The sequence below is a fragment of the Acinetobacter sp. 24-47-62 genome (assembly GCF_056779765.1).
In genome coordinates this window covers 1-115,343 of sequence record NZ_JBWYIN010000004.1, presented here as the reverse complement: position 1 = coordinate 115,343, position 115,343 = coordinate 1, and the positions used below count along the sequence as shown (strand labels likewise).

The window sequence follows — 115,343 nt, the reverse complement described above, 5'->3', positions numbered from 1 at the left end:
TGCAAGTGATGACGCCTACAACTCCTGCACAGATTTTCCATGCTTTACGTCGTCAGGCGATTCGCCCAATTCGTAAACCAATGATTATCATGTCTCCAAAGTCATTATTACGTCACAAATTAGCGGTATCTAATCTTGATGAATTGGCGAACGGTACTTTCCAAACTGTGATTGATGAAGTTGATAACATTAATAAGTTGGATGTGACTCGTGTAGTGCTTTGCGGTGGTAAGGTTTATTACGATTTACTTGAAAAACGTCGTGAAAATGAATTGAACAACACTGCTATTGTTCGTGTTGAACAATTGTACCCATATCCAGAAGCACGTTTAGCGGAAGTACTTGCACAATATCCAAATATGAAAGAGCTTGTTTGGGCGCAAGAAGAACCGAAGAACCAAGGCGCATGGTTATTCATCGCACCACGTTTATACGAAGGTGTTATGAAGTCAGGTCAACAAATTCAAATCAGCTATGCAGGACGTGAAGCATCTGCTGCACCGGCTTGTGGCTCACCATATTTACATGCAAAACAACAAGCACAACTCGTTAACGAAGCGCTTGCGATCGTAGCAGAATAATCAGGAGAATCTTAAGAATGGCAACCGAAATTAAAGCACCGGTATTCCCAGAGTCAGTTGCAGACGGAACAATTGCAACTTGGCACAAACAACCAGGTGAAGCGGTATCACGTGATGAAGTGATCTGTGATATCGAAACGGATAAAGTTGTACTTGAAGTTGTTGCTCCTGCAGATGGTACGATTGCAAATATCATTAAAGGCGAAGGCGACACAGTTCTTTCTGATGAAGTAATTGCTACATTTGAAGCAGGTGCTGTTTCAGGTGCTTCTCAAACTCAAGCTGTTCAATCTGAAGAGAAAGTTGAGCAAGCTGCTGCTGCTACAGAAGCGGGTGCTGCTCCTGTTGTTGAACGCGCTCAAGCTCCTGTTCAAGATCAAGCTCCAGCTGTTCGTAAGGCATTAACTGAAACTGGTATCAATGCATCAGAAGTTTCAGGTACAGGTCGTGGTGGCCGTATCACTAAAGAAGATGTGGCGAATCACCAATCTAAACCTGCTGCTCCTGCTGCTGCACCATTAAGCGTAGCTGTAGGTGAGCGTATTGAAAAACGTGTTCCTATGACACGTCTTCGTAAGCGTGTGGCTGAACGTTTACTTGCTGCAACGCAAGAAACAGCAATGTTAACGACGTTCAACGAAGTCAACATGAAGCCAATCATGGACATGCGAGCTCAGTACAAAGATGCTTTTGAAAAGCGTCATGGTGCTCGTTTAGGCTTTATGTCATTCTTTGTTAAAGCTGCGACTGAAGCACTTAAACGCTACCCAGCTGTAAATGCTTCAATTGATGGTGATGATATTGTTTATCATGGTTACTATGACATCGGTGTAGCGGTATCTTCTGATCGTGGTTTAGTAGTTCCAGTATTACGTGATACTGATCGCATGAACTATGCTGAAGTTGAAAATGGTATCCGTGATTACGCATTCAAAGCACGTGATGGTAAGCTGGGCATTGAAGACATGACAGGTGGTACATTCACGATCACTAATGGCGGTACTTTCGGTTCATTGCTTTCAACACCAATTTTAAATACGCCACAAACTGCAATTTTGGGTATGCATAAAATCCAAGAGCGTCCAATGGCGGTAAATGGTCAAGTTGAAATCTTACCAATGATGTATTTAGCGCTTTCTTATGACCACCGTTTAATTGATGGTAAAGAAGCAGTAGGTTTCCTTGTAACAATCAAAGAATTGTTAGAAGAACCAGCTAAACTTATCCTTGATCTTTAATTCTAAAGAATAAATCCATGGGCTTAGAGCGATCCTCTAGGCCCATTTTTGGAGAGAAGAATGTCTCAACAATTTGATTTAGTAGTAATCGGCGGTGGTCCAGGTGGTTATGAAGCTGCTATTCGTGCAGCACAACTGGGTTTCAAAGTTGCGTGTATTGAAAAGCGTATTCATAAAGGAAAACCCTCTTTAGGTGGTACTTGCTTGAACGTGGGTTGTATCCCATCTAAAGCACTTTTAGACTCTTCACATCGTTATGAAGATACTGTTCATCATTTAGATGATCATGGTATTACAACGGGCGAAGTAAAATTTGATCTTCAAAAGTTACTTGCTCGTAAAGATAAAATCGTTAACCAACTTACAATGGGTATTGATGGCCTGTTGAAAGGTAACGGTATTGAATGGTTGCAGGGTACAGGTAAATTATTAGCTGGTAAAAAAGTTGAGTTTGTTCCACATGAGGGCGAAACTCAGATTTTAGAACCTAAATATGTCATTCTTGCTTCCGGTTCTGTTCCTGTAAATATTCCTGTTGCTCCTGTAGATCAAGATCTTATCGTTGATTCTACTGGCGCGCTTGAATTCCAAGAAGTACCTAAGCGTTTAGGTGTAATTGGTGCAGGTGTCATTGGTCTTGAACTTGGATCAGTATGGCGTCGTTTGGGTGCAGAAGTTGTTGTTTTTGAAGCAATGGATGCATTTTTACCAATGGCTGATAAAGCTTTGGCAAAAGATTACCAAAAAGTATTAACTAAGCAAGGTCTTGATATTCGTGTTGGCGCAAAAGTAGCTGGTACAGAAATCAATGGTCGTGAAGTGACAGTAAAGTACACTCAAGGTGGCGAAGACAAAACTCAGACTTTCGACAAATTGATCGTTTGCGTGGGTCGTAAAGCGTATGCAGAAGGTTTATTAGCAGAAGATTCTGGCATTAAACTAACTGAACGTGGTTTGGTTGAAGTAAATGATTGGTGTGCAACTTCTGTTGAAGGTGTATATGCAATTGGTGACTTAGTACGTGGTCCAATGCTTGCACATAAAGCAATGGAAGAAGGCGTAATGGCTGTTGAACGTATTCATGGTCACGCAGCTCAAGTGAACTATGACACGATTATTTCTGTGATTTATACACACCCTGAAGCGGCGTGGGTTGGTTTAACAGAAGAACAAGCGAAAGAAAAAGGTCACGAAGTTAAAACAGGTCAATTTGGTTTCGCAGCGAATGGTCGTGCGATGGCAGCTGGAGAAAATGCTGGTTTCGTGAAATTTGTTGCTGACGCTAAAACGGATCGTTTGCTTGGTATGCACGTGATTGGACCTGCTGCGTCCGATATCGTTCACCAAGGCATGATCGCACTTGAATTTGTATCAAGCGTTGAAGATCTTCAATTAATGACATTTGGTCACCCAACATTCTCTGAAGTAGTTCATGAAGCTGCGCTAGCAGTAGATGGGCGAGCGATTCACGCGATTCAGCGTAAACGTAAATAACACAAAAAAGAGCGGCTGAGGCCGCTCTTTTTGCATTTGGTGGTTGTTTTTGTTTGAATAATCATCTAAAACTAGAATACTAAATTTAATAAATGCCAATATTTATTGCGAAGGAAGTTTAAATATTGGTGTGTCATAAAAAGTGAAAAGTAGTAAAAGGTAAAACAATGAATTTACACGAGTATCAGGCGAAATCGCTGTTAAAAAAATATGGTATGCCAGTTCAGGAAGGCATCATCGCTACAAATGCAGAGGAAGCAGTAAAAGCATTTGAACAGCTAGGCGGCAAATTCGCTGTTATGAAAGCACAAGTACATGCCGGTGGGCGTGGAAAAGCTGGCGGCGTTAAAGTCGTTAAGTCAGCTGATGAAGCAAAAGAATATGCTTCGCAAATTATTGGTACTCGTTTAGTTACATATCAAACGGATGCAAATGGGCAACCAGTTAACAGTGTACTCGTTGCAGAAGATGTCTATCCAGTTGAGCGTGAATTGTATTTAGGCGCAGTTGTTGATCGTTCATCACGTCGTATTACTTTCATGGCTTCTACTGAAGGTGGTGTCGAAATTGAAAAAGTCGCTGAAGAAACTCCAGAAAAAATTATTAAAGTTGAAGTAGATCCATTGGTTGGCTTACTTCCTTTCCAAGCTCGTGAAGTCGCTTTTGCTTTAGAGCTGAAAGATAAACAGATTAATCAATTTGTTAAAATTATGTCTGCAGCTTATCAAGCGTTCGTAGAAAATGATTTCGCATTGTTTGAAATTAATCCATTGTCAGTCCGTGAAAATGGTGAAATTTTGTGTGTTGATGCCAAGGTCGGTATTGATTCAAATGCTTTATATCGTTTGCCGGAAGTTTCTGTTTTAAGAGATAAATCGCAAGAAAATGAGCGTGAGCTTAAGGCCTCTGAGTTTGACCTTAATTATGTTGCTTTAGAAGGTAATATTGGTTGTATGGTGAATGGTGCGGGTCTTGCGATGGCAACCATGGACATCATTAAACTCTATGGTGGTCAACCAGCAAACTTCTTGGATGTAGGTGGTGGCGCAACGAAAGAGCGTGTAATTGAAGCATTCAAGATCATTTTAGCGGATCAGTCAGTACAAGGTGTGCTGATCAATATCTTCGGTGGTATTGTGCGTTGTGACATGATTGCTGAAGCAATTATTGCAGCGGTTCAAGAAGTAAATGTAACAGTGCCTGTTGTTGTTCGCTTAGAAGGGAATAATGCAGAACTAGGTGCAAAATTACTTGATGAATCTGGTCTTAAACTAATTTCTGCAAACGGCTTATCTGATGCCGCAGAAAAAATTGTTGCTGCAGTAAAAGCATAAGGAGTATCAATCATGAGCGTATTAATTAATAAAGACACTAAAGTATTGGTACAGGGCTTTACGGGTAAAAATGGTACATTCCACTCAGAACAAGCTTTGGCTTATGGTACTAAGGTTGTGGGCGGTGTGACTCCAGGTAAAGGCGGTCAAACTCATTTAAATTTACCTGTATTTAATACAATGAAAGATGCAGTGAAAGAGACTGGTGCTGATGCATCGGTCATTTACGTTCCTGCACCATTTGTATTGGATTCTATCGTTGAAGCAGTTGACTCTGGTGTTGGACTGATTGTTGTTATCACTGAAGGTGTACCAACCATTGATATGCTGAAAGCGAAACGCTATCTAGAAACCAATGGAAATGGCACTCGCTTAGTGGGTCCAAACTGTCCAGGTGTTATCACGCCGGGTGAATGTAAGATTGGTATTATGCCAGGACATATTCATCAGCCAGGACGAATCGGTATTATTTCGCGTTCTGGTACGTTGACCTATGAAGCTGTTGCACAAACTACGAAGTTAGGATTAGGTCAATCAACGTGTATCGGTATTGGTGGAGATCCGATCCCTGGTATGAATCAGATTGATGCTTTGAAACTGTTCCAAGATGATCCAGACACAGATGCAATTATTATGATTGGCGAGATTGGTGGTACAGCTGAAGAAGAAGCGGCAGAATATATCCAATCAAATGTGACGAAACCTGTTGTTGGTTACATTGCTGGTGTGACTGCACCGAAAGGTAAGCGAATGGGTCATGCTGGTGCTATTATTTCAGGTGGTAAAGGCACAGCAGAAGAAAAATTTGCTGCATTTGAGCGTGCTGGAATGGCATATACACGTAGCCCAGCTGAACTTGGTTCAACGATGTTAGAAGTACTCAAAGAAAAAGGTTTAGCTTAATCCTTTAAGTAAAAAAGCCTCCTGAGTGGAGGCTTTTTTCATGCATAATAATAAGATATAGAAACGTAAAATTAATATGATTCAAAATTTTAAACTTTATTTACAAGCTTTGATGATTTTTTCTATTTCTGCTGTTCAGGCGAATTCCTTGGATCATGATGAAAATACGAAAGATCAAAATCTCATTTTTAATTTTTTTGAAGCTCAGCAAGAACTTCACTATGAGCCTGCCATAGAAGATTTAAATAGTGAACAGACCAAGATTGCAGAATTAAATGAGAAAGAATATTCGAGATTTGATGTATTGACGCATTCAATTTTTCAATCCGAACGTATTAAGTTTTTTAATTTCACAGCTTTTGATCGGAATGAATTGAAGAATAAACTTGATACAGGTCATTTTGACTTATCAAATCTGGAACAATTAAGCATTACGTTTGGATATGGTGTTGAGTATTTGCTGAAACAGAATCAAACGATAGGGTACGAGTTTTTATCCTCGTTTCCCTACGATCGAGGCAGATTGATTCGGATTTTTTGGAATCAGACATTTTAAATGTCTAATCTATTTTTCGATAAAGGCCTGATTTAACTGTTCCAGCTTTGGTTTCTTTTATGAGGTGCCATGAAGAAGGTAGATTAAGTGATGACAATGGTTGATCGGCTTCGACATAAATAAATGCATCTGTTTTGAGTTTTGGGTCAATCAATGAAGCCAACTCCTCCCAAAGATTTAAACTATAGGGAGGATCTAAAAAAACTACATCGAATTGATTGTTTGAGAGTTGTTTTAGCGCGATTTGGGCAGTGCTTTGAATCAGTTTTGCATTATTCACATTTAAAAGCGCTAAGTTTGATTTTAAAAATTTATTTTGCTCTAAATTAGGTTCGATCATCGTGACATGAGCTGCCCCTCGAGATAGCGCTTCAAAACCTAATGCACCAGATCCAGCGCAAACATCTAGCACCTGCGCTTGTTGAATATCCCACATTAACCAATTAAATAAAGTTTCGCGTACACGATCTGGTGTTGGTCTTAAACCCTCAATAGTGGCAAAAGGTAATACACGGCGTTTCCATTCACCACCAATGATGCGGAGTTGATTTTTCATTTATTGACTCGTGTTACGTTGAGTGTCAGTGTTTGCATTCGTTGCATTCGTTGCATTCGTTGCATTCGTTGCACTGTTGCTGTTACGTGATGTTTGGAGTTCACGAGGAAGTGCATTTGGATCGGCTGACAAATTGGTAGATCCGCTAGGTAATTCACCAGGCTTAATGCCTGCTGTCATTAGGCCGCCACTGACAACATGATTCATCGGCTTTATTGGTTTACGATCACGATGGAGTAACCAATAATCCAATACAGGACGGGCGAGCGCTGTTGCTCCTGAACCTCCACGACCATTTTCCCATATTACTGCAATCGCTATTTCTGGGTTGTCGGCAGGGGCGAAGCCTACAAATAAGCCGTGATCGAGTTGACGTTCAGTTAATAAAGCTTCGTTATACTTTTTACCTTGCGCAATACTCTTGACCTGAGCGGTACCTGTTTTACCCGCAATTTGATATTGCAGTCCACCACGAATCCCTTTACCTGTTCCAGATTGGATCACATCCACCATGGCATCACGCATCTTAATCCAATCTTCATCAGTACCATTGAAGGCAATTTTATAATCTGGTGCATTGTGAACTTTGAATTGCTTTGTGCCTTTGGTTTCACGTAATACATGCGGTGTAACATGGGCGCCATGATTTGCAGTAATTGCAGTTGCCATCGCAAGTTGCAAGGGGGTAGAAGTGAACGCACCTTGCCCAATACTGACTGAGATAGTTTCACCTTTGAGCCATTTAGAATTGCGAGTACGCATTTTCCATTCTGGCGAAGGATACAAGCCTGTACTTTCGCTAGGAAGGTCTACACCCGTTTTCTCACCAAATCCAAACTGACGCATCCATGTGTTCATACGATCAATCCCCATCTGGTAAGAAAGAACGTAATAGTAAGTATCACATGAGACAACAATGGACTTGTGCATATTGACTACACCATGACCCGTTTTTTTCCAGTCACGGAATTTGTGGGAGTCTCCTGGTAAGTGGAAATAACCTGGATCTGAAATAGCAGTTGACCAATCGACAATACCGTAGTGAATACCTCCTAATGCAGCCATAGGCTTAATGGTAGAACCTGGTGGATAAGTCCCTTGAACTGCGCGGTTATACAACGGCTGATCTAAATTGTCACGCAGCGCACTATAATCTGTATGACTGATACCAGTCACGAATAAATTTGGATTGAAACTTGGACTCGAAACGAGTGCCAAAATTTCACCTGTACGTGGATCCATTGCAACAATTGCACCACGACGCCCCGCAAGTTGCTCAGCAGCTACTGTTTGGAGACCATAATCAAGTGATAAATAGAGGTCATTACCGCGTACAGAATCTTTACGCCCTAATTTCCGTAAAACATTACCGAAAGCATCTGTCTCAATAGATTCAAAGCCAGGTGAGCCATGCAACAGGTCTTCGTAAAATTTTTCTACACCAATTTTACCGATCAGATTGGTACCTGCGTAAGCATCTTTATCAATGCTTTTGAGTTCTTTATCGTTAATACGACCGACATACCCAATAACATGGGCAAATAATTCACCATGCGGGTAATAACGCGTCATTTGGGTTTCAATAGAAACACCAGGAAATTTAAACTTTACTTCACTAAATTTAGCGATATCTGTTTCAGTTAAGTTTAGTTTAAGCGTGACACGTTCAGTCTTTTTTGCGGTTTTCACACGACTCATGAAGCGTTCAATGTCTTCTTCGCTTAAGTCAATAATCTTTCTAAGGCGTTCTACCGTGTCTTCAATATCAGGCACATCCGCTTTACTTAATGTAGCCGTAAAAACTGGATAATTGTCAGCCAGTAGAATGCCGTTACGATCAAAAATATAACCGCGGGCAGGGGAAATCGGTTGTAAACGAATTCGGTTTTTGTCCGATGCATCTTTAAACTGGTCGTAATGCACAATTTGCAAATAAGCATATCGAGACAATAGAACAAGTAAAAAAAAGATTACCACGCAAATAGCAAACACCACTCGACTACGAAAAATTCGCTTTTCTTGTTGTACATTCTTCAGTGGGAACTGCTGCTTCATAGATCTTTACTTTTTTGCGGGTAAAAACTGACTTTATATCAAAGTATTTTAACTCAGATTAACTATAAAATTTGAAAAATTAATAAATAGTTCGTATGTTATAAAAATTAAAATTTGACCAAATAGACACTAATTTTAAAGCTTGTTGTATATAAGAACGAAAATTATTCTGTTAAAGTCGAAGCACTATGGATGAATAATAATATTGTTCTCAGTTTGAGAGAATGGAGAAAATAATGAGAAAAATCGTTTCCTTTGCTGTCATGATGTGGGTAGGGAATTTAGCATACGCAGATTTTTCATCGTTTTATCCTGAAGCAAAATTGAAACCAGAACAATTTTCTAAAATAAATGTGGGTGCTGGTGTTACACAACGGTTAGCGCATGGGAATTTAGAATACGTCACTCCATACGGTATTGGATACGGAAAGCTTGGCGCTTTCTTAAATGACGACCACGATGTGGGTGCTCAAGTCGGTTTTCGTTACCCAATAATTCTCGGAACTAAGGACTTAAATGGATTTTATTTAGGTGCATTTGCTGGTCATCTAAAATCAAAAACAGTCAATGGTGAAAAGGAATCTCAACTCGGTGGTGGTATAGATTTATCATATGTCATGCTGAATAAAGAAAGAATTAGTACATTTAGTGTAGGGATAAAAGCAGGAGAGGAAATCACGCAAGGAAACCAAGTGATTTTTGAAACTAAACCAGAACTACAGTTTGCCTACACCTTAAGTGTAGGATTTTAGAAAGCTTTATGGTTTTATACCTCAAGTTCGACTGCAATTAGATATATGAATATGAGAGTCATGAATGTTTGGATATGTGAGTGATTTGTGGCAAGCCTTCGTCAATCGACCTGATTTTTATGCAGTACTGAGTATTATCCCAGTAACCGCATTTGTGACTTGGGCTCACGTCTGGATGGCACTCAAGATGGTGTTTTATCCAATTAAGTTTTGGGGTTTTCACTTAGGTCCGCTTCCGGTGGGATGGCAAGGAATTGTTCCACGTAAGGCAGGACGTATATCGGGTATTATTACCGACAATACACTATCAAAACTTGGCTCCTTACGAGAGTTCTTAGATGCGATGGATCCCGAGGATACTGCTCGTATCATTGGTGAACAGGTTGGCTTTGAGTTAGAGCACTTAATTGATGAAGTGATGATGGATCGCAATGCGGTTCTATGGGAAAACTTACCTTACTCAATCAAGCGACGTATTTATGCGCAAGCACATAAGCAACTTCCAAATGTTTTGAAAGAGCTCGTAACTGAATTAACTTTAAATGTTGAGTCGCTCGTGGATATGCGTGCGATGGTAGTGAGTCAAATGGAAGGCGACCGTCAATTGATGGTTAATATGTTCTTAAAAGTGGGTCAAAAAGAAATTAATTTCATTTGGCATATCAGTGCATTAATCGGTATGTTCTTCGGTATCTTCCAAATGATCGTTTGGTTTGTCGTGCCTTGGCATTGGACCGTACCATTCTGGGCAGCAATTTGGGGCTTTTTAACGAATTGGATTGCAATTTGGATGGTATTTAATCCAGTTGAGCCACATTATATTCGTTATCCACAATTCTTTGAGTTAACTCAAGATCGTAAATTCCCTTGGATAAAACCTGTTATTCCACGCATTGGTTCTTATAATATTCAAGGTGCGTTTATGAAGCGCCAAGAAGAAGTATCAGATGTATTTGCCCGTGTAGTGACTGAAGATTTGATTACATTGAAATCTATTATGATGGAAATGATGTATGGTGGAAAAAAAGACAAAACACGCCGTATTGTCAAACGTCATATCAATGAAATCATGGAAACACCATTGGTTCGTACATCATTACAGCTGTCTTTAGGTCCAAAAGAGTATGCAAAACTCAAGACAGACTTGATCGATCGCTCAATTGAAATTACGATGGTGCCTGTATGCGACCCAGCTTTTAATGCGAGCCGTGCACAGAAAATCTATCAAATGTTTAAAGAACGTATCCGTGAATTAACGCCGCGCGAGTTTCAAAATCTATTACGTCCTGCATTCCAGGAAGACGAATGGATCTTAATTGTGCTAGGTGGGGTAACAGGTTTCTTCGCGGGTCTGATTCATTTATTTGTGGCTTTCTTATAAATAGATGCTGGATTGGTGCCTACCAAAGACATTAACCAAGTATCGTCGATATAGTTAAAATGAGGATGTTTATTTATGCGCATTATATTACTCGGACCACCTGGAGCAGGTAAAGGTACTCAAGCTCAGTTGATCTGCAAGCGCTACAATGTCCCACAAATTTCAACCGGTGATATGCTCCGTGCTGCAATTCGTGAAGGAACTGAACTCGGTCTACAGGCAAAATCTGTAATGGACAATGGTGGTCTAGTTTCTGACGAACTGATTATTGGTCTGGTTAAAGAGCGTATTGCACAACCAGATTGTGCAAATGGTTGTATCTTTGATGGTTTCCCTCGTACGATTCCTCAAGCTGAAGCTTTGGAAAAAGAAGGCATTGATATTGATCACGTGATCGAAATTGATGTGCCTGATGAAGAAATCGTTAAACGCTTATCGGGTCGTCGCCAACATCCAGCATCAGGTCGTGTTTATCATATCGTCTACAACCCACCAAAAGTGGAAGGCAAAGATGATGAAACTGGTGAAGATTTAGTTCAGCGTCCAGATGACCAAGAAGAAACAATTCGTAAGCGCTTAGGTTCATATCATACTGAAACTGAACAATTGGTTGGCTTTTACCAAGGGCGTGCAGCTTCAGGTGAAAATGCGCCAACGTATGATAAGCTGAATGGACTTCGTCCTATTGAAGAAGTTCAAAAAGAACTTTTTGCAATTTTAGATCAAACTAAATAATCATTATTCAGCTTTGACAAAAAAGAAGCCCTAAGTCATATTAGGGCTTCTTTTTTTATGATGTGAAGGTAAACAAGTGCAAAATATTGCCATTATTTTATTGATGCTTGCATGCTTGGCAGTATTGTCTTTTTTGGTATTTATAAGTTTTAAATTACTTCGCGATAGTCAAAAACAGATGAAATTAGATAAAGAGAAAAAAGATCAAAAAAAATCTATTGATCGTTAAATCTGTTTTAAATCGATCTGTCTTATCGCTCCATATTCGAAACGTTCAGGCCAATTGCACACATCACTTACAACACACTCGTTGCACTTTGGCTTCCGCGCAATACAGCAATAACGTCCATGTAAAATTAACCAATGATGAGCGTCTACAATAAACTCTTTTGGAATCACTTTCACTAGACGGTGTTCAACTTCGAGTACATTTTTTCCTACAGCAAGTCCAGTACGATTACCTAATCGAAAGATGTGGGTATCAACTGCCATGGTTGGTTGACCAAAAGCCGTATTCAATACCACATTTGCAGTTTTTCGACCTACGCCTGGAAGTGCTTCTAAATCAGCACGGTTGTTAGGAACAATACTATTGTGTTGTTTAATCAATATTTCACAAGCTTTGATGACATTTTCAGCTTTAGAGTTATAGAGACCTATCGTTTTAATATAAGATTTTAATCCTTCTACACCTAAGGCATAGATTGCTTCAGGTGTGTTTGCTACAGGGAAAAGCTTATCTGTGGCCTTATTTACGCTTACATCAGTGGCTTGTGCTGATAATGTCACTGCAACTAACAATTCAAAGGGTGAAGAATAATTCAGCTCTGTTTTAGGGTTTGGGCGTTGAGCTCTTAATCTTTCAAAAAAAATTTGAATTTGCTTTTTTGTCATGTTTTTTACTGTCTTAGGTGTTTTAACGGTCATTTAAACACCCTCAATTGAATTGAGTTTTTCATATAAAGTATTGAGTTGCTCTCGCTTATCGAGGCTCTCACGTAAAGAAAGTTGTTTTTCAAGCTTTTTAATTTGTGTACGTAATTTGGCAAGTTCGATTGTAGATTTTGCATCTAATGTCTTATGAAGTGCTGTTTTTTCTATTGTTTGAATAGTAGGTACGGATTGTAATTGTTTTGAAAATTGAGCAAAAAGTGCAGTATCAATTTCAGCTTTAACGACAGGACCTTTGCGATGAAGTCTGCGATTTTCCTCACGTTGAATATGAGCATAATATCGATTTCTAAGATCGTTTTGTTCTAGGATGCGGGCTTGCTCATTTGGTATGGGCTGTAAATCTTCAACGAGATCGATACAGTCGACTGGACAAGGAGGAATACATAATTCGCATCCAGTGCAAAGATCAGTTAACACAGTATGCATTAATTTTCCTGATCCAATAATGGCATCAACAGGGCAAGCACTGATGCATTTAGTGCAACCAATACACTCGTCTTCACGTATGATTGCTTTCATACGCTGTGGACGACCATCAGACTGAATTGGCCAAACGCTTTCTTCAGCTTTAAGCTTAGGGCGATTCAGTACGTGAGCAATTGCGTCAGCAACAGGTTGACCGCCAGGTACACATTTATTTGCGTCTTCTCCTTCTACAATAGCTTTAGCATAAGGTAAACAACCATCACGGTGGCCACATAGGCCACATTGGGTTTGAGGTAGGAAAGCATCAACTTGTTGTATCAATGAGATTTGTGCGTGCATGTACGTTAAAACTTAATCAAGCGAAAAGGAGATCGATCATAGGTGCGAAATATGAATGATTTTAACATGATTAGTATTAGTTTGGGGTGCGCTGTTATGGGTCATTTATTGCGCAATAAAAGCGCTGAATAAGCATCAATACATAATTAAAAGTAATGAATTTGATAATTTAAAATTATTAAATACTATAATTAAGTAATTGAAATTAAAAAAATATTAAAAAAAATTATGAAAACTATTGTACAGTGCCTGTAAAAGATATTTAATACTTTGCGCCAAAACTTATCAATATATTGAAATTTTGACCAATTTTGATCCATTTTCTGCTGAGGATTAAGCGTTGAAATACAACAGCCTTAACGACTTCCTAGACTACGTTAAAACACGTGATGCACATCAACCAGAATTTCTTCAAGCTGTTGAAGAGGTGATGACAAGCTTATGGCCTTTTATTGAAAAGAACCCTAAGTATGCAGCTCATGGTTTATTAGAACGTTTAGTTGAACCTGAACGTGCGATTCAATTCCGCGTTTCTTGGGTTGATGATCAAGGTCAAACACACGTTAACCGTGCGTTCCGTGTTCAGTACAACTCAGCAATTGGTCCATTCAAAGGTGGTATGCGTTTCCACCCTTCAGTGAACCTTTCAATCCTAAAATTCTTAGGTTTTGAACAGACTTTCAAAAATGCGTTAACTACACTACCAATGGGTGGTGGTAAAGGTGGTTCTGATTTTGACCCTAAAGGTAAATCAGAAGGCGAAATCATGCGTTTCTGCCAAGCACTCATGATCGAGTTATACCGTCACTTAGGTTCTGACACAGATATTCCTGCGGGTGATATTGGTGTTGGTGGCCGCGAAGTTGGTTACATGGCGGGTATGATGAAGAAGCTCAGCAATGACACTTCATGCGTATTTACAGGTAAGGGTTTAACTTTTGGTGGTTCACTAGCGCGCCCTGAAGCAACTGGTTACGGTACAGTGTATTTCGCTGAGGAAATGCTTAAGACTCGTAACGACAGTTTCAAAGACAAGGTAGTTACAATTTCTGGTTCGGGTAACGTTGCACAGTTTGCTGCTGACAAAGCAATGTATTTGGGCGCAAAAGTTGTTTCACTTTCAGATTCAGCTGGTACTGTATACATTAAAGATGGTTTAACTCCAGAGCTTTTAGCTGAAGTAATGGAGCTTAAAAACGTTCAACGTGGTCGTATCTCAGAGTTTGCAGCGAAACATGGCTTTGAATATCTTGAAGGGCAACGTCCTTGGGGTATTAAGTGTGATATCGCACTTCCATGTGCAACACAAAATGAATTAGATGCTGATGATGCGGATAAATTGCTTGAAAATGGTGTGATTTGCGTAGCTGAAGGTGCAAATATGCCTTCTACACTTGCAGCAGTTGAAAAATTCGTTGAAGCAAAAATTCTTTATGCTCCAGGTAAGGCATCCAATGCAGGTGGTGTTGCAACTTCTGGTCTTGAAATGTCTCAAAATGCGCTTCGTTTAGGTTGGTCTTTCGAAGAAGTAGATGAGCGTTTACATGCAATCATGAAAGAAATTCACCGTAACTGCGTAAAATTTGGTACTCAAGAAGATGGTACTGTGAATTACGTAGATGGTGCGAACATTGCTGGTTTCGTAAAAGTTGCTGATGCGATGTTAGCTCAGGGTGTATTCTAAGAATATATTCAAGAATAAAAAACCGAGGCTTAGCCTCGGTTTTTTATTATTTATAGAGAACCTTTTACAGCTTCTCGCTCTACAGCCATATCAAAAATATAAGCATACTTAGACTGATCTGCAGCAGGATTTTTGATTTCATAGCGTTTTACACGAATGATTTGACGTTCATTCGGACTATGAGAAAAACCTTCAATTTGATCGTAGAATAAAGTCCAGTCTTTATCGACTTGCGTTTTAATACCACTATCGTTGTATTTTATTTCTCTGACTTGTAGACAAGTTTGGGGAGCTACACCTGTACATTGTTTAGTTTCTGGCGAAATTTCAAGAAATATGGTTTCACCTTGAGTTTTGTATTTGGTTTCAGGTGTCATTTTACCCGTGAAGATAATCTTTTCACCATTCGGCTGTACCAAAGTCAACGTTGGATTATCACGATCATTTAAATTAAGCACGAAAGGAACAGCAGCTTGGGAAAATAGATTTCCAGCAAAGCGTTCTTGTTCGGCAGCCAAACCATTACATCCCTTCATGGTAGATGCAAGTTGAGCAGCTACGATAGTATTGTTTTTTAGCTCAAACCCGCCAAATAAAGTATTGCAGCTCGTATGAATTGAAAGTTTTTTATCAGTGGTGAAGTTTAAAGTGATTGGTTGAGGCGCATTTTGTGGATTGGCTTGCCATTGGTATGCAGAGAGAGTTTGATCAGCATTTTGTTGTTGAAGCACAGACACAGCTAAATCCCCAGCTTTTTGTAGATCGGAAGTCTGACACGCAGCAAGTGTGATAGGCAAAATAGCCAAGGCAATTAATTTTAATTTCATAACAAGTTTTCTAAATTGTATTGATCCGAGGAAGGATAACGCAGGAGATCTAAAAAATTATGGATACATTCTGCACTTTTCAGTATCAAAATGTATCCATTGATCGATGATTATTTCGTGATGGTCATTTAAAAAATGATATTTTATTTTCTCTCAATCAAAGCGATAAATATCCATTCCTAAAGCACCCATGGTAAAACTACTATGTACAATGCTAAAACGATCACCAGTGCCCATAGAGAAAAATAAAGGTGCAAAGTGTTCTATCGTAGGGTGGTTACGATGAACAAAAGGAATCGTATTCCACGCTAAAATAGCAGGATAATCCGAATGAGTGAGCTGCTGCACCACGTAGTTTCTAAAAGTTGATGCCCATTCTGGAACTTCACTCGTTTCACCATGCCAAGCAAGCTCTCTTAAATTATGAGTAATGCTTCCCGAGCCAATTAATAATATTTGCTGATCTCTTAATGGAGCGAGAGCTTGACCAATTTTAAATATCGCTTCAGCAGACATCGTCATGGGTAAAGAGATTTCGACTACGGGGATATCAGCTTCTGGATACATATGTAATAAAGGCATCCATACGCCATGATCACGAGGTCGTGTACTATTGGCATGTGCAGTAATTTGTGCCTCAGCGAATAAATTTAAAACTTGTTCAGCAACATCTGGAGCACCAGGGGCAGGATAGCGAATTTCATACAGTTCATCTGGGAAACCTCGAAAATCGTGCCATGTTTCAGGTCTAGCCCCCGTACTTACTTCGAGTGCATTGCTTTCCCAATGTGCAGACATGACGATTATCGCTCTAGGTTTGGGCAAATTGAGACTCAAGCGATGTAAAGCTGGACCAACCTGTTCAGGATTCAAAGCCAGCATTGGAGAGCCATGTGAGATGAATAAGCCAGGTAGCGTTTGAATAGTCATGAGGTTGGTTCCATTCTTAGGTGTATGAGGTGATCATCGCAAATTTTAGAAGTCAGAGTAACCATTTAAATTTGAACATCATGTTGCAAATTCGGAACGATTATCCAGCACGATGGTACGGATGGTTATGATTAATGCTCATGGCACGGTAAAGTTGTTCAATCAACAGAATGCGAACCATAGGGTGGGGTAGCGTTAATTTAGATAAAGACCAGTGCCAAGCAGCAGCTTTACGAACTGCATCAGAATGTCCATCAGGTCCACCAATAGCGAGTACAACATCATTCCCTTCAAGCATCCAACCTTTCATGGTTTCAGCTAATTTTTCTGTACTAAACTCTTTTCCTCCCACTTCAAGTGCAATTAAAAGTTCATTTCCTTTCAGTGCATTTAAAATGCTATCGCCTTCGATATTACGGTATTTTAAAATATCAGCTTCAGAGTCATTCTTTCCGCGTTTCGCCATAGGAAGCTCAACAATTTGAGTTTGTACAAAAGGTTGAATTCTTTTGAAATAATCTTCAAAACCAGTAAGAACCCATGCTGGCATTTTTTGACCAATGGTCAAGATACGAATTTTCATGAAAATGTGTCACTAGAAGTTTCACGATATTATACATTTCAAAGTGATGAATTTATAAATTCAAAAGTTAAAACATAATGGGTTGTTAATTTTGCATCCATTGACATCTTATAAAAAAGAGAGCCTAAGCTCTCTTTCTTCACTTAAAAGACCGATTAGTGTCGTGCAGATTTTGATTCGTCAACTGCTTTCACAATGGGTGTTTTTACTAATGGTTTAGGCATAGAGGTTAATGCTAGTGGTAAAATTTCATCAATTGATTTTACAACTTTGATATCTAAACCTTCTTTCACATTATCAGGAATTTCGACTAAATCACGTGCATTTTCCTGTGGAATAAAGACCATTTTTACACCGCCACGATGTGCAGCCAGTAATTTTTCCTTTAAACCACCAATACGCATTGCACGGCCACTCAAGCTAGTTTCACCAGTCATTGCAATATCAGGTCGAATCGCAATGCCAGTAAACGCTGAAACTAATGCTGTCGTCAAAGCAAGACCAGCTGAAGGACCATCTTTAGGCGTAGCGCCTTCAGGTAAGTGCACGTGAATATCGGTTTCTTCAAAGCGAGTAGAATCGATACCCAAAGCATCAGCTCGTGTACGCACTACGGTCATCGCTGCAGTAATAGACTCCTTCATAACATCACCTAAAGAACCAGTGGTTACAAATTTGCCTTTACCTTTCATTGCTGCAACTTCAATTGTCAGTAGTTCACCACCAACTGAAGTCCAAGCTAGACCATTAACACGACCGACTTGAGCTTCTTCTTCCGCCATACCAAAATCGAATTTATGCGGCCCTAAGTAGTCAGGTAGATTTGCCGAATTAACTTCAATTTGAAGATTTTTCGCTTTTTTACTAACCGCTTCTTTAACCACTTTACGTGCGATTTTAGAGACTTCACGCTCTAAACTTCGAACACCAGCTTCACGTGTATAGCGTTGTACGATATCTCGAATTGCTTCTTCGTGTACACTTAATTCCTTAGCACGTAAGCCATTATTCTTGATTGCTTTAGGTACTAAGTAACGCTCAGCAATATTGATTTTCTCTTCCTCTGTATAACCAGGAAGGCGAATGACCTCCATACGATCTAACAAAGCTTCAGGTATATTCATACTGTTTGCAGTACAAATAAACATGACTTCAGATAAATCAAGATCAAGATCGAGATAGTGATCGTTGAATTTGTGATTCTGTGAAGGATCAAGCACTTCTAACAAGGCAGATGCAGGATCACCACGATGATCTTGAGCCATTTTGTCAATTTCATCGAGTAGGAATAAAGGGTTTTTTACACCGACTTTAGAAAGTGATTGCACAATCTTACCTGGCATCGCACCAATATAAGTTCTGCGATGTCCACGAATCTCAGCCTCATCACGAACACCACCAAGTGCCATTCGAACGAATTCGCGACCTGTTGCTTTAGCTACAGACTCACCTAATGAGGTTTTACCTACACCAGGAGGACCTACGAGACACAATACTGGTCCACGTAGTTTTTTTACACGTGATTGAACAGCGAGATATTCAACGATACGCTCTTTAACTTCATCCAAACCATAATGATCAGCATCAAGAATATCTTGAGCTTTAGCAAGATTAATACTTACTTTGCTCGCCTTATTCCATGGTGTATCTAAAATAGTTTCGATGTAATTTCGAACGACCGCAGCTTCACTCGATGCAGGCTGCATTGCTTTGAGCTTACGGAATTCACCTTCTGCTTTTTTACGAACATGCTCAGGAAGATCAGCTTCAGCTAAACGTTTTTCAATCTCTGCGATATCATCTTCAGCACCGCCATTCATGTCAGAAAGTTCACGCTGAATAACTTTCATTTTTTCATTTAGAAAATATTCGCGCTGATTCTTTTCCATTTGACGTTTTACATTGTCATGTAAATTTTGCTCAATCTGTTGTTCTTCAGACTGTTGAAGCAAATAAGTCATTAACTCTTGTAAATGAGCTTCAAATTCATCGTGTTCGAGGAATTTTTGTTTCACTTCGATATTTAACGGCACGCGTGTTGCGACGAAGAACATGAGTTGCAATAAATCATCGATTTTATTTGCAGCATTAATTAACTCACGCGCATTACGTAGTTTTGCTTCAGCGTATTGGCTGAAAAGACCACGTAATTCTTCGAGGCGAGTTTGTTGAGTTGCCGATTCCATACGGATCGTCATTGGGCTAAGGCTGTGCTCAGCTTCTAAATAATCGTTTTGATCGTAAATATTAATCAATTTAGAGCGATAAATACCCTCGATTAAAACCTTAATGCAGTTTTCATCGTTCTCATGATTTACGACTTGCACAATCTTCGCGACAGTACCGTATTGATATAAATTGTCGTGATCAATTTCTTCTGTAAGAGAATCTTGTTGAGCTACTACAAAAACTAAATTGTCACTGTTACGAGCTACATCAACTGCTTTAATCGATTTTTCACGGCCGACAAAAAGCGCAATTTGCATGTGTGGATAAACCACAACATCACGCAAAGCTAATAGCGGTAACACGCTAGGGGTCTGAAGTTCTAAGTTTTCTTCATTCATAATAATATCAGTCATGAGCACTCCTAATGAGTGACAACGGTGTTGCCATATTTTTATATTGATGTGTAATTTAAAAAATACAAGGGTGAAAATCGATAAAATTCGATTTATTTCTACTAATCTTGATAAATTCAGTTGGATTTAGGGTGAATTAATATTCTTCGTTTGAATTTTAATCGTTTTCTAGGGGTGATTAACTCATCTAATGGCTGATCCCAAGGTTGGCGCTTTAAAGGATCTAAGATTAATTGAAAGTCATGCGCTAAACCGATGCGATAGGGTTGATTGCTCGCATGCTTTAAAGTTCTATCATAAAAGCCACCTCCCATACCCATACGTGTTCCATGATAATCACAGGCTACTAGGGGCATCAACAGTAAATCAATTTGTTTTACATTTTGCCCCAATCTATGCATAGGCTCATACATGCCTAATTTATGTTTAGTAAAACGTTTATTTAGATATTGATGCTTTGAAATTGGAACCCATTTTAAAGTTGAATCAAGTCTGGAGACTTTTGGGAGATAAACGACTTTATGCTTCGAAAAGCAATGCATGATTAGGATATGTGTTTGAACTTCACCGAATGCATCTAAATAAATCCCAATTTTTTGTGCAGATTTAAATTTAGAGTGAGATTGGATTTTTGACAAAACCTGAAAAGCAGAACGTCGTTGCGTAAAAATTGAGAGTTGTCTTCTACGAGAGCGTAGAGTTTTTCTTAAAAGTTGTGTTTGCAACTGCATTTCAAACTATACCAATCTAAGTGCATGTGTAAGGTAAGTAGTTTATCGATTTTTACTCAGATTTAATCAACCTGATTTGAATATTTTCGATAGTATATTTTTCATTTACTCTAGGTGTAATAAATAAAAGATTGGGGTCAATTTAATTTTTAATTGAAGCCGATAAGCTGAACTCTATCAGATCAATGAAGCTCTGATCATAAAGAATAGAAAAGGGAACGATAATGAAAAATAAAAAAAACGGTAGTCTATTTAAAAAGAGCAAGCATGCTTATCGTATGGTTATGCTCACGACAGTAATTAGTCTTTCTGGTCTAATCACAAATCATGTAAATGCTCAAACTAGCTCTAAGTTGGATTTATCACTGTCCAGCCATTCTGTGAATAAAATAAAAAAACTACTGAATGATCCAAAAGTTTGGCAACAGATTCCGAAACAAGTCACCTTATGTGTGTATTCACCGAGCGGTGCTCATGGTGAAGCATTTGAGCAAGCGACGAGCTATATGAGTGAATTACCACGAATTGCTAAAGTTGCTCAAGATTTCGGCGTGCAAATGACTGTCAATCGTACGGCTAAGCTACAAATGCAGATAGATTTGAATTATCCAAAATTAAAGCAAAAAACATCCACTGAAGTTAATTTAAAAGTCTATACAGATGAACGGGTTTTAACTGAAGACTTTAGAAGTAAACGTTGTGATGGTGCTGGAATAAGTAATTTACGTGCCAAGCAATTCAACTCTTTTGTTGGAAGTATTGATGCAATAGGTGCAGTTCAAAACTATAAACAACTGACTAAAGTGATTCAGCTGTTAGCAAGACCTGAATTTGACTCGAAAATGGTCAATAAGGATTATGAGGTTGTTGGTATTGTGCCTTTAGGTGCTGCTTATATAATGGTAAATGATCGTAAAATTGATACTTTATCTAAAGCGGCTGGGAAAAAAGTCGCTGTAATGAGTTTTGACGCAACCCAAAAAAAATTAGTCCAAAATGTTGGTGCTCAACCAGTTACAGTGGATTTAACTTCGGTAGGCGGGAAATTCAACAATAAGGAAGTTGATATTATCGCAGCGCCTGCAATCTTATTTGAACCTTTAGAACTCTATCGTGGAATGACAAGCAAGGGCGAGGTACGAGGCGCAATTATTCGTTTTCCACTCGTTCAAGTAACGGGTACATTGATTATGCATCGAAATAAATTTCCTGCTGGAATGGGGCCTATAGCAAGGGAGATTATTTCCAAGCAATTAACACCGGCTTATAGGTTTATTGATCAAACTGAATCTAAAATTGATCCTAAATTTTGGATGAATATAAGAGATGCTGAGAAACCTGGATATTTGAAAATTATGCGCGAAGCTAGAATTCAGATGATGAAAGAAGGGCATTATCATCCTGAAATGATGTCTATACTTAAAAAGATACGATGTAGTGATGATCCTAAGAATTATGAGTGTGCGCTTCAAGATGAGTAACTAATAATCTGAAAAATAGATTGTTTTTATAATTTTAATCGGTTTTATTTGTCTTTAGCCATGCTTTAAATTACTCACATCTAGGTTAAGAGTAAATGTGAGATGAAAATTTTTATCGCAGTAGTTACTTCTACTTTGTTGATAAGTGCATGCGCATATGATCCAGTGCATTATGAGCAGCTTAGAATGTCAGAGAACGCGCAACACATGAAATTAAATGGTTAAAAAAGCCCCCAGATGGGGGCTTTATGCCTATTTCTTTTTAACGATATCGCTCCAAGACACATTAGTTGGCACGCCTGAGTTAAAGCGAACTGATGCGGATGATGAATAATCTTTAGTTTGTTCAACGACAATCTTTTGATTGTACTCATCAATAATTTCTAACTTACCGCCTGCTTTCGGGTAAATTCTCCACCACTCTTTTTCGAATGGTTGAGTTACACTGAAGTTAAATGCATATGAAAAATTAGCATCTTTAGGTTGGCCAACGATTGTACCTTTACTTGACACACTTTGTAATTGTTCATCAAAAAAACGGTATTCATAATCCTGTAGCCCCATATATTCCAATGTAGTGCTAGGGTTATTTTTATCTACAATCTGGAATTTTAAAGGATCTTTTACAGAATAAATTGCGCCATTAGAACCAACTGTATCTTTTACAATTTTACCAGTGACTAAATATAGTTTAGATGTATCAGTCCACGGTGTATAAAGCGCATTATTAAACTCAACTGTGGTAGAGCTTAATGTTTCAGTAAGCGAAATAGATCCTCCTTTAAATGTTACGACTTCCTTGCCGAAACTAGTTGCACAAGAATCATTACCACTTTTTAGCTTGATTGTTTGAGTAGTTCCACTTTTAGTGAGCTCAGTACAAATTGAATTTCTCAAAATTGTAAATGCACTTGTTCCTTGATCTGTTAATTCAATTACTCTACCTGTACGAGTAATGGGTCCATCACCCAATGTTTCGCCAATCATATGCCCTAATGCTTGATTAAATCGATCATCCATGACATTCAAAGATTCTGAAAAACCAAGCTTTTCTTTAAGTTTTGTTAAAAAATCCTTATCTTTAAAAGGTATAAATGTAGAGCTCACATCGCCTGGTTTAATATAATTACCATTTGGCGTGTCAAGCTTCGAGTCACTTCCACCACCACATGCACTTAGTAATGCAGCAATACTCGCAACCCCAGCCAATTTTGCTAATTTAGACATATTCTCTTCCTTTAAATATAAATCTATTCTCATTGTTTATGATGTTTGACTATTAATATGAAGTCTTTAAACAATAAGAAGACATTAAAATGAAATACTTTTTATGTAATTTCTATTAAGAGGAATGATAATTTAAATTCTGGAAAAGTTTCTAGGTCATTATTAACCAAATTTACAAATTAAATGCTTTATTTTTATATTGTTAAATATAATTTAAATATTTATTTAGAATAAAACTAAAAAAAAGTTAATTAAATAACATTAAACATAAATATTATAAATTAATTTGAAAAATTAAAATATAGTGTGACTTATTTCAATAAATTTTTATATTTTGAGTAAAGGAGTAAGTTGAGAATTTATGGTATGAATTGAAAAAATAAAACAAGAAAACGTTGAATTATAAATATAGAGAAATTGAAGACTCCGGAGATGCCGCTGCATGTGTCGTTACCCTGAACCCGATGAGTTCAAGGTGGACGCGACGTATACTTGCTGGGTTTCCCACTCAGGGTGGGCATACGCTCTAAATATACAGAACACAATCCATAAGTTTAAGTATCGGCAGGGGAATAGACCCGCTGGCGAGCATCCCAGAGTTAAATTAAGTATAACGAAATGAGTGAGATTGGCAAACCTAAGTATCGCCATTATTTGCGTGATAATTCACTCAGTAAAACTGACTGTGCAAACTTAGATCAAATTTATACAGTTTTTTCAACGTCTTCCAAGATTTTTGCAAGTAAGCGTTCACAATGAGAATATTCTTGTAAGGATTTGTTCATTGTTAAAACTTCTTGCATAAGCTCTAAAGCCACCATGATAACCAGCTTATTGTGTTCTACGTTAGGTGCTTTTCTACGAAATTCTTGAAATTTCTCATTTAGCAAATCACCAGCACGTTGTAAATCATCTTTCTGATCTTGAGTGGTTGAAAGTCTAAATGTTTGTTCAATTAATCTTAACTCGACTGTAACGACTTCAGACATAATTATGCTTCCTCATTTTGTTCAGCCGGATTTTCTAATTGTTGGATTTCTTGGGCATGATGATCTTGATCAGTACCTAAAATGGCCAATCGTTGAATGATTTGCTCAACCTTAGTTTTAGCGAGTTCATTTTTTTTGATTAAACGTTGATTTTCAGCCTTCAATTCATCAATTTCTTTTTGAGCTTGACGTTGTTCAGCCAACATTTTTTCTTTGATGACTCTCAACTCATTCCTTTCAGCCAAGATTTCCTGAAATCTATTTTTTAAATCAGTACAACTCTTTTCTAAACGACTATAACGTTCTGCTAAAGCAGTAGCATCTTGATTTAAAGTTTTATAAATACCATCCAATTGATTGTATTTGTCATTTAGACTTTCAATCTGTTCTTGCTTTTGAGTGATGACGCTATTTTTTTGAGCAGTTTGAGTTTGATGAGTTTCCTGAAGTTCTTTCTGCTTAGCTTCAAGAGAACTATTCATTTGTTCGGTTTCGGACAAACGATGTTTAAGCGTGCCTAAATGCGTTTGTAAACGCTGTAATTGTTCTAACATAACGAGGTCGCGTAGTTTCGCAATCAAAGGTAATATATACAGAAGTATAGAGATTGGAAAAACGAATGCAAGACGATATTTCAGGTTGGACAGATTGGAACCAACATTTCGGTTCAATTGAGGAAATTACTAGTCCAAGTGAGTTACATGGTTTACTTACAGGTATTGTTTGTGTAACCCAACCGCCATCTCATGAGGAGTGGTTACAAATTTTGTCTACATTGAATGTGCCTCAATTAGAACCTGCTGCACTCAATTTACTTGCTGAGGAATCTGAAGATGTTTCGCATGCTTTGTCAGAAGATGAATTAGATTATTTACCCATTTTGCCTGATGATGAACATGTATTGTCTGAGCGTGTTCAAGCTTTAGCAGATTGGTGTGCTGGAGTAGTATTGGGGTTTGGATTAGCGTCTGGTCATATTCGTACTGACGAAGCTGAGTTGATTGAACACTTGCAAGATATTGCAGCAGTAGAGTTTGAAGATTCTGATAATGATGAAGAAGGTGAAATTAGCTATCAAGAACTTTATGAATTTGTTCGATTAATTCCAGTGAGTTTATCTGTTGGACGAACCAAGATTGCTGTTGAAGAAAGCTCATTACTGAAACATGTAAAACCAACAATTTCGAAAAAAAATGAGCAAAGTGTCGTTGAGATGTTTACACCTCATCGACCAAGTTGATTACATTTAATCAAGAGTACTACTTAACATATAAGTAGTACTGTATTTTCTTAAATTAAATAGCCTAAGCTGCAGAAAAGATATGAAACTTACTCAATCAGATTTTCAAAAACGACGTGATCAATTAGCCGCTGAAATAGGCCTAAGAAGCATTGCAATTATTGCAACACGTGAAGAAATGTTTAGAAATCGTGATGCTGATTATAAATATCGCGCTGATAGTAGCTTTTTTTATCTAACGGGATTTGCAGAGCCTGAAGCAGTTGCTGTAATTGAAACATTTGATACTGAAGAAGAAGGTTATACTTACAGTTTATTTTGTCGTGAACGCAATCGAGAGATGGAAATCTGGACAGGTTACCGTGCAGGGATTGATGGTGCAGTCGATGATTATGATGCGGATGAAGCTTATGCGATTGATCTACTAGACGAAGAAATCATCGCAAAGCTTCAAGGAAAAGAAAGATTATTTTATAGAATTGGTCAACAAGCCAGTTTTGATGCAAAAATTACAAAATGGATTGCAGAAGCAAGTGGTGAAAGCCGACGTGGTACCGCTGCACCTACACAATTGATTCAGTTAGATACAATTTTAGATGAGATGCGTCTACACAAAGAGCCAAAAGAAATAGAGTTAATGCAAATCGCATCTGATATTTCTGCTCAAGCACATACGCAAGCGATGAAATCTGTACGACCAGGAATGATGGAATATGCTTTAGAAGCGGAGCTGAATTATATTTTTGGTAAAAATGGTTGTGTACCATCGTATAACAGTATTGTGGGTGGTGGTGAAAATGCTTGTATATTGCACTATGTTGAAAATAACAAACAACTTAATGACGGCGATTTAGTTTTAATAGATGCAGCTTGTGAATATGAATTTTACGCGTCAGATATCACTCGGACATTTCCAGTAAATGGTAGATTTAATCCTGAACAAAAGGCGCTTTATAATATAGTGCTTGATGCTCAAATCGCTGCAATAGATGCGGTTAGAATTGGTAACTCTTACAAAGAGCCACACTACGTTGCTGTTCGTATTTTAGTGCAAGGCTTGCTTAATCTTGGAATCATGCAGGGTGATCTCGATGAAATCATTGAGACAGAAGCCTATCGTCAATTTTATATGCATGGAACTGGTCACTGGTTAGGCATGGATGTTCATGACGTAGGGGCATATAAAGTCGATGGAGAATGGCGAACATATCAAGAAGGTATGGTGGTGACCATTGAACCAGGTTTATATATTGCCCCTGATGATGAAACTGTCGATCAAAAATGGAGAGGGATTGGTATTCGCATTGAAGATGATATTGTTGTCACTCAAGATGGACCGAGAAACCTGACTGCTAAAGTAGTGAAAACCATTGAAGATATAGAAGCATTGATGGCAAGTTAACCATTTTCACAAATCTCAAAAGTCGATGGAAACATCGGCTTTTTTTAAATGTCATATTCAATATTGAAAAATGAATTATGGCTTCATCTTCAATAACGCTAATTCATTATAAAAAGTAAAAACTTTATTGTAAGATGAATTTGATTAAGAGTTTATGTGTATGCAGCTATTGCTTGCTTTTATAAGGATCGAAACATGCAACAAGAAGTCATCATTGTCGGTGGTGGAATGGTCGGATTAAGCCTTGCTCTTATGCTGGCTAAAACTAACATTGCAGTGAAATTGTTAGAGGCGATCAGCTATCCTAACTATGATGATGCTAACCTTGCACCATATCATTCAAGTTTTGATGCCCGTAATAGTGCGCTGTCACGTCGAAGCGTGCAAATTTATCAAGAATTGGGAATTTGGGATTCACTGCAACAATATGCAACGCCTATTTTAGAAGTAAATATCACAGAAGAAGGAAGCTTCGGTAAGGCACGTTTAATCGCGGCTCAAGAGAAAGTAGAGAGCTTTGGTCAAGTGATTGAGAATGCATGGCTTGGACGAGTATTGTTATCAGAGGTCAAAAAAAATCCACTCATTGAGTTAATTGATGGTATTCAAGTGACGTCGCTTAAACAGGATGAGAATTTAGCTTATCTCGAAGCATCAAAAGCGAATGAACATTTGCAGTTTCAATCCAAGTTGGTTATAGCAGCAGATGGACGTGATTCTTTCTGTCGACAAGCACTCGGTGTTGGTGCATCAGAGCATGATTATGATCAAGTGGCGATTGTCACTACAGTGCAGACATCCAAACCTCACTCCCATGTCGGTTTTGAGCGTTTCAGCCCACTTGGTCCTTTAGCATTGTTGCCTTTACCTGGTGAATACCGTCGCTCTGTTGTTTGGCCAGTGCCTAAAGGCACTGAGGGAGAGTGGTTAGGTGATGAAAATGATCAGCATTTTTTAGATGCTCTTCAAAAAACGTATGGCGATCGAGCTGGAAAATTTGAGAAAACTGGACGTAGATTTAGTTTTCCTTTATCTCAAGTTTTGTCTGAAAAACAAGCAGTAGGACGTGTTGTACTTATGGGTAATGCTGCTCATACGATTCATCCAGTCGCAGGTCAGGGTTTTAATTTGTGTATGCGTGATGCATATGTATTGACCCGATATTTAAAACAACAAGTCATCAAAAATGCCGATTTAGGTGAAGCTGCTGTACTGAAAGAGTATGAAAAATCTCGACTCAAAGATCAGCAACGTGTGATTAAGTTTTGTGATTCTGTGGTGCGAGGCTTTAGTAATCAAAATCCAATCCTAAAATTTGTGCGAAATACAGGTCTAATGTGCTTTGAAAATATTCCAGGTATTAAGCCACTCGTTGCCAATTATGCAATGGGGTTAAAAGCATGAATGAAGCTATTTTAGATGTCGTGATTGTGGGCGGTGGTTTAGTCGGAGGATTAACTGCTTTATTGCTGGCTAAAGGTGGAGTTCAAGCGACTGTACTTGATGCAGCACCGATATTGGATCACGAGAAGACCTTAAAATCATTGAATCCTCGTGTACTTGCATTGAGTCAAGCCACTATTCATTTGCTTAAGCATGTTGATGTATGGGATAAGTTGGCTCGTCAACAACCCTACACGGGAATGCAGGTGTGGAACAAAAATGGCTTTGGTGAAATCAATTTTGGAACATCAGCGCATTCTAAACCTGATGAAGCACAAATATTAGGTTCAATGGTCGAACCAAGTATCTTGAACCTTGCGATTCAGAGCATGATGATCGACCAGATTGATGATTACCGTACTCAAATCCAAGTGAAACGTATTGAGCAAGGAAATGGTTGTTGGATTCTTCATCTCGCTGATCAAACTCAATTGAAAACGAAACTTTTGATTGGTGCGGATGGTGCAAACTCATTCGTACGTGAACAAGCCATGATTGATTTGGATGTTTTGGATTATCATCAGGCTGGTATTAGCTGTGCGATCAAGACGGAACAAGCGCATCAACATGTTGCGAGACAAATCTTCTTAGAAACAGGGCCACTGGCTTTTCTCCCAATGGCAAGTTTAGAAGATCAAGAATATGGTCATTGGCAATCCATTGTATGGACTTTACCAGATGATTATGCAGACGAATTTGCGTCACTCTCAGATGAAGATTTTGTACAATTACTGACACGAGAGAGTCATCATATGTTGGGCAAAGTATTAGCCGCAACGCCTCGAGCAAAATTCCCACTGAAAGCACGAGCTGCTCAACGTTATATTAAAGATGGCTTAGCGCTAATTGGTGATGCAGCCCATGTTATTCATCCACTTGCTGGTCAGGGGGTGAATATTGGTTGTCTTGATGCAGCAATTCTATGCGATGCGCTACTTTCGGACTACGCACGTGGCGTTTGGGCTCATGAGCAAACTTTATTGAAATATGAGCATCGCCGTAAATTTCAAAACGATGCCATGATGCATAGTATGTCTATGATTGGGTGGATGGAATCTGCTCCTGTTTTTCCTATTGTTTGGGCGAGAAACTTTGGTTTGAAACAAGTTGAAAATATCAGTGCGTTAAAATTGGCGTTTATGTCGCAAGCGAATGGTTTGAGTCAGCTCAGTAATACAAGATATCAAGTGAATTGAAATCTGATCTAAAAAGAATCATCAGTATATATTTTTTTACCAATATGATTAAAAAATATACAAATGAGGTGCTTTAGATACTATGCGAAAGATAAAGAGATTGATACATTTCTCTAAAAATCAAAGCACGTTCCAATCAGGTGCGTGAAAACATTGATGGGGAGTTTGAAATGACAGACGCAAATGATTTTGATGACAACGAAGACAGTGTTGTAGACGAAAATGAATCACAAGCAGCAGAAAAAGGTGCGGCCGTAAGTGACGTTACTGTATCTGATGCCGATGTCGCGGAAGCTGAAACATTAACAGTGACAGCTAAACTCAAACAACGTCAGGCACTGGAAGATGAAGTTGCTGCTTTTCTAGCACGTGGTGGTCGTATTACTGAAGTTCCACCTGATGAATCAATAAAAGATTAATAAAAAAAGCACCATCAATATGGTGCTTTTTTATTTTGCTTAATCATTCGCACCACTGAGCTCTAGCGCGCGTTGATATGCGACTTTCTTTTTGATTCCGGTGAGATCAGCTGCAAGTTGAGATGCTGCTTTTACAGATAAATCTTGCAATAAACGATTGAGTAATTTATCTAATTCTTCTTGCTGCATGTCTTTTTCAGTGGCTGCTCCAGCAATGACCAGTACAATTTCACCTTTTTGCTGGTGATGATCATTTGCAATAAATGATTGTAAATCTCCAAGGGTCATTTTTTTGATTGTTTCGAAGGTTTTGGTAATTTCACGTGCAAACCCGACTTCACGGTCAGCCCCGAACACAGAGACCATATCCGTTACAGAGTCTAGGATTCGATGTGGTGCCTCATAGATGATCATGGTATGCGTGTTGTCTTTCAGTTTATTTAATTGAATAAGACGTTGTGATTGTTTCGAAGATAGAAATCCTTCAAAACTAAAGTGATCACTGGGTAGACCTACAGCGCTTAATGCTGCAATAGCTGCACATGCACCTGGAACAGGAACGACACGAATACCATGGTCCTGAGCTGCACGAACCAATTTAAAACCAGGATCACTGATCAATGGTGTACCTGCATCACTGACGAGTGCAACATTTTCACCATTTTTTAACTTATCGATAATTATATCAATTTTGTTACTTTCATTGTGATCATGGCACGCTGTTAGCGGAGTTGAGATATTATAGTGTTTCATTAAAAGAGCGGACTGACGTGTGTCTTCTGCCGCGATAAGAGAGACAGACTTTAAAACATCAATTGCTCGATAAGTCATGTCATCTAAGTGCCCAATTGGCGTCGCTACAACAAATAACTGAGCACTCATAAGGTTTCTCCATGTTGGATCTATTAAGAATAAAAAAAGAATTCATTGGTATTGGCTTATGTGGAATGATTTTCCAAGCCCAAGCGGAAGTATTGGTTATTTTACCTGATTCAGGCCCTATGGCGCGAGCAAGTAATAGTATTAAAAATGGTATTGATGAGGCTTATCAAAAGTCTAAAAGTGAAATGCCAATCAAATATGTCAATTCGGATCAAAAACGATTAAAAGAGATCCTAAAGACGCAAGTCAGTCAAAACACCAAACTTATTATTGGTCCACTAGCGAGACAGGATGTCGAAGCAATAATGAAAGAACCGCTTAAAATTCCTGTTTTAGCACTGAATGAAGTTCCTTCAAAACATGTGAAAGTGTGGCAGTTTAGTTTATCGAAAACTGATGATGCTCAAGTTTTAATTAAACAGATTGAAAGGGATCGAGTTCAGCATCTCTATATCTTGCGTGAGTCTGGTACTGAGTCCGAGAGTTTAAGCTTTGTAAATGCCGTGTTTAAAAATTTTCATGGTAAGTTTTCTCTAGTCCAACAAGTGCCTCATATAAAGTCAAATGAAGGGGTGTTACTTTTAGGCAGTATGGCGTGGATCAATTCATTGAAGAATAAGCCTTCAAAACGTTTGTATGTTCAGGCTTTTGCTATTGATCATAATTTGGATATTCCGAAGGGAACTAAATTCTGTGATGTACCAGTCATGGTTCAATTTTTAAAAAAACCTAATCAAACGACTGAAAATACTGCTGCATTCCAACGTCTTAATGCCTTCGGTCAAGATGTTTGGCGTTTGGCGGATTTGATGTTGAAAACGAAGAATCCTGATCAAATATCAATTCAAGGTCAGACTGGGCATTTGAGTTTTAAAGAGCATCGGATCGAAAGAAAACCTGCGTGCTTCGAGAAAACATGGTTTAGATTAAAAAATATTTAAGAGGACTTAAATGGATGAGTTCTCAACAATTAGGTATATGGGCTGAAGACCAAACTGAAAAAGTCTTGATCTCACAGGGTTATATTGTGCTGGCTCGAAATTTTCATTCTCGTTATGGTGAGATAGACCTGATTGCTCAACGTGATCTTGAGCTTATATTTGTTGAGGTCAAAGCCAGATCAAAAACAACCTATGCTTCAGCCCTAGAATCAATATCATCGAGCAAGCAAATTAAAATTGCGAAAACAGCAATGTCATTTCTTCAAAAATTTCCAAGCTATACAGAGTTTTATTATCGTTTTGATGTGTTTTGTTTTGATTTTCATAAAAAAATTGCAAAACCGTTACAGCATGAAATTTCTGATATAGATTATGATCTCGAGTGGATTGAAAATGCATTTACAATAAATGCAGACTTGATTAATCTATGAACCGAATGAGCTAAGCCATTTCCAACAATAGAAAAAATTCAAGTTTCACGAGGAGACGGATTGAGTGTTGAAGCGTATTGTAATTTCGATGGCGTGTGTTGCTAGTCTTTCAGGCTGTGCAAGTTTTATTTCAGGTGGAACTGGCGCAGAACCAGTTGGGGTGGTGAGTGGAGCTCGTTCTTTAGGTCAGGTATTTATTGACTCTTCAATTGAACGTACAGCAAAGATCAATTTATACAAATTGGATGCTCGTTTTAAACAATCTCGAGTCAATGTGAATAGCTTTCACAGTAATGTCTTGTTAACAGGTCAAGTGCCTGATGCGCATTTGAAACAGTTAGCAGAAGATAACGTTCGAGCGATGAGTGATGTGAAATCTATTCATAATTACATCACAGTTGGTCCTCAAATTGGTTACTCTACCATCATGCAAGATGCGACTGCGACAGCGAATACACGTGGCTTAATTATGCGTGCGCCAGTTGTTTCAGACAGTAAAGTCTTGGTTCATACTGAAGATGGCGTGTTATATGTGATGGGACGCTTAAATACAGCTGAAGAGCAAGATCTCATTGAAGTTTTACAACGAGTAGGGAATGTAACGAAAATTGTTACTTTGATTGATAACGTGGAATCTGCTCAAGTAGGTGCAGGTGTTCAATCATCATCACTTATTAACCCTTCAGCGGTGAGTACTCAACCTTATGTTGAGACACCCGTTGCAATTGATCCTGATGCTGGTGTTAGTTACCAATAATGTCGAATAAGATTGCGCAATTTTTTCCGAAATCAGTTCAGTTAAAACTGACCGAATTGAATCAAAAACTGAATGCTTTTCGCCCATATAATTTGGGTGGTTTGGCATTAAATCAATTGACCTCAAATAAAGGCTATTCTGTAAAAAGAAATATTGCTTATGGTCTTAAAGCTCGGCAACGACTGGATCTTTATGTTTGCCAAGCACCAGCGAATAAACCTTTAGTTATATTCGTGCATGGTGGTGCATGGAGTAGAGGAAGTAAGGACGATTACAAGTTTCTTGGAGAAAGTTTGACACGTGCTGGATATAACCTCGCCGTAATAAACTATCATCTGGCGCCAGAACATATTTTTCCTCGTTACGTAACTGACCTTGCAGATTCAATTCAATATTTAATCAAAAGTGCTGATAAATATGGTATTTGTGCAGATCAAATAGCGCTTATCGGACATTCTGCTGGTGCTTTTAATGTGATGTCACTGATTTACCATCCTTCATTCATTGACTTTGAAGGACGAGATCGAATTAAAGCGTTGATTGGTTTGGCTGGACCCTATCACTTTAACTATCTAGGTGATCATTTATCTGAACATGCATTCGATAAAGCAGTAAATTTCAAAGCGGTGATGCCATACTATTTTGTAGAGAAAAATAATATTCAGCACTATATTTTTCTAGCAGATCAAGATACGTTGGTAAAAGATCATAATTCTGAAGAGATGCATCAAGCACTGTTAGCTGTAGAGAATCATAGCCAGCTCATTCGGGTGCCTCGTACTGGACATGTATCAATCATGGCAACAACTGCCACATTATTTGATCGACTCTTCAAAACTCGATCTCTCATCCTGAAAGTTTTAGAAGAGTCCTTCAAATAAATCTATAACGATTCGGATTTGATTTATTCAGATTTGAAAGGAGTATTGTGAATGACATGTTGAATCATGGCATGCGCAATACTTCCTGCAAATGGAATTTCTGGTAAGTCATCAAATTTAAAGAATTGGGCATCACTAATTTCATCTTCTTGAAGCACAATTTCACCTGAATCATACTCGGCTCGAAAAGCAATCATTAAATTACTTGGGAATGGCCAAGGTTGGCTGGCAAGATATTGAATATTTTTAACGTTTAGACCAATTTCTTCCATGGTTTCGCGTTGCACAGCCTCTTCTAAAGTTTCACCAACTTCGACAAAACCTGCAATTAATCCATACATATTGGATTTATTTTTTGCATTTTTCGCCAGCAAAATTTCATTGTCACCTCGTGTGATTACGGTGATAACACAAGGTTGAACACGAGGGTATTGGTGATAATTACATGCTGGGCAGATCATGGCATATTCTGAACGGTGAACATCCGTTTCTGTACCGCAATGACTGCAAAATTTATGATTACGACGCCATTCTAATAATTGAACTGCTCGACTCGCTTGTTCAAATTGTTGCTTAGACCATTGAGTGATCAACTGTCGGATTGGCACAAGTTGATAACCTTTAGGAATTGCTTCTTCAATATGTAGATCTCGTGCAATTACCTGATCACCAGATTTGAAAATCAGATCACTCTCTAAACGTTCAACACGTGGTAATTGGAAGTTTTCATCGACGAGAAGTTGATGTTGTTTAAAAATATAAGCAACAGAGAGTTCAGACATTAGGCAACCGCTTTAATTTTTTGACTGCTGATGAGTGCAGTCTCAGATACTGATTTATGAATAGGATAATCATACTTCAAGCCATCAAGATGAAGCTCTAGACTGGCAAGCACATCTAGAATGTGCTGAAGTTGTTGGGGGGTGAGTGATTTCTGAATATCGTAATAGTGTTCAACCGCCTCAGCACTATTTTTTAGCGCATTACTTAATATTTGAGCATCAAGAAATAGAGCAGCACCGCTTAATTGTCTTAAATTGGTTGTGATGTTTAATAAATCATTTGTGTCTTGAGCATCATTGTTTTGAAAAAGTTTATCGCCTAGTTCTTGCAAGAGAATTCGAGCTTCTTTTTGCAGCGTTTCATGCGCATCATCTAACCGATCCAGTGATATATTCATATTATTCACATCAAGTTGAATGCGAGTTGGTGCAAAATTTCGCTTCAAAATCCCGATAGAGTTCATAGCCGACAGCATGCTGTTCATTAATCGTTGAGCAAAATCGGCATTTTGTTGAATATAGGTTCGATGAAAATGCTCTGCTTGCAGTTTCATTTCTGCATAAGCTTCATTAAGATTCATCACTAAAAAGATATTTGCCATACGATAGAGCTTTAAGCGAATATCTAAAATTTGATCGTCAGTAAAACTTTGATAGTGACTTTCAATATCTAATCTTAATTGATTCAATTCTTCTGTAATCAAGTGAGCAACGGCATCGATTGTTCTTTGATCAGGTCCAAACAGATGGCGACTAAAAATTTGTAGTTGAACATCAGTCAAAATGTTGTCCGAGATTTGAAAATACTCACGAAGCATTTGTGAATCGTAGTTTTCTTGGCTAATACAAATCGCTAAAGCATTAGCAAAGTCATTTTCATCGACCTGAAAATGCTGGGGTGCATTTAAAAACTCTCGGATCTGACTGCCAACTTTAGCCAACCATTTTAGGCGTGCATCACTGAGAATGAGTTGGTCAAGTTGATTAAATGCGATTTGCATCAGAAGCCAATATTGTTGACTCGGTGTTTCAAGAGAGAGCAGTGCTATATGATCTACAATGAGTTTAAAACGATCAAAATCGTCTTCAGTTTCATTTTGCGTCACTATTTTTATTAAACAATCTTTATATAGTGTATTCCAATAATCAGATGAATTAATCTGATTCGATGATGCTTGCGGTGTTAAAGTTAATTGTTTCTGAGCGGTCTGAATTCCATTACCCAATGCTGTACAAGGGATGTTCAATACTCGCTCTAGATGGTTAAGTGTATCTAAGAGAAATTGGGGGACATCGACTTCACGTAAGCAAATAAATTCGATATATCGCTTTAGCATCGTTGTACCATCACTTAATGCAGCAGCGTATTTCAGGTTTTTTGCAGTTGGATTTTGCATCATCTTTGACATGACTTGCGCACAGTAGTGTGCAAGTTGTGCGAGATGAGGAAGCTCGATCATGGCAAAAACTTGATTGGATTGCTCAAGTCGAATGAATGCGTCATCTATCCCAAAAGGAAGTGTTTGATCCTCAATAAGCTCTGATACTGTATTTTCGACCTGATCGATGATTTGATCAATTTCTTTTTTAACAATAAGTAATGCTGTAGGGTCAAAATAAATTGAACTTTGATAAGACATCGATCGAAACCTATGTTGGCCGTTAATTTTGCTCAGAGCCCAGATAAGGGGAATTTTTGCTCTAAATGAATATAGCCGAACTGATCGTACTTTACAAAATGAATCAAGCAGATGGAAGATTATTTAGCAAATAAGCACGGCTCGCCATTTTTTTCTTGGTAATCTTCGATCCATTTTTGGTGTGCTGCTAATTCCTCATCAGAAGCATAAATGATTGGTAAATCTACCTCAATTTTTTGGTACTGATTTTGTCCAGTTTCAGAATGATGATCATGCGCTGAGAGTGCATCGATATCAAATGAAACTTGACCACCTGTCATGGCTAAATAGACATCTGACAGAATTTCTGCATCCAGTAAAGCACCGTGGAAGGTACGATCACGCTGTGGAACTTCGTAGCGCTTCACTAATGCATCCAATGAGTTCTTTTGACCTGGATGTTTCGCTTTTGCCATTGCAAGTGTATCGGTGACTGCGCAGACTTCTGAAAGCGTACCAAAGCCAGCACGTTTGAACTCCATATCTAAGAAGTTCATATCGAAAGTTGCGTTGTGTGCGATAATTTCTGCACCTTTTAAGTACTTGTACAGTTCAGCAGCGATTTCTTCAAATATAGGTTTATCTTTCAAAAAATCATCAGAAATACCGTGAATTGCTTCAGATTCACCGACTGGTTTTTTGGGATTGATATAAATGTGAATTGAACTTCCTGTCAGTTTACGATTGATCATTTCAATCGCACCTACCTCGATAATACGGTCTGTATCTTGATAATAAAAACCTGTAGTTTCCGTATCTAAAATCAGTTGGCGTGGTCCCTGTAAATTTAAACGAGCAGGTGTGACCACAATATGTGGATGCGATTTTTCAGCTAACTGAGGAACGCTTTGATCTACAGATTCAGAATTTAAGTCCTGTGCATCAACTGTCTTAATAATATCCTTAATAATATCTGAGGAGTTTGAGGTGACTTCGTCCGTGCTGTATTCAGCTTGATCATCATTTTCTGCTAAATCAATTTCAACTTCTTCATCTTGATCATTGAGATCTAAACCAAACGGATCATTGAGCAACCAATCTTCAGACTGTTTTTTTTTATCATTCGCTTGCAGGGAATTTTTAAATTGTTCAGCCGTTTGGTCAGCGCCTTGATTAGCTAACTGATCTGCCATTTCATTGCCTGGATGTCCTGCATGACCTTTAATCCAGTTCCATTCAATGTCTCGACCTTGACAAACTTGATCCAAAGTTTGCCATAAATCAGGATTTTTTACGTCTTTCCAATTTTTCTTTTTCCAACCACTGATCCATTCAGTAATTCCACGTTTTACATAGTTTGAGTCTGTCCAAATGATCAGCTTTGCATCAACAGGACAAAATTTGATTCCTTCGATTGCAGCGGTTAACTCCATACGATTATTGGTCGTGTCTGGTTCACCACCACATATTTTATGTTCTGTATCCTTAGTGATGATGTAAGCACCCCAGCCACCTAGCCCAGGATTACCACGACATGCGCCATCAACATAAAGTGTTATTTCAGACATAGTTTGAACCAATCAATCGAATAAAGTGTTGAACATCAAGTTCGGAAATTTTATTGTATACGTAAATGCGAAACATCAGTGCGATAACTGGATATTTTTTAATGTCTTGTAACATTTATAAGCAATTACTCATCAAGAAGAGACTTGCCTGAACAACGAGCTCCTCTAAAATGGCTTATATACAATAAATTTACTATGCGTCTTTCGGAATTTGTATGTCTAAAACAACCACCGCAGTGTGGCAGCCATCTGCAACTTTTTTATTTAAAATTTCAGTAATTACTTCCGCAGTAACCGGATTAGGCGTAATGACTGGCTGTACAGCGAGTCCCACTTCCGCAAAGACGCAAAAGTCGAATCAACTCGGCATGTTAGATGCCAGTAGCTTAGATTCACTTGAAGATCTTTTATCTGCAACTGATATGCGTGCAGTTGAAGGTGATCGTTTACTTATTTTAAAACACGGCGATGTTTGGAAACGTATGACCGTTGGTTTTAAAATGGATGAAACAAAGTGGGATCCACGGATTGATGCTCAAAGAAGTTGGTTTATTACGCGTCAGCCTTATCTGGATCGTTTATCCGCTCGAGCGTCTCGTTATCTTTATCATACTGTAAAGGAAGCAGAGCGCCGTGGATTACCTACTGAACTTGCTTTACTTCCCGTTATTGAGAGTTCCTATGATCCTGCTGCAACGAGTTCAGCGGCAGCTGCAGGGATGTGGCAATTTATCCCAAGTACAGGTCGTATTTATGGATTAAGACAGACCAATTTGTATGATGGACGCCGTGATGTAGTTGAGTCTACACGTGCAGCCTACGAGTTTTTAGGAAGTTTATATAACCAATTCGGTTCATGGGAATTAGCTTTAGCGGCTTATAACGCTGGTCCTGGACGTATTCAACAAGCGATTAACCGTAATAAGGCTGCTGGCTTGCCTACAGATTATTGGTCATTACGTTTACCTCAAGAAACAATGAACTATGTACCTCGTTTCCTTGCGGTTGCACAGATTATCAAATCCCCTGAAAAGTATGGCGTCAGATTACCACCAATTGCGAATCGTCCTCACTTTAGAGAAGTTCCAGTTCCAGCAGGTGCGAGTTTAAACGAAATTGCTTCTCTGACAGGCTTAAGTCGTGCAGAACTTTATCAACTGAATCCAGGGCATCGTGGTGATATCATTGATCCTCAAAGTCCACAGCAAATTTTAATTCCAGCAGATTTAAATCCAAATATTGATCGTAAACTGAAAGCACTTAAACCAAGCAGTACAGGTCTATGGGCGAGCGCTTCAAGCCCTGTTTCTACATCTACGCCAGCAACCACAATTACAACGACAGTAAATACACCAAAAGCTTCAAATGCTTCCGTAATGGCAACTCAAACAGCGAAACCAGTTAATAATACTCAAACATCTTCAGTATCTACAACAATTTCAACATCGAAGGGTAGGACTCCTTCTGGTTCTGATGCATTGGCAGCTTTTGCCGCTTCGGCAGTGGTGCCAAGCGCACCTCGTATACCTGTTGCTGTTACACCGGCGCAAAATGTTAACCCTGTACGTGTCGAACCCGAAATCACTGCTGAAGAAAAAGCCAAAATCTTAGCTTCAATTGCACCTGAAAAAACCACAACAACTACGAGTTCTGATCAAATTATTGCCTCGGTCATTGAACCACAGGCCACTGAAGCAGAAAAAGCGGAAGTCGTTAGAGAGATTAGTGCCATTGCACCTCAAGGTACTGAGATTGTCGATCCGTTGGATGGCAAGATTAAATTAACTGCGATTCAAACAAGTCAATCTGTGGCAGCAGGACAAGGTTCAGAAGTTAAAGTTGGCTTTGCTTATCCTAAATCTGTGGCAGAAAGTACATTGCCTACTTCTGAGGAAGCCCAGCTTAATCAAGGTAAGGCATTTAAGAAAACTGAAAGTGAAGTGGTTGTAGAACCACCTAAGGGTAAGCGTAGTACGTATACGGTACTCCCTGGTGACACGCTAGCAATTATTGCAATGAAAAACGGCGTAAGTTGGAGAGATATTGCAAAATGGAACCAAGTAGATCCAAATGCAACCTTATATGTAGGTGCGACCCTATATCTGTACGATGCTAAACCAGTAGCATCTGCCCAGAAAACGGATATAAAGCCAGCAAGTTATATTGTAAAAGCAAATGATAGTCTTACTAGTGTTGCAAACCAGTTTGATTTAAGTGTCCAACAATTGGCTGAATTGAATGGTCTGACTATCAATAGTAATTTACTGGTTGGGCAGAAGTTAAATCTAACCCAGTCTCAAGCATCTAAATCAAGCAAAACTGAACAAGCGCTAACTAAGGTTCAAACGAAATCTTATACGGTCAAACGCGGTGAATACTTAAAGTTAATCGCTGATCGATACGGACTTTCGACTCAAGAGTTAGCGTCATTAAGCTCAGGATTGAAAGCTGATAGTAGCCTATACGCGGGTCAAAAAATTAATGTTCCTTTAGAAGAAGTGCAATCTGCTACAGCTTCATCAACGACTCGCGCGAGTAATGCTAAAACTGTACCTGAAATTCAGACTGAAACTTACCGCGTACAACGAGGAGATACGTTGTACAACATTGCAAATGCGAATAAGTTAACCGTTGTTGAGTTGGCGACACTGAATAATTTGGATATTGAAAAAGGATTGATGGTTGGTCAAACCATTAAAGTACCGGTGGGATCTAAAGTACCAGAGCAATATGTTGTTCAATCAGGCGATAGCCTGAATGCCATTGCAAGCAAATATAATCTTTCTGTTGCACAGTTAGCAGAAATGAATGGCTTGCGAACGAATGCTGGATTACAAGTTGGGCAAAAGCTGAATTTGAAAGAAGATGAAAATAAAGCTTCCACTAAGCAGAGTTTGACACGAAATAATTCGGTTGCTGAGAAAGTGGAGTCTCACACTGTGAAGAGTGGAGAGACCTTAGCAAGTATTGCGCGACAATATGATATGTCGCTTCAATCATTACTTACGCTGAATGATCTAAATGCGAGATCAGTCCTTCAAATTGGTCAAAAATTAAAAGTAAGTGGCGATGTTGAAAAGGCGGCTGCGAGTACTGAAAAAACACCAGTCCGTCAATCAAAATCGCGTGATACAGAGGATTATGCTGTCAAATCAGGCGAGTCTCTTCATGTTATTGCTACACGATTTGACATGACTGCAAAAGAACTTGCAGACCTCAATAAGTTAAACCTACGTGCTGGATTGCAAAGAGGCCAAATTATTCAAGTTCCTAAAGTGGTCACAGATTATAAAGTCCGTAGTGGTGATTCCCTGTACAGAATTGCGAATCGATTTGGTATAGACATTGATCAGCTTGCAGAAATGAATGGTTTGAAACCAAACACACCTTTACAGATTGGTGCTACGATTAAAGTTCCACATTCTTAAGTCTGCTTAAGCAATCAGGAATTTCATTTCGAGATGTGCATTTCATCAACTTTGTCAAAAGCAATGTTTATTTTCCTCTTCTTGCCCATTCATATCAGTGCATGGGCAAATCTTCAAACGACGCCTTATATTGCTTTACAGTCAAAACCGAAATATCTGAATTTAGATGCGATGCCATATGCCAACCCAGACGCACCAAAGGGTGGAAAGTTGGTGAAAGCAGCTGAAGGGACATTTGATAATCTAAACGGTATGAATGGGCAAGGAAGTTGGGTTGAAGGTACAAATTACTTGTTCGATACGCTATTTTCCAAGTCATTAGATGAACCAAATGTGTTTTATCCACTTTTGGCTGAGAAAATTCAGTTTGATCCAAGCCGAACAAAATTTGTGATTTTTCATTTAAATCCACGTGCTCGATTTAGTGATGGATCTCCTGTACTGGCTGAGGATGTTAAATTCACGTTTGAAATGTATTTAACCAAAACCAATCCCGGTTTACAGATGTATTTGTCTGATTTAGATAAAATTCAGGTTCTGTCTAAACATGCCGTAAAAATGGTATTTAAATCAGAAAGTAATACTGAAATGCCAGCAATACTTTCACAGATGCCAATTTTTTCTAAAAAAGATTGGCAATCTAAAGATTTTAGTCGAGCAACACTCAAACCCATTTTAGGATCAGGGCCATATACAATTAAAAATCTTGATGCTGGTCGTAGTATTACCTACCAGCGTAATCCCCATTATTGGGCTAAGGATTTACTTGTAAATCGTGGTCGTTATAATTTTGATCAAATTAAATATGTTTATTACCGTAGTTCGGACATTGCATTTGAAGGATTTAAAGCTGGACAATATACATTTCACCAAGAGAAATTTGCTCGTAAATGGAAGACGGAATACAACTTTCCAGCATTTAACTCAGGGTTGGTTAAAAAATATAGTGTAGCTTTACAAAATCCTGCTCCGACACAAAGTATCGTTTTTAACACACGAAAAAAACCGCTAAACGATATCTATTTTAGACAAGCAATGACCTATGCTTATGACTTTGAATGGCAAAATAAAGCATTGTTTTATCAACAATATCAACGTTTACAAAGCCATTTTCAGTTTAGTGAGCTCGAAGCAAAGTCAGTCCCAAGTCCAAAAGAATTAACAATATTAAAACCTTATTTATCTCGGTTACATCCTTTACAACGAGAACGAGTATTAAAAGCGTGGAAATATCCTATCACTGATGGTACAGGCTACAATCGTAAAGGCTTGCTCACTGCTCGGAAAATTTTAATTGAGCAGGGGTATTCATTTAAAAATGGTAATTTGCATGCGCGTGATGGAAAACCAATTCAATTAGAATTGCTTCTTCATCAAGAGGGCTTACAACGGACGCTCATGCCTTATATTCGAAATTTAAAAAAACTGGGTATTCAAGTTTCGATTCGGCAAGTCGATATGCCTCAATATTTACAGCGGATGCGTCAATATGATTTTGATTTAACCACGATGGTGATGCCTCAATCACTAAATCCTGGGAATGAGCAAGCGCAATTTTGGAGCAGTCATGCTGCAGATGAAGAGGGAAATTATAATTTTTCTGGTGTGAAAAATAGCGTTATAGATGAAATTATACAACGTATTATTCATGCACCCGATCGAGAAAAATTAATATTAAATACACGTATCTTGGATCGTTTATTACGTGCAGGATATTATCAGATACTTACTTACGGAAATGATCGTGAATGGTATGCGTATTGGAATATGTATAAACAACCACAGATTAAACCCAAACTCGCTGTTGGTGAAGATTATTGGTGGGTAGATCAACAGCAAGCTCGCAAAGTGTCTGCTTATCTTGGTCGAAGTAAAGGCTCACGTTAAAGGTTAAATTTATGGGTCTTTATATACTTAAACGACTTTTGCTGATCATTCCCACCTTATTTTTGATAATGCTGATCAATTTCGCCGTCGTTCAAATTGCTCCTGGTGGACCTGTAGAACAGGCAATACAGAGAGCTGAACAATTTCAAGGCATTGGTGTTGTGTCTGGTTCGACATCTCATATCAATGAAGTCCAGAGTTATTATCAGGGTACACGAGGACTCAGTCCTGAAATGGTCGAGCAGATCAAAGCGCAATATGGATTTGACCGCCCTGTGCATGAGCGCTTTTTTCTAATGCTAAAAGGATATTTTCAACTCGATTTTGGAACGAGCTTTTTTAAAAATAAATCAGTAGCAACATTAATTTTGGAAAAAATGCCAGTCACGATCTCCCTTGGATTATGGAGTACCTTACTGATCTACAGTATCGCCATTCCTCTAGGGATTAGAAAAGCGAATAAACATGGCGGTCTGTTTGATCAAACGACCTCCTTAATATTGGCGGTTGGTTATGCAGTGCCAACTTTTGTATTTGGTATTCTACTTATTATGATTTTTTCGGGGGGATCCTATTTACAATGGTTCCCATTACAAGGATTGGTCTCTGAGAATTTTGCTGAACTCAGTTTCATTGATAAAGTTAAAGATTATTTTTGGCATCTTACATTGCCTGTCCTTACTATTATATTAGGTGGATTTGCGACCCTTACATATCTAACAAAATACTCTTTTATGGAAGAATTAAATAAACAATATGTGACGGCAGCTCGTGCTAAAGGTTTGACCGAGCAACGCGTTTTATACAATCATGTTTTCCGTAACGCGATGTTGATCGTTATAGCAGGATTACCTGAAGCACTGATCGGAATTTTTTTTGTTGGCAATCTATTTGTAGAAATTATATTTAATCTTGATGGTTTGGGTTTGCTTGGATTTGAGGCAATTCAGCAGCGTGATTATCCCGTGATTTTTGGAACATTGTTTATCTTTACATTGGTCGGTCTAATTTTGAGATTACTCAGTGATGTTCTATATCAATTGATTGATCCAAGAATCAATTTTGATCGTCGAGGAGCATAATAATGTCTCCACTTTTCGATCAACGAATTTCAAAATTTAAGTCACATCGACTCGGATTCTTAAGCTTCATTTTATTTATCGCGATCTTTATTTTATCCTTGGGAGCAGAGTTTATTGCCAACGAAAAACCAATACTTATTTATTATAAAGAAGAAATTTATTTCCCAATTTTTAAGCCTTATCCTGAAACAACATTCGGTGGTGTCTTTGAGACTGAGGCTGATTATAAAGATCCAGCTGTTCAAGAATTGATTAATGAGCATGGATGGCAGATTTGGCCTATCATCCCATTTTCATATCAAACACCTAATTATGAATTGGCAGAAGTTGTACCATCTCCACCGACCTCCGTGAATTGGTTAGGCACAGATGATCAAGGTCGTGATGTCTTGGCAAGATTAATATATGGTATTCGTATCTCTTTGCTGTTCGGCATTGCACTTACTATTGGATCTGCATTCATAGGAATTACCATTGGTGCTATCCAAGGCTACTTTGGCGGTTGGTTGGATCTGATCGGTCAAAGGCTGTTAGAGGTGTGGGGTGGTCTACCAATGTTATTTATTGTGATGATCTTAGTGAGCATGTTTACACCAAGCGTATATTGGCTGTTTTTAATTATGCTGATGTTTGGTTGGACTGCGTTAGTTGGTCTTGTTCGTGCAGAGTTTCTGAAAGCCAGAAATTTGGACTATGTGCGAGCTGCGAGATCACTCGGTGCTACAGATAGTCAAATTATTATCAAACATATTTTACCCAATGCTATAAGTTCGTCACTCTCACAGCTTCCTTTCATTCTTACCGCTAATATTACTGCACTTACAGCCTTGGATTTTCTGGGCTATGGTTTGCCACCTGATACAGCTTCAATTGGTGAAATTTTATTACAGGGTAAGAATAATCTATCAGCACCGTGGTTGGTTTTATCTGGATTTTTTAGTCTAGCAGTTGTGTTATCTATTCTTATTTATATCGGAGAGGCAGCTCGAGATGCATTTGATCCAAGAGGCTAAACCAATACTTGAAGTCAACAAGCTCAATATTCAGTTGAATGAACAAAAAATCTTAACTGATTTGTCTTTTAAGCTAAATGCGGGTGAGACAGTAGCGATTGTTGGTGAAAGTGGTTCAGGAAAATCTTTAGCTTGTCTAAGTCTTCTAGGTCTTCAAGATCGCGCTCTAGACTTAAGTGGTGAAATCATATTTCAAAATGAAGATCTGCGTCTAAAACACGAAGATCAGTTGCGCTTAATACGTGGCAATAAGATCGCGATGATATTTCAAGAGCCAATGACGGCACTTAATCCATTACATACAGTTGAAAAAATTATTTCAGAACCTTTATGGTCGAAGGGGCTTAAGAGAAAAGACATTCAAAAAAAAATAGAAGAAGTGCTTTGTGATGTAGGGTTGGGTAATTCATCAGACATCCTCAAGCGATATCCACATCAGTTGTCTGGTGGACAGCGTCAAAGGGTGATGATCGCAACAGCTCTGATTTCGGAACCTGAAATTTTAATTGCAGATGAACCAACAACAGCCCTTGATGTATCACTACAGAAGCAAATTTTAAATTTAATTAAAGACCAAGCGCATCAAAAAAATATGGCCTTAGTTTTGGTTAGTCATGATTTAAGGTTGGTGCAACAATATGCTGATCAGGTATTGGTTTTGTCTAAAGGTGTCACAGTTGAACAGGGTGATGTCTCTCAAATATTCCTGCAGCCTCGCCATGAATATACTCGACTGCTCCTTAATCAGCAGTTTGATTCGATTTCACCTATCAGTGAACAGGCCAAAGAACTTTTAAATACTGAACATCTTCGAGTGCGCTATCCACCTAAGCTGAATTTTCTGAATGTATTTAAAACTCAATTTATAGCGGTGGAAGATTTAAGTTTCCAGCTTAAACAAGGAGAGTCGCTTGGTATTGTAGGTGAAAGTGGGTCTGGAAAAACCAGTGCTGCACTCGCGCTTGCACGACTCATAGAGTCAACAGGTACCATTGAGTTAAATTGTATCAATCTCAATCAGTTGTCTGACAAGCAATTAAGAGCGCATCGAAAAGATTTTCAAATCGTTTTTCAAGATCCTTTTTCGAGTCTCAATCCAAGAATGGATGTTTTGTCATTATTAACTGAAGGGTTAAGATTAAAAAAATTGAGAAAGAGTGAAAAATTAAATCTCGCGATTCAAGCCCTTGAAGAGGTTAATCTCACAAAAGAATTTCTTGATCGTTATCCTCATCAAATGTCGGGTGGACAGCGACAAAGAGTATCGCTGGCCAGAGCACTGATTCTGAAACCTCAATTACTCATTCTAGATGAGCCAACGTCTGCATTAGATCGCAATACACAAATAAAATTGGTGAACTTACTTCAAGATATACAGCAGAGAACAGGGATCAGTTACATCTTTATTAGTCATGATCTGAAAATTGTGAAAGCGTTATGCCATCGAGTTATGGTGATGAAAGATGCAAAAGTTATAGAAATTCAAGAGACTGAACGTTTATTCAGTGCACCGATTCATGCTTATACGCAACATCTTATACAAAGTAGTTTATAAAAGTTATTTGACAAGAAGGATTGTCAATTCTAGACTGAAATTCAGGGAAGTCACGCCTAATTGGTTTTAGGTTTAGATAAGCACAAAATTGAGAACTTCAAGATGAGTAAAATTGCTGAGCCGATTCAAATTCGCAATACAACTTTCAAAAATCGCATTATTAAAGGCGCAATGAGTGAAGCTCTAGCGAATGCTGCTGGTGAACCAAATCATTTGCACACAGGCTTGTATGAAGCTTGGGCAAGAGGTGGTTTAGGGTGTTCAATCACAGGAAATGTGATGGTTGATCTGCGTGCGAAGAATGAGCCTGGTGTCGTCGTGGTCGAAAATGAGCGAGATTTACCTAAATTAAAGGCATGGGCTGACCTAGGTAAACGTTATGGTATGGTCCAGCTTGTTCAATTGTCTCATCCGGGCAGACAGTGTCCTAAAGGCTTAAATAAAGAAACTGTTGCACCGTCTGCTGTTCCATTTAGTGCTATGTTGGCTACTACCTTTGCTACTCCACGGGCTCTCGAGCATGAGGAAATCCTAGATCTAATCCAACGATTTGCAACCTCTGCAGCGATTTGCGAAAAAGCGGGCTTTGAAGGTGTTCAATTACACGGTGCTCATGGATATTTAATCAGTGAATTTCTATCGCCACTGACCAATAAACGTAATGATCAATGGGGTGGGAGCATTGAAAATCGTATGCGTTTTTTATTAGAAATTTATAAAGCTGTTCGAGCTGCAACATCCGAGAATTTTATCGTTTCAGTGAAATTGAATTCCGCAGATTTTCAACGAGGTGGAATTACTGAAGAAGAAGTGATTCAAGTATTTAAAGCTATTGATGATGCAGGAATCGATTTAATTGAAATTTCAGGCGGTACGTATGAAGCGCCCGCAATGGCAGGTGCTAAAGCTGAACAGCGTAAAGCAAGTACCATTGCACGTGAGGCTTACTTTTTAGATTTCGCAGAGAAAATACGTCAAGAAGTAAAATGCAAACTGATGGTTACAGGTGGATTCAGAACCGTTAAAGGGATGAATGATGCTTTAGAAAGTGGTGCATGTGACTTTATTGGAATTGCACGCCCGCTCGCTGTAGAAACGGATTTAACTGATCGTTTGATTGCAGGACACGATGTTAGATATGCAGTAAAACCAATTAAAACAGGGATTCCATTTATTGATAAAATGGCAATTATGGAAATTATTTGGTATGCGGCACAATTCAAAGCGATTGGTGAGGGTAATCAACCTAATCCAAAACTTTCACCTTTAAAAGTTTTTCTGAATTATGCAAAAGGAAATGTGAAGGCTATCATTCAGGGCAAAGTTAATTCAAGAAAATCTGCATAGTATAAATCAATACATATAAGGAGCCTTTATGGCTCCTTATTTTATGCGGCGAGTTAAAACTAATTTATGCGGCGAGTTAAAACTAAAGCGCAAGTGTTTGAAAAGGGAAAAGTAACTTAGAGACTTCTTGGGTTGCCCATAATCCGATCGCTCGTGGATGATAGTAAGGTGATAGATATGGAATTAATAATGCGAGTTTATCGTTTGTATCATCTAATGAATGACATTGATGTTTGATCTGTTCAAGTTCATGTTGATTATTGTATTTTGATAGCCAGTTTTGATCTCCTGTTACAGGCATTCTTTTTAAACGAACAGTTAATGATTCCCCTTGAATCCAGTCTTTGATCAGCATTTTCTCAGTTGCATTAAACACACCAAACATTTTGCCATCACTATCGTGAATAAGTTTCCAAAAACGACTTTCTTCGACAGGCCTGTTTTTAATAATCCATTGTTTATCAATTAAGATTTGAATAAATTCAGATATTAATTCAGGTTGAGCGAGCCATTCGTTAATTGATCTGCCATTAAATTGACATTTTTGGTTATGGATATGTTGACCGACAACTGCTTTTCTTTGCAGAAGTTGATAAACGCTTTGAGTCAGATCAATTTCTTGGATGATATTTGTTGAGCTCAAGCCAAGATCATTCATTTGGAAACCCATTTTAACCAATTCAAGATATTTTGATTTATCTTGAGCTTGATGATAATGATCAATAAATGCCTGTATTGATTTTTCAGCATGTCCATTGTGTGCATTATCAATTGTAATATGAACATTAAAATAATGAGGATCAATTCCAAGTTCTGCTAACTCATAATTGGTGATTAACAGGTGTAGTGGTAATTGTTCATAACCCAAGTTAAATCCAATTACCAGTGGAAATAAATCATGTGATATATATGCGAGAGCAAGTTGAACAGCGGCTTGTTCAAAATAAATATCATCTAAATAATTAATGTACGGTTCAAGCTCGAAATGTCGTAGTAAGCTTTGATACATGCAAACATGATTTGCTTTAGCATCTCCCAAGCCAAGTTCTTCTAAGTAGATATAGCTTAGATCTTTGTTCTCAAACAAAGAGGGGTGCGTAAGAGATGAATATAGCCATGAGCCATCTGCATATTTAACTGGAGCAACTTTATATAAAAACTCTAAAGCATGAGAGATGGTTGGAAAGTAGTCACGCCCAAGGCCTGATTTTCGTTGATCTAGATAACTTTGAAATTTAGAACAAGTTTGATCATGTTCGTGTTGTATATGTTGCCTAACTTGTTCTACCTGATCAATCCACGATAAATGAGTCGTATTGAGTTGATCAAATAGTGAAAGAACATAGGTTTCAGCATATTCTGTTTTACATTCACGATTCACTTTAGGGTCTAAAAAAAACTCAACCCAGTCTTTATTTGTTTTAGGACTAATTGTATTTAATTGTGATGGGGATGCTAGGGGATTAAGTACGGTGTTGTCCAACATCATCTTCTCCAAGCGTTATTAAGGGTTTAAACCACCATAACCTGCAAAGATGATAATGTTGTTTATTTTGTGTTCGATTTTTAGGGTGACTAAGTTATAAAAAAAAGCCCAAGTCTTAAATGCTTGGGCTTTTTTATGAGATGTATCATCTCGAATATGGCGTCCCTACGGGGATTCGAACCCCGGTTACCGCCGTGAAAGGGCGATGTCCTAGGCCTCTAGACGATAGGGACAGTGCAGAAATATATTTTAAACCATGTTATTTCAATTGAAATTAATGGCGTCCCTACGGGGATTCGAACCCCGGTTACCGCCGTGAAAGGGCGATGTCCTAGGCCTCTAGACGATAGGGACTTAATAAAATCTACTTCTGAAAATTGGCGTCCCTACGGGGATTCGAACCCCGGTTACCGCCGTGAAAGGGCGATGTCCTAGGCCTCTAGACGATAGGGACGTTTCAGAGGTGGGCGTATAATAGGGTGAAAATAGGGGGGTGTCAAACGCATTTCAGCAAAAAAATTAAAAAAATGGTGTGTTCGTATGAAAATAAAACAATATTGAATTTAAAGGCTAAATTTAGATCAAATCTCCAAGAAATATTAGAAAAGCATTGGGAAAATAGGAACTGTCTAAGCAAAAAAATAGCGACCGAAGTCGCTATTTCAAAATCAAGATTTATCGTGATAAAACAGGTAATAACTGGCATAGCATACAGCAATGAACGCTAAACACCCGAAAAAGCTAATACGCATACTTGGATCAAATACCATACTTAAGCATGTGATAAAACAGAACACAAAACCTAAGATTGGGACAATTGGAAATAATGGAGCAGCAAAGCCCAGCTCTTCTTTTTTGCGCCCTTGCTTATACCAATCGCGTCTGAAATTAAATTGGCTTAAACAAATACTCATCCAGACAACGACCATTGTAAAAGCAGCAATACCTAATAAATTGGTAAAAATAGTCTCAGGTGCGAATTGTTCTGACAATAAGCCTGGTAACCCACCGATCATTGTCACGATCACTGCAACATAGGGGATACCACGTGCATTCACTCTAGAAAATACTGCAGGGAGCTGCTTTTTGTAAGATAAAGACCACATCATGCGTGACGCAGCAAACAAACCAGAGTTAGCAGCTGATAATAAAGCGGTAATAATTACAAAACGGATGATATCTTCTGCATAGGGAATACCAATATGCTGGAAAACAGTCACAAATGGAGAGCTACTCACACCTTCAGCAGCTAAGCCAGCTTCTTGATGTGGAAGAAGTGACGTTACTACAATGATTGTACCTACGAAGAAAATCAACAGACGAAAAATCGCTGTATTAATCGCTTTAGGAACATTTTTAGCTGGGTCTTTAGTTTCACCAGCAGCAACCCCAATTAATTCTGTTCCAGAGAATGCGAAGTTTACGATAAGCATCGTAGCAAAAATTGGGAATAGACCTTCAGGGAACCAACCTTGAGCAGTTAAATTGCTAAATAAAGGCGCCGTTTCGTAACCTTGATAGCCAATTACACCAAAAATTGAGAGTAGGCCTAATAGAATAAATGCAACAACAGTAATAACTTTAACTAATGCCAGCCAAAATTCAGATTCTGCGAACCATTTTGTGGAAATCATATTTAAAACAAATACGAATACACCAAAGACTATAGTCCACATCCACATGGAACTATCTGGGAACCATTCCTGCATGAGGAGGGCGGCGGCTGTAAACTCAGTTCCTAAAGTAACCGACCAAGTTAACCAATATAACCAAGTGATGGTATAGCCTGTTCCTGGTCCAATATATCTTTTGGCATAAGAACCAAATGAACCAGATTCAGGCATATGAACGGCAAGCTCACCTAAACACAGCATAACCATGTAGGCGATAATCCCGCCAAGGATATAAGAAATAATGGCACCTACAGGCCCCGTTTGTGCAATGACTTCACCCGAACCTAAGAAAAGTCCAGTACCGATTGCGCCGCCAAGCGAAATCATAACCAGATGTCGAGTACTCATAGCGCGTTGTAAAGGCGCAGAATTGCCCTGATGCGAAGCATCATTCGGAGATGAGTGCATAGGATTGAAAATTCGAAACAAATGAAGCGAGTTATTGTAGTGAAAAACTACAATTCTTCAATGAAATAATAGTAATTTTGAATATTGAGTGATCGTATGAAACGATAATGGCGTCCCTACGGGGATTCGAACCCCGGTTACCGCCGTGAAAGGGCGATGTCCTAGGCCTCTAGACGATAGGGACGTTGCGAGGTGCTTGTATATTAAGGATAGACATATCAATTGTCAAAAGCTTCGTATCAAAAAAAGTTTTAATCGTTCATACATTAAGCAAAAACAATCAATTAGTTTTAATTTTGATTAAACTGACAACAATAAGATTTTTCATGTGTTTAAATAACATGGAGAGAAGGTCCTCACTATATAAAAACGATCCACTTTATATTCATCATATCAAACCAGCCATCTGTAAAATTTGATAAGATGACGTGGTAAGACAACGAAGGAAAGAGGCGTGTTGCCATTTAAACTCTGGGTCGATGCTGATGCATTACCTAAAATATTGCGTGAAGTCATTTTAAGAGCTTCTGATCGTTATCAACTTGAAGTAACTTTTGTCGCCAATCAAAATGTAGGAATAACTCCTTCTGTTCGTATTAATTCAATACAAGTGATGAGTGGAGCAGATCAAGCTGATAAAGAAATTATCGAACGCATGAAAGAGCATGATATTGTCATGACGCAGGATATTCCTCTAGCAGCTCAAGTCATCGAAAAGGGTGGCGTTGCAATTCATCCACGTGGTGAAATTTGGACAGAAGCTAATATCAAGGCACGATTACATTTGCGTGATTTCATGGAAACTTTGAGAGGGGCTGGCGTTCAAACCGGTGGACCACCGCCAATTTCAGAAAGAGACAAGCGTGAATTTTCAAGTGCTTTGGATCAAACAATTCAAAAACAAAAAAGAAAAACTGCCTGATTTATCTTATCAATCGAGTTCACATGCCAGAAAAATCTAAACTTATGCTCATTTATGCCTTATTGGTCATCATTTGGGCAACAACTCCACTTGCGATTGTATGGAGTGTAGAAGATATTTACTTAATGTGGGCATTGGTGATTCGATTAGGCTTGGCACTGCCTATCGCAGCATTACTTCTCATTGTTTTAAAGGTAAAATTTCCTTTAAATTCAATTGCATTGCATAGTTATTTTGCTGGGTCATTTAGCTTGATTGGTTCGCAATTTTTTACTTATGTGGCTACTGATTACCTAAGTTCTGGCATGATTGCATTGATGTTTGGATTAGCACCAATTATGGCAGGGCTTATTGGAAAATTTATCTTTCAACAAGATTTGCATAAGCTGCAATGGTTAGGAATGATCGTCGCGATTACTGGGCTCGTAGTGATCAGTTTTACTGGATCAGCACAACATATCCATCCCATTGGAATTGGTTTAATGTTGCTCAGCGTTTTTTCATACGCAATGTCAATTTTTTGGGTAAAAAAAATAAATGCTGATGTAGCACCAATGGCTCAGGCGACTGGTTCAATACTTGTTTCTACTATCGTTGCATGTTTAATTGTGCCATTTATATGGAAATACTTACCTACTGAATTACCTTCAATGAAGTCGTTACTTGCGATCATATATTCTGTCGTTATGGCTTCATTAGTCGCTATGTTTTGCTATTTTTACTTGGTCAAAAAAATACAACCCACCACATTGTCCCTTACAAATGTAATGACTCCAGTTCTAGCACTTGGTATAGGCGCTGCATTTAATCATGAGAAATTAACGCTTGGCATGATACTGGGAGCAATGATTCTACTTCTGGGATTATTTATGTATTTTTATCGGGATATAGAAGCGAATCGGAAATTTAAACAAAAAGTATTAAAACCTTAAGTTTAATGCTCAGTGATTCTGTGAGTTTTTTAAATGCTTCAAGGCTTCTGTTAACTTTACTTTGTCTTGGGGATGTAACGTTAGAAAATATGCACCAGTTCTAAACAGCCCATTTTCTTCTTGATTGCTGTAGACAACCTGTGCAGTTGCAGCGATATGAAAATCATTTTCAGGGTGACTCAATGTGATATGTATATAGGTTTGTTCAGGGATATGTTGCTCAGCATAAAAACTAAAACCCGTTTCAGACAAATTGACTTGAGTAGGTACTGGTAACATGGTTTGTACAATAGAGTCGTAAAGTGAGCCCGTAATCAGGTTTAATTTTTGGTTAAATAAGGATAATATCCGAGCAATTTGTTGATCTTTTTGATTTAATTGTTCTAATTCGTACATAAGCGCATGATCAAATTGATCTAATTCTGCAAGTAAGAGAAAATAGCGCGGTAGTACAAAATTTGAATCATAGGGATCATTCAAAGCGACATCTTTCGTGATGATCTGATAATTTATTCTTAAGGCAGCATCAATACGTGACATGACGCGTCTTTCAATATTGCCACTTTGATGCTGAAGATTTTCCATTAAAACACCTCGGACTAGATGGTATGTTTAAACCGATCTCGCTGTATATAGGGTTGAGATACACTCGCGCACGGCGAAGTAATCACTTTATTTCTTTTATTGCTTTAGTTTCCATGATCGGTCTGACTTTGGGCGTCGCTGTTCTCATTACTGTGTTATCTGTAATGAACGGTTTCGATCGTGAATTAAAAAACCGTGTCTTGGGAATGGTACCTCAAGCGACTGTTTCCTCTACACAAATTCTAACAGACTGGCCTGAGCTTGCAAAGAAAATAGACCAACATGAACATGTGACGGGTGTTGCACCTTTTACACAGTTGCAGGGGATGTTAACAGCCCAAGGACAGGTTGCAGGGATAATGGTCACGGGTATTGAGCCTGACTATGAAAAAAATGTATCTATTATTCAAAATCATATGGTTCAAGGCGACATCAACTCATTAAAGAAAGGTGAGTTCGGGATTGTTTTGGGCAAGCAGATGACGGATGCTTTAGGTTTAAGTCTCAATGACAATGTAACATTGGTATTACCTGAAGCGACACCATCACCCGCTGGCGTTGTTCCAAGATTTAAACGTTTTAAAATTGTCGGTATTTTTAGTATTGGTGCGGAAGTGGACTCGATGATGGGTTACATCGCGCTAAATGATGCTTCGACATTGTTGAGACTGCCGGATGGTGCACAAGGTATCCGTATGAAGCTAGATGATATCTTCAAAGCACCACAAGTCGCTGAAGAAGTTATTATGGATTTACGAGGCAATTTCTATCCATCAAATTGGACTTATACGCACGGCAATCTCTTTAGTGCCATTCAGATGGAAAAAGCAATGGTTAGCCTTTTGCTTTTCCTGATTGTCTTGGTTGCAGCATTTAATATTGTATCTTCACTGGTGATGGTGGTTACTGATAAAAAATCCGACATTGCTATTTTAAGAACCTTAGGTGCTTCACCAGCAACGATCACTAAGATTTTTATGGTACAGGGTACGGTGATTGGTGTTGTAGGAACACTGGCAGGAGCAGCACTAGGTATCATCTTTGCTACGAGCATTAGTGGATTTATTGGCTGGTTGAACACTGCTTTTGGACTAAATTTGTTCGATGCATATTTCATTAACTATTTACCATCGTATCTACGTTGGCAAGATGTGGTGGTGATTGTTAGCTTATCACTAGCGCTAAGTTTCCTTGCAACAATTTATCCAGCGCTGCGTGCTGCTAAAGTTCAACCAGCAGAGGCTTTACGCTATGAGTAATATTGTCTTAGAAGCCAAAAATATTCATAAACATTTTACAGATGGTAAATCAACTGTTGAAGTGATTAAGGGATTGGATTTAGTTGTTGAGCAAGGACAATTTGTTTCAATTGTTGGATCAAGTGGTTCGGGTAAGAGTACGCTGTTACATGTATTAGGGGGGCTTGATCGTCCGTCCGAAGGTGTAGTGATGCTTAATGGGCAGCGTTTTGACACTTTAGGTGAAGCTGAACGCGGTTTCCTACGTAATGAACACCTCGGATTTGTGTATCAATTTCACCATTTACTTCCTGAGTTTACGGCTTTAGAAAATGTATCAATGCCGCTGATGTTACGTAAAGATGCAAATTTTAAAGAAGTAAAAGAACGTGCAGAATATTTGTTGAATAAAGTGGGTTTATCACATCGTTTAACGCATAAACCAGGTGAGTTATCTGGCGGTGAGCGACAACGCGTTGCGCTTGCACGGGCTTTAGTGGCTCAACCTAAATTGATGATGGCAGATGAGCCTACTGGAAATTTAGATCGTAAAACTGCCGTCACAATTTTTGAATTGCTTTCCGATCTGCGTAAAGAATTTAATATGGCAATGCTCATCGTGACCCATGATGAACAGCTCGCACAAACTGCTGATAAGATTTTGCATATGCAAGATGGATTGTGGGTATAGCCTAAAAATCCGATTAACAGTCTTGTTAAAGCCCACTTAGGTGGGCTTTAATCTATTTAAGAAAAATAAACATAAAAGTTAGATGTTTTTAATATTTATTCTCATCTTTTGGATCATTGGTGTTGCTACGATCAGCTTTCAGGGTGAAGTTGAATATTCAACTCTCTTACTGGGTATGGCAAGTATCATTTTGATCATGGATTACTTTGTACGATTAATGAGGCAACCTGATCGATTCATTTATCCTCACACCTCAAGTATTGTCCAGTCATCATCAAGAATGCTTGTGCTAACGGGAATTTGTCTGATCACATTTGTTTTGGGGCATCAACATGCAAAAACAGCCTTACACGATCGTTTAGAGAAACGTGTTCAATATATTGAAGAAAAAGAAATAGTTGTCTATATCAATAAAATTAATCAGCTGAAAATGGATCAGGAAGGTCGATCAATACAGCAGCGTGCGCAAGTGATCGACAAGAAGCAAGGACAATCTCAAACGCTATTATTATATTTGCGAGAGTCAAAACTTGATACGACATTAGAACTAGGGCGCTATTATAAAGTTACCGGAAAATTAAGACCCGCACATAGTTATGCAGTAGATGGGGTATTTGATCATGAGAAATGGTTGTTGCAGCAAAATATAGCTGGAACAATGCGTGTAGATTGGATCGTACCTGTAAGTGAAGCGGTGTTATATTCTGAAGGTTATTTATCTTCAACCGATGTGCATCGGAGCCTTATCGCACGATTGAGCCTGAGCATTGAAAAAGCACGTTTAGCTTTTAGGGATGATATCGAACAGGGAGTATTCAGAAATAAGGGTTTGCTAGTCGCGTTACTCACAGGTGATAAGAGTCTACTGACGGAGCAACAAGAAGAATTATTTAAAAAACTAGGCATTACGCATTTATTGGCTATTTCAGGTCCACATGTTCTAATTTTTGCTGGTTTATTATCGTGGTTCATGGGGCATCTTGTATCAATTTTTCGTCCTCATATTTTTCTAAAAGTTCCCAAAACATATTTACTTTTAATCCCTTTCGTATGTGGGGTAATTATTTATAGTTTTTTTTCAGGGCTCGAAATTCCTGCACTAAGAACTACATTGTCAGTTTGTCTAATTAGTATCGCTATTTTATTTAAATTTAAGATTAAGCCTTTTGTGCTATTACTTATCAGTGCGAGCTTAATGCTCTATTTAGACCCTTTTAGTATTTTATCTGCTGCATTTTGGCTTTCGTACGGCGCATGTTTGATTTTGATTCGTGTATACCAAACGATCGTTCATGAACAGCAAAACACTGCTTTAATCAACAAATATCATTTTCTAGATAAAGCAAAAATGTATCTTAAAATACTTTTGCAATCCCAATGGAAAATATTTATTGCACTGTTACCATTCACTTTACTGATATTTCAACAGATTTCTTTACTTGCACCATTTGCTAATTTAGTTGCTGTTCCAATGATTGGGACCTTGATCGTGCCATTAGAAGTACTGGGCTATTGTCTCAGCTTTATTCCTTTTGTTGGTCTATTTTTATTTCATCTGGCTGATATGTTGATATCGGTGCTTTTGGTGCTGCTGACTAAGTTGGGATTAATATTAGACAATCCATTGAAATGGGTGGCGTTAACGAAAGCACAAATGTTTTTGCTCGCTTTGGCAGTATTGATGTTCTTTATGCCAAAGAATGTAATCCCTCGATTATGGATACCCGTATTAGGTGTGGCATTGCTGATGCCTAAACGTGATGATGGATACGATATCATTGAAATTTTAGACATAGGACAGGGGCAATCCATACTCTTACAGTCATCAGGGAAAAATGCTTTAGTTGATACAGGCGGGAGCTTTGATGAGAATACATTTAGTATTGGAGAAAGTGTAGTTGTCCCTTTCTTAATTCAACGTGGAATATCAAAATTAGATCAAATTTTTATGAGTCATCTTGATCAAGATCATGCTGGTGCATACCGCGCTATCGAAAAACATATACAAATTGATCAAGTTATCTCAAATGAAAAAGATGATAGGTTTCAGCAAGTGAAATTTGATTATTGTCGACAGCATCAACAGGTGCAATTGGGTAAGATCAATATACAATTTCTCTCACCAGCTGAATCACAATTAAATTTTGTCAGTCAAAATCGTAATGAGCTCTCTTGCGTAATATATCTGACATTACCCTATGCTAACGATTTTAAGCATCTTCTGATTATGGGAGATGCAGGATGGGAGACAGAGTATCGTATTTTAAAGCAGTATCCTGAACTTAAAGTAGATATTTTAATCTTAGGACACCATGGCAGTCGACATAGTTCATCTTACGACTTTTTAAAAAATACCAAACCTAAAATTGCCATTGCATCGGCTGGTTTTGATAACCGCTATAATCATCCACATCCTGTTGTCAAAGAGCGTTTAAAAGCGCTTAATATTCCGCTACTCGATACCCAATCGAAGGGCAGCATTCGAATGACCTTCGATAAAAACGGAGATGTACAATTTCGATATCATCGAGATCAAAAAGCGTGGTTAACTCGGAATAACCCCATAGATTAACTTGCTTTTCTAACTTGTTCTATTTTTGCTCTGGCTTGTTCTGCAGGGATACGATAAATGTTATGTAGATCAGGATTTGCACGGAAACGTTTGTAGCTCCAATGAGCATGTTCAGGATAACGATGAATCAGGCTTTCTATTGCACGGTGAATTACTAACGTTCCATCAGCGGGAGTGCCTTCATAAATCGAAGCATCCATTGGTTCAATAAATACATCAAAATCTTCAGTTTCATTGCGAATTGCATAGACCAAAAGGCCTTTGGCTTTAGTTTTTTGGATGAGTTTGGCACTTAAATTACTGGACTCGAGTGGTATGCCGAAATAATCGATCATTTCACCACCGTGTTTAGGATTGTGATCTGGAAGAATCACAGTTGTCCCTCCTAATTTAAGGGCTTTAAAAATTTGTCTTATACCACTCTCATCTGTAGGGACTAAAGTTGCTTGTTCTCGACTACGAGCCTGGCGCACAAATTGATCTGCTTCTTCATTCTTGATGGGTTTATACATGATGGTCATCTTGGTATACTGTGCGAACCACGCATTCATGACTTCCCATGTACCAAAATGTGGTGCGAGTAAAATAATCCCTTTCTTTTCAGCCATTGCTTCATGAAAATATTCAGCACCCGTGACATGGCGTATTCGTGAAATATTGGTTTCGTTTGAGCTTCCCCAAATACTAAAAAATTCCATATAAGATTGAAGTTCGTTTCTTACTGCTGCACGAGTCACTAAATGTTTTTCTTCATCAGAAAGATGTGGTAAGCAAATGTCGATATTGAGGCGGATGGTGTTCGTAGTTTTTGTAATTTTTAGCGTATTAATCAGCCCTGCAAGCATTTTTGCAAAAAAACGAGAAAAACGAATCGGACGGCGACTGAAGAAATTTAACAGGCGGGTTGTGGTCGATGTTTTGGTTTCAGGCATTAGATTCAAAATTTGGTAAGTTCATAGAATATTGTGATTTGGGTTTATTATATGTTAAATCTTGACTTATAAATAGTTTGACCTCATTCCTTGTATATAATGTCAGCTTAAATTTAATTTGGATGGTATGTATGTCCGCTTGGCCGCCTGAACCACAAAATGAAAATCAAAAACCTAATAACCAACCTAACGGAAAAGAATGGCAAATTTTAGAAAAAGCTGTTCTCGCATCTGTAGAAGAACAGAGACGTGCAAGACGTTGGGGAATCTTTTTTAAATTTCTTACTTTCGCATATCTGTTATTTATTGTTTTGGTCATGGGGAAAAGTTGCTCAACGACTTCCACTGAAAGTGCTGTGTCATCACAGCATATTGCTACGGTGGATATCGTGGGAACGATTGCTGCAGACCAGCAAAGTGTGAATAGTGCAGATACGATCAAAGGTTTGAAAAAAGCATTTGAAAGCAAGCAATCGCAAGCTGTTGTTTTAAATATTAACTCTCCGGGTGGATCTCCAGTTCAGTCTGATGAAATTTGGCAAGAGATCCAATATTTAAAGTCGGTTTATAAAGATAAAAAACTTTATGCATTAATTGGTGACACAGGTGCTTCAGGTGCATATTACATTGCGTCTGCAGCGGATGAAATTATTGTTAATCCATCAAGTTTAGTCGGCTCAATTGGTGTCATTATGCCAAACTATGGAGTGAGTGGTTTGATGCAAAAACTTGGCGTTGAAGATCGCACCATGACTTCAGGTGAGAACAAAGCATTATTGTCGATGACACAACCAGTTGATCCTGCACAACGTGCACACGTACAAGGTGTATTGGATAATGTTCATCAACATTTTATTGATGCAGTCAAAAAAGGTCGTGGCAATAAATTGAAATCGCAAGACCCTGCTATATTTTCAGGTTTGTTTTGGACTGGTGAGCAGGCTGTGAAGCTCGGTATTGCAGATCGGATTGGCAGTATTCACACACTGAAACGCGAATTAAAAGTCGAAAAAACGGTAGATTATACTATTCAACGTAGCCCCTTTGATTCTGTGCTTGGACGACTTGGAAGTGAAATTGGTCAAGGTTTTGCTTCTTCAATTTCCAAGCAGATTCAATCTGAGCAGGTGAATCGAATCCAATGAAACCATTGATCCATTTTGCTCATGCCAACGGGGTTCCATCGAAAGTTTATCAAAAATTTTTTGATGCTTTGTCTGATCAATTCGATGTGATTTATACGACCAATCTTGGTGTTGATCAACGTTATCCTGTAGATCAACACTGGGAAAGTATGACACAGCAAGTGATTGATAATATTGTTCAGAAATCCCATGGTCGTAAAGTGATTGGTATCGGGCACTCCTTAGGAGGAGTTTTGACGTTCAAAGCTGCGTTGAAATGCCCAGAACTTTTTAGTCAAACTATTCTTCTCGATCCACCTCTTATTATGGGGCTAGAATCATTTGCTATGCATATTGCAAAGTCTTTGAAGTTAAAAGCAGTGGATCAAATGTCGCCAGCGGCATTGTCTAAACGTCGACGTGATCATTGGGATAGTCGAGAGCAAGCTGCAACATTACTTCGACCCAAAGCATTATATGCAGCATTTGATGAGCAATGTTTTAATGACTATATTCAATTTGCATTAGTTGAAGATCCAACGCGTGGCGGCGTTGAATTGGCGATTCCAAAATCTATTGAAGTGGATATTTTTAGAACCAATCCTTCATTATGGTGGCTGCCTCAACCTAAGCTCAAAGTTCCAAGTCAATTAATTGTTGCTTCTGAAGGTCCATTCTTAGCACGTAAATTCCCTCATAAAGTGAGGAAAAAGTTTGGTGTGCCTTTTAGTATTTTTGAAGGTGGACACATGTTCCCACTTGAACATCCTGAGCAATTGGCTGCGCATTTAAAAACTATTTTGACGCCACTAAAAAACGCAGCCTAAGCTGCGTTTTTTAAATCAAATATGACAGAACTGTATTGGATCTTTCAAAATTTGATTTTTATAGTGCACGCCTTCGGATGTGACTTGAATGGTTTGATTACAAATCCATTCTACAACTTGAGGATAAATTAAATGTTCAAGTTGATGTACACGATCAGCTAAAGATGCAACATTATCATGGTGCGACACTTTGAGTACGCCTTGAGCAAGTGCTTGACCTGCATCTAGTTCTGCAGTGACATAATGTACTGTACATCCATGCCATAAATCACCAGTATTTAATACACGTTGATGTGTATGCATTCCTTTGTAATTTGGTAGTAGAGAAGGGTGGATATTGATCATTTTACCCTCCCATGCTTTAACGAACTTAGCACTTAAAATACGCATAAAGCCCGCTAAAACTACAAGATCAGCTTCCCAGTCGAGCAGTTGCTGATGCATAACATCATCAAACGTTTCACGGTCTGGGAAGTTTTTGTGTTCAATCACTGCAGTTGCAATGTTGGCATGAGTAGCACGCTCAAGTGCGTAAGCATCAGGTTTATTCGAGATCACACCGACAATTTGACCTGAAAGGTTTGCATCAATTAATGCTTGTAGGTTTGATCCGTTACCTGATACTAAAACAGCAATTTTAATCATGTTTTAACAATAAACTGATTAAGCGAAGATCACACGAATTTTTTCGTCTGCACCTTCGACAGATTCAGCATTGTCAACAATGTGGCCCATTGTCCATGCTTTTTCGCCGAGTTGATTTAAGATTTCAACTGTTTTATCAGCTTCAGCAGCATCAACAACTAGAACCATACCTACGCCACAGTTGAATGTACGGTACATTTCAAATTGTTCTACACCACCTTCACGTTGAAGAAGTTTGAACAGCTCAGGCCATTCCCAAGAAGATTCGTTTACTACAGCTTGAGCACCATTTGGTAATACGCGAGGTAAGTTACCTGGTAAACCGCCACCTGTGATGTGTGCCATCGCGTGAACATCAACCTGTTTGAGAAGCTCTAGAATTGGTTTAACGTAGATACGAGTTGGCTCCATTGCGACATCAGCAAGTGGACGACCATCAACAATTTGAGTTAAATCAACATTTTTTACATCTAAAATTTTACGAAGAAGAGAGTAGCCATTAGAGTGTGCGCCGCTTGAAGCAACACCAACTAATACATCACCAGCTTTAACTTTAGAGCCATCAATAATTTTACTTTGTTCTACAACACCTACACAGAAACCAGCTAAATCGTAATCTTCACCTTCATACATGCCTGGCATTTCAGCAGTTTCACCACCGACCAACGCACATCCAGCAAGTTCACAACCTTGACCGATACCTGTCACTACATTTGCTGCGACATCAACATTGAGGTGACCAGTTGCGTAATAATCAAGGAAGAAGAGTGGTTCAGCACCACAGACAAGTAAATCGTTCACACACATTGCAACCAAATCCTGACCAATTGTGTCATGACGGTTTAAATTCAATGCTAAACGTAATTTTGTACCAACACCGTCTGTGCCAGATACGAGAACAGGTTCTTCATAACCTTTAGGAATTTTACAAAGTGCACCGAAGCCACCAAGACCGCCCATTACTTCAGGACGAGTCGTGCGTTTAGCGACAGATTTGATACGATCGACTAACGCGTCGCCCGCCTCAATGTCGACACCTGCATCTTTGTAGCTTAAACCAGTGTTTGGGGTAGAAGTTGAGTTGCTCATATTGAAGTCTCCGCATTCGCGCGGGGATTATAACCCGAATATACGAAACTCTTATGTTATTTATGCACTAAAATGTTATCTTTACTAAAATATTTTCCTTTACATAACGAATAATCTTAAAAAAGGCGAGTTTCTATGGTAGATCGTACCCTACGCCGTGTTTTTATCCTTGCAGGGATAGCTTTATTTCTCTGGATTTTATACTTATTAAAACCGGTCGTAATCCCATTTATTGGTGCATTTTTAATAGCTTATCTTTTCAGTCCATTGGTTGATCGATTGCATAAGATAGGTTTACCTCGTTGGTTGTCTATCAGTTTGGTATTTATTGGTATTGGTGTCGTGATCACATGGGCAATGTGGTATTTGGTTCCATTAATTTGGGAACAGCTGATGTATGCTAAATCCAGTATCCCGAAAGTAGTTCATTGGGTAAATTTTAGCTTCTTACCGTGGTTATCAGATACTTTCAATATAGTGCCACTAGAATTAGATGTAGATCAGATTTCAGCAGCTGTTATGGAGTATGTTCAAACCAATTATAGTGCTGACAGTATCCAAGCGATGGCACTCAAATTGGCACAATCTGGTCTGAATTTTATTCAGATTGGTGGGACAATTGTACTGATTCCAATTATTGCATTTTATTTCCTCTTAGATTGGGATCGAATGCTCAATAGTTTGCGTCGACTCATTCCACGTCCTTATGAAGCTTCAACGCTTGAAATCGTAGGTGAATGCCATAGCGTACTAGGTGCATTTGTAAAAGGACAATTCCTCGTGATGATCCTTTTGGGGATTGTTTATGCTGTTGGTTTACAACTGATTGGTCTGGAAGTTGGTTTGATTATTGGCATGATTGCAGGCTTGGCAAGTATCATCCCATATTTAGGATTTGCAGTAGGAATTATTGCTGCCGTGATAGCAACTTTCTTCCAATTTGGTATGGATTGGACTCAACTCCTTTTAGTTGCAGTGGTGTTCATGGTAGGGCAAGCTGTTGAAGGTTATGTGCTTCAGCCATTCTTATTGGGAGATAAAATTGGTCTTTCTCCAGTAGCGGTCGTATTCGCTGTATTGGCTGGTGCACAATTGGCTGGTTTCTTGGGTATGTTGATTGCATTACCTGTTGCAGCTGTAATCGTGGTACTGCTCCGACATGCACGTGACACTTATGAAAGGAGTACAATTTATGGTACGCCAGCTGTTGCCGTAGCTGATCATGGTGGTGGTGAAATTACAATCCAAACCGATCAGGTTGATATTGAGCTTGATCTCAAACCACAATCAATCAATAATCAACAAGATATTGCAACATCTGAAAAAATCGATGTGCAGAAACAAAATAAAGAACCTTAAGGTGACCAAGCATTTATGCGGCAACTGCAACTTGATATAGAACCTCAACTTGATGCACGGATCAGTGATTTTTCCGGCCCAGGTTGGGGACCCGTCATTGATGCAGTTCGCCAACTTCATGCTGGATTAATGAATCGATTTTACCTTTATGGCGGTGCGGGCACAGGTAAGAGTCACTTATTAACTGCGATATGTGACTCATATCTAGATGTTGGGAAATCTGCAATTAAAGTGTCATTGCTAGAATTGCTCGATGCTCCAATTGAGGCGATTACTTCATTGGATCGTTATGATTTGGTCGCTCTAGACGATATTGAAGCGATTAGTGGTGTACCGCATTGGCAAAAGGCGGTATTTCATTTAATAAATAATAATAATGATGGTGGAGGACAACTAGTCTTTTCATCTAGATCTGCGCCAATTGAATTGAAACTTGAATTACCAGATCTTCAGTCGAGATTAACTCAAGCGGTGAGTGTTAAAGTGCCAACAGGTCAATCCTACGCTGACCGCTATGCCTTATTACATTCTGTGTTGGATCGTAAAGGTGTGCATTTTGATCCTTTAATTATTGATTATCTGCTGACCAATGGCCCGATACAGACCAGTACCTTATTACAAACGGTTGATCAATTATCAAAGTTACTACAGGGTGAAAAAGTTAAGCTATCCAACGCAACCCTTAAGCAAATCTACGCGCTCATCGATCAGTATAGTGCTTAAATGCTTTTTAAATGTTATTCAAAACTCAAAATGTAGATTTTATCTGAACTCGGCAATTTTTTACTTAAAAATAATTGAGAATTCTAAAAATTTGTGACAGATTAGTCAAAATGGACAAATAGCGCTACATAATTAAAGTTCGCTACTTAAAAAAATAAAGAAAAATTAAGGAGATGGTAATGCTCAGACGGGGCTTAGGTCTTGTATTGTTGTGTGCAACAGGGCATGTATTCAGTGCGGATATTGTGGTTACGACCACTGAAGATATCACCAAAAATGATGATCAATGTTCGTTGCGTGAAGCAATTGAATATATTAATCAGGGTAAACCTGAAGCAGGTCTCAATGGCTGTGGTGGTAAAGATGCGACAGATAATATTATCTTATCTACGAAAGAATATCTTCTAAACGAGCAAGTTCGCATCTCTAAACCGATGGTTTTTAGAACGCAGTATGAAACTACCATTGTTGACGATATTCCTGGTACAAAAAATGCCGTCATAGCAATGAAGGGTACTGATAGAATTTTCCATATTGAGCGAATTCGTCCTAAAGCTGATGATGAAATTAGAGATGCTGCAATTGGTGTGGAATTTTACGAAATTACCTTGCAAGGTTGTACTGCATCTGTATGCAAAGACAAAGGTGGGTTAATTCTCAATTATGAACGGCTAAAATTTGATAAAAGCCATCTTATCAATGGCAAAGCAAATTTTGGTGGTGCGATTTATAATGTTGAATCATTTATTGAATCCGAAACTAGCAAAATTCGTTCCGCGCGAGTGAATCTAGTTAATTCGTTACTGGAAAACAATCAAGCACAACAAGGTGCTGTTTTGTATAGTGAATTTCCTGATTTTGACATTAGTGCTTCTGTTATTAAAGGTAATAAAACAACAGATTCAGAAGGTTTCGCAATCTATAGCCATAAAGTGTTGAGTGAAGATGAAACTAAGGTGACTAATCTCAATTATGCCAAAGTGACTAATTCGACAATCTTTAATAATAAGGGCTATATTATCAATGTGAAGGATGGTATTGCGCTTAATAACAATACGCTGGTCTTTAATGATTTTGGCTTGGTTTTTAATGCACCGTTTAAGAAGGCATCGCTTACTAACAATATAATTGCAAAAAATGGCAATCGAGACTGCCGTGTAGAGACTGCAATCGATCAATCAAATTTAAACAATAATTTATATGGTTTTGGTTGTGAGGGCACAGCTTCAGAAAAACTGGGCGAGCGCACATTATTAGCTGGGACTGATGTAGAAGGTGAATGTGATGTTAATTCATCTGGCATTTTATGTCCGTTCAAAGTCTATTCTGGCTATGCTTTAGGATATTTCCGCCCAAGAGTGTTGCCTAGTTATCGACAATTGACAGATTCTCCGATCATTAATCGTGGACCAGTTTCAAATGGTACATCATGTGAAACAGTTGATCAGCGTGGCAACGCACGTAAGGATCGTATTTTGTGTGATCGAGGCGCAATCGAACTTATTCAGTCAAGTACGTCTTCAGGCAGATTTGGCAAGGATATCTTTTACGGAGAAATTGTTAAGTTAAATATTAATGATTTTCTAGGAGATGGTGAGCTAATACCTGCTAGTCAATGTGATGCCTTAGTCGGACCTCATCCGAAAAAAGAAGAATGGCAAGCGGGCTGTATGATCATCCAACAAAATAATTCTCCAAGTAAAGGTAAAGCAGAACTACTCCAAAATGGGGAGTTTACTTATACGCCTCAAGGGAATTGGCACGGAACTGATGATTTTAAAGTTTTGGTCGTTGTATCTACACGTCAATTGAATGAGTCAATGAATCCTTATATCGAAATTCCAACTGTCATTAAACAAGACCCCAGAGATACTTATACTAGCGATAAAGTAAAAACTTCTGGTGGGGGGCTAGGTCTAATCTCCGTATTAGGTCTGATGACTTTAATCGCGATACGTAGAAAAAAATAATAAGGGAATCGTATGTTGAAAAGTAGAAAAGCTTTTTTGACCTTAGCAGTCCTGTCTGCAATGTCCTTGATGGCTGCTGAAGATACAATAATTTATGTCACTACCTTTGATGATGAAGACGGTACTAATGATGCAAAGTGTTCACTCAGAGAAGCGTTGACGGCTGCTTCGACTAATCGAGCTTATGGAGGTTGTGCTAAAGGTAATACGGATCGAGTACAAACTGACATTATTCAGCTTGAAGCTGGTACCTATAGCTTGAATGCAGAGCTTCAGCCAACTTCTTCAGTGATTATTAGGGGTAAAGAGCCTGTCGATTATTCCAAACCGAATGTCATTTCAAATAGTTATCCTGCGCAAACTAAAATTCAAACTATAATTAATGGTCAAAATACACATCGAATTTTTAATACGACCAATCTAAATCGACCGAGTTTGAGTTTAAGAAATATAGAGCTGAGAAATGGTAAATCATCTACCAACGGTGGCGCTTTGCTATTGGGAGGCGAGACTGATTTATATAATGTAAATATCACTAGCTCTTCTGCATTAAGAGGTGGAGCGATATTTTTGAATGACAGTGATAGCTCTTTAAGTTATTCGGTCGGGTGGGTGAGTGGTAATACAGCTCAGCAAGGCGCTGTTATAGCGATGTCTTGTTTGGATAATCTTGTGTTCACACGTCGTAAGATTGATTTATCCCGTATGTCTATTACCGAAAATGGAAATACAGCTTCAAACAGTTTATTCTCATTTTGTGGTGAACCTACAGCACAATTGCAAGCAAATACAATCTCTTCCAATGTATTAAATAATACACAAGGTCAAATTTTTCAATTTAGTGATCGTTTAACAGATGGGGGTCAAATAAATTTGAGTCCCAATTCTATTTTGAAGCTCGATAGTAATACGATTATCGCCAATACCGCGCGATCTGTGCTTTGGTATGGAAATACAGGTGCAAAAGCCTTAAATCATAATGTGATAGGTTTTAATCAGGCTAAAGCCTGTATATATAGTCACGGTGATGTGAGCCAAGTTGAGTCAGCAGGTATTGAATTATTGGCAAATGCTATTCCACTGAGTAATTCATCTATAGACTGTGATCTACCAGCAAAAGCGTCAGAAAATGCACAAAAAAATAGTCTTGATGTTAGTCAATTGAGTATCAATGATCTGTTTTCAACATCGTTACCGGTTAATGATGAGAATACTAACTTTCATCCTGTCTTTTTTCCGAAGATTAATTCTAGCGGTAAAGATTTAGTTGATTTTGGTACTGATGGTTGTTCGCTGCTTGATCAACGAGGTATTAATCGGATTGGATTGGACTCGCTCAACAGTTTAGATGCGACTCCCAATACTTGCGATATTGGTGCGATAGAAACCTTAAAGTTGACTGTTTCCAATTTAAGTAAAGCAAATGAATCACTGGTTCAAATAAAGAAATCAACTGAGAATAGAATTAAAGCATTCGAAGATGCTATTGCCGATCCTGAAACCAAAGAAGAAGTGATTGATTATTATAATAAGGAGCTCACCGATCAAAAAGCATTTTTTAATGAGTTAAATAATCTTAATCAATATCGTCCAATTTTGTTCGATCCATTTAAATTGAATTTACCAGATGAATTTGTTTCTCCTGATGGTAAGGTGCGAAAAATTGAGCATCTTAATGTTGATAATTATGATATCAAAGTTGAGGTTGTGGGAGTTGGGAAATTAGATATCGATAAAACATTCTTAGGTAAGTTTGATGATCGGTTGAAATGTGAGTGGAAACCGCAGCTTAAGCAGATAGTCATGTATAGAACAGATGGTCGCATAACACCGAGTGGAGACTCTGAATTCTGTACATATACGCTTACTTCAAAAAGCGACAGTAAAAAAACATCAAGTGCATATTTAATTGGTAATTTTATCAATATCGTGCCAACTGTTCCTGAACGTGTGGAATATACAATCAATCCAAAAAAATCGACTCAAATCAGTGTAAATTTACTGGCTGAAGCGAGTGATGCTGGTGATGGCAACAGAAATGCAATCAATCCTCCAAATAAAAAGGAGTTTTACCATAATGCTAATGGGGATGAGGTATCAATTTATTTTGCAAGAGTACCGAATCCCGTTTCAATTATCGCAGATCGGGTAGAGCCATGTGCTAATGACCGTTTTAAAAAGTGCTATGGTGGAAACATTCGAGTTCAGTTGAACAATAATTTGGATGTCTTTTCCTATGATCTTAAGTACTCAGTATTGGACGCAGACGGCGCTTCATCAGGTGAGGGAACATTAGCTGTTCTAAATACGGAAACAGGACCTGGAAGTTCTCGTACGAGTGGAGGGGGTAGCCTAGGTGGGTTTGGGCTTTTAGGACTCATTGGTTTAAGTTGGCTTAGAATGAGAAAATCTAAACCTCATTAATAAAAAAGCCAGCATTTGCTGGCTTTTTTGTGTTTGATTTTGTGTAATATTTTGCAAAAAAATAGTATATTTTGAACAGTTTATTGCTACATTTGAAGATTGCTGATCACTTTCTTAAATTACACCAATGTCATCTTTTAATGAGCTTATACCCTTAAATCAAATTGAAGTTAATCCTTCGGATTTGCTCTCAATTAAGAGGCATGATCTTGTTCCTTTATTGACTGATTCGTCTAAACTTAATTTATATGCTGAACATATTGTGCAGGCACAAAATGCTCTATTGGTAGGTATAGACCCCACTTTAAATAAAAAATTAAGCGAAACAATTTCAGATATTATTCAAAAATTGAATCAATCCAAAAAGAAATTAAAACAAAAAAAATTTAATGCTTTCCAAAAGTGGCTAGGTCTGGATTTGGAGTTAGGTGCGGGTCAAATTTCTTATATTCGTGATTTAGATAGACTCATTCTAGATGCTGATCAGCTGTCCCAACGTATTCACATTGAAATCCAAAAGTCTAGTTCTCGATTTCAGCAAGCAGTTGGTTTAAGAGAGCAAATGGCGCGCTACATTCAAGCAGCAAGACAATTTTTAACAGAATACACAGATTTTTCTCATCATCGCCATCCACTCGATAACTTTGAGGAGCGATTGGCTAAAAAAATACAAACATTAGAGTCGGTACAAGCAAACAATGATATTTCTCTCATGCAAATGCAATTGACTCAACAACTTTCATTAACTCTGACGGATCGTTTTCGTGAAGCGCAGCAAGTATTAATCCCAGCTTGGCAATATCATCTTGAGCAAACTCAAATTAAAAATGGCGCAGTCGATATTGAAAAGTTAGATCAAAGTCGCGAACAACTGATTCGATCTTTAAAAAAATCACTAATTAAAGAATAAGGTGTGTTATGTCTGATTTTCCAATTCAAAAGAAAAATGAATCCTTAAGCTTAATCTCTATGGAGGAAAAGTTTTCCAAGTTAGATTTAAAAGAAATTGGGTTGACGACGTCAGACCTTGTAGCAGTCGAATCAGTTCACCAAGAACTAGCTGATATGAATCATGCAACGGTTGCTGAATATGGGAAAAATATCGCGACTAAAACAGCGACTTATACGGATGAACTGCTGGATTTAGTCAAAAATAAAGATTTGGATGCAACAGGTCAAAAGTTAAATGAAGTCGTTACAGTGGCTCAACAGCTCAATACAAACAGTATTTTAAGCCCTGCTAAAAGTTCAGGCTTCTTGGGCAGTATATTAAATCGATTTAAAGGTGCGAAGCAGAGCTTTGATCAAAAGTTCAATTCCACTAAAGAACAAATAGATGCATTAGTTAAAGAAATTGAAACCTCTCAACAAGGTTTAAAAGACCGTGTAAATACATTGGATCGTATGTTTGATGGTGTGCAGGATGAATATAAACAATTAGGGGTTTATATTGCTGCAGGGAAAATTAAACAACAAGAAGTTCAAGAGCAAATAGCTGAATTGAGTACGCTAGAACAAGATGCGCAAACCAATCAAAAAATCTACGACTTAAATCACTTAGCAAACAACTTGGAAAAAAGAGTGAGTGATTTACAGGTATTGCAACAATCTGCGATGCAGACATTACCGATGATTCGAATTATTCAATCAAATAATTCAATGTTGGTTGATAAGTTTTATGCGATAAAAAATATCACGCTTCCTGCCTGGAAAAATCAAATTAGTTTAGCGATTTCATTACAGGAACAAAAAAATAGTGTCCAATTGGCCAATACTATTGATGATGCGACGAATGAGTTACTTAAACGAAATGCAGATTTATTACACCAGAACTCAGTAGATACTGCTCGAGCAAATCAACGCTCAGTGATTGACATTGAAACACTTGAACATGTTCAAAATACCCTCATTAAAACAGTGAATGATGTTATTAGTATTCAGAAAGAAGGGATGCAAAAACGTGAAGAGGCATCAATTCGTATTAAGGCTTTGCAAGGAAATCTTCAACAACTTGTTTTGGATTCGAGTCAAAATCAGCCAAAACACTAATTTCTTGAGGTTTAAATTTGAATAAAACCAATGAATATCTTGTGGCGCAGACTGAGATTCAAAAAAGATTGCCTGAATTGTACAAGCGAAATCGTATACTTAATTTATGGGGATTTCTAAGTACCAGCGTACTCATTATTTCAGTTGTGTCGCTTTTTATTCATCAGGACATGATTTATGGTTTTATGGGTATGAGTGAAACTGTTCAGCAGCTTCATTTGCCACATAGTTTAGATGAAGTCGTAAACGTGTACCAACATCAGCCTGACTATTTTTTTAATTTGATATCTTGGTTAGGTTGGTTCATTCTAAAAGTATTTAGCTCAGTCATTGGTGCTTTTTTTATCGTTCATTTTTTAAAGAAAATACGTTTTTTCTATGTGCGCTTTCAATCATTTGTACTTAAGTTTGTTGGTTGGTTCATTGCTGTCATTTTAATTTGGTCAGGTTTGACCTATGTTCAATATGACTTGAATGATGAGTCGTTGGAACAACAATATCAATTAAGTCATTATGATAAATCGATTCACGAAAGTCAGATTGCTGTCATCATGACTGAACAACAGGTCAATCCAATTATACAAGCCTACGTCCTTGCGCAAGTGGCTTTGATTCACAAACCTGAAGATACCAAGCTAGCAACTACATATTTAGCTCGACTTGCGCAAGCTGAAAGAAATGAAAAACAGTTTGTCGAATATGGTTTTAATGCAGAGCAGTTATGGTCAATGCAGCAACAAGTTTATGGTCAATCTATTACTCCTTGGGCAAAAGCGATAGATCATCGGGCAAATCAGGCACGACAAATTTCAGAAGTCGTCAAGATGATATTAATGGTGTTCTCAGCCATCATGTTATTGTTAATGCTTATTTTCTTTGGATTAGCTCGTAGCTTTAAAAGCAGAATTCAAACGATCACTCAACGTTTGGAGATATAGTTAAAGTTTGTACTGTTACGACCATCATAAAAGAATCATTCATTTTTAAATGAATGATTTTTTAATTCAATTTTTCGATAGTCTTTATGTAAACTAACTGTTTTACCTATTTTTGTATTTCTTCTAATATAGCTTTATCAAATAAATATTACTCCTTTGGAGACGTTAGCAATGTTAGATCATAATACTTCAGCTCAATTAAAAACGCTTTTAGAACGCCTTGAGGGTCCAATCGAATTGGTTGCGACTTTAAATGATTCAGACAAATCTGCAAAAATCAAAGAACTTGTGGAAGAAGTGGCTGCACTTTCTCCATTCGTCACAGCTCGTTTTGATGGTCAAAATAAACGTGCGCCGAGCTTTGGTATTGCAAAAGCAGGTGAAGAACCGCGTGTCTTCTTCGCAGGCTTACCAATGGGTCATGAGTTCACTTCTTTGATTTTGGCATTGCTACAAACTTCTGGTTATGCACCAAAAGTTTCTGACGAAGTATTGGCATCCATCAAAGCTTTAGAAATCAAATCTGACTTTGATGTATTCGTATCTTTAAGCTGTCATAACTGTCCAGATGTGGTTCAAGCACTAAACTTGATCGCAATCTACAACCCTGGCACAACAGCAACCATGATTGATGGTGCATTCTTCCAAGACGAAGTTGAAGAACGCAAAATCATGGCAGTTCCAATGGTGTTCCAAGACAATGAACATATCGGTCAAGGTCGTATGACATTGGAAGAGATTGTTGCGAAGCTCGATACTAATTCTGCTGCGAAAGATGCTGAAAAGCTCAATGCCAAAGATGCATTTGACGTGCTTGTGATCGGTGGTGGTCCTGCAGGTAACACATCTGCAATCTATGCGGCTCGTAAAGGTATCCGTACAGGAATCGTTGCTGAACGCATGGGTGGTCAGGTCATGGATACGATGGACATTGAAAACTTTACATCAGTGCAAAAGACGCAAGGTCCTAAGTTTGCAGCTGAAATGGAAGCACATGTTCGTGAATACGGTGTCGACATCATGAACTTACAACGTGTGTCTGACATTAAAGGTGCAGATGAAACTGCCAACGGTTTAGTTGAAGTGACTTTAGAGAATGGTGCAAAACTTGAATCGAAAACGGTCATCCTGTCTACAGGTGCACGTTGGAGAGAAATGAATGTACCAGGTGAGCAAGAATACAAAACCCGTGGTGTTGCGTACTGCCCACACTGTGATGGTCCATTGTTCAAAGGCAAACGTGTGGCTGTGATCGGTGGTGGTAACTCTGGTGTTGAAGCTGCGATTGACCTTGCAGGTATTGTTGAGCATGTCACTTTGGTTGAGTTTGATACCAAACTGCGTGCTGACCAAGTCCTTCAAGATAAATTGAACAGCTTACCTAACACGACTGTCATCAAAAATGCGTTGTCTACAGAAGTCGTTGGTGATGGCAAACAAGTCACTGCACTGAAATACAAAGACCGTGCGACGGATGAAGAACACACTGTCGAATTGGCGGGGATCTTCGTACAAATCGGTTTGTTACCAAACACGGATTTCTTAAAAGAAACCCAAGTTGAGTTAACCAACCGTGGTGAGATTGTGATTAACGATCGCAACGAAACCAATGTAAAAGGTGTATTTGCTGCGGGTGACTGTACAACAGTACCTTATAAGCAAATCATCATTGCCACTGGTGAAGGCGCGAAAGCATCACTGTCAGCGTTTGATTACATCATTCGTTCTGGACAGTAGTTCAATCGTATTCTTTAAATAAGAAGTTCTTAGTTTTGTAGTTTACAGAGGTTGAAGATGCTAACACTTCAGCCTCTTTTTTTGTAATCATTCACTTGCTTTATATTATTTGTTAAATCAAATCTATATTTTATTTGTAATTTTATTTCACAATAAATGGGTGTTTTGTGTAACAGGACCTGTTTATCGTGTCTGTTTTTTGTTTAAATATTAAGAAATTCTTTAGCCTTATTAAATTATAAAAGACAGATAATAACCATGCTTGCCAACATCTTTTCGGCATTGGAACAGCTCGGCCTAACCGCCCAAAACAGAGCCCTCCACATCCAATTCAGTCATTCACAACTGAATAGCCAAGTCTTCCTCCAACGCATCGATGGCAGCCATGTCCTTAACGAAGGCGTGCAAGCAGAACTCATCTGTCTCTCGACCAATGCCTTAATTCCACTCAAACAATTCATCGGCACACAAGTTGCCGTCGATCAAGTCACTGATCAAGGCACCCTGTTTAGAACCACCGGCATCATCACCGAAGCCTCACAAGGACAAAGCGATGGGGCACTGACCCTCTACAAACTCACGCTTAACGATGCAACTTTACTTTGGCACAAACGCCGCAACAGCCGCGTATTTATGAACAAATCCGTGGTCGAAGTGGTGGAAATTCTCTTTGAAGAATGGCAAAACAAAAGCCCACTCTTTGCCTCGAGCCTCAGCCTAGACCACAGTGGATTGCAACAACAATACGACATCCGACCCTTCATCATGCAAAGTAACGAAAGCGACTACGACTTTCTGACTCGCTTACTACGCAGTGAAGGCATTAACTGGCTCATTGATGAAGCCCAACCGATTGTACCGAGTAACAACAGCCCGATCGAAGCACAAAAGCTCCGCCTGATTGATGACAACAGCCAATACCAAGCCCTTAACCGACGCAACATTCGCTACCATCGTAGTGATGCGACAGAACAATTTGATAGCATCACCAGTTTTATCGGACAACGTAGCCTACAACCCACCGCAGTCCACCTACAACGCTGGCAAGCCACAGCCCTCGAACAAGAAGAAGGCGCAGGCTCAGTACAAAGCAAACACCAACACAGTGACCACCAAGACAATGCCAGCCTAGGTCTCGAACAAGCATGGCACATCAGCCCTGCATGGATCCAAGACCTCAAAGGCGAAGACCAAGCCACTGCCTCAGGCAATAGCCAAGTCGAAAAACTCAACCAACACCTCAGCGACTACTACGCTGGACAAAGCAAACAATTCATCGCCAAAGCCAGCGTCAGAGACAGCCAAGTCGGCTACTGGTTCAAACTCGATGGCCATCCAGAAATTGCACAACACAGCGGAGCTGACCAAGAATTCCTCATTGTAGGCAAACGCTACTACAACCAAAACAACCTACCCAAAGACTTAGACCAACAAGTCCAACAACTGCTACAACGCAGCCAATGGACGCCAAAACACAAGACAAACACCAACCAAGCAACCCACACGGACCAAGAACGCCAAGCCAGCGAACTCATCCTACAACGACGCAACATCAAAACCGTACCCGAATATAACCCCTTACAACATCGACCTAGCACCCATCCGCAACGCGCCAAAGTGGTGGGACCTGCAGGAGAAGAAATCCATGTCGATGAATGGGGACGCATCAAAGTACGCTTCCTATTTACCCGAGCAGAAGACCACCAATTTGATGGCGGTGCAGGCAGTAACAACAACGACACCGATTCAGCTTGGGTTGATGTACTGACCCCATGGGCAGGCGAAGGCTATGGTGCACGCTTCCTCCCTCGAATCAATGAAATCGTAGTTATCGACTTCTTTGACGGCAACATCGACCGTCCCTTTGTGGTGGGACGCCTACATGAAGCCCAACGCAGCCCAACTCGATTCGACAGTCAAGGCCAACTGCCGGACACCAAAAAACTCGCAGGGATTAAAAGTAAAGAAGTCCAAGGCGAAGGCTATGGACAACTCCGCTTTGATGACACCACAGGACAAATCTCCACCCAACTGCAAAACACCCACGGGACGAGCCAACTCAACCTAGGGAATCTCAGTCATCCCAAAGCAACAGCAGAAAGCGAAGGACGCGGCGAAGGCTTCGAACTCAGAACAGACCAATGGGGTGCAGTACGAGCGGGCGAAGGCATACTCATCTCCACCTACAAACAAGAAGAAGCCAAAGCAAACCATTTAGATGCAAGCGAAGCCAAACAACAACTCGAAAGTAGCTTAAACAACGCCAAAGCCCTCAGTGAAGTGGCAAAAAATCAACAAACTGATCCACTGAGCTTACTCGAAAACCTACAGGGCTATCTCAAGAACTTAGAGAGCGAAGACCAAAGCAAAGCCGCGGCTTTTAAACAAGCGATCATGCTCTTGGCTTCACCAAGTTCAATTGCCGTAGAAAGTAACGAAGACATCCACCTCAGTGCAGATGGGCAGATCAACCAGATTGCACAAGGAAGTATTAACACCAGCACCCAAGACAGCATCATCGGACATGCCAGCAAAAAGATCAGTTTATTTGCAGCGCAAGAAGGAGCACGACTGTATGCAGGGAAAGGCAAGATCGAGATTCAAGCTCAAGGAGATGGTGCTGATCTGATTGCAAGAAAGGGGGTGCAGATTATTTCCACGGAAGATCGAATTGAAATTAAAGCAGCAAAAAAAATAGTGTTGATCGGTGGCGGCTCACAGATTGAAATTAGCAGTTCGGGAGTTTTACCGACCACAGCTGGCAAGTTTGAAGTCAAAGCTGGACAACATTTATTTAAGCCGGGAACGAGTGTAAGTACTTCAGCTCAATTGCCAACAATGCAACCGTTAAAAGGCGCATTGAATCTTTTAAGAAGTTATGGTGGAAGTGAATTCTTTAAAGGAGCTGGATATAAAGTTATTGACTCTCTTGGGAAGACAATAACAGGGAAATTAGATGCGAATGGTTTTGCTCAAGTAACAGGAATTGCTCCTGGTGGTGCACAAGTGATTTTTGATAAAGATGAGCGAAGTCCTTGGGTATTATCAAGTCATTTTTCGCGAAGTTATGATTGGGCAGATGCAGTAATTCCTGGTGCATCTAATTTTGTGAACTCGAGCTTAAATCAGCTGGGTCAGAATTTAATGGCTCAAGTTAAAAATAATTTGACTCAACTTGATAGTATGAATTTAAAGGATATAGGCAAAAATGCTTTAAAAGGTCTAGCAGACCAAACTGTTGGGCAACTCAAAAATCAAGTGGCAAGTTCTACTTTAGGTGGCATTTCAGAAAAATTAAATTTAGGTTTAAGTCCTGATCAATTGAAGACTATAAGCCAAATGGCAGTAAATCCTTCTCAATCACTAGATATGATTCGTACGCAAGGCGTTGATTTTATAACTCAGCAGGTCACATCGAAGTTGATTCCGAATTTTATGAATTCAACTGGGTTTATGCCAAATACAAATTTTGATACAGCATTGGATCAGGAAAATATTACGAATCAATCTGAAAAGGTCATTGTAACTGATGACTACATTGCACAGAAATATTATCAATCTGGCGGATTAACGTATACCGAAACAACAAGAATCAGTACGAAATCGAATCCAGCTCCATTGTTAACAAATCAAAAGACTGTTGAGATTAATAAGCCTATACAAGTGAATAAAGTAGATGTGAGTACAAACAATTCAACATCAGCAGATGATCAGTTTATTTCACAAAAATATTATCAATCTGGCGGCATTAAATATACGGAAACAACTCGATTAAAAACGAGTAATGATCGTCCTGATTTAGAACAATATAACGCGAAAAACTTAAAAGATTAAAAATATATAGGTTAGTCATGGTAACTGAAAACGAACAAGTTTCTAATAATGCACAATCGAGTGTTGAACTTGCTGTATTTAACTTAGACAGTGTGAGTAGTGTAGCTGACTTACAAGTTATTGCTAATCAAATTGAAAATTTCCTTGTGGTCTGTGGCCAAACATCATTACTTAAAGTCAAAGCAAATGCCCATATAACTACTGTAGCTAATATATATGCTTTAAGTGGAAGTGTGCTTGATTTATTGTTGTATGCAATGTCTCCTCAAACAGAAGTGCTTTCAATACAACGAAATGCTTTACTTGGTGCGAATTTAATTGGATTGTTTGCAGAGCCTAAACATGAAGCACATGCAAGGATGGGTTTACGTCCCATTTTAGGATTAATGGCTGAATGTCTATATCCTGAAAATGGTAAAATTAAGTCAACTGACATTCGACGTATGGAATTACATCTTAATGCAAGAATGGCAGGGAATTTAGAGACCTATCTAAAAGAGACACAAGCTAAATTAGCGGACTTATTAACGAATGCAAATGCCTTGGCTGTTAAGATTCTAAAATCTCTTCAATCATCTTCATTATCGTCTGTTGCAACGGAAACAACATCGAGCGCATCAGCTGAAAAAAGAGATCCAAATTTACAATTTCAAAATTGGGCAATACCATTAATAGATTTACTCAGTGTTGAGCCTCAAGCAGATTTAACGCCTAAAATTGAAGCAACTTCAAGTCATTTTGAAACTTTACTTGTAGAGGCGATTACTTCGATTAGTAACGATTTGCAGAATCAGACAAACCCAAGCTTGCAATACAGTCTTGGTTGGCTCATTCAACAAACACTTAAAGCTATTCAAGATAATCAAAATAAGGGAAATGCCAGTGTTCCGATTAATCAAACTGGTGAATTTGAGCGTCAAACTGATGGCGATATCCTTGAATTTGTAAGTTTGCAAGCAGATGCATTAATGGATCCTCCATGTTTGAATCCAGCTGAACCAACAACAAGTGCTGAAACCAATACTGCTCATAGTATTAGCTATTCTATAGGTGCTGAACGAGTTTCCCATGTAGACTTCAGCCTACCTAAGCTGGGATTAGTATTCAATCGACTTTATAACTCCCAAATGGCGGAATTCGATAACGGTGCTTTGGGTGCTCGTTGGTTAATGCCTTTTTCTAATTTGATTGTTCCAAATGAAAAGGGTTATTTGTTTATTGATGCGAAAGGCAGAAAACAACAATTGCCATCGATCATTATGAGTGAATCCTATGAAGTTCCATTCCAAGGTATTACAACGCGGCTAAATGAACAGGGTGAATTAGTCCTAAATTTTGGAACAGAATGGGATTATCAATTTAGTACATTCGATCAAGGTCAAAGTTATCAGCTTACACAAGAGAAAAATTCATCAACTCAAGAACAAGTTGATCTTCGTTATATCTTGCTAAATAGCAAAGCTTATTTACAAACCGTCCATTTTAATTTTAAGAAGACTCAGCAAATTTTAAAATTTGCTTACAATGATCAAGCAAAAATTATCGCCATATTTGTGGATGATCAAGAACAACCTCTTGCTCGTTATGGGTACGATCATGACGGAAATTTAGTAGAAGCATATGATGAGAATGGTCACGCTCGTCAGTATTCATATAATGCGTATCATCAATTAACACGTTATACCGATCGATCAGGTCGTGGTCAAAATATTCGTTATGATTCGAATGAACCAAATGCAAAAGCCATTGAAGAATGGGCAGATGATGGAAGCTTTAAAACAACTTTAAAATGGCATCCTCGTCTGCGTCAAGTCGCTGTGTATGATGCTTACAACGTGCCGACTTATTACTACTTTGATTTAGATGGTTTTACTTATCGTATTCGATTAGCAGATGGTCGTGAAAAATGGTATTCACGTGATCAACATAAACGTATCACTCGAGAGATTGATTACAGTGGTCGTGAAACTCAACAGCAATACAATGAAGAAGGTCAGCTGAGTAAAATCATTCAACCAAATGGCGGAGTGATTCGATTTGCTTATGATGAATATAAAAATCTAACTGAAATAAAAGATCCTGAAGGTCATATTTGGAAACGCGAATACAATGCAGATGGCTTGATGACCAAAGAAATCAATCCATTGGGTCACACAACACAATATAATTACAATGCCGAAGGTCAATTGATTGAAATTACTGATGCCAAAGGTGGTGTTAAGAAAATCCAATACAACGACCTTGGACAAATGATCTCCTATATCGATTGTTCGGGTAAAGAAAGTGCTTGGCAATATGATGAGGAAGGGCTACTTAAGCAACAACAAGCCGCAGATCAAACAGGTGTGCAATACATCTATAGTGATCAAGGTATAGACAAAGGCCAACTCAAAACGATCATTTACCCAGATGAACAAAAAGAACACTTTGAACATGACCAAGAAGGACGCCTTCTCAAACACATTGATACCAAAGGACTGGTGACTCAATATCACTACAATGCAGTGGGGCTATTAGAAAAACGCCTTGATGCCAACAAACACCAAATTGCTTATCACTGGGATAAACAAGGGCGTATACAGAAACTTATCAACCAAAACCATGCAGAATATGTATTCGAATACAACAGTTATGGTTATCTCACACGAGAACAAGCCTTTGATGGTGAAGAAAAACACTATAGTTACGATGAGCTTGGTCGACTTAGCTACATTCAACAACCGAATATCATCACACAATTTGGCTACTATGAAGACGGACAAATTGCGTCAAAAACCTACATTCACCGCAAAAGTAAACAACAACAAACAGAAGAGTTTACTTACAATCTGAATAGCCAGTTAATTCAAGCAAAGAACCAACAGAGCCAAAACGACTTCTACCATAATGCGATAGGACAATTGGTTAGAGAACACCAACACTACCAAGTGCCAAATCTGAAACCAATGACTGCAGTACTACGCTATGAATACGATGAACTCGGCAATCTCATCAAAACTGTTCGTCCGGATGGTCAGGAAATTAGCCACTTAACTTATGGATCAGGACATATCTACGGTATTGCCCTAAATAAAAAAGACATGGTTGGTTTTAAACGTGATGACCTACACCGAGAAACAGAACGTTACCTTGCCAATGGTTTAATCCAAAGCAACCAATATAATGACGTTGGATTGCTGATTGCACAGCATATACACGTAGAACAAGAAACAGCCAATAGAACACAACATCAGGCACAACGCCAATACACTTATGATGCCAACTACTTGTTGACTCAAGTTCAAGACAGTCAAAAAGGCATACTTAGTTATCAATACGATGCGATTGGTCGCTTAATACAAGCGCAAAGCTCAAAGCAAACTGAACGTTACCATTTTGACCCAGCGGGCAACTTAGTAGACCCAGTTGTAACGCAAAGTGCAGAAATCAATAACAACTTGGTGAAACACTATCAAGGCAAACACTACAAATACGATGCCCAAGGTAATGTGATTGAAACCCAGCAGGCAGACCAACAACTAAAACTGAAGTGGGACAATTTAAATCGCTTAATCGAAAGCGACCATAATGGGCAAATTACTGAATACGGCTACGATGTTTTTGGACGACGCTTATATAAAGCCAACAAAACAATCAACAGCCTGACCTTATTTGGTTGGGATGGGGATTTAATGATCTGGGAATCAAAAACCAGTTTATATCCAACAGATAGAAACAACACAGATCAAGGCAAGCAAAGCTATACCAAACACTATATCTATGAGCCGAATAGCTTTGTACCGCTCTTACAAGCAGGGTATCAAAGTTTCATTAAATTGATTGAAACACCGAATTACGAAAGATTTAAAACAGAACCCTACTCAATCCATAAAGACCCAGTATGGAGAACAGACCCAAGAAAGAATAGAGCGAAGTTGGAAGGAATTGCGTTTTACCACTGTGACCAAGTAGGAACACCTCAAGCATTGAGCAATGAACAAGGTGAATGTATTTGGGAGTTAACGCTGAATACATGGGGACAAACACAACAGATCAAAGTGAACCACCAAGAGAACCAATTAGAACAAAGTGATATCCGTTTCCAAGGGCAATATTACGATGAGGAAACAGGATTACATTACAACCGTTACAGATATTACGAACCATTTAGTGCACGGTATATAAGTAAAGATCCGATTGGTCTATTAGGTGGTTTAAATAACTCAGCTTATGTAAGTGATCCGAATCAGTGGGTGGATCCGTTGGGGTTGGATGAAACTCTTGGTAGCGCTATGAGAGAGGCATTTGTTGAACGCATTCCTGGAGCAAAAATACCAACTAGACTTAAGGATGCACCAGAACTATATCAAATGACTGATAGGGTACTTACTGGTATGAATGTAAACGCTACTGCTGCAGCTTTAGTTGGTGTAACAGCATCTGCAGGCTATGATGGGAATGGGAAGTATAATGTTAGAGGCGGAAATGCATACGGAGTTGCTTTGGAAGTTACTTCAACAAGAGAGGTTATTAATGCGGGTACGCAAACAGATGGTAAATATTATGAATTGTGTGCTAGCGCAGGACTAGGATTAGCAGTACAAACTTGTGTTGGTTATTCAAGGGGGGGAGGGCTTTATGGAAATGCTTCAGTGGGTGTGGGATTAGGAGCAGCTGTAAGTGGAGTAAGTGGGGAGAAAAGATCAAAAGATGCCTTGGCTCCTGAAACAAAAATTGATTATGAACAAATTAGGCAAAATCAAAGAATGCTTCCAACAAAACCTTTAGATTTCGGGGGGCTAAGATAATGACTGATGGTTTAATTGTTTTAATTTTTATTTTGAGTTTGCTTTTTTTTATAATAAGTTTTTGTTTAGTTCGGTTTTATTTGTATAAATATCTTTTAGAAAAAGGAGAGGTTGAAAGTTATATTGATTTTAACTTAAAAAGTATAAATCATATTGTATATATAAAAAAAATTTTATTTAAAGGAGGGGGTGGTGGCTATTATAGTGAAAAAATAAAAATTTTTTATATAGTGCAAATAGTATTTTTGGTCATGTTTTTAATTTCTATATTTGTTATGTTGAGGTGATCTTTGATTAAATTTTTGTTTATATTTTTATTTTCCCCTTTTTTTGTATATGCAAACTGTATTGATATTGATTATTCGATAGCGGATAAAGTTATGGAGAATAGTTTATATAATTTACAGGGAAATAATAAGAAAGTTAAGTATAATATTAACAAAATGAATGATAATTTTTATAAAAGTTATTATTATGGTTATTCTTATTTGGTTGGGAATAATGTTCTAGTAGATTATGAAAAGGCTGAGATTTTGTTAATTGAGTCAGCTAAATATTGTTTTTCGCCGGCACATTATTCCTTAGGTTTTTTGTATCTAGAAAAAAATGAGGTTGAAAAAGCTAAGAAGTGGTTTTTGTCTGCCAAAAACTTGGGAGATAGTTTAGGGGCTTATCAATTGGCTTTAATTTATAGAGATCAAAATAATAGTAATAAAATGTTAGAAAACTTAGAGTTTTCAGTTGAAAACGATTTCTTGCCATCAATTACTGAGCTTGGAGTGCAATATTACGATGGGAAGATAATTCGGAAAGATAATAATAAGGCGTTCCATTATTTTCAACTAGCTGCTAATATGAATGATTCATTAGCACAAAATAATTTAGCTTGGATGTATGAGCATGGCGAAGGTGTAGAAAAAAATATGGTTAAAGCTAAATATTGGTATAAACTATCGTTGAGTAATGGATTTTTATTAGCTAAAGAAAACTTAGAAAGACTAGATGTTTTAAATCAAAATTAGTAAATTTAAAGCCTATTGATATTGTATTTTAAAAAAATGAAATAGTAGGCTAGAATTTTTATTGTGTTTATGGCTTTGTTGCACAAAGTTATTCTTAAGGGCTTCTTCAGCCATATAATTTTCAAATGAAGAAGCTTACACACAAAATCTACCGCACAACCAATTGGCCTGCATATAACCGAGCACTCATTAGATAAAAACAACACAGAACAAGGCAATCAAAGCTATATCAAACACTATATCTATGAGCCGAATAGCTTTGTACCGCTATTCCAAGCAGGGTATCAACACTTTATACAACTGATAGAAACACCGAATTACCAAAGGTTTAAAACAGAACCGTATTCCATCCATAAAGATCCAGTGTGGAGAACAGACTCAAGGAAGAGTCGAACAGAGTTAGAACAGATTGCGTTCTACCACTGTGACCAAGTTGGAACACCTCAAGCCTTAAGTAATGAACAAGGTGAATGTATTTGGGAGTTAACGCTGAATACATGGGGACAAACACAACAGATCAAAGTGAAGCACCAAGAGAACCCATTAGAACAAAGTGATATCCGTTTCCAAGGGCAATATCATGATGAGGAAACAGGATTACATTACAACCGTTACAGATATTATGAACCATTTAGTGCATAAGTAAAGACCCGATCAGTCTATTAGGTGGTTTAAATAACTTCGCTTATGTAAGTGATCTGAATCAGTGGGTCGATCCAATGGGGTTGCAAGTTGGAATAGGATTTAGTAGTAAAAATAATACAATGATTATTACAGATGTTGATACGAAAGAATCAATGAGGATAGGTGCTTTCACTGGTGGTCATATTAGTCAAGAGGGAGTATTTAACGCTAATGGAAATAATTACGAAAAACCAATACCACCAGGATCATATTATATAACGGAATATCCTAATCCAGACAGACCCAATAATAATCATTGGTACGGGTTATTAAAAATTGATGAAAAAATAGATGATGAGACTATAGACCAATATGGTAATAAACGATTCGGTTTTCGCCTTCATCCGGGTACTGTTAGTCATGGTTGTGTAACAATCAGTAGTTTTGATCAACAAGGGAGAGAGAGTTGGGGGTAAATTAAAGGAAATGCTTGACAAAACATCGACTTCAACGATTGAGTATGAGGATAAATGGTACAGAAAGAATAGACAGCTTAAACTTTATGGAATATTACATGTTAAATAAATTAGAATGGAATATGTTATGATTTTAAAAAAAATTTCTTACATTTTTTTTGTATTAATTTTGGCTATATTGATATTATATTTAGCTTTATTATATAAATTTAAATCGATTGACTCGAGGTTTCAATTAGAGTCATCTAAAGTTTTAATTTCTTTTTTCCTTAAAGATTTTTATTTATTTGGTGGGTTAGAAAAGCAGTCATTAGAAATTGAAAGAAAAAATCAAAAAGACCAAGATGATTTTTACTATTCAATAATAATATGGGGCTCAAAAAATTTAGAGTATAATGGTGGTGGTTTGTTGCTTTTAAATGAATTATTATCAAAGAGGGATAATACAAATTTAATTCTAAAAATAAAAAAATTTAAAATGAGTAAGGGTTATGAAAGTCTTAATAAAAAAGATAAGGATTCAATAAATTATTGGGAAAATATATTATTAGAAAATAATAGCTCTATTAGATCTCTTTCATAAATCAAAAAAGATCTATCTTTAGTTGATTATTTGTACCGAAGAATTTTAAATCTTCATGCATAATCTGCGGATGAAATACATTGATTCAAAGAAGCTTTCTGAAACACAGTTTAAGCGATACACAAGCATCTCATGGTCAACCTTTGATTCAATGGTTGAACAACTAAAAATGTATGTCCCTACTAAAGGTAGACCAACTAAATTGAGCACAGAAGTTCAAATCCTTCTGTGTTTAAGTTATTGGCGCGAATACAGAACCTTATTCCATGTTGCAACAAGCTTTGGTGTGTCAGAGCCCACTGCTTCAAGAGTCGTACGTCATGTAGAAGACTGCCTGATCAAGTCCAATCTATTTAATTTACCGAAGAATTTGCCTGAAGGTGAAGGCATCGACTGGAATGTGGTGATTGTTGATGCCACAGAAATACCAATACAAAGACCTAAAAAAACAGAAGAAAAGCTATAGTGGCAAAAAGAAAGCGCATACCTTTAAAGTACAGGCCATTATTCATTATAGAACTCAGCAAATTCTGAGTTTATGTACAAGTCGTGGAGCGGTACATGATTTCGAGCTCTTCAAACAGAACTTAAATCAAATTCCTGCAAATACCTTTATTCTTGCAGATAAAGGCTATCAAGGGATCTATGCAGTGTATCCAAATAGTCTATTGCCATTAAAAGCAAAAAAGCGCTGTAAACTACATCCTGAGCTAAAACTTTATAACCAAGAAATCAATAAAAGAAGAATTGGGATTGAGCATGTATTTGGAACTTTGAAGACCTTCAAAATCCTTGCCGAGCGATATCGTAATCGAGGAAAAAGACTGGGTTTAAGATTCAATTTAATTGCTGGAATATACAATATGGAACTGAGTAAAAAATGATTTATGAAAGAACCCTATTGTTTACTAGTATTAAAGTTAATACATTAGAAACTAAGTGGTAGTGATTACTGTGAATGTTGAATATCTGAAATGACGATATTGCTTCTAGTTCAGCATTGCTGAATAAAGTTACTACAGAGTTAAATCAAGATAAAATCGATTTAAATAATAGGGAAAATAAAACACTCCATAAAAAAACCGAGCAAAAAAGCTCGGTTTTTTTTTGTACGTAATTTTATTTTTCAACAAAAGCACGTTCAATCACATAATCACCAAGAACACCCATACGTGGAGATTCTTTTAAGCCATGTTGATCAAGAAGTGCAGCTACATCGTCAAGGAATGCAGGAGAACCACATAACATTGCACGGTCAGTTTCAGGATTAAAACGAGGTAAGCCGATTTTCTCGAAAAGAGCACCAGTTTCAATCGCAGTTGTAACACGACCTTGAGTATGGAAGTCTTCGCGTGTAACTGTTGGGTAATAAATTAACTTTTCTTTCGCACCAAGTTCCCCAAAGAACTCATGGTTTGGAATTTCATTTTGAATAAGGTCTTGATAAGCCAATTCTGAGATATAGCGTGTACCGTGTACAACGATGATTTTCTCGAAACGCTCATAAGTTTCTGGATCACGGATAGTCGAAAGGAAAGGAGCTAAACCAGTACCTGATGATAAAAGATACAAGTTTTTACCAGGATTTAAATCATCAAGAACAAGTGTACCAGTCGGTTTTTTAGAAACTAAAATTTCATCACCAACTTTTACTTTTTGTAGGATTGATGTCAAAGGACCATCTGGAACTTTAATAGAGAAAAACTCAAGTTCTTCTTCATAGTTCGCGCTAGCAATCGAATATGCACGCATTAAAGGCTTGCCATTGACTTCTAAACCAATCATCACAAATTGACCATTTTTAAAACGCAATGCTGTATCGCGAGTCGTTTTAAAACTGAATAATGTGTCATTCCAGTGGTGTACGTGAGTAATCTTTTCGACGTTAAAAGCAGCCATTAAAGGTCTCAATAAATTATCAAATTAGAACAGCTTGCTATTCTAAACTAAAACCATTCTCGATAAACTGAATATATTTAATTGAGCTTATCAAAAAAAGTGATTATGAATGAGCTGACTTTACCTGTGATTGGTATAATGAGATCTCCCTACAAAGAAAAGTTTGGTATTCCACGTCAGCCAAATTTAGTAAATGTTGAAAGTTATATTGAACTGTTGGCGCCATATAATGATGAACTGGCTTTTGAAGGTATACATGATTTCAGTCACTTATGGCTGATTTGGCAGTTTCACGATAATAAAAATCAGGATAATCAAAAATTTAAGCCTCAAGTTAGACCACCACGTTTAGGTGGAAATAAAAAAGTGGGAGTCTTTGCGACAAGAAGCATGTACCGTCCAGCACCTATCGGCATGTCAGTCGTACAATTCAAAAAACTTTTTAAAGAAGGTGATTCTTTGAGATTGTATGTGTCTGGCAGTGATTTACTAGATGGAACACCCGTTATCGATATCAAACCATATATTCAATATTCTGATGCCTTGGTTGAGGCGACGAGCGGTTATGCACAGGATAAGCCAATTCAAAAAAAAGTTGTTTGGTCAAAAACTGCTGAAATTCAGCGAAATCAACAGTTGGATCAACAATGTGTCGCTGAAAGTTTAATCAAGGAATTGGAACAAGTTTTGTCATTTGATCCAAGACCATCTTATCAAAATGATCCTGAGCGAATTTATGGGCTAAGTTTCGGCCTCTTAAATGTCAAATTTAAAGTGGATACTGAGGTTGAGATCGTTGCACTTGAACTTTGTGCAAACGAATAAATTGTTGGACTGATGTATTTAAAGCTGAATTTGATCTAATGAATTTAATTGTAAATTCTGAATAGGCTAAAGGCTAATGTTGAATAAAGAATTTGCTATAGTTGGGCTCAAGGAATGGGGCAATTTGAATGAATTTTAATTTTGAAATTGATACAACATGGTGTTTAGAACAACTACTAAAAGATGGTCGTATTTTAGAGCGAGATAAGTTGCTCATACAAACCCGACACCGCCAAAAAGATCAATTTAAATGGCATCCATTGCAGTGGATTGCTCATTTTGAATTGGTAGATCAAGTTCAACCTCAACATAAGTTAACATTGCAACGCTTATGTGAGTGGTTAGCATTAAAAACACAACTCCAATATTATGTGATTGACCCGCTTAAAGCAGATGTTGCAGCACTGACTCAGGTCATGTCACAAGAATATGCATTCAAAAATAAAATTCTAGCGGTGGAGGTGCATCCTGATCAGATCTTAATTGGTACAGATCAACCATTCTTGGATGATTGGGTTAAGAATTTAGAAAAGAGCTTAAGTCCTAAAAAAATTGTTAAGGTTTTACTGAATCCAGAGCAGTTACAACGTTACTTGATTGAATATTATCAAGTGAGCCGAGCAGTAAACTCTTCTCAATATTCAGGAGCTTACGACCGACAGAGCCGAGGTGTTGAATCCCTTTTACAATTGGGTGATAGTCAAAATCCTGATGCCAACGATCAGCACATCGTAAAATTAGTCGACTGGTTGCTTCAATTTGCCTTTGAACAGGGTGCGAGTGATATTCATCTTGAGCCTCGTGCGGAGAAAGGACGTGTTAGATTCCGTATCGATGGTGTGCTGCATACGATTTATAACATGCCCAGCAATACACTCACGGCAGTAATTTCTCGTATTAAAATTCTGGGTCGTATGAACGTTGCAGAAAAACGACGTCCTCAGGATGGGCGATTAAAAACGCGTACTCCTAAGGGTCAAGAAACTGAACTACGTTTATCAACTCTGCCTACTGCAGCAGGCGAAAAAATGGTAATGCGAATTTTTGATCCTGAAGTATTAGTGAGGAGTTTCCAACAACTGGGTTTTGAAGGAAAACTGCTAGAGCAATGGAATGCCATTACCAAAAATAGTCACGGCATCATTTTAGTGACAGGTCCAACTGGTTCAGGTAAAACCACAACCCTGTATTCATCAATGAAACAACTTGCGACTGAGCAATTAAATGTTTGTACGATTGAAGATCCTATTGAGATGATAGAGCCGAGCTTCAATCAGATGCAGGTAAACCCTGCAATTGATCTTCATTTTGCCGATGGTGTACGTGCCCTCATGCGCCAAGATCCAGACATTATCATGGTAGGGGAAATCCGAGACCAAGATACAGCGAATATGGCGATTCAAGCTGCGTTAACAGGTCATCTCGTACTTTCAACACTTCATACAAACGATGCACCTTCAAGCTTGACTCGTTTACATGATCTAGGGGTGCAGCCATTTTTAACAGCGGCAACAATCTTAGGGGTATTGGCGCAAAGGTTAGTCAGAAAATTATGTTCTCATTGTAAAGAAAAACGGGAAATTAATGCTCAAGAATGGGAGCATCTGACCTATGGGTATTTAGTGAAGATGCCTGCTCAAGTGTATCATGCCAAAGGTTGTGAACATTGTCGTCACACAGGGTATAAGGGGCGGGTGGGTATATATGAATTTATGCCTGTGTCTCTAGAAACAAAACAAAAAATCAGTGCTAATCTTAATTTAGATGAATTACGTGCTCACGCAAAAAAAGAAGGTGTAGAGCCGTTGCGTATTGCGGGAGCTCGAAAAGTCCTTGAAGGGGTAACGACATTAGAAGAGGTGCTAAGAGTCGTACCACTAAGTTAATTGTCAAAGATTAATAAATATTCATATTTCTTAAGATTCGCTTCAGCTTTGTTTGTTTTAATAGCTTCATCGAAACAAACATCACTTGAAAAGGTATAGAAAATGAAAATGTTAAATCAAGCTTTAATTGCGACAGCTTTAGTCGGTGCAACTACATTTGCAATGGCCAATACGGCAGTGAACCAAAGTGCTGTTAATCATGCAGCCATTGCACCGCAAGCAATTGCGACTGTTAAAAGTGCGTTAACTGCTAAAGATGATACCCCAGTGAAATTAAAAGGCTATATTGTTAAGGCAACTGGTGATGAAAAATATCAATTCCGCGATAGCACGGGTGTGATCACTGTGGATATTGATGATGAACTTTGGCAAGGTAAACCAATCTCTGCAAAAACACCTGTGGTATTAACTGGTGAAGTGGATATTGATTATAAGCCTGCTAAGCGTGTAGAAATTGATGTAGATCAAGTTCAATTTTAATGAGCTATTTACTGAATTGAGTATTTGATTTATGGCTTTTAAGTACTCAAACCAAAAAAACCACATTCTCCAGAAATGTGGTTTTTTTATGCATCTTTTTTTGAAAAACTTTATAGTGAATGAATTGTGGCTTAGTGAAGAGAGACATGCGTATATTATTAGCAGAAGATGATGTGTCACAAGCTGAAAGTATCAAAGCTTGGTTAGAAATGGATGGATATAGTGTTGATTGGGTCGAGCGTGGAGATCATGCGATATTAGCAATTGAGCAGCATCAATATGATTGTTTATTACTTGATCGTGGATTACCGAAAGCAACTGGTGATGACATTCTGACACATTTAAGAAAACACCAACACAATACACCAGTTATTTTTATTACAGCCCAAGACAGTATCCAAGATCGTGTTGGAGGACTTGATTTGGGGGCTAATGATTATCTAGTTAAACCATTCAGTTTAGATGAGCTCTCGGCGAGAGTGAGAGCACAACTACGTACTCAGCACAAAGGCACGTCTCAAATCCTAATGTTTGGATCCGTGAGTTTGGACCCCCAAGCCAAAGTTGTTAAATTAAATTCAGAAATTGTCAATCTCACAGCGAAAGAGTACCAAATTTTATATAAGTTAATGCAACATCCTGAACGTGTTGTGACACGTGAGCAACTAGAAGAGTCCTTATATGCTTGGGGTGATGAAATTGAAAGTAATGCAGTTGAAGTTTTTATTTATCAGATTCGGAAAAAAATAGGCTCAACCATGATTAAAACGATTCGTGGATTAGGTTATCGAATGAATCTAGATCAGACTTAAGGTAGAACAGTGTTGGATCAGCACCCTATTTCTTTACAGAATCGTCTTGTTAAGTCTTCAATGCTCAGTTCGATGTTGGCGGGCGTTGTCGCATTAATTCTTTTATTGGTGATCTCGCTTTACCAGAACATGCAGACCCATGACAATATGATGGATGAAATCGCCGATTTGATTTTGATCAGTGATATTTCAAGTCATGTGGGAAATGAGTTAGATGATTTAAGTGAACAATTTGATATCAAATATGAATTAAAGCTCGATGAACTTATTTTGATTGAATCGCAAGACCTTGCTTTCAGTCAAATTGGTTCCAAGGTCTTTTTTCAGAATGATCACTTTGGTTTTGTTTGGCTAGAAGGACGATTATTTCGTTATTACAGTGAGCAAAGCGATCAGCAAATTCTAACTATGCTTCAACCCATGTCAGCGCGTGTTGATCAGTTATTCAAAAGTTTGCTGGGCTACGGTGGTGTTCTCATTATTTTATGGGGCATTCAATGGTTTATTCTACACTTTATTATACGACGTCAGTTTCGATCTATTCACCAACTTTCAAAATTAATATCGCAAAAGACCGTTAAGGATTTATCACCGATTACACCTTCAAAACCAGAACTAAAAGAACTGCAACCTATTGTGAGTCAAATAAACCAAATGATGGAGCGTTTAGATCGGGCAATTACTGCGGAACAACGTTTTACAGCAGATGCATCCCATGAATTAAGGTCGCCACTTTCAGCGATTCAAATGCGGTTACAACTTTTAAAACGAAAATACCAGTCTGATCATGAGGATTTGTCACAAGACTTAGAGCAGATTCTAAAAGATGTGAGTAGAGGCTCAAATATTTTAGAAAATTTACTTTTGTTGGCTAGACTTGACCCATCTTCAACGCAAGATGTACCGATACAGTCCATAGATTTAGACCGTTTGACGAAAGAGGTTTTACATTCAGTACAACCTTTGAGCCAAGAAAAAAACATTCAGTTTAAAACTGAGTTAGGAAATCATGCGATTAATGCAAATCCTGAGTTAATGTTTAGCTGCATCCGAAATTTAGTCGATAATGCAATCCGCTATACGCCACAGAATGGAATCGTTGATATTTTAATCAAACAAAATAATAATGAAATTCTATTTGTGATTGAAAATGAAGGTCACGGCATTGAGCAAACAGTGATTGATCGGCTGGGAGAAAGATTTTATCGTCAGTTAGGCACACGTACAACGGGCTCAGGATTAGGATTATCAATTTGCCGTAAAATTGTCGAATTACATCAAGCCGAGATTGTATTTAAGAAATCGAAGTTAGGTGGGTTAAAAGTTGAAATAAAATTTCATTAAAACCAGTGTCTATAAAGTTGAAGAAATAAAATTAAAGAAGCAGTATGCGCTGATTCATACTGCTTAGTTCCACGATTATTATTATCAAATTTTAGAATTTTTATTTTGTCAAAATGAGTCGATTATTTCGTGTGAGACGAAGGCGATATTCTTCTCCTGCATGCATGATGCGAATTTCTCTGCCTAGAGCAAATAGATTATTTGAGTGAAGCATTGGTAATGCTTGGTGGTTTTCGTTATTACGTGTGAATAAGCTAAATGGTGCGTTCATTCCTTGGACTCCGTGGTATGTGGTGAACTATTTAAATGATAATCATTATCGAATAGAGCTGTCAACGATAATTTTTCTCATTTATAAAAAAACATAAAATGCTTACAATTAAGTACTCATTTTTTGAAAGATAATCATGTCAAAAAAAACGATTAATGTTTCTATAGCGTTGTTATTCCATAAAAATCAAGTTCTTGTAGGGTGGAGAGAAGCCTCTTTACATCAGGGGGGGAAAGCTGAGTTTCCTGGAGGGAAAGTCGAGTTAGGAGAAACTCCTGAACAAGCTTGCCAGCGTGAAGTTCAAGAAGAGGTGGGAATTTTTCTAGATCATGTCTATTTATTTGATCTTATTACGCATGAATATGAAGATCTAATCGTAAAATTGAACATTTATCAGGCTTATGTTGATCAGTCTCTACTAGATCATATTCAAAGTCCTTGGACATGGCATGATCGTTCAGCACTAACCATTTTGAATTTTCCTAAAGCTAATGATGCCATTGTTAAACGACTACTCTGGCCGAATAAAATTGCAATAAAAAATATAGATCGTCTCGATACAACCATTGATCTTAATCGAGTTAGCTATTTGAGAACTGAAAATGCTTTAGATTTTGCGCTGCAACTCAACCAGTATAATCAACTGGATCAGCTCATTATCAATCGTGATGTGTGGATAGGATTATCAGAATCAAATCAAAAAAAAGTATTTGCCGTACAATTTAAACATGATCAGTTGATGCAATTAAATTCTGATTCATTTATGGAGGAATGGAAGGGCATTAAACGCATCGCATCCTGTCATGACCATTCTAGTGTCAGTCGAGCTGTAGCGTTAGGTTTTGATGCAATATTTTTAAGTCCAGTACTGAGTACAACATCGCATCCTCAGCAAGCATCCTTAGGTTGGACGCAGTTTGAATTGTTATCAAAAGATATACATATACCAGTTTATGCGCTAGGCGGTATGAAGCCTGAATTATTAGATCAGGCCATACAACATGGAGCTTATGGAATTGCTGGTATTCGTGCTTTTTAAAGGCATTAAAAAGTAAAACTCATGCTTAAATCAAAATTTCTTGATTTGGTTTTGTGCTTCTTGGATGAGTTTTTGATTTTTTTGGAGTTGACCTGATTTCAAAATAATTTGCCAAAGTTGTCGCTTCATCGTTGCTGTTTGAGCATAACTGAGACCTCGTTTTGCCAACGATTCAGCATTTTTTGCCTCATTTTTTTGATTGGCAATCATCGCGAGATACATATAGGTCTCTGCAGATTGAGGGGCAAGTCTTTGTGCTTGGAGTGCGGCTTTCTCAGCTTCACTCCATTTTGCTTGACGAAATGCATGATGGGTTTGTTGCATTAGATTTTTAAATGCGGGAAGTTGGCGGCCATCATCGAATTTTTGAGTTGAGCTTTTCTGTTCAGGAATAACAATTTGTAATTGTTCCCGTTTAATTTCGGGTCGATCATAAGGCGTAATTTTAATACCATCGGCATCTTTTTGAGATGGTGTTGTTTTAGTCTCAGCTTGTTTAGGTTTCTGAGACGGTTGTGAGTTTTGAGGGGAGGTTAAAGTTTGGCAACCGCCTAAGAGTAATATGCTGGTGAATACTACGCTAAAATTCAGTTTTTTCATTAACCTTAACTCCTCCTAAACTTATTTTAAGGATTATAACTTCCACTCGAAAGTACTCGAGTGGCATTCGTATTTAAATCCCGTTCCATTTCTGTTTCGCTCTCACGAATATATTGGTCGATGCTGTCTTCTGCTGGAATTTCTTCTGCATTCGTTTCAGGAACGTAAGTCGGCTCTACTTGGTAGTGTGGTAAGCCACATGCTGTTGCGCGACGTGGAACAGTATATTTAAGTATCGGTACATAGAGCGCACCTTGACAACCTTGTGCTGAAAGCTCACCGCTATTTGAATCAATCCAATGCCATTGTACCTCATCAGGTTGACGTAAATTGACTGGTTTTTGCTTCAGTTGCTTCATTACGTTGGTCCACACGGGTAAAGCGCCAGATGAGCCCGTTAAGCCTGTGACTTTATTGTCATCTAATCCAAGCCAGACAACAGCCAAATGATTACCTGAATACCCCGCGAACCAAGAATCTCTTGTATCATTGGTCGTACCTGATTTACCCGCTAGATTTAGATTCGGAGCGAGGCCGTTATAAGCAGCACGTCCTGTACCTGCCGACATCACACGTTGTAATCCGTAATTTAAAATATAAGCAGCCGATGGGTCGATCGTTTGTTGAACATTTAAACTATAGCGATTAATGAGCTGACCATTGGTATCAACAACTGTTCGGATAGATTTTGTAGGATATTTAAACCCTCCAGTTGCAAAGTTGCCATAAATATTCATGATTTCCATAGGCGACATTTCAACAGCCCCTAAGAAAATCGATGGATAATTCGGAATAGGTGAAGTCACGCCAAACTTCATTAAATGATTGGTAAATGAAGAAAGTCCAAATTCTTGTCCCAAGCGAACTGTAGATAGGTTATATGAATTGGCTAAAGCTTGAACCATTGGGACGTAACCATACGAAGTTCCGCTATAATTTTTTGGGGTCCAAGTCTGATTGCGATCGACTGGCACACTAATTGGCGAGTCTTCGATTGCCGTCGCCCAGTTATAACGACCAGATTCCAAAGCAGTTAGGAAAATAACAGGTTTTAATAATGAGCCTACCTGACGTTTTGCATCAACTGCGCGGTTAAAACCTGTGAAGTCAGATACTGAACCTACGGCCGCAATCAATTCACCATTTTCAGGGTGAGAAACTAATACCGCGCCTTGAAGTTCTTTCAAGCGTGCAGGATTGGCTTTAGACAGTCTTGATACTGAATCTGTAAATGATTTTTGTACTTTGATTTGTGCGATTGGATCTAATGTGGTGAAAATTCGAAGACCTTGTTTCGTTAAATCGCTTTCTTGGTATTCTGTTTTGAGTTGACGACGAACGATGTCTAGGAAATCAGGGAAGCGAGCTGGGCCTAAAGTCGGTTTTTTAATCACGTTTAAAGGTTTAGCTGACTCAGTTTCATATTGCTCTTCAGTCAAATATCCCATGACTAACATATTGTTTAGAACAACATTACGGCGTTTTAATGCACTTTCAGGATTTCTCCAAGGATTGTATAAGCTAGGACCTTGAACGAGTCCGACAAGGAAAGCCTGTTGCGCTATACTCAATTCTCTAAGTGGTAAACCAAAATAAAATTGAGACGCTAAACCATAGCCATTGATCGAGTAATTACCATTTTGTCCTAAATTAACTTCATTCAAATATGCTTCCAGAATTTCATCTTTGTCATAATGAAACTCAAGCAACAACGCCATAAAGGCTTCATTTACTTTACGTTTGATTGTACGTTCAGGGGTCAAATAAAAGTTTTTAACCAATTGCTGCGTGAGTGTAGAACCACCTTGACGCTTACCACCAGTAACGTTGCTTACAACTGCGCGTGCTGTACCACGAAACGAGACGCCGTGATGGTGATAGAAGTTACGGTCTTCAGTGGCAATAAGCGCTTGAATTAAAGGTTTAGGAACACGATTGAGTTTAATGAGAACACGGTCTTCGTTGTGTTGAGGGTAGATTCCCCCAACTAACATTGGTTCTAGACGGGCAATCCCCGTACTCGATGGTTTTGTTGCTTTAATCTCTGAAATTTGACTAGCGCCAAAACTGACTTGGAGGATTTGTTCTGGTTCTACACTATCACCAAAATCGAAACCACGCGTGTGGACATAAATGGTATTACCTTGAACCAAAAAATTACCTGGCTTGGTATAGTCTTCAGCGTTTTTATAACCCAACAGACCTAGCTCTTGAATGAAGTTTTGTTGCTCAACGGGTGCATTAGCATAAACTTCCAAGGGACGTGCATATACTTTCGCTGGAATATCCCAACGATTGCCTTCAAATTTATCGCGAATAATATTATCTAAACGGATTAGATAAATACTAAAAGCTACAAATGCAGAAATCACCAGCACTGAGAAAATCAATGCAATTAAGCCAATACCACGTTCAAACTTCATAGATCAAAAAGCAAAACCCTGTTTTATTGCGCTCATCATGCGAAGCTTTTTTATAATTTGCAATAATTAAACTGTGAATTTATGCCTTTTTTAGATAAATGTAATGATTTATCTAATTCAATATTAAGGAGAAAATTAAGATTTTAAGTTGGGGAAATGTGAAATTATTCGTGAAATTCATAACATGAAACAGGCTTGAAATATGTAAGTCACAGAATGATGATGATATGATACTCAACAATTCATCTGGAGCCGTAGCATACGTGCAACTTTCAGCAAAGTCATTTCGTAATATTGGATTAATTGGACGACCAGATAAATCATCTGTGGTTGAGACTTTAAGTCTAATTCATGACCATTTGATTAGTTTAGGTTTGCATCCAGTTTTTGATTCAGAAACCGCTAAATTGGTCCCTTATAAAAATTCGCAAACGGTCAGTCGAGCTTTATTGGGTGAAGTTACAGATTTGGTGATTGTCGTAGGTGGTGATGGTTCATTGCTTCAAGCGGCTAGATCTTTAGTGAAATACAATACTCCCGTCATCGGGGTAAACCGTGGGCGTTTAGGTTTCCTAACAGATATCAAACCGACAGAAGTGTTATTTAAATTAGATCAAGTCTTGAAAGGTGAGTTTCAGCTAGATCGCCGTTTTTTATTAGAAGTCGAAGTTCGTAGTAAAAATGAACTGATTTATGATGCAATAGCATTGAATGATGTGGTTCTGCATTCAGGTAAGTCAGTCCATATGATTGAGTTTGATCTTCATATTGATGGTCAATATGTTTATCGCCAACACAGTGATGGTTTGATTGTATCGACACCTACGGGTTCAACAGCATACGCACTTTCTGGTGGCGGTCCAATTTTGCACCCAAGTATGGATGCGATCGCGCTAGTGCCAATGCACCCGCATACGCTTTCTTCTCGTCCGATTGTGGTGGGTGGTCAAAGTGAAATTAAAATTCAAATTCGTAAGAATCGCGTGTTGCCAATGGTGAGTGCTGATGGGCAACACAGTGTTTCTTTAAATGAAGGTGATTGGTTGCATATTCGCAAACATCCTTTCAAACTTACTTTATTACATCCACCTGGATACGACTTTTATATGGCATGTCGTACCAAACTAGGATGGAATCAAGATTACGATTCATTTCATCAGCAGGACTAAACATGAATATTGAACAAATGTTATCAGTTTTGGATGCAGACATCGTTGCTCGTTTAAGAACTGCCGTTGAAATCGGTAAATGGCCAAACGGTGTAGCTTTAACTCAAGAGCAGCGTCAGATTTCAATGCAAGCAGTCATTGCTTGGGAAGCTAAAAATCTGCCAGAAACAGAAAGATCAGGGTATATTGATAAAGGTCATAAAGAGGAAGGTGATGAATGTGATTCACATGTTCCAGAGCCAGAATTTCAACCTATACGTTTTGTATAATGTTCTATGCTTAAAAAAGACACCTGATGGTGTCTTTTTTTAATCCGAAGTTAAACTCGATGACGTGACTGCCAGTATTCTTGAGCCAAGGTCTGTGCTTGTGTAAATGTTTCAGCCACATTCATAGTGTAGATTGCGATTGCCATAGTTTCAATAATAGCCACCTCTCCATAGCTATGGTGGGCATCACCTAACCATACGGCTTTGAAAGTATCTAAGTTCAACTCTTCTTCAATTGCTGAACGATCAGCTGTGAGTTTCGGAAGTTCAAGCTCATACAGTTCACCGTCTCGTATACCGCAAATTAAGGTTTTTGCATCTGGGTTTCGTTCAAATTCACCGCCTTCACCTTTAATCACCGCACTGTTAACGTAACCTAATTTGGCAGCAGTCTGTTGATGAGAACTGCGATACGCAGGGTGAAATATCGCTTGCAAAGTGGCTTTGGCATTGAAGGGATTGATGAGTCGTGAAAGCGTATGAATGGGTGAGCGTAAGCCCATGATATTGCGTAATGCAATTAAATCACTCAAGGTAGGTGAAATGACTTCGAGTGGTATATAGGCAAAGTTATGCTGATTCAGTTCTGATGCCACTTCGTTTTCATTTTGACAAATGGTATAACCTAAATACTGTAAAACTTGTTCTGTATATAATCGATTAATGGTATGTCCAGAAGCCCCATGCATTACAATACGATGACCATGTTTTGCTAAGCTTAACGCCGATAAGATAAACCACGGATAGTGTTTGCGTTTCCCCGCGTAAGATGGCCAGTCTAGGTCGACATCAATAGCTCTAAATTTAAGTTGATCACGAGTCGCTTGCACAAAGCCAGCCAGTTCATCTACAGATTCTTCTTTCACTCGTAAAAGCATTAAAAAAGCACCCAGCTGAACGTCTAATACCTCATTTTTTAAAATCATCTCAAATGCTTGATAGGCTTCTTCATAGGTCAGTGATCGCGCACCATTTTTTCCTTTGCCAAGAATACGAACAAATTGCGCAAATGGATGTTCAAAGTCTTTATATAAATTACGTTTTGTATTCATGATCAATGCAGTTGGATGTTCTTAATGACAGTGTAACGTGGAATGATGCTTCGAATAAAAGCTAAATATCAAATTCAATGATCAAGCATTATTTTTAGCTTTTGAGACTGACCAAATTGTATGAATTTTCAAGCGCTTTTGTCCATGACAACTGAAAAAAAACGGGATAGCATGAACACTTATAAAAAAATGAAGTGTAAGGAACACAAGAATGTTGGCATATGATGCAGATTTAGAATTATTCCGTGATAATTTCAAACGTTTTATGAGTGAGCACGTTGCTCCTCATTATGAGCAGTGGGAACGCGAAGGAAAAATGCCACGTTCAGTGTGGAATGCACTTGGTGAAAATGGCTTCTTGTGCGTAGATGTTCCTGAAGAATATGGTGGTTATGGTGTTCCAACAGAATATTCTTTAATGTTGGTTGAAGAGTCGGCACGTGCAGGTTATAGCGCATTATCGACAGGTATTTCATGTCACTCAGAAATTGCAGCACCATATATTCTACATATCGCGAACGAAGAACAAAAAAAATACTGGTTGCCAAAAATGGTTTCTGGTGAAGTGGTCGGGGCAATTGGAATGACAGAGCCAGGTGCTGGTTCTGATTTACAAGCCATCCGTACGAATGCCATTTTGAATGGTGATCATTATGTTTTGAATGGCTCTAAAACCTTTATTTCAAATGGTCAGCATGCAGACTTGGTTGTGCTTGCCGTTAAAACAGATCCTCAGGCACGTGCTAAAGGCGTCTCACTTCTATTGGTTGATACTCATTTAGAAGGGTTTAAAAAAGGCACAAATCTCGACAAAATCGGTTTGCATTCCCAAGATACTTCGGAACTCTTTTTTGACAATGTAAAAGTTCCAGCTGATCAGCTTTTAGGTCAAGCGGGTCAGGGATTTGCCTATTTGATGCAAGAATTACCACGTGAGCGGACAGCGATTGCTGCGACAGCATTAGGAGCAATTCGAGGTTCAATTGATGTGACAGTTCAATATGTCCAAGAACGTCAGGCTTTTGGTCAAAAAATTGGACAATTCCAAAATTCTCGTTTTGTTTTAGCACAAGCGAAAATCGATGAACTGGCTACAGCCGCTTTTTATAATCAAAACCTCGCATTGTATAAAGAAGGGAAATTGGATGTTGAAACAGCAGCTGCATTAAAAAGTTTCAGTACAGATATGCAAATGAAAGTGGCGGATAACCTACTGCAACTCTTTGGTGGCTATGGCTATATGACGGAATATCCTATTTCACGCTTCTTTGTGGATGCACGTATTCAACGAATCTACGGCGGAACCAACGAAATCATGAAAGAAATCGTAGCACGTGGCATGCTAGGACGTTAATTTTTATCCGTATTTACATCTCGCTTGATGAATACAAGCGAGATGTATTCGAATGTGTTGTCAATATTAAAACTTATAGAACGAACTGATTTTAAAAAAAAGATTAAGCTATCCTATTCAATGTTCTTGTCTTTTTTCTAATTTATAGCGCATATTGGATTGATGATTATTTCAACTGTATATTTTTAAGTCTTATTGCCATAAAGTTTGGTTGCTTAACATTTGAAAGCTAACTATTGTTATACTGTTTACATAACTGATTCTGTAAGGCGACATTACAATGATCAACGATGATCAAAACACGACGAATTCTTTAGACTTAGCTAAAATCCGCGAAGATATCGACTCAGTAGATCAACAACTCCAACAACTGATTAACCGTCGAGCACGACTTGCTGAAGCTGTAGCAAAAGCAAAATTTGCTTCTGAAGAAAATCCAATGTTTTATCGTCCTGAGCGTGAAGCACAAGTTTTGCGTAATGTGATGGAGCGTAATGAAGGTCCTTTATCTGACGTGACGATGGCGCGTTTGTTTAGAGAAATTATGTCTGCGTGCCTTGCTTTAGAAGCACCACAAAGCATTGCTTTCCTTGGTCCAGTAGGAACTTACACCCATTCGGCAGTACTGAAGCATTTTGGACATGATGCGGTTGTACGCCCACTTCCTACAATTGATGAAGTGTTCCGTGAAGTCGAAGCAGGCAGTGCACATTATGGTTTAGTTCCTGTTGAGAACTCATCCGAAGGCGTGGTTAACCACACGCTTGATTGTTTCAAAGCGTCACATTTAAATGTGATTGGTGAAGTTGAATTACGTATTCATCATCAATTTTTGATTTCTTCAAATACGCGTAAAGACAGCATTAAACAAATCTATGCGCATCAACAAACTTTAGCTCAATGTCGTGGCTGGCTCGATGCTCATTATCCAGGTGTTGAACGTGTGGCTTTGAGTTCGAATGCTGAAGCTGCTCGCCGTATCCGTAATGAATGGCATTCTGCGGCAATCGCATCTGAAACAGCTGCGAGCTTATATGATTTAGAAATTTTACATAGCAATATTGAAGATAATCCAGAAAATACAACACGCTTCTTAGTTATTGGGCGTGAAAAAGTACCACAAAGTGGTAATGATAAAACCTCTTTATTGATCTCTGCACATGACCGTGCAGGTGCGTTATTAGAAATTTTAGCGCCGTTTGCTAAACACAACATTAGCTTGACCAGTATCGAAACAAGACCTGCATTGCCTGAAAAATGGGCTTATGTATTCTTTATCGATTTAGAAGGACATATCGAACAAGAGAACGTACGTGCGGCTGTTGAAGAAATTCGTCCATTAGTTAAAGAAATCCGTGTTCTTGGTTCATACCCGATTGCGGTACTTTAAAAAGAGTTGAAACTTAGATATGTCTCAACCTTTATTTAAAAAAGTTGCATTTATTGGGCTAGGATTGATTGGATCAAGTTTAGCACGTGTCATTCAAGCACATGGTCTTGCTGAAAATGTGGTGGCATCTACGCGATCTGTTCAAACCTTAGAAGATGCTAAAGCTTTAGGTTTGATTAGTGACGGATATGCTGATGCCAAAGATGCGGTGGTTGATGCAGATTTAATTGTTCTTGCTTTACCCGTGAGAGCTACACAATCTGTATTAAACTCGATCAAATCTGTGATTACTCCTGATACCATAATTACAGATGTGGGCAGTACCAAAGGCAATGTTGTTGAGGCTGCAATTGCGGTTTTTGGTGAGCAGTTACCCGCAGGTTTTGTTCCAGGGCATCCAATAGCTGGTGCTGAACATACTGGTGTTCATGCAGGTAAAGTAGATTTATTTGCTAACCACAAAGTGATATTAACGCCGTTAGCAACAAGTGCTGAGTGGGCAGTGCAAAAACTAATTCAGTTATGGCAAGCTGCTCAAGCTGAAGTAATTTGTATGGATGTGGAAAAGCATGATGAAGTGCTTGCGCATACAAGTCATCTGCCACATTTAATGGCATTCAATTTGGTTGAGCAACTTGCAAATCGTGAAGATAATCTGGACATTTTCCGCTATGCAGCTGGTGGTTTCAGAGACTTTTCTCGCATTGCGGCGAGTGATCCACAAATGTGGCATGACATATTCTTTGCCAATAAAAAAGCGATTTTGAATGCTGTTGATGGTTTTGAGAACCAATTGGCTCATATTCGACAGCTCATTGAAAACGAAGATTCAAAAGCACTCATGGGATTGCTTGGACATGCTCAAGCAGCACGCCAACATTTTAACCATATGCTTGCCAAGAAACCTTTAATGGAGAACAAAACTGTGACACAGCAATTTACTATTCTGCCGGGTGCTAAATCATTTTCTGGAAAATTTAGCGTGCCAGGTGACAAATCTGTGTCACACCGTTCAATCATGTTTGGTGCGATCGCTGAAGGTACAACACATGTTACTGGTTTCTTAGAAGGTGAAGATGCCTTAGCAACACTTCAAGCATTCCGTGATATGGGTGTAAATATTGAAGGTCCAAAAAATGGTGAAGTCACCATTCATGGTGTAGGAATGCATGGCCTTAAAGCTCCAGCAAGTGAGCTTTATATGGGTAACTCTGGGACTTCGATGCGTCTTCTGTCAGGGATGTTGTCTGCGCAAAAATTTGACTCAGTAATGACTGGTGATGCATCGTTGAGCAAACGTCCTATGGAACGTATTGCAAAGCCACTCCGTGAAATGGGTGCTCAAATTCAAACAACAGGTGAGCGTGGCACACCGCCAGTATCGATCACAGGTAATCAGCAACTTAAAGGTATTCATTACGATTTACCGATGGCTTCTGCACAAGTGAAGTCTGGCATTCTGCTCGCTGGTTTATGGGCAGAAGGTGTAACGTCGGTGACTGAGCCAGAACCGACACGTGATCACTCTGAGCGTATGTTACGTGCATTTGGGTATGATGTGAAAACTGAAGGTAACCGTATTTCTTTAAAAGGTGGTGGTAAGTTAGTTGGCACGAATATTCAAGTGCCTTCAGATATTTCATCTGCTGCGTTCTTTATGGTGGGTGCTGCCATTACTGAAAATTCAGATGTAACACTTGAGGCAGTGGGTATTAACCCTACTCGTACTGGGGTGATCGAAATTTTGAAGCAAATGGGGGCTGATATTTCAGTCGAGAATGAACGAATTGCAGGTGGTGAACCAATCGCTGATATTCGAATTCGTGGCACTCGTACTTTGAAAGGCATCCACATGCCTGAAGATCAAGTACCTTTAGCGATTGATGAATTCCCAGCATTATTTATTGCTGCAGCTTGTGCTGAAGGTCAAACAGTGTTAACTGGTGCAGCTGAACTTCGTGTAAAAGAGTCTGATCGAATCCAAGTGATGGCTGATGGATTGAAAACAATGGGTGTTGATTGTACGCCTACGGATGACGGTATTATTATTGAAGGTAAAGGTAAGTCTGGTGATTGGTCTGCTATCTTTACAGGTGGTGAAATTGAATCACATCATGATCATCGTATTGCCATGAGTTTCTCCATTGCGGGTCTGCGTACTTCAGGCGCAATTAAAATTGTGGGAACTGAAACCGTTGCAACAAGTTTCCCAACATTTACTCAACTCACTGAACAAGCGGGTTTATCTATTCAAGTTAGTGAATAATACGACCAAAGATTTGTATATTTCTTTTCAAACAGCCAAGCAAAAGCTTGGCTGTTTTGTTTATATTGCTTATTCTAATTCTATATAATTAAAAAGCCTTTGGATGAGGAAATGAAAAAATTACAATTTTTAGTTGATCAAACGAAATACGCTAAGGCTCATTCAAGTCATTCTCATGATAATGCACAAACTTACGTTACAGCATTGTTATCTGAACAGTTGGTGCAACATGGATTTCACACTCAAACTACGAATCCGCATGAATTAGAAGTCAGTGTCTCTGATCACCCAATCGCTTTAGGGGTGAACTGTAATCAACCAGATGGCGAAGGACATTTTGTATGTGAAATAAGTGCGCATGCAGATGAGGAACAGGATTGGTTCCAAAAAATTGAGACGCAGAGTGTGATTAAACAACTTGCGCAAGCAGTAGAGCAGACATTAAGAGAAGATGAGTCGTTCCAGTCGCTAGAATGGAAATCCTAATGAGGAATAAAACAAACCCAATGTAAAGAATCTACACTGGGTTTTTCTGAAACACGTAATATTTATATTAAGCCGTAAGGAAGCGAGTGATCGCGACGCGAAGTTGCTTCAAATAACCTGTGAAGAAGTGATTAGCACCAGGTAGCACTGTAATAATATGGCGTTGAGGCTTTGCCCATTCAATCAAATCGGATAATAAAGTGACTTCATCTGCCTCACCATGAATAAACAGAATATCACCTTTAATTGCCGGAGTAACATAGTGACGGATACCAGCAACTGTAGCTGTTGGTAAACCACATAGAATAACTTGTTCAGGTTGAATTTCTTGAGGTAGTGCATGATATGCCTTCGCCATGACATGTGCACCAAAACTAAAGCCTCCAACATAGAAAGGCAATGTAAGGTGTTTCGCGCGTACTTGACGAATGACTTCTAAAATATCTTCTGTTTCACCGAATCCTTCATCGTGAACCCCTTCACTTTGACCTGATCCACGGAAACTTGGACGATAAACGATATAACCACGCTCAAGGAACATTTGAGCTAGCAGAGTGGGAACTTTGTGCTGAGGAGTACCACCTTGAAGCGGGTGAGGGTGACAAACGACCGCAAATCCTTTTACTTCAGACTGAGGATAATCTACAAAAACCTCAATTTTGCCAACAGGGCCTTGAATGAACATTTGTTCAGACATAAAAATACCGATTAACGTGCAGGAGAATCGTATATTTTAACGTCAATAATTAAAAAAAACACAATTGGAAATAAAATAAGTCTACTGTTATAGTTTGATTAATTGTTTTTTGATCAGGTTTCTATGTTTGCCTTAATTTCTCCTGCTAAGACATTAGATTATGAATCTACACTTCCAACTGATGAGCATACTTTACCAAGATTGCTTGACCACTCACAACAGCTTATAGACGTAAGTCGTAAACTGTCTGCTTCAGAAATCGCCAAATTAATGAGTGTAAGTGAAAAAATTGCGAATCTTAACGTGGAACGCTTTAGAGATTGGCAATCAGACCTTGATTTATCAAATTCACGCCAAGCAATTTTTGCCTTTAAGGGCGATGTTTATACAGGTCTGGATGCGTATTCGCTTACGCAAGCTGATTTAGAATATGCTCAACGCCATTTAAGAATGCTATCAGGTCTCTATGGATTACTTCGACCACTGGATTTAATGATGCCTTATCGTTTAGAAATGGGCACGAAATTAGCAAATCCACGAGGTCACAATCTTTATGAATTTTGGGGAGATGAAATTACCCAATTGATCAATCAAGACTTATCAGAAGCCAAAAGTGATTTATTGGTCAATATCGCATCCGATGAATATTATAAATCGGTGAAAGAAAGCAAAATTGAAGCTGAAATTATCAAGCCCGTGTTTTTAGACCAGAAAAATGGGAAATATAAAGTGATAAGCTTCTATGCTAAAAAAGCGCGTGGATTGATGGCACGTTATATTATCGAAAATAAACCTAATACTGTGGATGATCTTAAATCATTCAATACAGACGGCTATTATTTCGATGCTGAAAGTTCTTTGAAAGGTGAGCTCGTATTTAAACGTGATGAGCAGGCGGCTTAAAAATAAATAGGCGGTAGCGGGGCAAGGTGTCTGATGATTGATTCATATTTAAAACAGTTCAGAAGATACTGGGCCGCTACTGCACAACAGCTTGAACTATCCTCAGAGGATTCCATAGCTATTCTTGATAGATTAGAAGTTCATTACAGTGAGCCTCATCGGCATTATCATACAGTGCAGCATATCGTTGAATGTATGGAACACTTACAATTGGTTCTACCAAATTTAAAAGATCCTTTGTCAGTCTCTATGGCTCTTTGGTTTCATGATGTCATTTATGAGCCTAAGGCACACGATAATGAACAACAAAGTGCTGATCTGATGCTGAACATCATATCTCCTCACATGGAGATGATGAGATGTGAGAAAATTTATCAGTGGATATTAGCGACCAAAGAGCATCGTTGTGCATCTGATTCGGATCTTAACTATTTACTTGATATTGATCTTGCAATTCTCGGTTCAAACGCCAAACGTTTTGAAGAATATCAGCAGCAAATTCATCAAGAATTCAGTTGGGTACCATCTGAATTTTATACACTAAAACGAAATGAAGTTCTTAATAGCTTTTATCAAATGGAATCCATTTATAAAACAGCATATTTTCATGACACTTTAGAAAATCAAGCCAAACAAAATTTAGAACGAGCATTAGTTAGCTGATTTGAAAGCAGCTAATGCGCGCTGTCGACTCATCTTTAAATCAACAATAGGTTTTGGATAATTGAGTTTAAGATTCGGATTTTTAGCGTAAGGCTCATGAATGATTTTCGCATCAAGATGAGCTAATTCAGGTACCCATTTGCGAATATAATCACCTTGACTATCAAATTTTTGTGATTGACTAATGGGGTTGAAAATACGGAAATAAGGTACAGCATCTGTACCTGTTGAAGCACACCATTGCCAGCCACCATTATTTGCCGCTAAATCTCCATCAATCAAATGTTGCATAAACCATTGTTCGCCTTTACGCCAGTCGATGAGCAAATTCTTACTAAGGAACATGGCGACAATCATTCTGACACGATTGTGCATCCATCCTGTTTCAAGCATTTGACGGATTCCAGCGTCCACAATTGGAATACCCGTTTGTCCAAACTTCCAAGCATTTAATTCATCGGGTGCATCACGCCATGGCACATTAGATGTATTTAAATTGAATGGTTGATATTTCGATAATCTTGGAAAGTCAAACAGGATGTGTTGATAAAATTCTCGCCATAATAATTCATCTAACCAAGTTTGTTGACCATCAGAGTAGAGATGAAAATTGCCATTTGAGCGACTAAAAATTGCAGCCAAACATTGTCGAATCGAAACAATTCCTAGATTTAAATACGGTGATAATTGACTGGTAGCATCAATGTTTGGAAAGTCGCGTTGTTGTTTATAGGGCTCTAAATTCTCGTCAACAAATTTCTCGAGCATTTGTAGTGCAAATGACTCTCCAACAGGCCATTGATATTTAACCTGAGCATCAGGATAAAAATCATGTATCGATGGAATTTTGGAGGTATGAAAGCATTGTATAAACTCATGAGGCTGTACTTTCGGCACAGCGAGTGGTTGAGGAACAGAGATGTTCAAGATTTCATAGCATGCACGTTTATAAGCACCAAAAACTTGGTAAGGCTGGTGCGTCTTATTTCGAATTGATCCAAGTGGGAAAATTGTGCGGTCATGATAATACTCGACAGTTACTTGATGCGATTCTAATATGGTCTGGACTTGTGCATCACGATGTAACTCATTCACGCCGATTTCAATGTTGGCGTGTATCGCAGTAATTTGATATTTATTTGCGAAAGTTAATAATCTAGCTGGTACATCATCCCATTGGGGAACGATTTCCACTACAAGTGGGATATTGAATTGCTTTAACTCACTTTCAAGTGATTTAAGTTGGCGAAGATAAAAGTCAATTTTAATCACTGCATCATCATGCAATTTCCATTGTTCAGGCGAAAGTATCACCACTGCACAAGTATTCCCATGCCGGTTTGCCTCCATTAACGCCGTGTTATCCCTAACTCTTAAATCCTGACGAAACCAAATGAGATTCATATGATTAATATCCAAATATCCTCAGGAAATTATATGAATTTGAATCATTTAAATCGTTAAGCATTGTAATTTTTTGCATAAAAAAAAGGCGAAGCAGAAGCTTCACCTTTTTGTCCTAAAATCCGTAGATCTTAGTGGTGGTGACCACCTACACCGTGAACGTGACCGTGATCTAACTCTTCTTGAGTTGCTTCACGGATTTCAACGATTTCAACATCAAATGTTAAGTCTTGACCAGCAAGCGGGAAGTTAGCATCAACGATTACGTTTTCGCCTTCAACAGCTTTAACAGTCACAATTTGAACGCCATCATCAGTTTGCGCTTGGAATTGCATACCAGCTTCGATGTTGTCTACGCCTTGGAACATTTGTTTAGGTACTTCTTGAACTAAATCAGTGTTGTACTCACCATAAGCTTCAGCAGCAGGAATCGTTACTGTGAATTTGTCACCAGTCGTTTTACCTAACATTGCTTTTTCTAAGCCAGGGATAATGTTGCCAGCGCCTTGCAAATATGCAAGTGGTTCACCTTGAGATTGATCGAGAGTTTCACCCTCTGCATTAGTCAATTTATAGTTAAATAAAACCACAAGGTCATTTGCAATAACTGTCATGTTAATGATCCATTCAAATATTTTAAGGGTACATCATAAAGTGAAAACCAATTTTTGTAGACAATTTTCTAAAAAAAATGCAGTTTCGATAATTTATAACGCTTAAATATTACATTGGGGCGTCTTTTAGATTTTTCAATGCAATTTGATTTTAGGTGCTATTTTTCTGGTCACAAAATCTTTGGCTGTGAGTAATCCTGCCTGTGCATAACCATAAATCGTGGCTTGATGCAGTCGGTAAAGCGATACATACATCGACTTCGCCACAAATCCTTGAACATTGACCTGACCAAGTAATTCACCAACTGCTTTATTCTCACTTAAAGATACAAGTGAACCTTTGTCAGAAAAATTGAACATCGGTTGTGATTTTCCTGAAATTCGCGCTTTCATTGCATCAACGAGGAAAGCAGCCTGTTGACTTGCAACTTGCGCACGCGGTCCTAAAGCTGTTTCACGGGCATCTAGAATACAGTATGCGCAATCACCGAATGCAAAAACATTCGGATCTGCTTTTGTTTGGAGTGTTGCAAATACGTGTAAGCGACCCATACGATCTTTTTCGAAGCCTTCTAGGTTTTGAATCACTGCTGGAGTTTTAATGCCCGCAGCCCAAACTTTTAATTGTGCTGGAATTGAACTTCCATCATTAAAGTAAATTTGATCAGCATCCACTTTTTCGACACGCTTAGACGTTAAAATATCCACATTCATGCGCTTAAGCTGCTTAGTGCTGTGGTCTGACATTTTTTCAGAAAGAGCCGGTAGAATACGATCCGCGCCTTCAATTAGTGAAATTTTGACGTTTTTAGGATCAATTTTATTAAGACCGTATTTAAAGAAGTTTTGTTTGGCTTGAACTAATTCCGCTGCAAGCTCAACGCCAGTTGCACCTGCACCTATAATGCCAATATGCAGCTCACGATGGTCATTATTATTTTGAGCTTCGATATAAAGATGAAGTAGATGCTGCTGGAACTGTTCAGCCTGTTTTGGATTATCTAAATAGTGACAATGTTCTTGCACACCTGAAGTATTGAAATCATTGGAAACCGAACCAACCGCTAGAATAAGAGTGTCATAACTTAGCGTTAAATGATCAGTCGATTGATCATAGGTTGACGCCACAGGTTTGAGCAATTGAATGGTCTTGGCTTCACGATCTAATTGTTCGAATTTACCCAATACAAACTCATAATGATGCTTCGCAGCATGACCAAAATAGTTTGTTTCTTCATCACTAGGGCTTAACGTACCTGCTGCAATTTCATGTAAAAGTGGTTTCCAAATATGTGTAAGCTTTTGGTCAACTAATGTAATTTTTGCTTTTTTCGATTTGCCCAGCGTGTCACCCAGTTGTGTTGCTAGTTCTAAGCCACCCGCACCACCACCCACAATGACAATATGATGAAGATTTGACATTTAATATTCCTATTTTTATAGCGTCATAAATAAAAAAGAGATGGGGTTAATATGCCATCTCTTTTTTAAAAGAATTGTTCTTTTTGTATTACAAGTTACAGATTTACAATAAAAAACTGCAATCAGTTTAAAGGATAGATTTTTGGTTGACTTGTACTGCTAGATCCAAAACTAAATAATTGTTTAAACCAATTCAAAATACTTTCAAACCATGATGCTTCATCAATTTGAAGTTCATCCTCAATCAATACCGTTTGAATGAGTCGATTATTTTGATAGATATGAATACGTGCCAACTGTTGAATTTGCGCGATTGGTGCGGTTAATGATTGTGTTAGTAGCTTGACGTTCATATGCGTTTGAGTTTGCTGTAAAGGCTCAAGAGCTGAAGTGAATCCAAACGCATCTGTTTGAATCAAACGATGAGTTTGATTGTCAAAATTACGCATATCAATCATTTGATTCGCATTATGCAAAGAGGTCGTCACGATACTTGGCTTTTTAGTTTCGACTCTGAACATTTTTAAGGTAGATGCGACTACAGGGAGTTCAGCAATTAGTTGCTTATTTTTAATTGCAATTTCATTGCGTGTATAAGCATAGGATAGGTTTAAAAGCTGATGTGCGATTTCAGCGCGTTTGAAGCCACTTTGAGCACCGAGTACCACAACAATAAGTCTTCTTTGATTGAGGTCAAATTGTTGAGTTGGTCGGTTGGCTGTAAGTGCAAGGTTATAGCCTGCAGCACGAGTAAACCCTGTTTTTAAACCATCAACAGTGGCATCTTGTTTGAGTAAGATATTCGTTGCACGGTGAAAATGCTGATTGTAAGTAAAACTTTGCTGTTTCGAGTAGTCAAGGTAATCGGGTGTTTCATTGGTGAGTGCTTGTGCGAGCATGGCTAAATCATGCGCTGTTGAATAGTGCATATCCATTGTAATGCCCGCAGGATTGGCAAAGTTTGTATCTTTCATGCCAAGTGCGTTGGCTTCTTGATTCATGCGTTGAACAAATGCAGGCACTGATCCTGAAATTCGTTCAGCCAATGTGACAGCAGCATCGTTGGCAGACATGATAATTAAGCCTGCCAAAAGCTGATCAATCGTAATTTGTTGAGTCGGCTTCAGATACATCTGAGACTCATCCCATTGAACTACATTGACGACTGGTGTGGCAGTAATAACTTCATTTTTGCTAATTTTACCTGCTTGAATGTCTTTCAGAACGATGTATGCCACCATCATTTTGGTTAACGAAGCTGGTGCACGTTGGACATGGCTATTGTGTTCAGTAATGACTTGACCTGATTGTGGATCTAAGACAGTCCATGCTTCAGCTTCTAAACTTTCTGGTGCAACTTCGAACAAGGAAGCATGTGTGATATTTACAATAAAAAAACTAAAAATTATGAGTAGAGCAGAGTAGAGTTTCAACGGGTTTACCTATATAAGCCAATCCAATGGCATAGATCATCAAGCACACCGCATGCTATGCCTTTTTTTTCTGAAACTCTAGTCAGATTTGTAGACAATTAATACGAATCGCGCAACTCCAAGTAAAAAAATGCTAATCTAAATACAAGTTGGTTCTATAGTTTCTCAATTAAGACATTATGTTGCATTATCAGATCGAATTTGACGACTTTCGTCAGCATCTCATTCACGTTACTGTTCGTTTCGTTGCTCAACCAACTCAAGTATTGAGCTTGCCAACTTGGATTCCAGGAAGTTATCTCATTCGAGAGTTTTCAAAACATATTGAGTCTGTTCGTGCCTATGATGAAGATGGTCGAATACTCAAGATTCGTAAAAATGAAAAAAATAAGTGGCAGTTATTTAATACTGATTTTGAGCTGATTACGGTTGAGTACGACGTCTATGCATACGACCTCTCAGTACGTGGTGCTTATGTTGATGAAACACGCTTATATGTGAATCCTGCTTGTGCATGTTTAGGTTTAGAAGGACAAGAAGATAAAGCGGTAGAAGTTGAGTTATTTTTGCCAGATGAATTGAAACATTTCCAACTCGCTACAGGATTGGCATCTAAAAGTTTAGTGCGTGGTCGCTATACGCTTAAGGCAAAAAACTACGCTGAATTGATTGATGCACCATTTGAGCTTGCAGATCAAACTCGTTTTGCTTTTGAAGCAAATGGTATTCCGCATGAGTTTGTGGTCTCTGGCAAACATGCGATGAATGTCCAACGTATGAAACAAGACATTGAGAAAATCTGTGCGACAGAAATATCCATGTTTGGTTCAGCACCATTTGAAAACTACACTTTTATGACCATCGCGACGGGTAACAGTTATGGTGGTTTAGAGCACCCGAACTCAACCAGTTTGATTTCTCCACGTGATGATCTACCTAAGTCCAATGAGCCTGTTGAACCTTCCGCTGATTATCAGCGTTTCTTAGGTTTATGTAGCCATGAATATTTTCATTCATGGTTGGTGAAATATATTCGCCCTGAAAATTTTGTGAATTATGATTTAGACAAAGAAGGCTATACCTCTTTGTTATGGATTTTTGAAGGCTTTACGTCCTACTATGATGATTTAATTCTACTTCGTAGTGGTGTGATTTCTCAGGAATCTTACTTGAAGTTGTTAAAGGCGCAGATCGATCGTTATTTGCAAAATCCAGGTCGTTTTGTTCAAACTGTTGCAGAGTCAAGTTTTGATGCATGGGTCAAATTCTATCGTCAAGACGAAAACTCTAACAATGCTGGCACAAGTTACTATAACAAGGGTTGCTTAGTAGCGCTGTGTCTAGATTTAGGTTTACGTTTAAGAGGTTCAAGTCTTGATGCATTGATGCGTAAGCTGTATGAAAATGCGCAACAGGGTATACAGGTTCATGAACGTACCATCTATGAACTATGCCAAGAACTAACAGGTGATGATTGGTCTGAACAAATTAACCATTTGATTAATACCACGGATGAGTTACCGCTTGATCAGTTGTTCCCTGAATTTGGCTTAGACTATGTTTTAAAGCATGATAAATCTTTACCATTTGGTTTAAAACTTGTAGATAAACCTGAAGGTGTATTAATTCAGTCTGCTCGTCGTGATGGCGCTGGTGTTAAAGCTGGGCTTTCTGCTCATGATATTGTCATCGCAGTTGATGGTTTAAAGGCGACCACTAAGCAACTCGATAAGTATGCAAAATTGGAAGGTACGTTTAATGTGCATGCTTTCCGTCGTGATGAATTAATGCAATTTGAAGTTCAAGCAGGTGGTAGTGAACTCACTGAAGTAGATCTTAAGGTTTCCGATCAATCTAAAGTTGAGAAATGGCTTAAAGCTTAATTTGCTTAGATTAGAAAATTCATGAAAAACCCATGCTTAGCTATGGGTTTTTCATAACTCCAGTTCTCGTCTTAGATCTTCCAAACGCTTTTCAAATATTGTTTTGTCTTTTGAGTATTTTTCAAAATCAATTTGAACCTTTTTTATAGATTCTTTTCTTCTGTTTACGTCGGTTTCTGTAGCGTAATTTTGACCATAATGTACCTCACTCGAATGAGCTTCTGAAACAAGTCTATGAGCAGAATCTATAGCAGTTTCAAAAGTTCTTAAAACTTCTTTAAAATTTTTATGCTTGTTCACATTTTTTTCTTGATTGAGCCACTGTTAAAGATTTATTAATTTGTCGTAGTAATACAGATTATTGAATTTATCTTCATAAATTTGCTCTTCTAAATTAAATGAGTTGTGTAATTCATAACCTTTAGCGCGGATGAGTGAGTTTTTTTAATTGGTATAAGATGGTGTGATATTGATTTGAAATAATCTTGAGTTCTTCAAACTTGGATAAAGTTTCAATTGCTCTATGGAATTTATAGGCATCTTTCCATGATTCTAGGGACTTCAGTACGAAATATAGGCTGATCCAAGCTGTGATTATCCCAAGAAATTCAGCTAAAGATAAGATTTCAAGACAAATATAGTTATCACAATAGTGAGATAACTTGTTTTCATTCAATGCATAAAAGAAGTAGTAAAGAATTGATAAAATAAAAGCAGCGTAATAGCCTTTAGGAAAGCTTTTTTTATGTTCATAAGAAATCCTTATTCTTTTGAATAGGATAATTGTAGAGGTCAACAAATATTGGGCATAGTTTTAAGTTTTTGTTCAGCCTCACAAGGGCTGATGCCATCATTAAATTGATGTGGTCGTATCTGATTGTAATATTTCATCAGATAC

Annotated in this window: 98 protein-coding genes, 4 tRNA genes, 1 other RNA gene and 1 pseudogene (1 of these 104 running past the window's edge); 66 read left to right on the top strand and 38 right to left on the bottom strand. The window is 38.4% G+C overall.

The features are described from left to right. From AC1M87_RS04625 to AC1M87_RS04600, 6 genes are all read left to right on the top strand, one after another. A protein-coding gene (locus AC1M87_RS04625; protein ID WP_035268518.1) for a 2-oxoglutarate dehydrogenase E1 component crosses the window boundary here: on the top strand, window positions 1-581 show its final stretch. Its footprint begins 2,242 nt before the window's first position; only the last 581 of its 2,823 coding nucleotides appear in the window; its start codon lies beyond the left edge, outside the window; its stop codon occupies window positions 579-581. A gap of 17 nt (window positions 582-598) precedes the next feature. After that, window positions 599-1,819 (top strand): 2-oxoglutarate dehydrogenase complex dihydrolipoyllysine-residue succinyltransferase, encoded by a 1,221-nt coding sequence (gene odhB, locus AC1M87_RS04620; protein ID WP_035268505.1) that lies wholly within the window; start codon window positions 599-601, stop codon window positions 1,817-1,819. A gap of 60 nt (window positions 1,820-1,879) precedes the next feature. Further along, the gene (gene lpdA, locus AC1M87_RS04615) at window positions 1,880-3,313 is read left to right on the top strand and encodes a dihydrolipoyl dehydrogenase (protein WP_035268502.1); all 1,434 of its coding nucleotides are present in this window, start codon (window positions 1,880-1,882) and stop codon (window positions 3,311-3,313) included. A gap of 167 nt (window positions 3,314-3,480) precedes the next feature. Further along, window positions 3,481-4,647: an ADP-forming succinate--CoA ligase subunit beta gene (gene sucC / locus AC1M87_RS04610; protein WP_481593074.1), complete on the top strand. Its 1,167-nt coding sequence runs from the start codon at window positions 3,481-3,483 to the stop codon at window positions 4,645-4,647. A gap of 12 nt (window positions 4,648-4,659) precedes the next feature. Next, a complete protein-coding gene (gene sucD / locus AC1M87_RS04605; protein ID WP_035268498.1) occupies window positions 4,660-5,550 on the top strand; it encodes a succinate--CoA ligase subunit alpha in 891 nt (296 codons plus the stop codon). Window positions 5,551-5,626: 76 nt separating this feature from the next. Continuing rightward, complete coding sequence (locus AC1M87_RS04600) at window positions 5,627-6,106, top strand: hypothetical protein (protein WP_481593073.1); 480 nt, start codon at window positions 5,627-5,629, stop codon at window positions 6,104-6,106. Between the two features lie 4 nt (window positions 6,107-6,110). On the opposite strand, the gene rsmD is transcribed toward AC1M87_RS04600, so the two are convergent. Together rsmD and mrdA are read right to left on the bottom strand one after the other, a co-directional pair. Next, on the bottom strand, window positions 6,111-6,662 hold the full coding sequence (rsmD, locus tag AC1M87_RS04595) for a 16S rRNA (guanine(966)-N(2))-methyltransferase RsmD (protein WP_481593072.1): 552 nt from the start codon (window positions 6,660-6,662) through the stop codon (window positions 6,111-6,113). Further along, a complete protein-coding gene (gene mrdA, locus AC1M87_RS04590; RefSeq protein ID WP_481593071.1) occupies window positions 6,663-8,717 on the bottom strand; it encodes a penicillin-binding protein 2 in 2,055 nt (684 codons plus the stop codon). 236 nt (window positions 8,718-8,953) lie between these two features. On the opposite strand from mrdA, the gene AC1M87_RS04585 reads away from it, so the two are divergent. The 4 genes from AC1M87_RS04585 (at window position 8,954) to AC1M87_RS04570 (ending at window position 11,814) form a co-directional block, all read left to right on the top strand. After that, on the top strand, window positions 8,954-9,469 hold the full coding sequence (locus tag AC1M87_RS04585; protein WP_035268492.1) for a hypothetical protein: 516 nt from the start codon (window positions 8,954-8,956) through the stop codon (window positions 9,467-9,469). Window positions 9,470-9,533: 64 nt separating this feature from the next. Next, on the top strand, window positions 9,534-10,850 hold the full coding sequence (locus tag AC1M87_RS04580; RefSeq protein ID WP_481586472.1) for a hypothetical protein: 1,317 nt from the start codon (window positions 9,534-9,536) through the stop codon (window positions 10,848-10,850). A gap of 75 nt (window positions 10,851-10,925) precedes the next feature. Beyond that, entirely contained in the window at window positions 10,926-11,585 is a 660-nt protein-coding gene (gene adk / locus AC1M87_RS04575) for an adenylate kinase (protein WP_035268488.1), read from the top strand. 76 nt (window positions 11,586-11,661) lie between these two features. Continuing rightward, on the top strand, window positions 11,662-11,814 hold the full coding sequence (locus AC1M87_RS04570; RefSeq protein ID WP_481593070.1) for a hypothetical protein: 153 nt from the start codon (window positions 11,662-11,664) through the stop codon (window positions 11,812-11,814). Here AC1M87_RS04570 and nth read toward each other — a convergent pair. Both nth and AC1M87_RS04560 read right to left on the bottom strand, forming a co-directional pair. Beyond that, window positions 11,811-12,512: an endonuclease III gene (nth, locus tag AC1M87_RS04565; RefSeq protein WP_481593069.1), complete on the bottom strand. Its 702-nt coding sequence runs from the start codon at window positions 12,510-12,512 to the stop codon at window positions 11,811-11,813. The two genes, AC1M87_RS04570 and nth, sit on opposite strands and share 4 nt — an antisense overlap. After that, complete coding sequence (locus AC1M87_RS04560; RefSeq protein WP_481593068.1) at window positions 12,513-13,304, bottom strand: RnfABCDGE type electron transport complex subunit B; 792 nt, start codon at window positions 13,302-13,304, stop codon at window positions 12,513-12,515. It lies immediately after the preceding gene. Between the two features lie 340 nt (window positions 13,305-13,644). Here AC1M87_RS04560 and gdhA point away from each other — a divergent pair, with 340 nt between their 5' ends. Next, window positions 13,645-14,988: an NADP-specific glutamate dehydrogenase gene (gene gdhA, locus AC1M87_RS04555; protein WP_481593067.1), complete on the top strand. Its 1,344-nt coding sequence runs from the start codon at window positions 13,645-13,647 to the stop codon at window positions 14,986-14,988. Window positions 14,989-15,038: 50 nt separating this feature from the next. Here the strand turns inward: gdhA and AC1M87_RS04550 are convergent, their stop codons facing one another. From AC1M87_RS04550 to AC1M87_RS04530, 5 genes are all read right to left on the bottom strand, one after another. After that, window positions 15,039-15,815 carry an META and DUF4377 domain-containing protein gene (locus AC1M87_RS04550; protein WP_035268475.1) on the bottom strand — a complete coding sequence of 259 codons (777 nt, stop codon included), beginning with the start codon at window positions 15,813-15,815 and terminating at the stop codon, window positions 15,039-15,041. 153 nt (window positions 15,816-15,968) lie between these two features. After that, a complete protein-coding gene (locus AC1M87_RS04545; RefSeq protein WP_481593066.1) occupies window positions 15,969-16,745 on the bottom strand; it encodes a DODA-type extradiol aromatic ring-opening family dioxygenase in 777 nt (258 codons plus the stop codon). Between the two features lie 100 nt (window positions 16,746-16,845). After that, window positions 16,846-17,328, bottom strand: a complete 483-nt coding sequence (rlmH, locus tag AC1M87_RS04540; protein WP_035268469.1) for a 23S rRNA (pseudouridine(1915)-N(3))-methyltransferase RlmH — start codon at window positions 17,326-17,328, stop codon at window positions 16,846-16,848. A 155-nt stretch (window positions 17,329-17,483) separates the two neighbouring features. Beyond that, complete coding sequence (gene lon, locus AC1M87_RS04535) at window positions 17,484-19,910, bottom strand: endopeptidase La (protein ID WP_035269773.1); 2,427 nt, start codon at window positions 19,908-19,910, stop codon at window positions 17,484-17,486. A gap of 116 nt (window positions 19,911-20,026) precedes the next feature. Continuing rightward, window positions 20,027-20,641: a 5-formyltetrahydrofolate cyclo-ligase gene (locus AC1M87_RS04530; RefSeq protein ID WP_481593065.1), complete on the bottom strand. Its 615-nt coding sequence runs from the start codon at window positions 20,639-20,641 to the stop codon at window positions 20,027-20,029. A 224-nt stretch (window positions 20,642-20,865) separates the two neighbouring features. On the opposite strand from AC1M87_RS04530, the gene AC1M87_RS04525 reads away from it, so the two are divergent. Beyond that, window positions 20,866-22,122 (top strand): putative solute-binding protein, encoded by a 1,257-nt coding sequence (locus AC1M87_RS04525; protein WP_481593064.1) that lies wholly within the window; start codon window positions 20,866-20,868, stop codon window positions 22,120-22,122. A gap of 252 nt (window positions 22,123-22,374) precedes the next feature. On the opposite strand, the gene AC1M87_RS04520 is transcribed toward AC1M87_RS04525, so the two are convergent. The 4 genes from AC1M87_RS04520 to AC1M87_RS04505 all read right to left on the bottom strand — a co-directional run bounded on the left by AC1M87_RS04520 (window position 22,375) and on the right by AC1M87_RS04505 (window position 24,892). Next, complete coding sequence (locus tag AC1M87_RS04520) at window positions 22,375-23,349, bottom strand: hypothetical protein (RefSeq protein ID WP_481593063.1); 975 nt, start codon at window positions 23,347-23,349, stop codon at window positions 22,375-22,377. Window positions 23,350-23,768: 419 nt separating this feature from the next. Next, window positions 23,769-23,952: non-coding RNA, 6S RNA (gene ssrS, locus AC1M87_RS04515), on the bottom strand. A 101-nt stretch (window positions 23,953-24,053) separates the two neighbouring features. Further along, entirely contained in the window at window positions 24,054-24,338 is a 285-nt protein-coding gene (locus tag AC1M87_RS04510) for a cell division protein ZapA (RefSeq protein WP_481593062.1), read from the bottom strand. Window positions 24,339-24,340: 2 nt separating this feature from the next. Further along, window positions 24,341-24,892, bottom strand: a complete 552-nt coding sequence (locus AC1M87_RS04505; protein ID WP_035269763.1) for a hypothetical protein — start codon at window positions 24,890-24,892, stop codon at window positions 24,341-24,343. Window positions 24,893-24,957: 65 nt separating this feature from the next. On the opposite strand from AC1M87_RS04505, the gene AC1M87_RS04500 reads away from it, so the two are divergent. From AC1M87_RS04500 to AC1M87_RS04480, 5 genes are all read left to right on the top strand, one after another. Further along, complete coding sequence (locus AC1M87_RS04500; RefSeq protein ID WP_481593061.1) at window positions 24,958-25,578, top strand: UPF0149 family protein; 621 nt, start codon at window positions 24,958-24,960, stop codon at window positions 25,576-25,578. Between the two features lie 82 nt (window positions 25,579-25,660). Continuing rightward, the gene (gene pepP / locus AC1M87_RS04495; protein WP_481593060.1) at window positions 25,661-26,980 is read left to right on the top strand and encodes a Xaa-Pro aminopeptidase; all 1,320 of its coding nucleotides are present in this window, start codon (window positions 25,661-25,663) and stop codon (window positions 26,978-26,980) included. A gap of 195 nt (window positions 26,981-27,175) precedes the next feature. Next, window positions 27,176-28,384 carry an FAD-dependent monooxygenase gene (locus tag AC1M87_RS04490; protein WP_481593059.1) on the top strand — a complete coding sequence of 403 codons (1,209 nt, stop codon included), beginning with the start codon at window positions 27,176-27,178 and terminating at the stop codon, window positions 28,382-28,384. After that, window positions 28,381-29,619: an FAD-dependent monooxygenase gene (locus tag AC1M87_RS04485; protein ID WP_481593058.1), complete on the top strand. Its 1,239-nt coding sequence runs from the start codon at window positions 28,381-28,383 to the stop codon at window positions 29,617-29,619. Before AC1M87_RS04490 ends, AC1M87_RS04485 begins: the two co-directional genes overlap by 4 nt. A gap of 170 nt (window positions 29,620-29,789) precedes the next feature. Further along, entirely contained in the window at window positions 29,790-30,038 is a 249-nt protein-coding gene (locus AC1M87_RS04480; protein WP_035269751.1) for a hypothetical protein, read from the top strand. 39 nt (window positions 30,039-30,077) lie between these two features. Here the strand turns inward: AC1M87_RS04480 and rsmI are convergent, their stop codons facing one another. After that, window positions 30,078-30,920: a 16S rRNA (cytidine(1402)-2'-O)-methyltransferase gene (rsmI, locus tag AC1M87_RS04475; RefSeq protein ID WP_481593057.1), complete on the bottom strand. Its 843-nt coding sequence runs from the start codon at window positions 30,918-30,920 to the stop codon at window positions 30,078-30,080. Between the two features lie 11 nt (window positions 30,921-30,931). On the opposite strand from rsmI, the gene AC1M87_RS04470 reads away from it, so the two are divergent. The 4 genes from AC1M87_RS04470 (at window position 30,932) to AC1M87_RS04455 (ending at window position 33,930) form a co-directional block, all read left to right on the top strand. After that, the gene (locus AC1M87_RS04470; protein WP_481593056.1) at window positions 30,932-31,861 is read left to right on the top strand and encodes a penicillin-binding protein activator; all 930 of its coding nucleotides are present in this window, start codon (window positions 30,932-30,934) and stop codon (window positions 31,859-31,861) included. A 14-nt stretch (window positions 31,862-31,875) separates the two neighbouring features. Then, window positions 31,876-32,292 (top strand): YraN family protein, encoded by a 417-nt coding sequence (locus AC1M87_RS04465; RefSeq protein WP_481588941.1) that lies wholly within the window; start codon window positions 31,876-31,878, stop codon window positions 32,290-32,292. 64 nt (window positions 32,293-32,356) lie between these two features. Beyond that, window positions 32,357-33,049, top strand: coding sequence for a BON domain-containing protein (locus tag AC1M87_RS04460; RefSeq protein WP_481588942.1), 693 nt, complete (start codon window positions 32,357-32,359; stop codon window positions 33,047-33,049). Further along, entirely contained in the window at window positions 33,049-33,930 is an 882-nt protein-coding gene (locus AC1M87_RS04455; protein ID WP_481593055.1) for an alpha/beta hydrolase, read from the top strand. The genes AC1M87_RS04460 and AC1M87_RS04455 overlap by 1 nt, the downstream gene beginning before the upstream one ends. 23 nt (window positions 33,931-33,953) lie before the next feature. On the opposite strand, the gene nudC is transcribed toward AC1M87_RS04455, so the two are convergent. The 3 genes from nudC to dnaQ all read right to left on the bottom strand — a co-directional run bounded on the left by nudC (window position 33,954) and on the right by dnaQ (window position 37,899). Further along, on the bottom strand, window positions 33,954-34,712 hold the full coding sequence (gene nudC / locus AC1M87_RS04450; protein WP_092766807.1) for an NAD(+) diphosphatase: 759 nt from the start codon (window positions 34,710-34,712) through the stop codon (window positions 33,954-33,956). Continuing rightward, entirely contained in the window at window positions 34,712-36,352 is a 1,641-nt protein-coding gene (locus AC1M87_RS04445) for a chemotaxis protein (protein ID WP_481593054.1), read from the bottom strand. The genes nudC and AC1M87_RS04445 overlap by 1 nt, the downstream gene beginning before the upstream one ends. Before the next feature lie 119 nt (window positions 36,353-36,471). Beyond that, complete coding sequence (dnaQ, locus tag AC1M87_RS04440; protein ID WP_481593053.1) at window positions 36,472-37,899, bottom strand: DNA polymerase III subunit epsilon; 1,428 nt, start codon at window positions 37,897-37,899, stop codon at window positions 36,472-36,474. Between the two features lie 215 nt (window positions 37,900-38,114). On the opposite strand from dnaQ, the gene AC1M87_RS04435 reads away from it, so the two are divergent. The 6 genes from AC1M87_RS04435 to AC1M87_RS04410 all read left to right on the top strand — a co-directional run bounded on the left by AC1M87_RS04435 (window position 38,115) and on the right by AC1M87_RS04410 (window position 48,211). Beyond that, window positions 38,115-41,327 carry a LysM peptidoglycan-binding domain-containing protein gene (locus AC1M87_RS04435; protein ID WP_481593052.1) on the top strand — a complete coding sequence of 1,071 codons (3,213 nt, stop codon included), beginning with the start codon at window positions 38,115-38,117 and terminating at the stop codon, window positions 41,325-41,327. A 63-nt stretch (window positions 41,328-41,390) separates the two neighbouring features. Continuing rightward, window positions 41,391-43,214 (top strand): extracellular solute-binding protein, encoded by a 1,824-nt coding sequence (locus tag AC1M87_RS04430; protein ID WP_481593051.1) that lies wholly within the window; start codon window positions 41,391-41,393, stop codon window positions 43,212-43,214. Between the two features lie 11 nt (window positions 43,215-43,225). Continuing rightward, window positions 43,226-44,296, top strand: a complete 1,071-nt coding sequence (locus AC1M87_RS04425; protein ID WP_481588947.1) for a microcin C ABC transporter permease YejB — start codon at window positions 43,226-43,228, stop codon at window positions 44,294-44,296. Window positions 44,297-44,298: 2 nt separating this feature from the next. Continuing rightward, complete coding sequence (locus AC1M87_RS04420) at window positions 44,299-45,309, top strand: ABC transporter permease (RefSeq protein ID WP_481593050.1); 1,011 nt, start codon at window positions 44,299-44,301, stop codon at window positions 45,307-45,309. After that, window positions 45,287-46,864 (top strand): dipeptide ABC transporter ATP-binding protein, encoded by a 1,578-nt coding sequence (locus AC1M87_RS04415; RefSeq protein WP_481593049.1) that lies wholly within the window; start codon window positions 45,287-45,289, stop codon window positions 46,862-46,864. The genes AC1M87_RS04420 and AC1M87_RS04415 overlap by 23 nt, the downstream gene beginning before the upstream one ends. 102 nt (window positions 46,865-46,966) lie before the next feature. Next, window positions 46,967-48,211 (top strand): NADH:flavin oxidoreductase/NADH oxidase family protein, encoded by a 1,245-nt coding sequence (locus AC1M87_RS04410; RefSeq protein WP_481590238.1) that lies wholly within the window; start codon window positions 46,967-46,969, stop codon window positions 48,209-48,211. Window positions 48,212-48,293: 82 nt separating this feature from the next. On the opposite strand, the gene AC1M87_RS04405 is transcribed toward AC1M87_RS04410, so the two are convergent. From AC1M87_RS04405 to AC1M87_RS04380, 6 genes are all read right to left on the bottom strand, one after another. Continuing rightward, window positions 48,294-49,697 carry an iron-containing redox enzyme family protein gene (locus tag AC1M87_RS04405; RefSeq protein WP_481593048.1) on the bottom strand — a complete coding sequence of 468 codons (1,404 nt, stop codon included), beginning with the start codon at window positions 49,695-49,697 and terminating at the stop codon, window positions 48,294-48,296. Window positions 49,698-49,854: 157 nt separating this feature from the next. Continuing rightward, window positions 49,855-49,930: transfer RNA gene (locus tag AC1M87_RS04400), tRNA-Glu, on the bottom strand. Window positions 49,931-49,975: 45 nt separating this feature from the next. After that, window positions 49,976-50,051 (bottom strand) — tRNA-Glu (locus tag AC1M87_RS04395). A gap of 24 nt (window positions 50,052-50,075) precedes the next feature. Then, window positions 50,076-50,151: transfer RNA gene (locus tag AC1M87_RS04390), tRNA-Glu, on the bottom strand. Window positions 50,152-50,365: 214 nt separating this feature from the next. Beyond that, a complete protein-coding gene (locus AC1M87_RS04385; RefSeq protein WP_481593047.1) occupies window positions 50,366-51,778 on the bottom strand; it encodes an amino acid permease in 1,413 nt (470 codons plus the stop codon). Between the two features lie 108 nt (window positions 51,779-51,886). Next, window positions 51,887-51,962: transfer RNA gene (locus tag AC1M87_RS04380), tRNA-Glu, on the bottom strand. A 270-nt stretch (window positions 51,963-52,232) separates the two neighbouring features. On the opposite strand from AC1M87_RS04380, the gene AC1M87_RS04375 reads away from it, so the two are divergent. Both AC1M87_RS04375 and AC1M87_RS04370 read left to right on the top strand, forming a co-directional pair. Continuing rightward, complete coding sequence (locus tag AC1M87_RS04375) at window positions 52,233-52,700, top strand: YaiI/YqxD family protein (protein WP_035266848.1); 468 nt, start codon at window positions 52,233-52,235, stop codon at window positions 52,698-52,700. A gap of 23 nt (window positions 52,701-52,723) precedes the next feature. Further along, window positions 52,724-53,632, top strand: coding sequence for a DMT family transporter (locus AC1M87_RS04370; protein WP_481593046.1), 909 nt, complete (start codon window positions 52,724-52,726; stop codon window positions 53,630-53,632). A 9-nt stretch (window positions 53,633-53,641) separates the two neighbouring features. Here the strand turns inward: AC1M87_RS04370 and AC1M87_RS04365 are convergent, their stop codons facing one another. After that, entirely contained in the window at window positions 53,642-54,217 is a 576-nt protein-coding gene (locus AC1M87_RS04365) for a PilZ domain-containing protein (protein ID WP_092766795.1), read from the bottom strand. A gap of 23 nt (window positions 54,218-54,240) precedes the next feature. On the opposite strand from AC1M87_RS04365, the gene AC1M87_RS04360 reads away from it, so the two are divergent. From AC1M87_RS04360 to AC1M87_RS04350, 3 genes are all read left to right on the top strand, one after another. After that, window positions 54,241-55,476, top strand: a complete 1,236-nt coding sequence (locus AC1M87_RS04360; protein ID WP_481593045.1) for a lipoprotein-releasing ABC transporter permease subunit — start codon at window positions 54,241-54,243, stop codon at window positions 55,474-55,476. Continuing rightward, window positions 55,469-56,146 (top strand): lipoprotein-releasing ABC transporter ATP-binding protein LolD, encoded by a 678-nt coding sequence (lolD, locus tag AC1M87_RS04355; protein WP_035266856.1) that lies wholly within the window; start codon window positions 55,469-55,471, stop codon window positions 56,144-56,146. The genes AC1M87_RS04360 and lolD overlap by 8 nt, the downstream gene beginning before the upstream one ends. Before the next feature lie 82 nt (window positions 56,147-56,228). Further along, window positions 56,229-58,718, top strand: a complete 2,490-nt coding sequence (locus AC1M87_RS04350; RefSeq protein WP_481593044.1) for a DNA internalization-related competence protein ComEC/Rec2 — start codon at window positions 56,229-56,231, stop codon at window positions 58,716-58,718. Here AC1M87_RS04350 and AC1M87_RS04345 read toward each other — a convergent pair. Beyond that, window positions 58,715-59,650, bottom strand: coding sequence for a lysophospholipid acyltransferase family protein (locus AC1M87_RS04345; RefSeq protein ID WP_481588956.1), 936 nt, complete (start codon window positions 59,648-59,650; stop codon window positions 58,715-58,717). The two genes, AC1M87_RS04350 and AC1M87_RS04345, sit on opposite strands and share 4 nt — an antisense overlap. 131 nt (window positions 59,651-59,781) lie before the next feature. Between AC1M87_RS04345 and sppA the strand changes: the two genes are divergently transcribed. Then, window positions 59,782-60,795, top strand: a complete 1,014-nt coding sequence (gene sppA, locus AC1M87_RS04340) for a signal peptide peptidase SppA (protein WP_481588957.1) — start codon at window positions 59,782-59,784, stop codon at window positions 60,793-60,795. Further along, window positions 60,792-61,601 carry an alpha/beta fold hydrolase gene (locus AC1M87_RS04335; RefSeq protein ID WP_481588958.1) on the top strand — a complete coding sequence of 270 codons (810 nt, stop codon included), beginning with the start codon at window positions 60,792-60,794 and terminating at the stop codon, window positions 61,599-61,601. The genes sppA and AC1M87_RS04335 overlap by 4 nt, the downstream gene beginning before the upstream one ends. Window positions 61,602-61,616: 15 nt before the next feature. Here the strand turns inward: AC1M87_RS04335 and purN are convergent, their stop codons facing one another. Together purN and purM are read right to left on the bottom strand one after the other, a co-directional pair. Next, on the bottom strand, window positions 61,617-62,246 hold the full coding sequence (gene purN, locus AC1M87_RS04330) for a phosphoribosylglycinamide formyltransferase (RefSeq protein ID WP_092766790.1): 630 nt from the start codon (window positions 62,244-62,246) through the stop codon (window positions 61,617-61,619). 18 nt (window positions 62,247-62,264) lie between these two features. Continuing rightward, window positions 62,265-63,335 (bottom strand): phosphoribosylformylglycinamidine cyclo-ligase, encoded by a 1,071-nt coding sequence (gene purM, locus AC1M87_RS04325; RefSeq protein ID WP_035266866.1) that lies wholly within the window; start codon window positions 63,333-63,335, stop codon window positions 62,265-62,267. Between the two features lie 135 nt (window positions 63,336-63,470). On the opposite strand from purM, the gene cxpE reads away from it, so the two are divergent. The 17 genes and pseudogenes from cxpE (at window position 63,471) to AC1M87_RS04240 (ending at window position 86,745) form a co-directional block, all read left to right on the top strand. Next, a complete protein-coding gene (gene cxpE / locus AC1M87_RS04320) occupies window positions 63,471-64,694 on the top strand; it encodes a chloramphenicol efflux transporter CxpE (RefSeq protein ID WP_481588959.1) in 1,224 nt (407 codons plus the stop codon). Window positions 64,695-64,709: 15 nt separating this feature from the next. Next, on the top strand, window positions 64,710-65,417 hold the full coding sequence (gene hda, locus AC1M87_RS04315) for a DnaA regulatory inactivator Hda (RefSeq protein ID WP_035266869.1): 708 nt from the start codon (window positions 64,710-64,712) through the stop codon (window positions 65,415-65,417). Window positions 65,418-65,596: 179 nt separating this feature from the next. After that, a complete protein-coding gene (gene rbtA, locus AC1M87_RS04310) occupies window positions 65,597-67,387 on the top strand; it encodes a rhombotarget A (RefSeq protein WP_481593043.1) in 1,791 nt (596 codons plus the stop codon). A gap of 12 nt (window positions 67,388-67,399) precedes the next feature. Further along, window positions 67,400-69,811, top strand: a complete 2,412-nt coding sequence (locus AC1M87_RS04305) for a CSLREA domain-containing protein (protein WP_481593042.1) — start codon at window positions 67,400-67,402, stop codon at window positions 69,809-69,811. 127 nt (window positions 69,812-69,938) lie between these two features. Then, entirely contained in the window at window positions 69,939-70,721 is a 783-nt protein-coding gene (locus tag AC1M87_RS04300) for a tellurium resistance protein (RefSeq protein WP_481593041.1), read from the top strand. A gap of 8 nt (window positions 70,722-70,729) precedes the next feature. Further along, the gene (locus AC1M87_RS04295) at window positions 70,730-71,860 is read left to right on the top strand and encodes a toxic anion resistance protein (RefSeq protein ID WP_481593040.1); all 1,131 of its coding nucleotides are present in this window, start codon (window positions 70,730-70,732) and stop codon (window positions 71,858-71,860) included. 17 nt (window positions 71,861-71,877) lie between these two features. Continuing rightward, window positions 71,878-72,798, top strand: a complete 921-nt coding sequence (locus AC1M87_RS04290; RefSeq protein ID WP_481593039.1) for a hypothetical protein — start codon at window positions 71,878-71,880, stop codon at window positions 72,796-72,798. Window positions 72,799-72,969: 171 nt separating this feature from the next. Beyond that, the gene (gene ahpF, locus AC1M87_RS04285; protein ID WP_481593038.1) at window positions 72,970-74,535 is read left to right on the top strand and encodes an alkyl hydroperoxide reductase subunit F; all 1,566 of its coding nucleotides are present in this window, start codon (window positions 72,970-72,972) and stop codon (window positions 74,533-74,535) included. A gap of 258 nt (window positions 74,536-74,793) precedes the next feature. Then, window positions 74,794-78,369: a type VI secretion system Vgr family protein gene (locus tag AC1M87_RS04280; protein ID WP_481593037.1), complete on the top strand. Its 3,576-nt coding sequence runs from the start codon at window positions 74,794-74,796 to the stop codon at window positions 78,367-78,369. Window positions 78,370-78,386: 17 nt separating this feature from the next. Further along, a complete protein-coding gene (locus AC1M87_RS04275; protein WP_481593036.1) occupies window positions 78,387-83,156 on the top strand; it encodes an RHS repeat-associated core domain-containing protein in 4,770 nt (1,589 codons plus the stop codon). Further along, complete coding sequence (locus AC1M87_RS04270) at window positions 83,156-83,443, top strand: hypothetical protein (protein ID WP_481588971.1); 288 nt, start codon at window positions 83,156-83,158, stop codon at window positions 83,441-83,443. Before AC1M87_RS04275 ends, AC1M87_RS04270 begins: the two co-directional genes overlap by 1 nt. A gap of 93 nt (window positions 83,444-83,536) precedes the next feature. Next, a complete protein-coding gene (locus AC1M87_RS04265) occupies window positions 83,537-84,178 on the top strand; it encodes a tetratricopeptide repeat protein (RefSeq protein ID WP_143047428.1) in 642 nt (213 codons plus the stop codon). Window positions 84,179-84,400: 222 nt separating this feature from the next. After that, window positions 84,401-84,906, top strand: a pseudogene (locus tag AC1M87_RS04260) (RHS repeat domain-containing protein); the annotation flags it as partial. Next, window positions 84,898-85,278 (top strand): tlde1 domain-containing protein, encoded by a 381-nt coding sequence (locus AC1M87_RS04255; RefSeq protein WP_481593108.1) that lies wholly within the window; start codon window positions 84,898-84,900, stop codon window positions 85,276-85,278. The pseudogene AC1M87_RS04260 and the gene AC1M87_RS04255, both read left to right, overlap by 9 nt. Window positions 85,279-85,405: 127 nt before the next feature. After that, window positions 85,406-85,861 carry a hypothetical protein gene (locus AC1M87_RS04250; RefSeq protein ID WP_481593035.1) on the top strand — a complete coding sequence of 152 codons (456 nt, stop codon included), beginning with the start codon at window positions 85,406-85,408 and terminating at the stop codon, window positions 85,859-85,861. A gap of 70 nt (window positions 85,862-85,931) precedes the next feature. Further along, window positions 85,932-86,327, top strand: coding sequence for a transposase family protein (locus tag AC1M87_RS04245; RefSeq protein ID WP_481593034.1), 396 nt, complete (start codon window positions 85,932-85,934; stop codon window positions 86,325-86,327). Then, entirely contained in the window at window positions 86,275-86,745 is a 471-nt protein-coding gene (locus AC1M87_RS04240; RefSeq protein WP_481593033.1) for a transposase family protein, read from the top strand. Before AC1M87_RS04245 ends, AC1M87_RS04240 begins: the two co-directional genes overlap by 53 nt. Window positions 86,746-86,980: 235 nt before the next feature. Here the strand turns inward: AC1M87_RS04240 and AC1M87_RS04235 are convergent, their stop codons facing one another. Next, a complete protein-coding gene (locus tag AC1M87_RS04235; protein WP_035267346.1) occupies window positions 86,981-87,760 on the bottom strand; it encodes a ferredoxin--NADP reductase in 780 nt (259 codons plus the stop codon). 105 nt (window positions 87,761-87,865) lie between these two features. Between AC1M87_RS04235 and tsaA the strand changes: the two genes are divergently transcribed. The 5 genes from tsaA (at window position 87,866) to AC1M87_RS04210 (ending at window position 93,107) form a co-directional block, all read left to right on the top strand. Beyond that, window positions 87,866-88,585, top strand: a complete 720-nt coding sequence (gene tsaA, locus AC1M87_RS04230) for a tRNA (N6-threonylcarbamoyladenosine(37)-N6)-methyltransferase TrmO (RefSeq protein ID WP_481593032.1) — start codon at window positions 87,866-87,868, stop codon at window positions 88,583-88,585. A gap of 128 nt (window positions 88,586-88,713) precedes the next feature. Beyond that, window positions 88,714-90,471: a type IV pilus assembly ATPase TfpB gene (gene tfpB, locus AC1M87_RS04225; RefSeq protein WP_035267342.1), complete on the top strand. Its 1,758-nt coding sequence runs from the start codon at window positions 88,714-88,716 to the stop codon at window positions 90,469-90,471. A 102-nt stretch (window positions 90,472-90,573) separates the two neighbouring features. Continuing rightward, on the top strand, window positions 90,574-90,951 hold the full coding sequence (locus AC1M87_RS04220; RefSeq protein WP_481593031.1) for a NirD/YgiW/YdeI family stress tolerance protein: 378 nt from the start codon (window positions 90,574-90,576) through the stop codon (window positions 90,949-90,951). A gap of 146 nt (window positions 90,952-91,097) precedes the next feature. Then, window positions 91,098-91,763 carry a response regulator transcription factor gene (locus AC1M87_RS04215; RefSeq protein WP_481590258.1) on the top strand — a complete coding sequence of 222 codons (666 nt, stop codon included), beginning with the start codon at window positions 91,098-91,100 and terminating at the stop codon, window positions 91,761-91,763. A 9-nt stretch (window positions 91,764-91,772) separates the two neighbouring features. After that, a complete protein-coding gene (locus AC1M87_RS04210; protein ID WP_481593030.1) occupies window positions 91,773-93,107 on the top strand; it encodes a sensor histidine kinase in 1,335 nt (444 codons plus the stop codon). Window positions 93,108-93,207: 100 nt separating this feature from the next. Here AC1M87_RS04210 and hemP read toward each other — a convergent pair whose 3' ends face one another. Next, on the bottom strand, window positions 93,208-93,378 hold the full coding sequence (hemP, locus tag AC1M87_RS04205) for a hemin uptake protein HemP (RefSeq protein WP_035267337.1): 171 nt from the start codon (window positions 93,376-93,378) through the stop codon (window positions 93,208-93,210). Window positions 93,379-93,514: 136 nt separating this feature from the next. On the opposite strand from hemP, the gene AC1M87_RS04200 reads away from it, so the two are divergent. Beyond that, window positions 93,515-94,417 (top strand): thiamine phosphate synthase, encoded by a 903-nt coding sequence (locus AC1M87_RS04200; RefSeq protein ID WP_481593029.1) that lies wholly within the window; start codon window positions 93,515-93,517, stop codon window positions 94,415-94,417. Between the two features lie 30 nt (window positions 94,418-94,447). On the opposite strand, the gene AC1M87_RS04195 is transcribed toward AC1M87_RS04200, so the two are convergent. Next, window positions 94,448-95,017 carry a tetratricopeptide repeat protein gene (locus tag AC1M87_RS04195; RefSeq protein WP_481593028.1) on the bottom strand — a complete coding sequence of 190 codons (570 nt, stop codon included), beginning with the start codon at window positions 95,015-95,017 and terminating at the stop codon, window positions 94,448-94,450. Between the two features lie 26 nt (window positions 95,018-95,043). Beyond that, on the bottom strand, window positions 95,044-97,440 hold the full coding sequence (gene mrcB / locus AC1M87_RS04190; protein ID WP_481593027.1) for a penicillin-binding protein 1B: 2,397 nt from the start codon (window positions 97,438-97,440) through the stop codon (window positions 95,044-95,046). 227 nt (window positions 97,441-97,667) lie between these two features. Here mrcB and AC1M87_RS04185 point away from each other — a divergent pair, with 227 nt between their 5' ends. Together AC1M87_RS04185 and AC1M87_RS04180 are read left to right on the top strand one after the other, a co-directional pair. Next, a complete protein-coding gene (locus tag AC1M87_RS04185; RefSeq protein WP_092767167.1) occupies window positions 97,668-98,609 on the top strand; it encodes an NAD(+) kinase in 942 nt (313 codons plus the stop codon). A 2-nt stretch (window positions 98,610-98,611) separates the two neighbouring features. After that, complete coding sequence (locus AC1M87_RS04180; RefSeq protein ID WP_035267325.1) at window positions 98,612-98,878, top strand: YeaC family protein; 267 nt, start codon at window positions 98,612-98,614, stop codon at window positions 98,876-98,878. Window positions 98,879-98,928: 50 nt separating this feature from the next. Here AC1M87_RS04180 and AC1M87_RS04175 read toward each other — a convergent pair whose 3' ends face one another. Continuing rightward, complete coding sequence (locus AC1M87_RS04175) at window positions 98,929-99,930, bottom strand: glycosyl transferase family protein (protein WP_481593026.1); 1,002 nt, start codon at window positions 99,928-99,930, stop codon at window positions 98,929-98,931. A gap of 211 nt (window positions 99,931-100,141) precedes the next feature. Here AC1M87_RS04175 and AC1M87_RS04170 point away from each other — a divergent pair, with 211 nt between their 5' ends. The 4 genes from AC1M87_RS04170 to AC1M87_RS04155 all read left to right on the top strand — a co-directional run bounded on the left by AC1M87_RS04170 (window position 100,142) and on the right by AC1M87_RS04155 (window position 105,426). Next, window positions 100,142-101,284, top strand: a complete 1,143-nt coding sequence (locus AC1M87_RS04170; RefSeq protein ID WP_035267322.1) for an acyl-CoA dehydrogenase family protein — start codon at window positions 100,142-100,144, stop codon at window positions 101,282-101,284. 280 nt (window positions 101,285-101,564) lie between these two features. After that, window positions 101,565-102,674, top strand: a complete 1,110-nt coding sequence (pheA, locus tag AC1M87_RS04165; RefSeq protein WP_035267321.1) for a prephenate dehydratase — start codon at window positions 101,565-101,567, stop codon at window positions 102,672-102,674. A 19-nt stretch (window positions 102,675-102,693) separates the two neighbouring features. Continuing rightward, on the top strand, window positions 102,694-104,940 hold the full coding sequence (locus AC1M87_RS04160; protein ID WP_481593025.1) for a bifunctional prephenate dehydrogenase/3-phosphoshikimate 1-carboxyvinyltransferase: 2,247 nt from the start codon (window positions 102,694-102,696) through the stop codon (window positions 104,938-104,940). A gap of 111 nt (window positions 104,941-105,051) precedes the next feature. Continuing rightward, window positions 105,052-105,426, top strand: coding sequence for a hypothetical protein (locus tag AC1M87_RS04155; protein WP_092767159.1), 375 nt, complete (start codon window positions 105,052-105,054; stop codon window positions 105,424-105,426). Window positions 105,427-105,493: 67 nt separating this feature from the next. On the opposite strand, the gene AC1M87_RS04150 is transcribed toward AC1M87_RS04155, so the two are convergent. Then, entirely contained in the window at window positions 105,494-106,123 is a 630-nt protein-coding gene (locus tag AC1M87_RS04150) for an alpha/beta hydrolase (protein WP_035267316.1), read from the bottom strand. A gap of 123 nt (window positions 106,124-106,246) precedes the next feature. On the opposite strand from AC1M87_RS04150, the gene yaaA reads away from it, so the two are divergent. Next, window positions 106,247-107,026: a peroxide stress protein YaaA gene (yaaA, locus tag AC1M87_RS04145; RefSeq protein WP_481588983.1), complete on the top strand. Its 780-nt coding sequence runs from the start codon at window positions 106,247-106,249 to the stop codon at window positions 107,024-107,026. 33 nt (window positions 107,027-107,059) lie between these two features. Further along, a complete protein-coding gene (locus tag AC1M87_RS04140; RefSeq protein ID WP_481593024.1) occupies window positions 107,060-107,689 on the top strand; it encodes an HD domain-containing protein in 630 nt (209 codons plus the stop codon). Here the strand turns inward: AC1M87_RS04140 and AC1M87_RS04135 are convergent. The 4 genes from AC1M87_RS04135 to AC1M87_RS04120 form a co-directional block, all read right to left on the bottom strand. Then, window positions 107,678-109,093 carry a cryptochrome/photolyase family protein gene (locus tag AC1M87_RS04135; RefSeq protein WP_481593023.1) on the bottom strand — a complete coding sequence of 472 codons (1,416 nt, stop codon included), beginning with the start codon at window positions 109,091-109,093 and terminating at the stop codon, window positions 107,678-107,680. The two genes, AC1M87_RS04140 and AC1M87_RS04135, sit on opposite strands and share 12 nt — an antisense overlap. A gap of 131 nt (window positions 109,094-109,224) precedes the next feature. Continuing rightward, window positions 109,225-109,707, bottom strand: coding sequence for an FKBP-type peptidyl-prolyl cis-trans isomerase (locus AC1M87_RS04130; protein WP_092767151.1), 483 nt, complete (start codon window positions 109,705-109,707; stop codon window positions 109,225-109,227). 135 nt (window positions 109,708-109,842) lie between these two features. After that, a complete protein-coding gene (locus tag AC1M87_RS04125; RefSeq protein ID WP_035267310.1) occupies window positions 109,843-111,129 on the bottom strand; it encodes an NAD(P)/FAD-dependent oxidoreductase in 1,287 nt (428 codons plus the stop codon). 122 nt (window positions 111,130-111,251) lie between these two features. Continuing rightward, window positions 111,252-112,562 carry a D-alanyl-D-alanine carboxypeptidase family protein gene (locus tag AC1M87_RS04120; RefSeq protein WP_481593022.1) on the bottom strand — a complete coding sequence of 437 codons (1,311 nt, stop codon included), beginning with the start codon at window positions 112,560-112,562 and terminating at the stop codon, window positions 111,252-111,254. A gap of 179 nt (window positions 112,563-112,741) precedes the next feature. On the opposite strand from AC1M87_RS04120, the gene AC1M87_RS04115 reads away from it, so the two are divergent. Next, a complete protein-coding gene (locus AC1M87_RS04115) occupies window positions 112,742-114,445 on the top strand; it encodes a M61 family metallopeptidase (RefSeq protein ID WP_481593021.1) in 1,704 nt (567 codons plus the stop codon). A gap of 51 nt (window positions 114,446-114,496) precedes the next feature. Here AC1M87_RS04115 and AC1M87_RS04110 read toward each other — a convergent pair whose 3' ends face one another. Then, window positions 114,497-114,745, bottom strand: coding sequence for a hypothetical protein (locus AC1M87_RS04110; protein WP_481593020.1), 249 nt, complete (start codon window positions 114,743-114,745; stop codon window positions 114,497-114,499). Window positions 114,746-115,343 lie beyond the last annotated feature (598 nt).

What these genes read in the sequence shown, in the direction of transcription:
- odhB (WP_035268505.1), top strand. Translation starts at nt 599, where the DNA reads ATGGCAACCGAAATTAAAGCACCGGTATTCCCAGAGTCAGTTGCAGAC.
- lpdA (WP_035268502.1), top strand. Translation starts at nt 1,880, where the DNA reads ATGTCTCAACAATTTGATTTAGTAGTAATCGGCGGTGGTCCAGGTGGT.
- sucC (WP_481593074.1), top strand. Translation starts at nt 3,481, where the DNA reads ATGAATTTACACGAGTATCAGGCGAAATCGCTGTTAAAAAAATATGGT.
- sucD (WP_035268498.1), top strand. Translation starts at nt 4,660, where the DNA reads ATGAGCGTATTAATTAATAAAGACACTAAAGTATTGGTACAGGGCTTT.
- AC1M87_RS04600 (WP_481593073.1), top strand. Translation starts at nt 5,627, where the DNA reads ATGATTCAAAATTTTAAACTTTATTTACAAGCTTTGATGATTTTTTCT.
- rsmD (WP_481593072.1), bottom strand. Translation starts at nt 6,662, where the DNA reads ATGAAAAATCAACTCCGCATCATTGGTGGTGAATGGAAACGCCGTGTA.
- mrdA (WP_481593071.1), bottom strand. Translation starts at nt 8,717, where the DNA reads ATGAAGCAGCAGTTCCCACTGAAGAATGTACAACAAGAAAAGCGAATT.
- AC1M87_RS04585 (WP_035268492.1), top strand. Translation starts at nt 8,954, where the DNA reads ATGAGAAAAATCGTTTCCTTTGCTGTCATGATGTGGGTAGGGAATTTA.
- AC1M87_RS04580 (WP_481586472.1), top strand. Translation starts at nt 9,534, where the DNA reads ATGTTTGGATATGTGAGTGATTTGTGGCAAGCCTTCGTCAATCGACCT.
- adk (WP_035268488.1), top strand. Translation starts at nt 10,926, where the DNA reads ATGCGCATTATATTACTCGGACCACCTGGAGCAGGTAAAGGTACTCAA.
- nth (WP_481593069.1), bottom strand. Translation starts at nt 12,512, where the DNA reads ATGACCGTTAAAACACCTAAGACAGTAAAAAACATGACAAAAAAGCAA.
- AC1M87_RS04560 (WP_481593068.1), bottom strand. Translation starts at nt 13,304, where the DNA reads ATGCACGCACAAATCTCATTGATACAACAAGTTGATGCTTTCCTACCT.
- AC1M87_RS04550 (WP_035268475.1), bottom strand. Translation starts at nt 15,815, where the DNA reads ATGAAATTAAAATTAATTGCCTTGGCTATTTTGCCTATCACACTTGCT.
- AC1M87_RS04545 (WP_481593066.1), bottom strand. Translation starts at nt 16,745, where the DNA reads ATGACTATTCAAACGCTACCTGGCTTATTCATCTCACATGGCTCTCCA.
- rlmH (WP_035268469.1), bottom strand. Translation starts at nt 17,328, where the DNA reads ATGAAAATTCGTATCTTGACCATTGGTCAAAAAATGCCAGCATGGGTT.
- lon (WP_035269773.1), bottom strand. Translation starts at nt 19,910, where the DNA reads ATGACTGATATTATTATGAATGAAGAAAACTTAGAACTTCAGACCCCT.
- AC1M87_RS04530 (WP_481593065.1), bottom strand. Translation starts at nt 20,641, where the DNA reads ATGCAGTTGCAAACACAACTTTTAAGAAAAACTCTACGCTCTCGTAGA.
- AC1M87_RS04525 (WP_481593064.1), top strand. Translation starts at nt 20,866, where the DNA reads ATGAAAAATAAAAAAAACGGTAGTCTATTTAAAAAGAGCAAGCATGCT.
- AC1M87_RS04520 (WP_481593063.1), bottom strand. Translation starts at nt 23,349, where the DNA reads ATGTCTAAATTAGCAAAATTGGCTGGGGTTGCGAGTATTGCTGCATTA.
- AC1M87_RS04510 (WP_481593062.1), bottom strand. Translation starts at nt 24,338, where the DNA reads ATGTCTGAAGTCGTTACAGTCGAGTTAAGATTAATTGAACAAACATTT.
- AC1M87_RS04505 (WP_035269763.1), bottom strand. Translation starts at nt 24,892, where the DNA reads ATGTTAGAACAATTACAGCGTTTACAAACGCATTTAGGCACGCTTAAA.
- AC1M87_RS04500 (WP_481593061.1), top strand. Translation starts at nt 24,958, where the DNA reads ATGCAAGACGATATTTCAGGTTGGACAGATTGGAACCAACATTTCGGT.
- pepP (WP_481593060.1), top strand. Translation starts at nt 25,661, where the DNA reads ATGAAACTTACTCAATCAGATTTTCAAAAACGACGTGATCAATTAGCC.
- AC1M87_RS04490 (WP_481593059.1), top strand. Translation starts at nt 27,176, where the DNA reads ATGCAACAAGAAGTCATCATTGTCGGTGGTGGAATGGTCGGATTAAGC.
- AC1M87_RS04485 (WP_481593058.1), top strand. Translation starts at nt 28,381, where the DNA reads ATGAATGAAGCTATTTTAGATGTCGTGATTGTGGGCGGTGGTTTAGTC.
- AC1M87_RS04480 (WP_035269751.1), top strand. Translation starts at nt 29,790, where the DNA reads ATGACAGACGCAAATGATTTTGATGACAACGAAGACAGTGTTGTAGAC.
- rsmI (WP_481593057.1), bottom strand. Translation starts at nt 30,920, where the DNA reads ATGAGTGCTCAGTTATTTGTTGTAGCGACGCCAATTGGGCACTTAGAT.
- AC1M87_RS04470 (WP_481593056.1), top strand. Translation starts at nt 30,932, where the DNA reads ATGTTGGATCTATTAAGAATAAAAAAAGAATTCATTGGTATTGGCTTA.
- AC1M87_RS04465 (WP_481588941.1), top strand. Translation starts at nt 31,876, where the DNA reads ATGAGTTCTCAACAATTAGGTATATGGGCTGAAGACCAAACTGAAAAA.
- AC1M87_RS04455 (WP_481593055.1), top strand. Translation starts at nt 33,049, where the DNA reads ATGTCGAATAAGATTGCGCAATTTTTTCCGAAATCAGTTCAGTTAAAA.
- nudC (WP_092766807.1), bottom strand. Translation starts at nt 34,712, where the DNA reads ATGTCTGAACTCTCTGTTGCTTATATTTTTAAACAACATCAACTTCTC.
- AC1M87_RS04445 (WP_481593054.1), bottom strand. Translation starts at nt 36,352, where the DNA reads ATGTCTTATCAAAGTTCAATTTATTTTGACCCTACAGCATTACTTATT.
- dnaQ (WP_481593053.1), bottom strand. Translation starts at nt 37,899, where the DNA reads ATGTCTGAAATAACACTTTATGTTGATGGCGCATGTCGTGGTAATCCT.
- AC1M87_RS04435 (WP_481593052.1), top strand. Translation starts at nt 38,115, where the DNA reads ATGTCTAAAACAACCACCGCAGTGTGGCAGCCATCTGCAACTTTTTTA.
- AC1M87_RS04430 (WP_481593051.1), top strand. Translation starts at nt 41,391, where the DNA reads ATGTTTATTTTCCTCTTCTTGCCCATTCATATCAGTGCATGGGCAAAT.
- AC1M87_RS04425 (WP_481588947.1), top strand. Translation starts at nt 43,226, where the DNA reads ATGGGTCTTTATATACTTAAACGACTTTTGCTGATCATTCCCACCTTA.
- AC1M87_RS04420 (WP_481593050.1), top strand. Translation starts at nt 44,299, where the DNA reads ATGTCTCCACTTTTCGATCAACGAATTTCAAAATTTAAGTCACATCGA.
- AC1M87_RS04415 (WP_481593049.1), top strand. Translation starts at nt 45,287, where the DNA reads ATGCATTTGATCCAAGAGGCTAAACCAATACTTGAAGTCAACAAGCTC.
- AC1M87_RS04410 (WP_481590238.1), top strand. Translation starts at nt 46,967, where the DNA reads ATGAGTAAAATTGCTGAGCCGATTCAAATTCGCAATACAACTTTCAAA.
- AC1M87_RS04405 (WP_481593048.1), bottom strand. Translation starts at nt 49,697, where the DNA reads ATGTTGGACAACACCGTACTTAATCCCCTAGCATCCCCATCACAATTA.
- AC1M87_RS04385 (WP_481593047.1), bottom strand. Translation starts at nt 51,778, where the DNA reads ATGCACTCATCTCCGAATGATGCTTCGCATCAGGGCAATTCTGCGCCT.
- AC1M87_RS04370 (WP_481593046.1), top strand. Translation starts at nt 52,724, where the DNA reads ATGCCAGAAAAATCTAAACTTATGCTCATTTATGCCTTATTGGTCATC.
- AC1M87_RS04365 (WP_092766795.1), bottom strand. Translation starts at nt 54,217, where the DNA reads ATGGAAAATCTTCAGCATCAAAGTGGCAATATTGAAAGACGCGTCATG.
- AC1M87_RS04360 (WP_481593045.1), top strand. Translation starts at nt 54,241, where the DNA reads ATGTTTAAACCGATCTCGCTGTATATAGGGTTGAGATACACTCGCGCA.
- lolD (WP_035266856.1), top strand. Translation starts at nt 55,469, where the DNA reads ATGAGTAATATTGTCTTAGAAGCCAAAAATATTCATAAACATTTTACA.
- AC1M87_RS04350 (WP_481593044.1), top strand. Translation starts at nt 56,229, where the DNA reads ATGTTTTTAATATTTATTCTCATCTTTTGGATCATTGGTGTTGCTACG.
- AC1M87_RS04345 (WP_481588956.1), bottom strand. Translation starts at nt 59,650, where the DNA reads ATGCCTGAAACCAAAACATCGACCACAACCCGCCTGTTAAATTTCTTC.
- sppA (WP_481588957.1), top strand. Translation starts at nt 59,782, where the DNA reads ATGTCCGCTTGGCCGCCTGAACCACAAAATGAAAATCAAAAACCTAAT.
- AC1M87_RS04335 (WP_481588958.1), top strand. Translation starts at nt 60,792, where the DNA reads ATGAAACCATTGATCCATTTTGCTCATGCCAACGGGGTTCCATCGAAA.
- purN (WP_092766790.1), bottom strand. Translation starts at nt 62,246, where the DNA reads ATGATTAAAATTGCTGTTTTAGTATCAGGTAACGGATCAAACCTACAA.
- purM (WP_035266866.1), bottom strand. Translation starts at nt 63,335, where the DNA reads ATGAGCAACTCAACTTCTACCCCAAACACTGGTTTAAGCTACAAAGAT.
- cxpE (WP_481588959.1), top strand. Translation starts at nt 63,471, where the DNA reads ATGGTAGATCGTACCCTACGCCGTGTTTTTATCCTTGCAGGGATAGCT.
- hda (WP_035266869.1), top strand. Translation starts at nt 64,710, where the DNA reads ATGCGGCAACTGCAACTTGATATAGAACCTCAACTTGATGCACGGATC.
- rbtA (WP_481593043.1), top strand. Translation starts at nt 65,597, where the DNA reads ATGCTCAGACGGGGCTTAGGTCTTGTATTGTTGTGTGCAACAGGGCAT.
- AC1M87_RS04305 (WP_481593042.1), top strand. Translation starts at nt 67,400, where the DNA reads ATGTTGAAAAGTAGAAAAGCTTTTTTGACCTTAGCAGTCCTGTCTGCA.
- AC1M87_RS04300 (WP_481593041.1), top strand. Translation starts at nt 69,939, where the DNA reads ATGTCATCTTTTAATGAGCTTATACCCTTAAATCAAATTGAAGTTAAT.
- AC1M87_RS04295 (WP_481593040.1), top strand. Translation starts at nt 70,730, where the DNA reads ATGTCTGATTTTCCAATTCAAAAGAAAAATGAATCCTTAAGCTTAATC.
- ahpF (WP_481593038.1), top strand. Translation starts at nt 72,970, where the DNA reads ATGTTAGATCATAATACTTCAGCTCAATTAAAAACGCTTTTAGAACGC.
- AC1M87_RS04280 (WP_481593037.1), top strand. Translation starts at nt 74,794, where the DNA reads ATGCTTGCCAACATCTTTTCGGCATTGGAACAGCTCGGCCTAACCGCC.
- AC1M87_RS04275 (WP_481593036.1), top strand. Translation starts at nt 78,387, where the DNA reads ATGGTAACTGAAAACGAACAAGTTTCTAATAATGCACAATCGAGTGTT.
- AC1M87_RS04270 (WP_481588971.1), top strand. Translation starts at nt 83,156, where the DNA reads ATGACTGATGGTTTAATTGTTTTAATTTTTATTTTGAGTTTGCTTTTT.
- AC1M87_RS04265 (WP_143047428.1), top strand. Translation starts at nt 83,537, where the DNA reads ATGGAGAATAGTTTATATAATTTACAGGGAAATAATAAGAAAGTTAAG.
- AC1M87_RS04255 (WP_481593108.1), top strand. Translation starts at nt 84,898, where the DNA reads ATGGGGTTGCAAGTTGGAATAGGATTTAGTAGTAAAAATAATACAATG.
- AC1M87_RS04250 (WP_481593035.1), top strand. Translation starts at nt 85,406, where the DNA reads ATGATTTTAAAAAAAATTTCTTACATTTTTTTTGTATTAATTTTGGCT.
- AC1M87_RS04245 (WP_481593034.1), top strand. Translation starts at nt 85,932, where the DNA reads ATGAAATACATTGATTCAAAGAAGCTTTCTGAAACACAGTTTAAGCGA.
- AC1M87_RS04240 (WP_481593033.1), top strand. Translation starts at nt 86,275, where the DNA reads ATGCCACAGAAATACCAATACAAAGACCTAAAAAAACAGAAGAAAAGC.
- AC1M87_RS04235 (WP_035267346.1), bottom strand. Translation starts at nt 87,760, where the DNA reads ATGGCTGCTTTTAACGTCGAAAAGATTACTCACGTACACCACTGGAAT.
- tsaA (WP_481593032.1), top strand. Translation starts at nt 87,866, where the DNA reads ATGAATGAGCTGACTTTACCTGTGATTGGTATAATGAGATCTCCCTAC.
- tfpB (WP_035267342.1), top strand. Translation starts at nt 88,714, where the DNA reads ATGAATTTTAATTTTGAAATTGATACAACATGGTGTTTAGAACAACTA.
- AC1M87_RS04220 (WP_481593031.1), top strand. Translation starts at nt 90,574, where the DNA reads ATGAAAATGTTAAATCAAGCTTTAATTGCGACAGCTTTAGTCGGTGCA.
- AC1M87_RS04215 (WP_481590258.1), top strand. Translation starts at nt 91,098, where the DNA reads ATGCGTATATTATTAGCAGAAGATGATGTGTCACAAGCTGAAAGTATC.
- hemP (WP_035267337.1), bottom strand. Translation starts at nt 93,378, where the DNA reads ATGAACGCACCATTTAGCTTATTCACACGTAATAACGAAAACCACCAA.
- AC1M87_RS04200 (WP_481593029.1), top strand. Translation starts at nt 93,515, where the DNA reads ATGTCAAAAAAAACGATTAATGTTTCTATAGCGTTGTTATTCCATAAA.
- AC1M87_RS04195 (WP_481593028.1), bottom strand. Translation starts at nt 95,017, where the DNA reads ATGAAAAAACTGAATTTTAGCGTAGTATTCACCAGCATATTACTCTTA.
- mrcB (WP_481593027.1), bottom strand. Translation starts at nt 97,440, where the DNA reads ATGAAGTTTGAACGTGGTATTGGCTTAATTGCATTGATTTTCTCAGTG.
- AC1M87_RS04185 (WP_092767167.1), top strand. Translation starts at nt 97,668, where the DNA reads ATGATACTCAACAATTCATCTGGAGCCGTAGCATACGTGCAACTTTCA.
- AC1M87_RS04180 (WP_035267325.1), top strand. Translation starts at nt 98,612, where the DNA reads ATGAATATTGAACAAATGTTATCAGTTTTGGATGCAGACATCGTTGCT.
- AC1M87_RS04175 (WP_481593026.1), bottom strand. Translation starts at nt 99,930, where the DNA reads ATGAATACAAAACGTAATTTATATAAAGACTTTGAACATCCATTTGCG.
- AC1M87_RS04170 (WP_035267322.1), top strand. Translation starts at nt 100,142, where the DNA reads ATGTTGGCATATGATGCAGATTTAGAATTATTCCGTGATAATTTCAAA.
- pheA (WP_035267321.1), top strand. Translation starts at nt 101,565, where the DNA reads ATGATCAACGATGATCAAAACACGACGAATTCTTTAGACTTAGCTAAA.
- AC1M87_RS04160 (WP_481593025.1), top strand. Translation starts at nt 102,694, where the DNA reads ATGTCTCAACCTTTATTTAAAAAAGTTGCATTTATTGGGCTAGGATTG.
- AC1M87_RS04155 (WP_092767159.1), top strand. Translation starts at nt 105,052, where the DNA reads ATGAAAAAATTACAATTTTTAGTTGATCAAACGAAATACGCTAAGGCT.
- AC1M87_RS04150 (WP_035267316.1), bottom strand. Translation starts at nt 106,123, where the DNA reads ATGTCTGAACAAATGTTCATTCAAGGCCCTGTTGGCAAAATTGAGGTT.
- yaaA (WP_481588983.1), top strand. Translation starts at nt 106,247, where the DNA reads ATGTTTGCCTTAATTTCTCCTGCTAAGACATTAGATTATGAATCTACA.
- AC1M87_RS04140 (WP_481593024.1), top strand. Translation starts at nt 107,060, where the DNA reads ATGATTGATTCATATTTAAAACAGTTCAGAAGATACTGGGCCGCTACT.
- AC1M87_RS04135 (WP_481593023.1), bottom strand. Translation starts at nt 109,093, where the DNA reads ATGAATCTCATTTGGTTTCGTCAGGATTTAAGAGTTAGGGATAACACG.
- AC1M87_RS04130 (WP_092767151.1), bottom strand. Translation starts at nt 109,707, where the DNA reads ATGACAGTTATTGCAAATGACCTTGTGGTTTTATTTAACTATAAATTG.
- AC1M87_RS04125 (WP_035267310.1), bottom strand. Translation starts at nt 111,129, where the DNA reads ATGTCAAATCTTCATCATATTGTCATTGTGGGTGGTGGTGCGGGTGGC.
- AC1M87_RS04115 (WP_481593021.1), top strand. Translation starts at nt 112,742, where the DNA reads ATGTTGCATTATCAGATCGAATTTGACGACTTTCGTCAGCATCTCATT.